This window comes from Mesorhizobium sp. P160187 (assembly GCF_057766425.1).
The window spans coordinates 390,143-504,134 of record NZ_JBYMDX010000004.1; the positions used below are offsets into that span (position 1 = coordinate 390,143).

Annotated in this window: 108 protein-coding genes, 2 tRNA genes and 1 pseudogene (1 of these 111 only partly in view); 46 read left to right on the plus strand and 65 right to left on the minus strand. The window is 61.9% G+C overall.

The annotated features are described in order from the left end of the window. The 10 genes from AC3CCE_RS18875 to AC3CCE_RS18920 all read left to right on the plus strand — a co-directional run. Positions 1-1,451, plus strand: the 3' portion of a protein-coding gene (locus AC3CCE_RS18875) for a hypothetical protein (protein WP_352626191.1). Its footprint begins 1,921 nt before the window's first position; the window shows 1,451 of its 3,372 coding nt (coding positions 1,922-3,372); its start codon lies off the left edge, out of view; the stop codon is at positions 1,449-1,451. 934 nt (positions 1,452-2,385) lie between these two features. After that, the gene (locus tag AC3CCE_RS18880) at positions 2,386-3,726 is read left to right on the plus strand and encodes a GTPase-associated system all-helical protein GASH (protein ID WP_352626192.1); all 1,341 of its coding nucleotides are present in this window, start codon (positions 2,386-2,388) and stop codon (positions 3,724-3,726) included. Positions 3,727-3,729: 3 nt separating this feature from the next. Beyond that, complete coding sequence (locus AC3CCE_RS18885; protein WP_352626193.1) at positions 3,730-5,517, plus strand: TRAFAC clade GTPase domain-containing protein; 1,788 nt, start codon at positions 3,730-3,732, stop codon at positions 5,515-5,517. Positions 5,518-5,535: 18 nt separating this feature from the next. Then, positions 5,536-8,013 carry a GAP1-N1 domain-containing protein gene (locus tag AC3CCE_RS18890; RefSeq protein WP_352512058.1) on the plus strand — a complete coding sequence of 826 codons (2,478 nt, stop codon included), beginning with the start codon at positions 5,536-5,538 and terminating at the stop codon, positions 8,011-8,013. A 31-nt stretch (positions 8,014-8,044) separates the two neighbouring features. Next, a complete protein-coding gene (locus tag AC3CCE_RS18895; protein ID WP_352626194.1) occupies positions 8,045-8,443 on the plus strand; it encodes a caspase family protein in 399 nt (132 codons plus the stop codon). Beyond that, the gene (locus tag AC3CCE_RS18900) at positions 8,440-9,108 is read left to right on the plus strand and encodes an effector-associated domain EAD1-containing protein (RefSeq protein ID WP_352626195.1); all 669 of its coding nucleotides are present in this window, start codon (positions 8,440-8,442) and stop codon (positions 9,106-9,108) included. Before AC3CCE_RS18895 ends, AC3CCE_RS18900 begins: the two co-directional genes overlap by 4 nt. Before the next feature lie 1,617 nt (positions 9,109-10,725). Next, positions 10,726-13,383 (plus strand): metallophosphoesterase, encoded by a 2,658-nt coding sequence (locus tag AC3CCE_RS18905; RefSeq protein WP_352626196.1) that lies wholly within the window; start codon positions 10,726-10,728, stop codon positions 13,381-13,383. A gap of 10 nt (positions 13,384-13,393) precedes the next feature. After that, positions 13,394-14,482, plus strand: coding sequence for a trypsin-like peptidase domain-containing protein (locus tag AC3CCE_RS18910; RefSeq protein WP_352512056.1), 1,089 nt, complete (start codon positions 13,394-13,396; stop codon positions 14,480-14,482). 4 nt (positions 14,483-14,486) lie between these two features. Then, a complete protein-coding gene (locus AC3CCE_RS18915) occupies positions 14,487-15,803 on the plus strand; it encodes an effector-associated domain EAD1-containing protein (protein ID WP_352512054.1) in 1,317 nt (438 codons plus the stop codon). Further along, positions 15,803-18,775, plus strand: a complete 2,973-nt coding sequence (locus AC3CCE_RS18920; RefSeq protein WP_352512053.1) for a pentapeptide repeat-containing protein — start codon at positions 15,803-15,805, stop codon at positions 18,773-18,775. Before AC3CCE_RS18915 ends, AC3CCE_RS18920 begins: the two co-directional genes overlap by 1 nt. Before the next feature lie 536 nt (positions 18,776-19,311). On the opposite strand, the gene AC3CCE_RS18925 is transcribed toward AC3CCE_RS18920, so the two are convergent. The 4 genes and pseudogenes from AC3CCE_RS18925 to AC3CCE_RS18940 form a co-directional block, all read right to left on the minus strand. Further along, positions 19,312-19,464: an excalibur calcium-binding domain-containing protein gene (locus AC3CCE_RS18925; RefSeq protein ID WP_488377213.1), complete on the minus strand. Its 153-nt coding sequence runs from the start codon at positions 19,462-19,464 to the stop codon at positions 19,312-19,314. A gap of 30 nt (positions 19,465-19,494) precedes the next feature. Then, positions 19,495-19,988: pseudogene (locus AC3CCE_RS18930) on the minus strand (thermonuclease family protein); the annotation flags it as partial. 1,194 nt (positions 19,989-21,182) lie between these two features. Beyond that, positions 21,183-21,452, minus strand: a complete 270-nt coding sequence (locus AC3CCE_RS18935; RefSeq protein WP_352512048.1) for a DUF982 domain-containing protein — start codon at positions 21,450-21,452, stop codon at positions 21,183-21,185. Between the two features lie 277 nt (positions 21,453-21,729). After that, positions 21,730-21,918, minus strand: a complete 189-nt coding sequence (locus AC3CCE_RS18940) for a DUF3606 domain-containing protein (protein WP_023708231.1) — start codon at positions 21,916-21,918, stop codon at positions 21,730-21,732. Positions 21,919-22,044: 126 nt separating this feature from the next. On the opposite strand from AC3CCE_RS18940, the gene AC3CCE_RS18945 reads away from it, so the two are divergent. From AC3CCE_RS18945 to AC3CCE_RS18960, 4 genes are all read left to right on the plus strand, one after another. Further along, the gene (locus AC3CCE_RS18945) at positions 22,045-22,500 is read left to right on the plus strand and encodes an ATP-dependent DNA ligase (protein ID WP_352512047.1); all 456 of its coding nucleotides are present in this window, start codon (positions 22,045-22,047) and stop codon (positions 22,498-22,500) included. Then, positions 22,497-22,919 carry a hypothetical protein gene (locus AC3CCE_RS18950; RefSeq protein WP_352512045.1) on the plus strand — a complete coding sequence of 141 codons (423 nt, stop codon included), beginning with the start codon at positions 22,497-22,499 and terminating at the stop codon, positions 22,917-22,919. Before AC3CCE_RS18945 ends, AC3CCE_RS18950 begins: the two co-directional genes overlap by 4 nt. Beyond that, complete coding sequence (locus tag AC3CCE_RS18955; protein ID WP_488377179.1) at positions 22,906-23,139, plus strand: hypothetical protein; 234 nt, start codon at positions 22,906-22,908, stop codon at positions 23,137-23,139. Before AC3CCE_RS18950 ends, AC3CCE_RS18955 begins: the two co-directional genes overlap by 14 nt. Before the next feature lie 561 nt (positions 23,140-23,700). Beyond that, positions 23,701-23,946 carry a hypothetical protein gene (locus AC3CCE_RS18960; RefSeq protein ID WP_352512043.1) on the plus strand — a complete coding sequence of 82 codons (246 nt, stop codon included), beginning with the start codon at positions 23,701-23,703 and terminating at the stop codon, positions 23,944-23,946. Here the strand turns inward: AC3CCE_RS18960 and AC3CCE_RS18965 are convergent. The 8 genes from AC3CCE_RS18965 to AC3CCE_RS19000 all read right to left on the minus strand — a co-directional run bounded on the left by AC3CCE_RS18965 (position 23,943) and on the right by AC3CCE_RS19000 (position 31,991). Further along, complete coding sequence (locus tag AC3CCE_RS18965) at positions 23,943-24,692, minus strand: Stf0 family sulfotransferase (RefSeq protein ID WP_352626250.1); 750 nt, start codon at positions 24,690-24,692, stop codon at positions 23,943-23,945. The two genes, AC3CCE_RS18960 and AC3CCE_RS18965, sit on opposite strands and share 4 nt — an antisense overlap. A 426-nt stretch (positions 24,693-25,118) precedes the next feature. Then, entirely contained in the window at positions 25,119-25,787 is a 669-nt protein-coding gene (locus AC3CCE_RS18970) for an acetyltransferase (protein WP_352512039.1), read from the minus strand. A 3-nt stretch (positions 25,788-25,790) separates the two neighbouring features. After that, positions 25,791-26,966: a DegT/DnrJ/EryC1/StrS family aminotransferase gene (locus tag AC3CCE_RS18975; protein WP_352626251.1), complete on the minus strand. Its 1,176-nt coding sequence runs from the start codon at positions 26,964-26,966 to the stop codon at positions 25,791-25,793. Further along, positions 26,963-27,937: a sulfotransferase gene (locus AC3CCE_RS18980; protein WP_352626252.1), complete on the minus strand. Its 975-nt coding sequence runs from the start codon at positions 27,935-27,937 to the stop codon at positions 26,963-26,965. The genes AC3CCE_RS18975 and AC3CCE_RS18980 overlap by 4 nt, the downstream gene beginning before the upstream one ends. 2 nt (positions 27,938-27,939) lie before the next feature. After that, on the minus strand, positions 27,940-28,818 hold the full coding sequence (locus AC3CCE_RS18985) for a glycosyltransferase (protein ID WP_352626253.1): 879 nt from the start codon (positions 28,816-28,818) through the stop codon (positions 27,940-27,942). A gap of 237 nt (positions 28,819-29,055) precedes the next feature. After that, a complete protein-coding gene (locus tag AC3CCE_RS18990; RefSeq protein ID WP_352626254.1) occupies positions 29,056-31,149 on the minus strand; it encodes a polysaccharide lyase domain-containing protein in 2,094 nt (697 codons plus the stop codon). Positions 31,150-31,157: 8 nt separating this feature from the next. Further along, the gene (locus tag AC3CCE_RS18995) at positions 31,158-31,424 is read right to left on the minus strand and encodes a hypothetical protein (protein WP_352512031.1); all 267 of its coding nucleotides are present in this window, start codon (positions 31,422-31,424) and stop codon (positions 31,158-31,160) included. 69 nt (positions 31,425-31,493) lie between these two features. Then, on the minus strand, positions 31,494-31,991 hold the full coding sequence (locus tag AC3CCE_RS19000; protein WP_352512029.1) for a hypothetical protein: 498 nt from the start codon (positions 31,989-31,991) through the stop codon (positions 31,494-31,496). 308 nt (positions 31,992-32,299) lie between these two features. On the opposite strand from AC3CCE_RS19000, the gene AC3CCE_RS19005 reads away from it, so the two are divergent. After that, positions 32,300-32,794: a hypothetical protein gene (locus AC3CCE_RS19005; RefSeq protein WP_352512027.1), complete on the plus strand. Its 495-nt coding sequence runs from the start codon at positions 32,300-32,302 to the stop codon at positions 32,792-32,794. Here the strand turns inward: AC3CCE_RS19005 and AC3CCE_RS19010 are convergent. From AC3CCE_RS19010 to AC3CCE_RS19025, 4 genes are all read right to left on the minus strand, one after another. Beyond that, positions 32,791-33,114, minus strand: a complete 324-nt coding sequence (locus AC3CCE_RS19010) for a hypothetical protein (protein WP_352626255.1) — start codon at positions 33,112-33,114, stop codon at positions 32,791-32,793. The genes AC3CCE_RS19005 and AC3CCE_RS19010 overlap by 4 nt on opposite strands. Next, entirely contained in the window at positions 33,111-33,542 is a 432-nt protein-coding gene (locus AC3CCE_RS19015) for a terminase small subunit (RefSeq protein ID WP_352512026.1), read from the minus strand. Before AC3CCE_RS19015 ends, AC3CCE_RS19010 begins: the two co-directional genes overlap by 4 nt. A 142-nt stretch (positions 33,543-33,684) precedes the next feature. Then, positions 33,685-33,759: transfer RNA gene (locus AC3CCE_RS19020), tRNA-Val, on the minus strand. A gap of 128 nt (positions 33,760-33,887) precedes the next feature. Further along, entirely contained in the window at positions 33,888-34,571 is a 684-nt protein-coding gene (locus tag AC3CCE_RS19025) for a phosphoglycolate phosphatase (RefSeq protein ID WP_023825560.1), read from the minus strand. 155 nt (positions 34,572-34,726) lie between these two features. Here AC3CCE_RS19025 and rpiA point away from each other — a divergent pair, with 155 nt between their 5' ends. The 3 genes from rpiA to gor all read left to right on the plus strand — a co-directional run bounded on the left by rpiA (position 34,727) and on the right by gor (position 37,578). After that, positions 34,727-35,458, plus strand: coding sequence for a ribose-5-phosphate isomerase RpiA (rpiA, locus tag AC3CCE_RS19030; RefSeq protein WP_352626256.1), 732 nt, complete (start codon positions 34,727-34,729; stop codon positions 35,456-35,458). Further along, positions 35,445-36,062: a DUF2059 domain-containing protein gene (locus AC3CCE_RS19035; protein WP_023696130.1), complete on the plus strand. Its 618-nt coding sequence runs from the start codon at positions 35,445-35,447 to the stop codon at positions 36,060-36,062. Before rpiA ends, AC3CCE_RS19035 begins: the two co-directional genes overlap by 14 nt. A gap of 124 nt (positions 36,063-36,186) precedes the next feature. Further along, the gene (gene gor, locus AC3CCE_RS19040; protein ID WP_023691326.1) at positions 36,187-37,578 is read left to right on the plus strand and encodes a glutathione-disulfide reductase; all 1,392 of its coding nucleotides are present in this window, start codon (positions 36,187-36,189) and stop codon (positions 37,576-37,578) included. A gap of 74 nt (positions 37,579-37,652) precedes the next feature. Here the strand turns inward: gor and mgtE are convergent, their stop codons facing one another. Both mgtE and AC3CCE_RS19050 read right to left on the minus strand, forming a co-directional pair. Then, positions 37,653-39,020 carry a magnesium transporter gene (mgtE, locus tag AC3CCE_RS19045; protein ID WP_023696129.1) on the minus strand — a complete coding sequence of 456 codons (1,368 nt, stop codon included), beginning with the start codon at positions 39,018-39,020 and terminating at the stop codon, positions 37,653-37,655. Positions 39,021-39,310: 290 nt separating this feature from the next. Continuing rightward, a complete protein-coding gene (locus AC3CCE_RS19050) occupies positions 39,311-41,197 on the minus strand; it encodes an ABC transporter ATP-binding protein/permease (RefSeq protein ID WP_023696128.1) in 1,887 nt (628 codons plus the stop codon). Positions 41,198-41,828: 631 nt separating this feature from the next. On the opposite strand from AC3CCE_RS19050, the gene AC3CCE_RS19055 reads away from it, so the two are divergent. Next, complete coding sequence (locus AC3CCE_RS19055) at positions 41,829-42,236, plus strand: hypothetical protein (RefSeq protein ID WP_196813629.1); 408 nt, start codon at positions 41,829-41,831, stop codon at positions 42,234-42,236. Positions 42,237-42,242: 6 nt separating this feature from the next. On the opposite strand, the gene AC3CCE_RS19060 is transcribed toward AC3CCE_RS19055, so the two are convergent. Continuing rightward, on the minus strand, positions 42,243-42,923 hold the full coding sequence (locus AC3CCE_RS19060; RefSeq protein WP_023755261.1) for a DsbA family oxidoreductase: 681 nt from the start codon (positions 42,921-42,923) through the stop codon (positions 42,243-42,245). Between the two features lie 49 nt (positions 42,924-42,972). Continuing rightward, positions 42,973-44,793 carry an extracellular solute-binding protein gene (locus AC3CCE_RS19065; RefSeq protein WP_352626257.1) on the minus strand — a complete coding sequence of 607 codons (1,821 nt, stop codon included), beginning with the start codon at positions 44,791-44,793 and terminating at the stop codon, positions 42,973-42,975. Between the two features lie 260 nt (positions 44,794-45,053). Between AC3CCE_RS19065 and AC3CCE_RS19070 the strand changes: the two genes are divergently transcribed. Then, on the plus strand, positions 45,054-45,677 hold the full coding sequence (locus AC3CCE_RS19070) for an invasion associated locus B family protein (protein ID WP_023668972.1): 624 nt from the start codon (positions 45,054-45,056) through the stop codon (positions 45,675-45,677). 82 nt (positions 45,678-45,759) lie between these two features. Here AC3CCE_RS19070 and hspQ read toward each other — a convergent pair whose 3' ends face one another. Next, positions 45,760-46,083: a heat shock protein HspQ gene (gene hspQ / locus AC3CCE_RS19075; protein ID WP_023668971.1), complete on the minus strand. Its 324-nt coding sequence runs from the start codon at positions 46,081-46,083 to the stop codon at positions 45,760-45,762. Positions 46,084-46,307: 224 nt separating this feature from the next. Between hspQ and AC3CCE_RS19080 the strand changes: the two genes are divergently transcribed. Further along, positions 46,308-47,270 (plus strand): AEC family transporter, encoded by a 963-nt coding sequence (locus AC3CCE_RS19080; RefSeq protein ID WP_023745061.1) that lies wholly within the window; start codon positions 46,308-46,310, stop codon positions 47,268-47,270. On the opposite strand, the gene AC3CCE_RS19085 is transcribed toward AC3CCE_RS19080, so the two are convergent. After that, positions 47,247-48,458, minus strand: a complete 1,212-nt coding sequence (locus AC3CCE_RS19085; RefSeq protein ID WP_023752274.1) for a UbiH/UbiF family hydroxylase — start codon at positions 48,456-48,458, stop codon at positions 47,247-47,249. The two genes, AC3CCE_RS19080 and AC3CCE_RS19085, sit on opposite strands and share 24 nt — an antisense overlap. A gap of 232 nt (positions 48,459-48,690) precedes the next feature. Between AC3CCE_RS19085 and AC3CCE_RS19090 the strand changes: the two genes are divergently transcribed. The 8 genes from AC3CCE_RS19090 to AC3CCE_RS19125 all read left to right on the plus strand — a co-directional run bounded on the left by AC3CCE_RS19090 (position 48,691) and on the right by AC3CCE_RS19125 (position 56,837). Then, positions 48,691-49,440 carry a DUF2182 domain-containing protein gene (locus tag AC3CCE_RS19090; protein WP_352626258.1) on the plus strand — a complete coding sequence of 250 codons (750 nt, stop codon included), beginning with the start codon at positions 48,691-48,693 and terminating at the stop codon, positions 49,438-49,440. Positions 49,441-49,454: 14 nt separating this feature from the next. Continuing rightward, positions 49,455-50,069: a DUF1326 domain-containing protein gene (locus tag AC3CCE_RS19095; protein ID WP_023824934.1), complete on the plus strand. Its 615-nt coding sequence runs from the start codon at positions 49,455-49,457 to the stop codon at positions 50,067-50,069. Beyond that, positions 50,066-50,896, plus strand: a complete 831-nt coding sequence (gene pcsA, locus AC3CCE_RS19100; protein ID WP_023668966.1) for a phosphatidylcholine synthase — start codon at positions 50,066-50,068, stop codon at positions 50,894-50,896. The genes AC3CCE_RS19095 and pcsA overlap by 4 nt, the downstream gene beginning before the upstream one ends. A 17-nt stretch (positions 50,897-50,913) precedes the next feature. Next, positions 50,914-51,891: a quinone oxidoreductase family protein gene (locus tag AC3CCE_RS19105; protein WP_352626259.1), complete on the plus strand. Its 978-nt coding sequence runs from the start codon at positions 50,914-50,916 to the stop codon at positions 51,889-51,891. Between the two features lie 209 nt (positions 51,892-52,100). Beyond that, positions 52,101-53,678 carry an ABC transporter ATP-binding protein gene (locus AC3CCE_RS19110; RefSeq protein ID WP_352512014.1) on the plus strand — a complete coding sequence of 526 codons (1,578 nt, stop codon included), beginning with the start codon at positions 52,101-52,103 and terminating at the stop codon, positions 53,676-53,678. Continuing rightward, positions 53,675-54,799: an ABC transporter permease gene (locus AC3CCE_RS19115; RefSeq protein ID WP_031193354.1), complete on the plus strand. Its 1,125-nt coding sequence runs from the start codon at positions 53,675-53,677 to the stop codon at positions 54,797-54,799. Before AC3CCE_RS19110 ends, AC3CCE_RS19115 begins: the two co-directional genes overlap by 4 nt. Beyond that, positions 54,799-55,719, plus strand: a complete 921-nt coding sequence (locus tag AC3CCE_RS19120; protein ID WP_023738854.1) for an ABC transporter permease — start codon at positions 54,799-54,801, stop codon at positions 55,717-55,719. The genes AC3CCE_RS19115 and AC3CCE_RS19120 overlap by 1 nt, the downstream gene beginning before the upstream one ends. A gap of 50 nt (positions 55,720-55,769) precedes the next feature. Beyond that, positions 55,770-56,837 (plus strand): BMP family ABC transporter substrate-binding protein, encoded by a 1,068-nt coding sequence (locus AC3CCE_RS19125; RefSeq protein WP_023668961.1) that lies wholly within the window; start codon positions 55,770-55,772, stop codon positions 56,835-56,837. A gap of 139 nt (positions 56,838-56,976) precedes the next feature. On the opposite strand, the gene rimO is transcribed toward AC3CCE_RS19125, so the two are convergent. The 6 genes from rimO to AC3CCE_RS19155 form a co-directional block, all read right to left on the minus strand. After that, entirely contained in the window at positions 56,977-58,290 is a 1,314-nt protein-coding gene (rimO, locus tag AC3CCE_RS19130) for a 30S ribosomal protein S12 methylthiotransferase RimO (RefSeq protein ID WP_023691314.1), read from the minus strand. Between the two features lie 141 nt (positions 58,291-58,431). Then, entirely contained in the window at positions 58,432-59,091 is a 660-nt protein-coding gene (locus tag AC3CCE_RS19135; RefSeq protein WP_023682529.1) for a TerC family protein, read from the minus strand. Positions 59,092-59,353: 262 nt separating this feature from the next. Then, positions 59,354-59,761, minus strand: coding sequence for a DUF930 domain-containing protein (locus AC3CCE_RS19140; protein WP_352512010.1), 408 nt, complete (start codon positions 59,759-59,761; stop codon positions 59,354-59,356). A 119-nt stretch (positions 59,762-59,880) separates the two neighbouring features. Further along, positions 59,881-60,807, minus strand: coding sequence for a glycosyltransferase family 2 protein (locus tag AC3CCE_RS19145; protein ID WP_352626260.1), 927 nt, complete (start codon positions 60,805-60,807; stop codon positions 59,881-59,883). Then, a complete protein-coding gene (locus tag AC3CCE_RS19150; RefSeq protein WP_352626261.1) occupies positions 60,808-62,028 on the minus strand; it encodes an FAD-dependent oxidoreductase in 1,221 nt (406 codons plus the stop codon). Between the two features lie 43 nt (positions 62,029-62,071). Further along, positions 62,072-62,386, minus strand: coding sequence for a sugar 3,4-ketoisomerase (locus AC3CCE_RS19155; RefSeq protein WP_352626262.1), 315 nt, complete (start codon positions 62,384-62,386; stop codon positions 62,072-62,074). A 506-nt stretch (positions 62,387-62,892) separates the two neighbouring features. Here AC3CCE_RS19155 and AC3CCE_RS19160 point away from each other — a divergent pair. Continuing rightward, a complete protein-coding gene (locus AC3CCE_RS19160; protein ID WP_352626263.1) occupies positions 62,893-63,621 on the plus strand; it encodes a hypothetical protein in 729 nt (242 codons plus the stop codon). A 347-nt stretch (positions 63,622-63,968) separates the two neighbouring features. Here AC3CCE_RS19160 and AC3CCE_RS19165 read toward each other — a convergent pair whose 3' ends face one another. Continuing rightward, positions 63,969-64,160 carry a DUF3606 domain-containing protein gene (locus AC3CCE_RS19165; RefSeq protein ID WP_352626264.1) on the minus strand — a complete coding sequence of 64 codons (192 nt, stop codon included), beginning with the start codon at positions 64,158-64,160 and terminating at the stop codon, positions 63,969-63,971. A 186-nt stretch (positions 64,161-64,346) separates the two neighbouring features. On the opposite strand from AC3CCE_RS19165, the gene AC3CCE_RS19170 reads away from it, so the two are divergent. Further along, positions 64,347-64,508, plus strand: a complete 162-nt coding sequence (locus AC3CCE_RS19170) for a hypothetical protein (RefSeq protein WP_352626265.1) — start codon at positions 64,347-64,349, stop codon at positions 64,506-64,508. Between the two features lie 147 nt (positions 64,509-64,655). Here the strand turns inward: AC3CCE_RS19170 and AC3CCE_RS19175 are convergent. Beyond that, positions 64,656-64,745 (minus strand) — tRNA-Ser (locus AC3CCE_RS19175). A 211-nt stretch (positions 64,746-64,956) separates the two neighbouring features. After that, positions 64,957-65,487: an MgtC/SapB family protein gene (locus AC3CCE_RS19180; RefSeq protein ID WP_488377180.1), complete on the minus strand. Its 531-nt coding sequence runs from the start codon at positions 65,485-65,487 to the stop codon at positions 64,957-64,959. Between the two features lie 244 nt (positions 65,488-65,731). Between AC3CCE_RS19180 and AC3CCE_RS19185 the strand changes: the two genes are divergently transcribed. The 7 genes from AC3CCE_RS19185 (at position 65,732) to AC3CCE_RS19215 (ending at position 73,251) form a co-directional block, all read left to right on the plus strand. Further along, positions 65,732-66,940: a septal ring lytic transglycosylase RlpA family protein gene (locus tag AC3CCE_RS19185; RefSeq protein WP_352626266.1), complete on the plus strand. Its 1,209-nt coding sequence runs from the start codon at positions 65,732-65,734 to the stop codon at positions 66,938-66,940. A 102-nt stretch (positions 66,941-67,042) separates the two neighbouring features. Beyond that, entirely contained in the window at positions 67,043-68,209 is a 1,167-nt protein-coding gene (locus AC3CCE_RS19190) for a D-alanyl-D-alanine carboxypeptidase family protein (protein WP_023668950.1), read from the plus strand. Between the two features lie 72 nt (positions 68,210-68,281). Then, a complete protein-coding gene (tmk, locus tag AC3CCE_RS19195; protein ID WP_023668949.1) occupies positions 68,282-68,956 on the plus strand; it encodes a dTMP kinase in 675 nt (224 codons plus the stop codon). Further along, on the plus strand, positions 68,953-70,008 hold the full coding sequence (locus AC3CCE_RS19200) for a DNA polymerase III subunit delta' (protein WP_352626267.1): 1,056 nt from the start codon (positions 68,953-68,955) through the stop codon (positions 70,006-70,008). Before tmk ends, AC3CCE_RS19200 begins: the two co-directional genes overlap by 4 nt. A 91-nt stretch (positions 70,009-70,099) precedes the next feature. Continuing rightward, a complete protein-coding gene (metG, locus tag AC3CCE_RS19205) occupies positions 70,100-71,650 on the plus strand; it encodes a methionine--tRNA ligase (RefSeq protein ID WP_352626268.1) in 1,551 nt (516 codons plus the stop codon). After that, positions 71,650-72,438 carry a TatD family hydrolase gene (locus AC3CCE_RS19210; protein WP_352626269.1) on the plus strand — a complete coding sequence of 263 codons (789 nt, stop codon included), beginning with the start codon at positions 71,650-71,652 and terminating at the stop codon, positions 72,436-72,438. The genes metG and AC3CCE_RS19210 overlap by 1 nt, the downstream gene beginning before the upstream one ends. 3 nt (positions 72,439-72,441) lie before the next feature. After that, a complete protein-coding gene (locus AC3CCE_RS19215; RefSeq protein WP_023682541.1) occupies positions 72,442-73,251 on the plus strand; it encodes an MBL fold metallo-hydrolase in 810 nt (269 codons plus the stop codon). 23 nt (positions 73,252-73,274) lie between these two features. Here the strand turns inward: AC3CCE_RS19215 and AC3CCE_RS19220 are convergent, their stop codons facing one another. From AC3CCE_RS19220 to AC3CCE_RS19255, 8 genes are all read right to left on the minus strand, one after another. Beyond that, a complete protein-coding gene (locus AC3CCE_RS19220; protein WP_023824941.1) occupies positions 73,275-74,036 on the minus strand; it encodes a GNAT family N-acetyltransferase in 762 nt (253 codons plus the stop codon). A gap of 110 nt (positions 74,037-74,146) precedes the next feature. Beyond that, a complete protein-coding gene (locus AC3CCE_RS19225) occupies positions 74,147-75,118 on the minus strand; it encodes an alpha/beta fold hydrolase (RefSeq protein ID WP_352626270.1) in 972 nt (323 codons plus the stop codon). 70 nt (positions 75,119-75,188) lie between these two features. Continuing rightward, the gene (locus tag AC3CCE_RS19230) at positions 75,189-75,965 is read right to left on the minus strand and encodes a DUF2066 domain-containing protein (protein ID WP_352512113.1); all 777 of its coding nucleotides are present in this window, start codon (positions 75,963-75,965) and stop codon (positions 75,189-75,191) included. A 108-nt stretch (positions 75,966-76,073) separates the two neighbouring features. After that, on the minus strand, positions 76,074-76,850 hold the full coding sequence (locus AC3CCE_RS19235) for a pyrroline-5-carboxylate reductase (protein ID WP_352511982.1): 777 nt from the start codon (positions 76,848-76,850) through the stop codon (positions 76,074-76,076). Between the two features lie 23 nt (positions 76,851-76,873). Further along, positions 76,874-77,752 carry an aldose 1-epimerase family protein gene (locus AC3CCE_RS19240; protein ID WP_352511980.1) on the minus strand — a complete coding sequence of 293 codons (879 nt, stop codon included), beginning with the start codon at positions 77,750-77,752 and terminating at the stop codon, positions 76,874-76,876. A gap of 175 nt (positions 77,753-77,927) precedes the next feature. Beyond that, on the minus strand, positions 77,928-78,644 hold the full coding sequence (locus AC3CCE_RS19245) for a Bax inhibitor-1/YccA family protein (protein WP_023710521.1): 717 nt from the start codon (positions 78,642-78,644) through the stop codon (positions 77,928-77,930). 38 nt (positions 78,645-78,682) lie between these two features. Next, complete coding sequence (locus tag AC3CCE_RS19250) at positions 78,683-79,459, minus strand: anti-sigma factor family protein (RefSeq protein ID WP_023741240.1); 777 nt, start codon at positions 79,457-79,459, stop codon at positions 78,683-78,685. Continuing rightward, a complete protein-coding gene (locus tag AC3CCE_RS19255; protein ID WP_488377181.1) occupies positions 79,456-79,989 on the minus strand; it encodes a sigma-70 family RNA polymerase sigma factor in 534 nt (177 codons plus the stop codon). The genes AC3CCE_RS19250 and AC3CCE_RS19255 overlap by 4 nt, the downstream gene beginning before the upstream one ends. A gap of 175 nt (positions 79,990-80,164) precedes the next feature. Between AC3CCE_RS19255 and AC3CCE_RS19260 the strand changes: the two genes are divergently transcribed. From AC3CCE_RS19260 to mazG, 3 genes are all read left to right on the plus strand, one after another. Continuing rightward, entirely contained in the window at positions 80,165-80,602 is a 438-nt protein-coding gene (locus AC3CCE_RS19260) for a DUF3592 domain-containing protein (protein ID WP_352511976.1), read from the plus strand. 129 nt (positions 80,603-80,731) lie between these two features. Further along, a complete protein-coding gene (locus AC3CCE_RS19265; RefSeq protein WP_023691284.1) occupies positions 80,732-81,916 on the plus strand; it encodes an amino acid aminotransferase in 1,185 nt (394 codons plus the stop codon). 76 nt (positions 81,917-81,992) lie between these two features. Continuing rightward, positions 81,993-82,817, plus strand: coding sequence for a nucleoside triphosphate pyrophosphohydrolase (mazG, locus tag AC3CCE_RS19270; RefSeq protein ID WP_023730633.1), 825 nt, complete (start codon positions 81,993-81,995; stop codon positions 82,815-82,817). A gap of 6 nt (positions 82,818-82,823) precedes the next feature. Here mazG and hflX read toward each other — a convergent pair whose 3' ends face one another. From hflX to dusB, 8 genes are all read right to left on the minus strand, one after another. Further along, complete coding sequence (hflX, locus tag AC3CCE_RS19275) at positions 82,824-84,215, minus strand: GTPase HflX (RefSeq protein ID WP_352511975.1); 1,392 nt, start codon at positions 84,213-84,215, stop codon at positions 82,824-82,826. Then, positions 84,216-84,461 (minus strand): RNA chaperone Hfq, encoded by a 246-nt coding sequence (gene hfq, locus AC3CCE_RS19280; protein WP_006202172.1) that lies wholly within the window; start codon positions 84,459-84,461, stop codon positions 84,216-84,218. Positions 84,462-84,606: 145 nt separating this feature from the next. Continuing rightward, the gene (locus AC3CCE_RS19285; protein ID WP_352511974.1) at positions 84,607-85,467 is read right to left on the minus strand and encodes a D-amino-acid transaminase; all 861 of its coding nucleotides are present in this window, start codon (positions 85,465-85,467) and stop codon (positions 84,607-84,609) included. Positions 85,468-85,568: 101 nt separating this feature from the next. Then, complete coding sequence (ntrX, locus tag AC3CCE_RS19290) at positions 85,569-86,930, minus strand: nitrogen assimilation response regulator NtrX (protein WP_023668929.1); 1,362 nt, start codon at positions 86,928-86,930, stop codon at positions 85,569-85,571. Next, positions 86,920-89,208 (minus strand): sensor histidine kinase NtrY-like, encoded by a 2,289-nt coding sequence (locus AC3CCE_RS19295; protein WP_352626272.1) that lies wholly within the window; start codon positions 89,206-89,208, stop codon positions 86,920-86,922. Before AC3CCE_RS19295 ends, ntrX begins: the two co-directional genes overlap by 11 nt. Before the next feature lie 144 nt (positions 89,209-89,352). Further along, positions 89,353-90,810: a nitrogen regulation protein NR(I) gene (gene ntrC, locus AC3CCE_RS19300; RefSeq protein WP_023710528.1), complete on the minus strand. Its 1,458-nt coding sequence runs from the start codon at positions 90,808-90,810 to the stop codon at positions 89,353-89,355. Next, the gene (locus tag AC3CCE_RS19305; RefSeq protein WP_023706549.1) at positions 90,807-91,952 is read right to left on the minus strand and encodes a two-component system sensor histidine kinase NtrB; all 1,146 of its coding nucleotides are present in this window, start codon (positions 91,950-91,952) and stop codon (positions 90,807-90,809) included. The genes ntrC and AC3CCE_RS19305 overlap by 4 nt, the downstream gene beginning before the upstream one ends. Next, the gene (gene dusB / locus AC3CCE_RS19310; protein WP_352462435.1) at positions 91,949-92,971 is read right to left on the minus strand and encodes a tRNA dihydrouridine synthase DusB; all 1,023 of its coding nucleotides are present in this window, start codon (positions 92,969-92,971) and stop codon (positions 91,949-91,951) included. Before dusB ends, AC3CCE_RS19305 begins: the two co-directional genes overlap by 4 nt. 139 nt (positions 92,972-93,110) lie before the next feature. On the opposite strand from dusB, the gene AC3CCE_RS19315 reads away from it, so the two are divergent. Together AC3CCE_RS19315 and AC3CCE_RS19320 are read left to right on the plus strand one after the other, a co-directional pair. Further along, positions 93,111-94,334 (plus strand): bifunctional 2-C-methyl-D-erythritol 4-phosphate cytidylyltransferase/2-C-methyl-D-erythritol 2,4-cyclodiphosphate synthase, encoded by a 1,224-nt coding sequence (locus AC3CCE_RS19315; RefSeq protein WP_352626273.1) that lies wholly within the window; start codon positions 93,111-93,113, stop codon positions 94,332-94,334. Beyond that, positions 94,331-94,840, plus strand: coding sequence for a CinA family protein (locus AC3CCE_RS19320; protein WP_352543602.1), 510 nt, complete (start codon positions 94,331-94,333; stop codon positions 94,838-94,840). Before AC3CCE_RS19315 ends, AC3CCE_RS19320 begins: the two co-directional genes overlap by 4 nt. On the opposite strand, the gene AC3CCE_RS19325 is transcribed toward AC3CCE_RS19320, so the two are convergent. The 11 genes from AC3CCE_RS19325 to eno form a co-directional block, all read right to left on the minus strand. Further along, on the minus strand, positions 94,816-95,277 hold the full coding sequence (locus tag AC3CCE_RS19325; protein ID WP_023710532.1) for a type II toxin-antitoxin system RatA family toxin: 462 nt from the start codon (positions 95,275-95,277) through the stop codon (positions 94,816-94,818). The two genes, AC3CCE_RS19320 and AC3CCE_RS19325, sit on opposite strands and share 25 nt — an antisense overlap. An 11-nt stretch (positions 95,278-95,288) precedes the next feature. Next, the gene (lipA, locus tag AC3CCE_RS19330; RefSeq protein WP_023668921.1) at positions 95,289-96,254 is read right to left on the minus strand and encodes a lipoyl synthase; all 966 of its coding nucleotides are present in this window, start codon (positions 96,252-96,254) and stop codon (positions 95,289-95,291) included. A gap of 207 nt (positions 96,255-96,461) precedes the next feature. Continuing rightward, a complete protein-coding gene (locus tag AC3CCE_RS19335; protein WP_023668920.1) occupies positions 96,462-96,719 on the minus strand; it encodes a GlsB/YeaQ/YmgE family stress response membrane protein in 258 nt (85 codons plus the stop codon). A 101-nt stretch (positions 96,720-96,820) separates the two neighbouring features. Beyond that, positions 96,821-98,269, minus strand: coding sequence for a dihydrolipoyl dehydrogenase (lpdA, locus tag AC3CCE_RS19340; protein ID WP_023825582.1), 1,449 nt, complete (start codon positions 98,267-98,269; stop codon positions 96,821-96,823). A 22-nt stretch (positions 98,270-98,291) separates the two neighbouring features. Further along, positions 98,292-98,933, minus strand: a complete 642-nt coding sequence (locus tag AC3CCE_RS19345; RefSeq protein WP_023748668.1) for an SGNH/GDSL hydrolase family protein — start codon at positions 98,931-98,933, stop codon at positions 98,292-98,294. Then, a complete protein-coding gene (locus AC3CCE_RS19350) occupies positions 98,930-99,349 on the minus strand; it encodes a hypothetical protein (RefSeq protein WP_023748669.1) in 420 nt (139 codons plus the stop codon). The genes AC3CCE_RS19345 and AC3CCE_RS19350 overlap by 4 nt, the downstream gene beginning before the upstream one ends. Positions 99,350-99,361: 12 nt before the next feature. Further along, positions 99,362-100,783 carry a pyruvate dehydrogenase complex dihydrolipoamide acetyltransferase gene (locus tag AC3CCE_RS19355; protein WP_352626274.1) on the minus strand — a complete coding sequence of 474 codons (1,422 nt, stop codon included), beginning with the start codon at positions 100,781-100,783 and terminating at the stop codon, positions 99,362-99,364. An 18-nt stretch (positions 100,784-100,801) separates the two neighbouring features. Then, complete coding sequence (locus AC3CCE_RS19360) at positions 100,802-102,223, minus strand: pyruvate dehydrogenase complex E1 component subunit beta (protein ID WP_023668915.1); 1,422 nt, start codon at positions 102,221-102,223, stop codon at positions 100,802-100,804. A gap of 15 nt (positions 102,224-102,238) precedes the next feature. Then, complete coding sequence (pdhA, locus tag AC3CCE_RS19365) at positions 102,239-103,285, minus strand: pyruvate dehydrogenase (acetyl-transferring) E1 component subunit alpha (RefSeq protein ID WP_023668914.1); 1,047 nt, start codon at positions 103,283-103,285, stop codon at positions 102,239-102,241. Between the two features lie 195 nt (positions 103,286-103,480). Then, positions 103,481-103,804 carry an FtsB family cell division protein gene (locus tag AC3CCE_RS19370; RefSeq protein WP_023706543.1) on the minus strand — a complete coding sequence of 108 codons (324 nt, stop codon included), beginning with the start codon at positions 103,802-103,804 and terminating at the stop codon, positions 103,481-103,483. A gap of 138 nt (positions 103,805-103,942) precedes the next feature. Further along, positions 103,943-105,217: a phosphopyruvate hydratase gene (gene eno, locus AC3CCE_RS19375; protein ID WP_023701745.1), complete on the minus strand. Its 1,275-nt coding sequence runs from the start codon at positions 105,215-105,217 to the stop codon at positions 103,943-103,945. A 103-nt stretch (positions 105,218-105,320) separates the two neighbouring features. On the opposite strand from eno, the gene AC3CCE_RS19380 reads away from it, so the two are divergent. Next, positions 105,321-106,901, plus strand: coding sequence for a glycoside hydrolase family 19 protein (locus AC3CCE_RS19380; RefSeq protein WP_352626275.1), 1,581 nt, complete (start codon positions 105,321-105,323; stop codon positions 106,899-106,901). 109 nt (positions 106,902-107,010) lie between these two features. Continuing rightward, positions 107,011-107,133, plus strand: coding sequence for a hypothetical protein (locus AC3CCE_RS19385; protein ID WP_023668910.1), 123 nt, complete (start codon positions 107,011-107,013; stop codon positions 107,131-107,133). An 82-nt stretch (positions 107,134-107,215) separates the two neighbouring features. On the opposite strand, the gene AC3CCE_RS19390 is transcribed toward AC3CCE_RS19385, so the two are convergent. The 6 genes from AC3CCE_RS19390 to AC3CCE_RS19415 all read right to left on the minus strand — a co-directional run bounded on the left by AC3CCE_RS19390 (position 107,216) and on the right by AC3CCE_RS19415 (position 110,308). Continuing rightward, positions 107,216-107,581, minus strand: coding sequence for a PRC-barrel domain-containing protein (locus tag AC3CCE_RS19390; RefSeq protein ID WP_023668909.1), 366 nt, complete (start codon positions 107,579-107,581; stop codon positions 107,216-107,218). 84 nt (positions 107,582-107,665) lie between these two features. Then, positions 107,666-107,869, minus strand: a complete 204-nt coding sequence (locus AC3CCE_RS19395) for a dodecin family protein (protein WP_023668908.1) — start codon at positions 107,867-107,869, stop codon at positions 107,666-107,668. Between the two features lie 97 nt (positions 107,870-107,966). After that, positions 107,967-108,845, minus strand: a complete 879-nt coding sequence (gene kdsA / locus AC3CCE_RS19400; RefSeq protein ID WP_031198152.1) for a 3-deoxy-8-phosphooctulonate synthase — start codon at positions 108,843-108,845, stop codon at positions 107,967-107,969. Beyond that, positions 108,842-109,714 carry a VOC family protein gene (locus AC3CCE_RS19405; RefSeq protein WP_023714175.1) on the minus strand — a complete coding sequence of 291 codons (873 nt, stop codon included), beginning with the start codon at positions 109,712-109,714 and terminating at the stop codon, positions 108,842-108,844. Before AC3CCE_RS19405 ends, kdsA begins: the two co-directional genes overlap by 4 nt. A 55-nt stretch (positions 109,715-109,769) precedes the next feature. Further along, on the minus strand, positions 109,770-110,060 hold the full coding sequence (locus tag AC3CCE_RS19410) for a Dabb family protein (RefSeq protein WP_023682566.1): 291 nt from the start codon (positions 110,058-110,060) through the stop codon (positions 109,770-109,772). 113 nt (positions 110,061-110,173) lie between these two features. Further along, positions 110,174-110,308: a hypothetical protein gene (locus AC3CCE_RS19415; protein WP_023668905.1), complete on the minus strand. Its 135-nt coding sequence runs from the start codon at positions 110,306-110,308 to the stop codon at positions 110,174-110,176. 259 nt (positions 110,309-110,567) lie between these two features. Between AC3CCE_RS19415 and AC3CCE_RS19420 the strand changes: the two genes are divergently transcribed. Then, on the plus strand, positions 110,568-111,818 hold the full coding sequence (locus tag AC3CCE_RS19420) for an SAM-dependent methyltransferase (protein WP_023668904.1): 1,251 nt from the start codon (positions 110,568-110,570) through the stop codon (positions 111,816-111,818). Positions 111,819-111,878: 60 nt separating this feature from the next. Here AC3CCE_RS19420 and AC3CCE_RS19425 read toward each other — a convergent pair whose 3' ends face one another. After that, complete coding sequence (locus tag AC3CCE_RS19425) at positions 111,879-113,858, minus strand: bifunctional 2',3'-cyclic-nucleotide 2'-phosphodiesterase/3'-nucleotidase (RefSeq protein WP_023668903.1); 1,980 nt, start codon at positions 113,856-113,858, stop codon at positions 111,879-111,881. Positions 113,859-113,992: the final 134 nt, after the last annotated feature.

Consider the following 113,992-nt stretch of genomic DNA (forward strand, 5'->3'; position numbering starts at 1 on the left):
CGATCATCCAAGCCGCGCAATCGATCCGCCAGAGCCTGGGCCGGCTGAACGATCCGGGCAGCGTGCTTCCAACGCGCACGCTGGACCGAATTGCCGCTTTGGCGCCCGACGCTGGCGGCACAGGCACGATCAGCTTCGGCGAGTTGAATGCGCTTCGTCCCGAACTCGCCGCCACTCTCGCCAAGGCGCGGACCGCCGGCGACTTCGCACTCGCCGACAATGTCCAGGCGCTTCAGCAGGCTCTGAACCGAGAAACTGAACGGCTGGCTGCAGAGAGCACTCCCGCCGGCGCCCGTGCCGCCGAGGCGCAGCGAATTTACAGCCAGGAATTCGCTCCGGTCTGGAACCGAGGCCCGGGTGATGAAGCTACACGCTTCCGACGCGACGTGAATGCAGATCGCGGCGCGCGGACATTGTCCCCGCCGTCGGCAACCGCGGATCGCTTCTTGCGACCTGGCCAGCCAGAGAAGGTCGAGAGCTTGCGACGCGCACTGAACTCGGTGCCGGATCCTGCTGCTGCCCAGGTGGAGGTCCGACGTTACCTGGTGGCAGATCTTGCTGAGAGCGGCGCTATCGATCCGGCCTCCAGTCAGTTTCGGCCGGACGCACTTCGTCGCTGGCGCAATCAGTGGGGCGATGCGCTTGATGCTGCGCCTGGTTTCAAGTCAGAGATCGACAACCTCATTGGCTCGGTAAACGGAGGCGCCGAGCGAGCGGGCAGCTTGGCGGCTGGTGTGAGGGATGCCGAGACCCGCCTGTCAGACACGACAAAGAACCGCGGTGCTCTCGGACTGGCGATCGGCAAGGATCCGGTGAATGCGGTTTCTTCCGTCTTCCAGTCCGGCGACCCTGCCAATGCCATGAAGTCGATGGTCGGCGAGATCGGCACAAACAAGCGAGCGATTGCTGGTCTCAAATCGTCGGTGGTCGACTATTTGGCTCAGCGAGTCAGCAGTCCGGCGGTGCAGCGCACGTCCGACGCCACCCGGCCGATCGACTTCAACAAGCTCGAGAACCTTTTCAACGAGCACGAAACAACTCTCGCTGCTGTCTTCTCACCCGAAGAGATGAACACGCTCAGGCAGGCACACAGACTGCTGAAGCCGCAGAAGGAACTCTCTCACCCAGGCAGTGCCGCGTCGCTCTACAAACGCAAAAAATCCGAAGAGGCGTGGAACCTGCTCGAGGGCGGTCTGAAGGCGCGCTTCGGCGTTCTCAAAGGCGGTAGCATCCTACGAACGGTCCGCATCTTCGTCGCGACACTGCCGAACAAGGATGCTGCCGTGCGCGACATCGTTTTGCGAATGCACTTCGACCCTGAACTCGCGTCGCACCTGCTTGGGCGCAACGTGAAGGCCGACACGCCGCTATGGAACGCAAAGCTGAACAAACTGCTCGCAGTTGCAGCGGGCGCCAGGGAGAACGTCGCCGGCGACGAGAAGTCTAAATAGCACAAGCCATATTTCACCATAGCACGACCTATGTGCGGCTTGCTCAGTGCTGGCCACAGCGCCGGACCCGTTGACATGCTGGCGGTTGCCTAAAGCGGCGCTGCATTCCAAGGCCACAGCCTCGCCTTTACGTCGCCAGCCGCATTTGCCGACGGCTGTACTCTAAAATCTAATGAGCCTCCAACTGATCGCAAAGGGGGCGAACGGTTCAGTAGGAAAGGCTAGCTGCCGCAACCAATCTGCTTTGCCGTCTTAGGGTGGCGTCGGGAGTGCCAGCACTGCCGGAGAAGCCTGCGGCGACCCCGTCACGTTGTCAGCACCTCCAGTGCTGCCTTACTTGGACGGGACGGTGCCCGCGCGTTCGGTCAAGGCGGCGCAGGCCGGCCATGATGGGTTACATCTTGGTTCCCAGCACGCACTGGGAGCACGGGCGAGGTGAGCCCCAATAATCTAAGGTGAAAGGACTTTCCGGACCGCTTCTCTGCCCCCAACCCAAATCGCTTCGGCAAGCGGTGTTCGAACTCAACTGTGACCTTCATCATCTGCGTTCCCAATGGCAGCAATGCGCCTCGTTGCGGCCGTTCGGCGGTCAATTGATCGCCGACAAAAAGTCCCTAGCCTAGGTCACGCCTGACCGTCGGCAATTGGGTGACTAGTCGCGAAACACGTGCTCAGGTGATTTCGTGATAGCGGAATTCGACAAGTCTAGCGATTGTCAGCCGCTTACTGGCTCATGCCCGACTGGTTTGGTCGCTGCACACTAGACTTTTCGCTAGAGGCCCACGCCGGCAGCATGCTAGACGACTTTATTCCGATAGGCGATCCGGAACGAATCAATCCTCCTCTTTTAATTCGGGATAGAAGATAATTTCGTATTGGTTTGGTCGCTCGGTCCGCTAAGAGAAAGTGAGATCGGTACAGGGTGGGGGAATGCGTGGACAACGCCATACTTCAAGGGTTCCTGAACAAGGGGCTGATCGACATCGGAGGGGATGACACCAAGCTGGATAAGCTCTCGCAGGCCGCAAAGGACCTCGGCGACGCGCTGAAAAAGAACCCATCAAAAGCGCTGAGCTACTCCCTAATCGCGTTCGATCCCAACGCGCCCGAGGACGATCCCGTGGTCCAGGAGGCGCTGGCAGCGCTCCAGAACAGGTGGACAACCTACCGCAACACTTTCGCGGCGACGCCGATCGCGGTGATCCGCGCCATTTTGCTCGACGCGCTGGTCAATGCCGCCGCAGAGGACGACCGCGTCGGCGTGTGCTTCATCGCGTCGGCGCGCAATGCGCTCCCGCTTCTGCCCGTCGATAACGAGCGCGACATCTGGGTCGGGATCGTCGAGCAGGTCGAGCGCCGCGTCGACGCCCGGGCGGAAGAAGAGTGGGCGACGCCGGAGACCTTATCAGTCCAGCCGATGAAGTACCATGTACCGACCCTGACCGCACCAGATGTCAAGATCGGCGAGGCGTCCCAGACCGACCTGCAGAACGCCATGACCGCGGCCGCTGGCCCGTCGTATCACCACCCTCAGCAAGGTGGCGTCGCGACAGGTGGCAATCCGCACTGGCCGCAACAGCAACAGCAGTGGAACTACGAATTCGGGAAGCGGTCGGGGACGGCGATCGCCGCTGCGATCAACGCCGCCATGTCCGAGATTGAAGTCAGCCAACCGGACATGGCCGAGCCTTTCAGCAAGTTGGCCACAGCGGTCTCCGGCTACGTTGACGACACGCTAAAGTTGATCAGCGCCGCCACCGCCGGGCTCCAGCGCCGCACCAATCTTCTCTGGTGGCGCGAGGCGCTGTACTCGCCCTCGGCCGGTAAAAGCTACCGTGAACTTCCGCCCTCGGTCGCCGCCGCGCTCATGGCGCTCGACCTGTTCGAAACGGTCCCGCTGTTCTCGCCGGCGAGCGTGTCGGCGTTCCTGAGCGAGACGGTCCTCCGCCTGAAGGGTGCTGCGGAAGGCGGGAGGCGGCCCGTGAGGGACCTCGTCGCTGAAGCCCAGGACCACGACGGACTCGCCTCGCTCCGAGCCGCCGCCGGTAACCTCGCGGCGGCGCCGGACGGGCGCGGGCCACTGCTTGCCCTGATCGGCCACCCTGCGCACACCGGCGCACGGAACGCGGACTACTTCCAGCGGCTGACCGGCGTCCCGGCCAGTTCCGAGCTCGACGCAATGGCGTGGGCAGGATGGCTCTTCCGAGAGCTCCAGGCCTCGAAGGCGGCCACAGACGCCTCGCCTGCCAAGCGTCGCTCCGCGAAAAAGGGCTGACCCTTGGAGAAGTGCGCGCAGGCGACGTGCTTCGTCCCCGACACCGGCTGCGACCTCGGCCACACGGACCTGTCGAAGTGCCCGATCTGGCATGGCGCCAAGGTAACCGACACAGCCGACGAAGACCTCTCGGGCGAGATGCTGATGCCGTGGTCCGGCAGCGCGTTTGGCCTCGCGGACCTAGGATTCGTGTCGGGGCGCGGCAAGCCCATCGTCATCGGCGTCGTGGGGCCGCAGAACGCTGGCAAGACGACCCTGCTCGCGGCATGGTACCTCCTGCTCGGTCGAGGCCTGGCCGGCACCAAGGGCCATCTGTTCGCCGGATCCTACACGCTCTCCGGGTGGGAGGCGGTCGCGGGTTCGATGCGGTGGGCGCCGGGGCAGCCGCCGCGCTTCCCCGCCCACACGACTAGTCGCGGCGGAAGGGCGCCTGGGCTCCTGCACTTGACGTTTCGCGACGAGAACGGCGGCCGGCCGATCGACTACCTCTTCTCCGACGCGCCGGGCGAATGGTTTCAGCGATGGGCTATCAACAGGGATTCTGAGGAGGGGGCAGGCGCGCGCTGGGTGTCGGATAACGCGGACGCCTTCATGATCGTGGCCGACCGCGATGCGCTCGCCGGCGAATCGATGGGCACGGCGCGCGGCTCGCTGCAGCGCATCGCGAAGCGCCTTGGCGCGGAACGGGACGGCCGTCCCGTCGCTCTCGTGTGGACCAAGTCCGACGTTGACATTCCTCCGGAGATGGAGGAGGCCGTCCGCGGTGCCGTCACCGACGCGATGTCCGACGTGGTCGAGCACTCGGTCAGCGTGGTCGGGGCGTCCGACGGCGATCCGCTGCTGAACAAGGGCGCTGGGCTGGTAGAGCTCCTCCAGTGGGCGATTGGCGTCAGACGGCTCGGCGTACGGCTGCCGCCGCCGCCATCAACATCCGACGACCCCCTGTTCATCCACGGGAATAGGAAGCCGACGTCCAACTCGATCCTCCTCATCGGCGAAAGTGGCGTCGGCAAAACGCACTACGGGGCACAGCTCCTCCGCCGCCTCATGCGGATCCCGGGAGCGCTGCGCATGAATGGCGCGGCCACCAACCTTGAGGCCTTCGAGGCCGCGCTCGAGAGCCTCGACGAGGGGCGGGCCGCAGGTCACACCGCACGGTCCGTCAACGTCGACAGCGTCTGGCCGATAGTTGATGCCAACGGCCGCGAGGCCGACCTGGTCTGGCCTGAATATGGCGGCGAGCAGATCAAGTCCGTGATCGAGAACCGGCGACTCCCCAACCCATGGCAAAAGCGCATCGACGAGGCCGACGCGTGGCTGCTGCTTATCCGGCTCCAACAGACGAGCGTCGGGGACGACATGTTCTCCAAGCCACTGGCGGATCTGAAGGGCGTTTCGGTCGAGAACAGGGAGGTCCATCCCTCCGACCAAGCCAGGCTGGTGGAGCTGCTCCAAATGCTCATCTTCTCCCATCGGTCCACGTCCACGTCGCACAGCCTCCCCCGCCTCGGCGTCCTCCTCACCTGCTGGGATGAGGCGGGGATCTCACAAACCCCGCCGGAGGCTCTGGAAGCGCGACTGCCGCTCGTTTCGGCGTTCGTGCAATCGAACTGGCGGCAGCCGCTGATCATGGGCCTCTCCGCGCTCGAACGCCCGCTCAGCCCCACGACTCGCGACATTGAATACGCCAGTAAGGGTCCCGAGCACTTCGGCTACGTTGTCGAGGCGAGCGGCACGAAGAGCAGCGACCTTGCCTTGCCGATCTACCGCCTGCTCGACGCCGGCGCCTAAGCGGACGGGAAGCGGAGGATGCGCGTCGACCAGGCGATCTACGGCACCGTCAAACTTGGGCACGCCCTGAGGTACGCGAGCGGCGACCGCAAGCTCGCAGGCGAGCTGGCGCAGCGCCTAGACCTGCCGGACACGGAGCCCCAAGGCGCCGACTGGTCGCCCGTCACGTCGGGGTTCGCCGTACGCGATTGGTACGTTGTCGCTCGGACGTTCAGCGATCCGTCGGTTGGCCGGTCCGGCATGGTAGTCACCCACGCGCTGATCTGCGATCTGGACGAGATCGCCGCGTTGGACGACCTCCGCCCGCTGCTCGCGCACCTCATCACGTCGTTCGACGCGGCACCGGCAGCCGTCGAGGCGCTTGAGGTGACTCCGGTACCGGGAATCCCGCCCGCGACATCCGATCTTGCGGACACGGCGCAGGCGCTTGTCACCCGCGGCTCCGGCCCGGTGGTGCGCATCGGATCGGACGGCTTTGAGACGCTCATCGTCGCGCTGTGGGGACGCCTGTGGCCCGCCCTGCGGCGCAAGCTCTACTTCCGGCTGAGCTTCGGACCGAAGGATGTGGCTGAAAAGCCGGAGCCGACGATCGTCTGCACGCCAGCCTCCCTCGTCGGGCGGTGGCAACAACAGCAGCGGATCGTTGGCCGGAGCGGCGCCGAGCGGCCCCAGGCCGCTGGAATCATCGACGGCTCGGCCAACGGCGCCGAGCTGCGGGAGTTTGGCGACAGGATCGGCGCGAACCTTGACGATTTCCAGGAGCTACAGCTGCTCGAGCAGGCGCACGCCATCGCGTCCGCGACGCCCAACACCGTCGCGCGGCTTGTCTCGGCTGCCCGGTTGATCGAGCGGCTCTCGCCGGATCCCAAGCGGGGTGAGGTCGAGAAACGCACCATCGTCGAGCGTCTCGTCGAAGTACTCCCGACGGCTCAGCCATCGGAGATCCTGACGCTGCGCAACCTCACGCTCCCGGGTCTCGAGACGAGCGTCCTGGTCTGGCAGGCGCTCGAGCTATGGTTCGAACAAAACAACTATCTTCCTTCAGACGATGCCGACATAGTGGCCATCGTCGGCGACGCGCTGCTTGCCGACGATGCCATTTTACCCTGGCGCCAGGCCGCGAGGCGGGGCCTGGACCGCTCGGCCGTTGCGACGGGTGGCCAGTTTGCCGCTGGATTCTGGCGCTGGGCGAAGGCCGAGCACCGCGTCTCCCCGCCGCTCGTAGCGCTGGTCGCGAGCGACCGGAAGGGATTGGACGCGCTTGAGGCCGCGGCCCCGACAGACCTGGACACGGCCACCGCGAAGCCGATCATCGCTGCTGCCGCGAAGCACAAGCTCTTTCGGCTGCACGCCATCGCGGCCGCGGCGAGCATGAAGCCCACTGACGCGGCGAGCGCCCAGAGCGCCGTGGAACCGGGTGCCGATGTCACCGCGATGCGGCTCGCGATGCGCCGCGCGAAGCCCGGCGATATCCTCGACGCCGTGGACAGCGTTCCCGACGCCCGGTTGCTCACGATCGCGGGCGAGGCGGTGGCGAAGGACCCGACGCTCTTGCGAACGCGGGACATGTCAACCGCCCCTAACCGGCGCATTTGGGTGGCAGCACTCAAGGCTGACATGGGAGCGTGGCGCGGGCCTGAGGACCCGCGGAAGGCGTTCAACCAGGTTCTCGACGAGCAGATCGATGGAGGCAGGCCGCCGGCGGAACTCCTCCACCTCCTGTCCGCATCGCCGCTTGCAGATCTGACGACTTACCCGCGGAGGAGCAAGATCTGGGATAAGGTACCGACGGCCACCCGGGAACGGTTACTCGCGGCGACGACTGACGCCTGGTTCGCGAGCGCGGGATCTGGTCAGCCGAGCACCGTGATCGAGCCTGAACTGGTTGAACGGATCGTCCGCGATCCGCGGCTCGATCAGCTCCTTGCTCGCCTCGCGGGCGGGAGGCTCGCGGAAGGTCTCCACGTGATTGACGGACTCGGCGGGCTCGACCACCCGCGCTTCCGGCGGTGGGTCTCGACCGCGGTCCGCGCGGTTCGGTCGATCACCCCTCGCGATGCCGACCTGCTCGGACGGGCCCTCGCATCGCGCGGACGAAGTGACATCGTCGACGACCTGATCTCGATCTACCAGGCCGGCCGGAACGACGTCGCGCCGGTCCTCCGCCACTGCCTTGGCCTGATCGGCATCGTCGAGCGCTGGTTCCTCGGGCTCTCGCCCGTCAGCGCCAGTGAGAAGTGGGACGTGCTTACCGAGCTCGCCGCCGAACTCTTTCCGAACGGGCCGGACCAGGACGCGCTGTGGGAACGGTCCGGCGGACGGGACGCCGACCTTCGTCACCACGGTACCGGCAAGGAGCGTTGGCGTGGTGCGATTCGCGACATCCAAAACGGGAGGCAACCCCGCGTCTCGTGGCTGATCCAGCAGATGCGCGCTGACTTCCCCGATAATCCAAACCTTAAGCTAATGGCCAACGACCCGCTGTTCCGGAACTGAGTTGCGGCGGAAGACACCGATGGAGTCCTTGATGAAATTCGACCAAGGCCGAGCGCTGATTATTGGCGTTGCCAACTATGAGGCGGTCGGTGGTCTTCCCGCCGCGGTGCTCAATGACGCGCTCGACACCGCCGAGACCCTCAAGTCGTCCGCGTACTGCGGCTATCCGGAGGCCAACGTCACTGTCCTCACCGACGACGCGTCTACGCTCCAAAACATCCGCAAAGCGCTTGCCGACCTCGCGGCGACCGCGACCGCCGACGGCACTGTCGCGATCTTCTTCTCGGGCCACGGGGCGCGCATCGGCAGTGGCGCCGAGGCGACGAGCGCGCTCGTCCCCTACGATGCAAGCTCACGGACGTCGCAGGAACGTCGCTCGGCGAGGCCGAGCTGTCCGCCGCGATCGCCGCCATCAAAGCGCCGCGGGTGATCCTGGTCGTCGACGCGTGCCATGCCGCCGGCACCGCCACGCTCAAGTCAGGCCTGGGCGAGGATGGGGAGGACGGGATCGGCGAAGGGTTCAACGAGAAGTCGCTGCGGAAACTGGCGCGGGGGACCGGCCGGGTTGTGCTCGCGTCGTCGCGCGCGACCGAGACTTCTCTGGTGCTCAGAAGTGAGCGGAACAGCGTGTTCACGACCGCAATGCTCTCCGGCCTCAAGGGCGCTGCCACCGCCGCGAGCGACGGAACCATCCGGGTGTTTGACCTGTTCAACCACGTGTCCGAGACAGTCAGGCAGTCCGTCCCGGGAAGACAGCACCCAGTGTTCAAGGCTAGCGACCTTGAGGAGAACTTCCCCGTCGCACTCGCGCTCGGCGGCACCAAGTCGGCTTCGCCGGGCGTCAATCAGCGCCACCGAGACCTTGAGCAGATCATGCCGGACCTCTTCCCGCTCGGCCCGACGGACCAGGACATCTGGCTGCGAGCGGGCGGCGACGTCTCGCGCCTTAGGCTGAGCGGCAACGGACGAGCGCAGTGGTTCGCCGCGCTCCGCCTGATCTCCCTGGGCGGTGGCGGCAGCATTTCGCGCGAGGGCCTGATCGACGCGGCGCTGGACGAATTCCCTGCCCACCGCGAGCTCAAGGCGTTGCGCTAATCCGCTCGGCCTCGAGCCAATGTCGTTAGGCAGGACGACAGAAGTTCAGCTTCAGACATGCTCAAGCAAACGACGCAGTTGGCGGGAAATACCACGAGCATGATCGCCTCGCCGTTTTTTTTACCTGTCTATTGGCGGCGGCGAGTAGCCTTGGAGGAAAGAGACAGAGGATGGCGCGGTAAATCATCAACTACGACACAACTGAAGAAAGCAATCGACGTGGGGTCAAAAGCGGTGGTTCCTTCCAGCATCTAATTGCAGCTATTTGCCAAAGCACAGCCGAAAGAGGCGTCCGGGAACAGGCGCTCCTGGTGCAAAGTGCTCGTTGTGACTTTGAGCCGAAACGGAAGCATCCCATCCATCACGGCCGTCGGCGGGCAGTTGGTAGAGTTTGACCACACAACGCGGATGAGATCGCCGCCGGAAGGCATGGGGGAACCAACGCCGAGTTTGTCGGCAGAAGGGGCGGGAGGTTGATTGTGAGCCCTTCCAACCGGCGAGTTTTCTGGGCTTCAATTGTTCAGCCACAGGCCGTAGAAGCAACTGCGGGCGGATACGTTTTGTCAGCAGACTATGTGATCGCGTTTCGGGGCGCCGCCGCGGGCCGCTGCACCAGTGCTGTGATTGTGCCGAACTCATCATAGGCAAGGACACGATCGCTGCCGGACTTCGGCGTACGCTTCTTGCCTTCACCCCGTTGCGACCGTCGTTGGACCTGGGTTTGCTGGAGAGAAGGTACTTTAAGGGGACTGCAGGCGCAGATCAAAACCCCATGAGGTCACCGCGATATCCACGGGAGTTGTCCGAGCGGGCAGCAACTGCCACGACCGCAGAAGGGGGGGGGCCGGAATGAACAGGAAGCACTGCTGACCATTTGCTTACATCATCCGATTGGCCGGGAAGACCGCTGAGCCAAGGCCGAGTACCTGCTGACAGTTGAGGCGCGGGACGCGCTCGACCCTTGAAGAGCACATGCAGGCCATCTTGCACTCCAATAGGCGGGGTTGAATGCTCGGGTTAGCGCTGGAGGGTAGCTTCCGTGGTCCCGGCATCGTCACCCTTGTATCCAACGCACGAAAACTATTTCAAAAGTATACTTGACGCTATCACTTCTCTTGCAGGACAGAAAGTTTCAAGATACGTTAATCGCATTCCTTCATCTAGCGTTTCGGTGGCGCAATGTTTTCAGAGGCATTGGATTTCAGTACATTCCGGAACGAATTTGGTTCAAGAATCCGACTTGGATATTCGAGTATTGCTTTTTATTTTCAAGCCTTTCTAGCATTTCCATCGCACATTTTTCTCATCTATTGGCGGTCCCGAAAAGGGTATTTTCCGAATATCGGGCGTGGAATTCTGGCGCTGGCCCGCATGCGCGATGTTTTTCGGGAGGAAAGTAGTCCACGATTTCGGCCGCAAGCCAAATCCTCGCATCCTGCATTTGGTGTCTACCGACCCATTTTGATTTGGCCTTCGCAGAATTTATCCAACCCCTCTTCTGGCAGCGGAAAGATTCGATTGTTCCTTGGCATTCCGCGAGCGGGACGCTGCTGTTCGAGAATGGCTCGCCGCGGCGGGCAATTCAACAAATCCGCAGCCTATACTCAGGAGTGAGCCATGGCTGACGACGAAAAGGTACGACTCTATCTATCAAGTATCGGACAAGGCGGCGCGCTCGAAAGTACCGAAAGGGCGGCGGAGATGGTGCCCGAGACGATCGGGACGAAACCGCAGCGCGACACCGCCCGCAGAGCAGTCGTCAAGCTCGCGCGACGCAAGCCGCTCGCACCGCATGAGCGTTTCGCGCTTGAGGCGATCGTTTTTCCCGACAAGCGGCCGGCTGTTTTCATCGAAAACGGTACCTATACGGTCGCGCACGAACTCTGGCTGGATCTCAATGCCGACGACGTAAAGACCCGGCTTAGCAAGCGGTTTTCTTCGATTGGCCGTATCGAGCTGCCTGAGCATCCGTTTCTTCCCTATGGCGGCACCGGCTTCGTAGTCGGTTCAAAGCTCCTGATGACGAATCGGCATGTTGCCGAGATCTTCGCAGCCGGGCTCGGTACACGTGCAGATTTCCGGCCTGGTGGAAAAGCCGGGGTCGATTTCCTGCAAGAGCGCAACACGCCAGCTGAGAAAGCGGTGCGCATCGACGTCCGCCGGGTCGTGATGATCCATCCCTATTGGGACATGGCGATCCTCGAGGTCGAGGGCTTCGGCAATGGCCACGGCGCAATGGAACTGTCGGTCCGCGCGCCGGAGGACTATCTCGCCGAGGGCGTGAAGGCGACTGAGGTGGCAGTCGTCGGCTATCCCGCTTTCGATCCACGTAACAACGCCGACGTGCAGAACGCCGTGTTCGGCGGCGTCTTCAACGTCAAGCGCCTTCAGCCCGGCTTTCTCAAGCCGCGCACCCGCGTCGAGAGCTTTGGTAAGGAGGTCGACGCTGCGACGCACGACGCCTCGACGCTTGGTGGCAATTCCGGCTCGGCTGTCATCCACATCGCAAGTGGTCAAATCGTTGCGCTGCATTTTGCGGGCCGGTACCTCGAAGCTAATTACGCGGTGCCGACGGCCGACCTCGCGAAGGACCCGCGCGTCATAGACGCCGGCGTGAATTTCCAGCCCCCGGCCACCCACGGCGGCGACATCTATCGGCGGTGGTGGACAATGAGCGATGTGGGCGGCCCTGAGAAGGCGCCAAGCGGTGGGGCGCCTTCCGCCCCGCCGCAGTCGCCACTACTCGCACCCCAGCCGGCCGGCGGTGCGGTAACCGTGACAGTTCCACTACAGATCACCGTCGCCCTGGGCGACCCCACGGCGGACGTGACGACGCGCGCCACGGCAAGGACCGAGAAGTTCGCCGATGTCGTTTCGCTGGCGGCTCCGAGATTGCCGAAGGCGCCTCGCGACATAAAAGCGCTCTCCGAAGGCCCGCTAACCTTCCGCGATCCCTTCCTGTCGCTTTACCAATCGATTGCCGAGGAGGTAGCGCGCAAGGCGACGACCGTCGAAGGTCTGGCGGCTCCTCCCAATGCCGCGATCATCCTCGCCGCCGAAAGCGTCGCTGCGACGCGATACGCGCGACTGACGGAAGTTCCCGCCGAGAGGCGCGCGCTTGAGTCGCTCACACCGGTCGAATACGGCAAGCGCTGCGCCTCGCTGGCTATGCAAATGCTGCGTGCGAAAGTGTTAGGCGATGGGGCTGAGCTCGAACGCCTGAAGGCGGAAATGGAGGCTGGGAAGTGCGATCCGGGCTGGGCGACGACGATCAACGAGTATCGCAAGTATTTCGGCATGTTTGGCGAGCGCCCGATGCCTGCTTATGTGACCCCAGAGCAAGCCGGCGAGGCGGTGATGTCGATGCAGACCGGTTGTCGCGTCGGGATGATCGGCGACTGGGGCACGGGCGCAGAACCGGCCCGGCGATTGCTCAACCTTGTCAAGGCGCAAAACCCCGACATGCTGATCCATCTCGGCGACATCTACTATTCCGGCACGCCGGAGGAGTGCGCCATCAAGTTCGAGAAGGAGATGGAAACGGCATTTGGGCCGAAGGAGACTCGCATCCCGGTCTTCACGCTTGCCGGCAATCACGACATGTATTGCGGCGGCGTCGGATTTTACGGCCTGATCGCACGCCTCAACCGTGCGCCCTACGTGCAGCCTGCGAGCTTCTTCTGCCTGCGCGGAGCGGATTCGAGTTGGCAGCTTCTGGCGATGGACACTGGCCAACACGACTACAGCCCGGTCGACGTCGAAAATGTCGTGACGTTTATTGAGGCGGACGAGCAGTCGTGGCTGAAGCGGCGCATCGACGAGTTCGGCGGACGCACGATACTAATGTCGCACCACCAGCTCTTTTCGGCCTTCTCGCGCATCGGGCCGAAGGACGAACGCGGCCAGGCGAACCCGGTGAACCCCGCGCTCCTCGCTATGTTCGACGGATTCGGCGATGCCCGCAGCCGCGTCGCAGCTTGGTACTGGGGGCACGAGCACAATCTGGGCATCTACGAGCGTTTTTCCGGGTTGGAGCGCGGGCGCTGCCTCGGCCATAGCGCTGTGCCGGTCTTCGTGGAGGACGACCCCTACGAGCCGTTGCAGGAAGTGCGCTTCCCGCCGAAGATCATCGCTGGCACGGAGGCTTCGCATGACGGCAGGTACTACCGGCACGGCTTCGCAATTCTTACGCTGAAGGAGGGCGGAAAGGGAACCGCCGAGTATTTCGAGGATCGCGACGGTGTGGCTGTCCGCATGTTTGGCGAGGCGATTTGAGGGGGCGACGATGCAGTTGACGGGTCCACAGATCGGCGAAGTCCGGGACGCTATAGTTGCGACCTTCACCGAGAATGATCTCGGTGAATTCATCTTGATCAAGTTTGACTTAAAACTCGACGTGATCATTGCCCAAGGCAATCTGAACAATCGTGCTCTCCATCTTGTTGAATATTTTAACAATCGCGGAATTGTGACCGATCTCGTGCGCGAGGCATATGCAGAGCGCTCGCGCGTCGAAGTTTGGCAGTGCCTCGACAAGCTCTATGGCGCGCGCCCGCCGACGACTTTGCAGGCAAGCTTACGAACGACGACGGCGGGGCCGGCTGGCGCTGCGCTTGAAGCCGTGGTGAAGCCGAGGCTCAAGATTCTTAACATGGAGCTTTGGCGAGTCGGCGAGGCGCAGGCGCAGGCGCGCGTTTGCCGCGTCGATATCGGCCCGACGCCGAAGGGCACAGGTTTTCTCGTTGGACCAGATCTGGTACTCACTAATTATCATGTGTTGACCTCGGTCATTGCCGAGCCAGGCGCCGCCACCAGCGTGAAATGTGTATTCGACTACAAGCGCCTCGCCGACGGAACGGTGCAGCAGGGCCGCGCTGTCGCGCTCGCGGCCGGCGATGGCTGGCTCGTCGACAAGTCCCCGCCGACGCAGGCCGAACTCGACGACACGCCGGAGGCGACAATGCCTGGACTCAACGAGCTCGATTTCGCCCTGCTGCGTCTCGCCGAGCCGATCGGCGCGCAACCTGTCGCAACACCAACCGCCGGTCCGCGCGGCTTCGTGCCGATGCCGGGGCTACAACCGCCTCTGCCAGCGCATGGCGCGCTAATCATCGTCCAGCATCCGGATTCCGAACCGGTCAGCTTCGCCCTCGACACCGATGCGATTATCGCAGTCAACGCCAACGGCACACGCGTGCGCTACGCAACCAACACCGAGCATGGTTCGTCGGGGTCACCCTGCTTCGACATGGACTGGACACTGCTCGCGCTGCACCATCTCGGCGATCCGAACTGGCGCTCACCCGGCTACAATCAAGGCGTGCCCATCGGCCTGATTGCTAACCGCGTGACGCCGCATCTGACGGCGGGGTAACGCGATGGCGGATCCTGCGTTCGACGATGCGGCGATCGACGCGCTACGCGACGCGCTGGTCACAGCGTTCGCGTCGGAAGACGATCTCTACGACATGGCGCTAACGGGGCTGGACATCAACATCTACAAGATCGTCGGGCAAGGCCCGCCGCTGAACGTCTTCGCGCGACAGCTCCTTGTTGGTCTCAAAGAGCGCGGCTGGGTGACGCGCTTTCTGCGCGCCGCGCGCAAGAGCCGCCCTCAGAACTATGTGTTAATCGCCGAGATCAAGCTTCGTTGTTCCGGAGCAATGCTGGATGAGGACCCGGTCGGGCCCCGGGTGGGAGAGCTGGTCAAGGCGCTCGAATTTCTCGGCGCACGCAAGCATGAGGCGCCGATTGCCGCGGCCATCGGCCCGCAGAAGATCAATCTGCGCGCGCTCGACCAGGGGCTTGTGCGTCTGCGTGCCTACAAGAATCTGCACGACATGCTGCAGAACATACAAGTCTACGACCTCGCGGACTTCCTGCGCTTGGCGCGTTCGGTGCGGGATGATCCGACAGTAATGTCGGACCTGCGCGCTAAGACCGCGCGGTTCAAGCAGGGTGCCCGTAAGGCCGAGACCACTCTCTCGCCGTTGAAGCCACTTGAGAACAAGCATCAGGAACAGAAGAAGTGGATCGATGATTTCAAGGATGCGCTCGCTCGTGTCGACGCCGGGCTCGACAATCTTGATGACCGGGCCGCCCTGCGAGGAGCGCTCGCGATCCGCCTCATTGTGAAAGATGCGCCCCCCATCATCAACCGGGAAATGCGCGAGGAGGCGAAGGATTTGCCGCTCGACGCGCTCGGCGCGGTGCTCGCCGGTGCGCTTGCGAGCGCGGTCCTCGATGAACCTACCAAGAGGGCGCTCACGACCGGTGCCGAGTCAGTCGATGATCTGCGCCAGCGGCTGGGGCGGCGCGTGCGCGAGCACGATCGGTGGCAAGATGTCGAGCGCGAACTCTGGCAGATGGACGATATCGTCGAGCGCGGCAGCCTGGGGTCGCGCGATGATTTTGAGGCCTATTGGCAGAACGGGAAGGACGGGATGGTCCAGTTGTGGAATGCCGACCCAGGGGCGGCTTGGGCGGTGGAAACGAGTGGTCTTGGAAATGCGATCGACACCCTGCTCGCTGCGGCCGTAGAGGACGTCATCGAACAGTCAAGCGACCCTTATAGGCGGTTCCGGAAGGCTGCGCTCGACCAGTTCTTCGAGGTGGACGCCGCGCTACTCGAACTGTGCGAGGAAATCCCTATAATCAGCGGGCCCGTCGCCGCGATCGCCCAGGAAGGTCCGTGATGGAAGAATCCTCAGCCGACCTCTTGGGAGGACTTTCCGATGTCGCGCGGCGCAATCGCGCACTTATGCGACTGTCCCGCCGTCCGGAGACCTTCGATACAGTGGACTCGGACATCCGCATCTTCATCGACGAGGTCGTGGCGCTCGGCACTGGGCTTGGCGACGAGGACGAGCGCGCGAGTGCGCAGAACATGCTCGACTACTGGCATTCGCGGTTCGCAGCGCTCGACGAGAAGCGCTGGCTGCGCGAGCGGCCGGTGCTGCGTCCTTACCAGCCCGGCGACTCGCAAAAAGTGCTTGCCGAAAAGATCGCCGGCAGCGGCAACCCGTTCCGCAGCCTGGGCGCTATCTGGCGAGCTCGGGATGCGCGCCTGCCCGGCCGCGAAGACGCCATCGCCGAAACGCTCAAGCTGATCGAGAAGAGCGGCATCGTCTTCGTCGTCGGGCCGCCGGGCAGTGGGCGTTCCGCGCTCGTTGACGGTGGGGTGCTGTGGCAACTCGAACATTCGAGCGAGACGCGTTGCGTCTTCCGAATCGACGCGCTAGGTGCCGACCCGCTGGCCGCGCTTGCCGCCTGTGTCCCCGGGGCGACGACGTCCGAGATCGCAGCATCGCCGCAGCAGTTCCGCGCCCGCTTTGATATCGCCTGCGGCGACAGGCGTGGCGTGCTAGCGGTCGACAATGTCGAGGAACTGTTCACGGGGTGCCACGATCAAGCAAAGCGCGAGGCCTTCGCTGCGGCCGTCGGTGCGCTGTGCATTCCGGGCGCAGACGGACGACGCAACGACGCGATCCTGATCCTGCGCGACGAATGGGCGAAACAGGTCTTGGCGCTCACAGCATTCGCGCCGTTCGCCAACACTTCGCGCTTTACGCCGCCGCCGCCCACTGCGTCGGAGTTGCAACGGGCCATCGAGCTTTCGGCCGCGTCCGTCGGCGTTACCTTCGAATCCGGCGTCGTCGCCGATCTAGCGCGCGAATTGCAGGGTGATGTCGGGGCGCTGGCGCTGATGCAGTTTATGCTAATGCAGCTGTGGCAAATGAGCGCCGGCGGCCGCGTTACGGGGGAGTCCTACCGCAAACTCGGGCGACCTTACGACGCGCTAACGCGTGTCGCCGAGGCAACCTACGCCGCGCTCGGTCCGGAAGACCAGAACGCGGCACATAAGATGTTCCTGGCCTTGACGCTCCCAAGCCTTGACGACCCCGGCGCAGGCACCGTACGCAGCCGCCGCGAGAGCCGCGCGGTATTGGAGGAGCGTGGCGCAGGCAACGCGCTCGCTGCTTTCGAGCAAGCTGGTGTATTGCACGCTAGCTCCGCCTTCGGGACCAACGACACGATCACCGTCGTCCACGACGCCCTGATGTATCGCTGGGGCTTGCTGGTCAGTTGGCTGGTCAAGGAGCGCCGAGGCACTGAACGACGGACGACCCTCGTTGCCGCGGCGCGGCTCTGGCAGTCCTCCGGCCGTCGCCATGGCTACCTCATTACCGACCAAGCTTCAGTCGACGAGGCGCGCCAATACGCCTCGGAGGCGCCGGAACTGATTGACCTGATCGCGGCAAGCGACGCCTATCTCCAGCGGCAAAGGTTCCTTCGCCGCACCCGCATCGGGGTGCTTTCCGGGCTACTGGTTTTGCTTGTGCTCGCGACCATTCCATGGTGGTACCCGCCTCTCAACGGTAGGTATAACTATATTAAGACTCGCAATCTGGTCGAAACATTTATTACGAAATCCCCTTCTAATGCCTTCGACCCACATAATCCGAAGGTTAGTCCAGAAAAAATAGATCAGCTTAAGGAACTTGCAAAGGAGAACCACGATAGGCACATGACAAGCCGTTTGGCGGGTTACACCATAAATGAGCTGGTTTTGACAAATCAAACATTGGATTTCGCGCTCGATTTTAGCGAGGCAACCCTTAAACGGCCTTACATGCAGAGGCTCAAAGGTAAAGACCCGACCGCTCCAGTGAAAGCTACTTTTTCTGGCGCTACCATTGAGGACGGGCGATTTTTTGGGGCGCTCTTAGTAGAAGTGAAATTTGGCGATCTAGAAGCGAAATCAAGCAATTGTAGACTACTGTCAACGCTACGAGGCGACTATGGTCGAACATCATTCGCTGAAGCGATCCTCGTAAGGACCGATTTTTCACATTGCTTCATCGATAATGTTAGCTTTGAAAACGCCGATTTGCGAGACGCGAAATTCGCCAATACCGATTTTGCAGGGGGTATTGATTTCTCCGGTGCAAATTTGACTGGCGCGACCTTTAAGGAATCGAAGATTCAAAAAGCGGTTTTCACGGGCGCCGATCTTACCAACACCGATTTCAGCCAAAGCTCCCTACCGCTGTTCACGGACTCCCTCACGACCACTTGGTGGTTGGCCAATTGGGGCAAGCAAAGCATTGCGCCGCTTACCTACAATCGCGATCTTGCTTCCGTGGGACGAAGATACATTTCTGAAAGCCTCAGGCTCGATCTTGAGATTGAGCAAGCTCGGGCATTAGCCAACGATCCGCCGTCCTTCGAAAAGAGGACTAGGACTAATAAACTAGGGACAGCTCTCAACGAGTGGGCATGGCTTCAAGCCACGTATGGGGTTCAGCTGGAAAAAGCACGTGGGTTTGCCGCTGAAGCATGGGAGCTCCATGATAGTAAGGACCTAGTGATTGGCGACACGCTCGGTTATATCGATCTGCAACGGGGCAAGCTTACGGACGCGGAAAGAGACTATAGCTTTATTGGAGACGCGGGGGATGAAGGTATCGCCCCATCAGCCAGGTATCATTATGCGCTGGTTCTTGCGAGCCTTGGGCGCTGTGATGAAGCGCAGAAGCTCATCAAAGGGATCACCTCGGAAAAAGGGGAACTAATCTATTCTCCGACCCATGAAAGAGTGCTCGTGCCCGTGCCCGTGCCTGATCCTTGCCCGATGGTAAGCAAGACCCTCGGCCGACCCAACTGATCAGCGCGCAACGTACATGGAGCTTGGCAATGTCGCAGTTGTACCGGCCGCAAGGCAGAACGGTGAGGCGGAACAAGCCAATTTCGCGAGCTGTCGTCCGCGATTGAAATCGTCACTTTTAGAGCTGAGTGCTGCAGCCAGCCGCCCCACAAGCCTCAGCCCTGGCCGAAACGGGGACCATGGCGGACGTGAACGCAAGCGAACAGATCACCGCAAGTCTTAGAACCATCAGAGTTTTGTGAGCTCGTGAAACGGTCATCATGGGATCCTCAGCAAAATAGAATATCCGAGTTGTCGCGGTTCGGCAATTCCAAACCATGACAGAGCGCCTTACCTTGACGAACCTACGACTACTCTCTGTTGGCTGAACAGAACCTGAATGAGTTTGAGAGCCCTTTAGACTTGTGCGATTTTCGGGATCGATCCGCCTTCAACATAAATAAGACCCGCTGAATGGTGCTCCCCTGAGAGCCTAGATCTGAGCGGTGGAAGGGAAACAATCAGACACTAGCCGCGTCGATCGTCATGAGGCCCCCTTAGCACTGCGATTCACAAGGAACGCCGTCCTTGTCGCGGTCGAGCTTCCCGCCCCACGAGCAGTTTTGGAGATACCAGTTGGATTCGTCGCAGGAAGCGATCTGCGAGCAGGTCCGCCGCGGCTCACATGAATAGCCGCTCTGCGCGACCAGCTTACGGCTGACGAGGCCAAGCGGCTGGCTCGACGGCGCCCCGCCTTCGGCGTGCGCTGCGCGCCAATCCCAGGGCGCCTGAAACGTCCCGCCCCACAAACCGACCTTTGCCGCCTCTGCGGTCGCCTGCTGCTCTGAATAGGCACCGTGGCTGTAGCGCGGCCAATCCAGCGCTTGGCCACTCTCGACCATCCAGGCGGCCACGCTGGCGCCGTCAGCGCGCAGGCAGTCACCGACAAAGCGTTGATATCGGTCCCAAGTCACGAATGTGCAGTCGGTCGGTCTCGAGGCGGCCAGGAAGGCATCTAACGCTTGGGCCGATCGCCGGCCGCACGGATAGTCGGCGCCGCTCGCGTTGTTACAAAGCTGCCGGCTTCGGGCGCGTCTATGCCGTTAAAGCGGATACGCTGGCCGCGGATCTCGATCGTATCGCCGTCGATGACCGACGCAACGCCCGCGATCAGCCCTGGGCTAAGGCTGATCTGGCTCGAAAGATGGATCTGGGGTGCACGGCTGCTGTGCAGGACGAACTGCGTCACGAAGGCGGACATTGCAGCCACCGTGACGAAAATCAGGCGCTTCGGAATGCCAGCCAATTGGCGTGCACCCCGCAGCTTAGCGGCGGTCCGCTTGCCCCATTGGCCCGACCGATTGTCGTATCGGTATTTGTCCAAACCCCTCTCCCTGAGGAGAGGATGCTACTGTTATCGTTTGGAGTCCAGCCGGCCGGCTCCGCAGGGTCGGGAATGCGCTAACTAGCCCGCAACCTGGCTTTCGGTCCTGGCAAGCTTTCGGACGGGTTTGCGGTCAATCTGGTGGTTCGCCGATCTGTTAGCCACAGCGACCTCTTTTTTGCCGCCAACTCTTCGCGGTCGTCATCATCGGCGGTCTTTCCGCCATGTGCGGCGATCGCATAGTCGGCTCTGTTCGTTCGATAGTCTTCTGTTTTCACGGACATCGTTTTTCCTCCCTTTGGCCTTTTCCCTCCCTTGGGCCTTGCGGGCGAGATTAACGGCCTTTGCTTCACGCGAGTCTACCAATTGGAGATTGTGCTAAAATGATACACTCTGTGCTGAGCAAAGCCGGCAATGCGCAGCAGAATTCCGGCGCAGCTTAGCGAGCTGCGCTTGTGGTTGTTCCACTCGAGGCAACACCTAAACGAAACAGGGATTACCCAGTGCGGATCCCTGCCGATGTCGAGACGGCAACGGTCGGGCTTTCCCCCTTGGGACCGCTTATGTCAATCGGCCGATGAGCTTCCTGCCTTCCCTTACTCGAGCGGGAATGCATAACGATTGCGGATGTGGCTGTTTAAATAGACGCCCTTGGCAAAGGCAGCTTTGAACGCAGCAATGCCCTCAGCAGGTACGTCCAAAACTCTAAATCTAGATCGAACGCAGAATTCTGTGATCCCCCTGGAACATCGTCGCCTCGAAACACTCGGGCAGTCGCACTGTTCCCATTCAGTGTCTCCCAAAACTGCCCACTACCTGAACGGTCGTGGGCTTTTTTGTACGTTAGCGGAACCTGAAATTTGGGGGCTTGTTGATAGCACGGCAGCGAGTGGGTGTTCGCTGCTGGTCGAGGTCCCGCAAGACTCGGCCGGGCTCGCATCACCTGCCCCGGTCGGTGCGAGCCCACCGTCGGGCGACCAAGCGAGCTCCCCTGTGTCGGTCCCTATTTGAACTAGGGGACGTCGGCTTCATCATCACGATGGTTTATGTCACGTTATGTCGAACATGCCGAGCGCCGGGCTCGGGCTGCAGCAAGTGCTGGTCGATTGCGGCGGCCTTGAACGCCGCAAATGCTACGGCCGGACTGCAGCTTCCATCCTTGGCCTCCGCAATTAATCGGCACGCATTCCTATAGGCCGCCGCTTCCTTATTTGGCCACTGCCCCAGCAGCGCTTCCTCGGCCTCACAGATAGAGGAAACCGTCATTGATTTCCGGTCTACCAGCCTAACGAAAAGCGGTAAAAAGGTGCTCATCGCACACCTCCCGACCTTTTAGTGCGCCGAACGCAACAAGAGCTTTTTGGTTTCCGAGCCAAATTGGATTTTCGATCCATTTCAGCACAAGCCAATTGAATCGACGGGTTGGGACGACCCAGCCATAGGGAACGGCCTTCTAAATTGTATGGGACCGTGGCGGCAACCACACATTGCTACTCTAAGCGGTCAATTCTTCGGATGTAGCCGTGACTATGGAAACCCGCTGTTGCGTGTCGGTGCCCGACCAGCGGTCTGCCGAGATCAGATAGCCTGGTCATTGTTTCCGCAGCGCCTTGGCTACCCGCTCCAAAGTCTCGCGTTGGTTGCCGTGCTTCGCGATCAGCTCCTTGACCTGCTGGGGTGTGATGCCGGTCTTTGTTGCGAAATATTCAACTTCATAATCCTCGTCGGCTGAGACCCGGTCCCGATCGCGGAAATCCCGCTTGCTCTTGTCGTCGGCCATATCGATTCCTCCTTCGCTCATCCCGCAACGTCGAGTTGACGTGTTTGTTGCACGAAAAGGCTGATTTCCGGTTTCGGAACCATTTTAGCTTAAGCTTATTGAATGGCCGGGTGTGCGGGTGTGTTCATGCGTTTAAAATTCATCCGGCCAATGGAGCCCGAGCTTTTCGATGTGCCGCCGGCCGGCGACGATTGGAGCCACGAAATCAAGTTTGATGGCTACCGCACTCAGGTCATCAAGGATGAAGACGGCATCCGCTTCTTCACAAAGAACGGCTTCGACTGGACGGCTCGATATCGCTACCTCGCCGAAGAGGCGGCGGCGATCGACGCGGAAAGCTTCATCCTCGAAGGCGAAGCTATCATGATCAACGATGCCGGCCTGCCAGACTTCCATGCCATGCAGGCGGTGATTGGGTTACGGCGCCCGTCGCCGGATATCTACCTGGTTGCATTCGATCTGCTGTTCCTGAACGGCCATGACCTGCGCGGGATGCCGACCGTAGATCGTCGCGATATCCTGCAGGACATGGTCCCGACTGGCGGGCACATTCAATTCAGCGAAGCGATGCCGCACTGGTGACGCCGTTTGCCACCTGGTCGACGAGACGGGCTAGAAGGCATGGTCTCGAAGCTCAAGGGCAGTCCATATCGCAGCGGCAAACGAGCGCTTGGCGCAAGATCAAGTGCTTTGAGGAAAAGGAAATGCAAATCATCGGTGCACAGCGCGAGCGCGGCAAAGCTACCCAGGTGATCATGGCTGAAAAGGGCCTCTACAAAGGCGGCGCACTCGTCAACTTCAATGCCGCTGAGCGGCAAGCGCTTTGGGATCGTGTCCAGGGCAAGGTTGGCGGCCCGGTCCCGAAGGGACATAAAAAGGAAAAGGCCGAGTGGCTGAAGCCCGGACTGGTTGGCTGGGTCGAGACCCTCAAAGGCGAAGAGAAGCTGCGGCACGCAAGGTTGCTGGATTTCTGGGAGGATGATGCAAATGGCCATGCCTAAGAAAGATCAGGAACGCGCCACCTACGCTTGGATGTACGGCGCCCAAGCGCGCAAGGATGGCAAGGAGCGTGAGGTGCCGACTTACTGGCAGGAACACGCCGATGCGTGGCTGCAGGGCTTCGATGGCGTTCGGCTCGGCGCCGAGCCGAATCCAGTCAGCGACGAGCTGGAAGCCGAACTGGACGAAGGCGCGGTCAATCATCTGCCGTCGGGAACCTAACTCTGTGATTCGGTCTTATGCCGCTATGAGCACACGTGGCGTCAACTTTCTAGACAAATGGATGGCAGAGCACCTGCCCAACGTATTGGTCGATGACATGGATGATGCTGTCGCGATCAGCGATCTTGCCGACCAGGCAATGAGGCGGCCGATCGAGAGGGCATCAGTTCCGACGAGATCAGCGACGAGGTTGGCAGCGTGTTCGAGGTCATCCTTGAGGCGATTCCGAACCGCGCTTATGTCGCTGACACTTGCCGCACTCGCCCCGCACTGATGGGGCGCAATCCAGCTAACCGACAATTCCGCCGATTCGAAGAGCAATGGCATCAAGTCCGCCTTTGTAAATCCGAGTCAGGACGCGCTCCGCAGCTTCGGCTCTTTGAGCCGTGCACCCGATAAGGTCACCACCACCCAATCTGGCGGGCCTATTGGCGAGGCAGTCCCAAACACTCCACGTTCCCTTGGCTTCCATGTGGCAGTAAAATCTGTGCTGATGATTTTCCATATCTGCACAACGCCTAGCGCGATCTTTAGGGTGCATCACATCCTTGGAGGTGGTTAATGCGCGCCCGAGCGCCGCACAAAGTGAGCACACGTGGCCTAAGATTTCTCGACAGGTGGGTTGCTGCCGAGCAACTGCCTATTGTGGCGCGGGGAGATCCGATCGATGCCAGCGACCTGGCAGATCAGCTGATGACCGCAGCCGAGAAGGCCGGCATCCCTGCCGACGAAATCAACGGCGAGGTCGAAAGCGTATTTGAATCGCTTTTGGAGGTAACGCGGCGTCGCACGGGTGAAATGCTCTAGCCGCGGAACCATTTCCTCCAGAATATCCATTTGGACCTTCTGCGCTTACGAAGCCGCACAATCGGCCTGTCGAAGTCGTCCGGGTCGCACTCGGCAAGAAACCGCCGCCGCCATTCATCGCTTTGCTCGTTTCGCTGCCGTCTGAGACTCAGCTTGCCCTCACGAGGCACGGGAGCATCCAACCCCGCCAGAAGGCCGATGTGCGGGCTGACGCTGTCGAAATCGTCAAGCGTGTCTTCGTAGAACAGGCGGAGTGGTTCGATCCCGGCCCTAGCAAAAAACGAATTCCAGCGACCGGTGCCGATGGCAATCTGGGCAAGGGCGAAGTCGATGCCATACGCCGAGTACTCGGCCTTCTTCACGGCAGCAGTCTTGCTGGTCCAAGCACCATCCTGCGATGCTTTTGCCCAGGAAATTGCCTGGCCGAGCCGATCGCGCCTTTCAAGGTATATCCACCCCGGGTCAGGAAACCACTCCGTATGCCTGATATCCCTGCTTAGCTCATAGAAATGGGACGGGAACAGTTTGGTAGCTGCTACTCCGTTTGGCGTGGCGCTGGCGGCAATACGGGTGCAACGCTCAACCGTCGGGGTCTTCTCTTCTCGGTTGAAGTATTCTTTCGGATCTCCCAGCACGCCCGTGCTGCGCATCTTTTCGCAAAGAAGCGTGCTGCCGGATCGCTGCAAGGTCGCAATGATAAGCGTCTTGCCGGGAGGTTTCCAACCTGTGGGCGGGCTGATCAGCACTTCAGGGATGCAAAATCGACGTCAGTTCGACCTGCCGGTCCTTGGCGAAGTAAATAGCTCCATCATAAGCGTGTTTCTCCTTCGCCGCGGTGCTCCATGCAGAACCAGTGCGAGGGCGCCCGTGGCTTCGCAAAGCCGAACCCTCCATCTTTGCCACAGCCGGCGTGCTCGCACGCAGGATTGTCGACCCGTCGTCGATCACGCGGTGCCGCTGTCATGCCTTCGGCAAGCCGTGATGGTTCATCGCTCATGCTGAAAAGATTCCACAAATCGTCTTGACGGGCAAGGAAAATGTTCCTTTTTTGTTCACATGGCGCACGATCCGATCGACACGCTGGGCAAGGCGACCCGGCACAACATGCTTGTGAAGGCAGAGTGCAGCTGCGGCAATGTCCGCTACTGCCGGTCCGCAGACCTGATGATGGTCTATGGCGGCGGCGTCGATCCCCTGAAGCTGAAGTTGTGGCGCAACCTGCGAGCCGGCGCTCCGACATAGACTCCGCCGGGTTCGGTCGAGCGGGTCACTACAGAACCTGCTCCGATGGTACAATCTGCCGCAACTTCGATATTGTCATAGATTGTTGCGTTCAAGCCGACAAAGCCCCCCGGTCCTATGCTCGTATTTCCCCCAATGCAGGCCCCAGCAGCAATAAAGCATCTATCGGCAATACGGACATGATGCGAGACATGGGCGGCGCTGCGGATTATGCAGTTGCCGCCTATTGTCGCGAAGGGCTGGATTACCGCGCCGTCGAATATGAAGCTGTTCTCCTCGATCCTGAAATCGGGCGCGGCGATGGCCCGGCTAGCCAAATAGCTGATCGTCTGGAACCCCCGCGCCTTGACCTGATCGAGCAGCCTTCCCCTGACGCGATTGTTGTCGTGCGGGCCGATCGCAACCCCAATCGCGGTTTCAGATGGATCAAAGATGCCCTCGATATCCTCGAATGCATAGACCGGCAGATCGTGGTGCCGGTCCTTCGAAAGAAAAGCACGTTCGACAGTGAAGGCCGCCACCAGATGGCTGCTGTCATGCTTCAGGGAATACCACACCAAGCTGGCGAACGGCCCGTCGCCAAAAACAACTACCTTCATGACTTACCTCGTGGCACAGGCTCCGGCAGAGACTGAGTCGCGCGCCATGAGCTCCAGCAACGCCTCGATTTGCGCATCGGCAATATCAGCCATGCCGCCATGACATGGAATGTTGACAATCCGGTCATGGATGCAACCGGCCATCCTGGCTGAGTTTGACAAGGGCACGTAGTACTTGCCGCAGTCGAAACCGAGATCCGGCAGATCTTCAAGTCTGATCGGCCCGGGGGCCAGAACCGGCACGCTCGCCGCTATCGTAACGTCATCATAATCTCCCAACCGTTTGAGGTTGAATCGGTCGACCAATTCGGCAATTCGACGGCGCTGAGCGCGATAGCGGGCCGACCAAGCCGGCATCGTCTCGAGCCGATCGATGATCGCGGCGGCCGCCAGGTCCGACAACTTGCCGTTGGAGGCGCTGGGCAGGACCCAGGCCGGCTGATCCTCACCGAAACTCAGGATCGAGCGGGCCAGCGACTCATCCGCAGCAGGCACGAATAGACATCCTCCCTCGCCGAAGCCCCACGGCTTGGTGTGGTGGAAGCTAACGATCTCGATCACGTCCGGCCCGACAATGCGTTGTCCAGGAAAGGCCAAAGCAGCGTCGACAATCAAGGGCTTGCCCCGCTCGCTGCAAAAGTTTCGATAGGCCGACATATCGCGCTGTAGTCCGAAGGGGCGGGTGACCAGCAACCCGTCCCAACCGTCATCTGGCATGGTGCCAAGCGTAGAGAGATCGAGAAAACCCTGCGCGTCACAGTCCACCGCCCGGGTCATTCCCGCAAACGGGCCTGTCTGCGTCGCGGAGAACCCGAAAGCCGAGATCGCCCAGCGCAGAGACTTGCCTGCCTTCGCGGCAAAAATGCCGGCCGCGGCATACAGGGCCGCAGTTCCCGAACTGGCCATCACGGTAGAGTACGACTCCGGTAGATGCGAGACATGGCTGATGATGCGGCCAAGCGCTACTGATAGGGGTCCGCTGTTGGTCCACTGATTCTGCTCCGCACAAAGAATGCTCAATTCCGCCAGGCGGCGCCAATCCGGCACCTTGGCTTCGACATAGCGGACTCGGCTGCCAGCGGGTCGGCTGGCGAGATCTGGGTCGAAGTAGGATCGTGGTGGCAGGCCACCAACAAACGCCAACTGATGGCCGCCAAGGTGGGGTTGCCTCATGGTCATGCCTTGTCGTCGCGCAGTGGCCGAGGCGTTGCATTCAGGTGCGGGATGGTCATTCCCAACTGGCCGATGCCCAAAAATCGGGCGAGTTCAGCGGCAGCCGTGTCGCGCGAAAGGTTGAGCACGAGCAAGCTATGGGGCCGCCCATTGAAATGTTCGATCACATCGGCGTTGTGCTTGAGATAGTGCGCTTTGTAAATCTCGGGGTCGTACAAGGACGCTTCATTGATGCCGTACACGTATAGCTGCTGGCGCCACAACCAACCCGGTTCATGGTAGCCGAACTGCTTGAGATCGGCTGGTGTCGGCTGTCTGTCCACGCCGATCAGATGAGAGTGAAACGTCGTGACCGATTTGTACCATTGATCCGCGGAATCCCGCACTGTCAGGATAAACTTTGCGCCTGGGAAGGCGATATCCAGCGCTCTGTATGTAGAGGGCAGGCTGAACGGCACGTCCTGAAAAGCATCCGCCGAATGGCAATAATCAATCAGGGCACGAAAATCGCGACGGTGCCAATCATCTAGCAGCCCCTCAGCCTGATGCTGCGAGCCAATCCTGTAGCCAACCATTCCCAAGGCTGCGGCAAGGGAGGTTGTTCCGGTCTTGTTTCTGCCGATGACGAAGACCTTTTGAGAGATGGTCAACAAATCATTGATGGCCTTCAGATGGGTGGCGAAGATGCGTCCCTCGAACCTGCCGTGCAACAGATAGTGCAACAGCGGATTGATCCGGGCAGTACGGACGTCCTCATAAGTATCCAAATACCAGGAAGTGCTGAAGCTCGGGCTCGGATCCCGATTCTCGATCCCACCATGAACAAGATAGTGCAAGGCTGGGTCGACGCCGGCATCGCGCACATCAGGATAGTGGTCGAGGTACCACTCAGCGTTGAACAGAAAAGACGCTCCGATCAAGTCAAGCCAAGTCGCTCGCCTGACGCGTCCTGCCAGCCGAGTTGCTAGGTCATCCATTATCATCGCAGCACCGCGTCAATGCATAACCGTCCACGAATACCGAACAGGGAGACAATTTCTTTTTCGAGCGCATTGATTTGGGCCCATATGATCTGCTGGCGGGACGGCTGATTGGGACATAATTTCAAGACTTCGTGCAGCATCACCATGATGCTCAGGCCGTGAGCGCGCAGATGCGCGTATCTGTTTTCAGAACCCTGCCACCAAATCCCGCCAGAGTGGCGTCTGTATGCTGCCATGACCTCAGGAATGAAGGCGATCTTGCCGGATAACGCGTGAAACAGATTCATGTACCAGTCGTTCGGCAACATGTTCGAAACCGACAGCTTTCGGTAGGATTGCCGTCGAAACATCGCCGAGTTGGCCGGAATGAAATTTTGGGACACTAGAGTTTCCACGTCGAACCTGGCGATAGATCCATCCTGGGGAAACTGAGAGGCGGGTTCGCTGCCGTCGTCAAAACGGAACTGGACCGGGTGGAAGCACACCGAACATTCCGGCCGCTCGTCCAAGATGCTGACCTGCTTCTCCAGCTTGTTCTCGTCGGTGAAATAGTCATCGCCATCGCAGACAATCCAGTATTGGCCCCGTGAGAGCGGCAGCAGAAACTTCGCGACCATTCCCCTGATGCCGCAGGAATACAGATTGGTCTGCTGCGTTACCGCGCTCACCAATTGCGGATATTTCGCCACGTAGGCGCGCACGATGTCTGTCGTTCCGTCGCTCGAGGCGTCGTCGTGCACGATCACCTCGAACGGGAAGCTGGTTTTCTGCATGATAATGGAGGCCAGGGCTTGATCGATGAAGGATGCGTGATTGAAGGTCTGGCAGAGCACCGAAACCCGGACGGCATTGTCTGCTGGTGCAGCATGCGGCATAATTCAGTTTTCCCTGCTTCTGCATTTTTCATTAAGGGAGTCGGTGGCTTGGTGTAAATGTCCGGATGCTCGTGACCAGGGCATTCCGACCGTCGCGGCGATCCTCCAGCGGCATGCCGTGGGGCATGATCGCTGTGACGCTGTCTTGCGGGCTGCTAGGCGGGCTTGCATTCGGTCGTTTGGGGCAATGGCTATATGCGAGATACTGGCGGCCGATTGCCAAGATGGCGCAAACGGTCAGTCCAGAACTTCAACCTCAAGCCCATTACAGGTGATGTCGCCGGCGCTCGCCGTGCCGTTCTGACCCTGGAGCTTGACAGCAATTGCTCCGCTGATTGCTTCGGTCGCCGTGCCGCTCGTCACTTGAGTGCTGGTGGTGAGCGTTTCGCGGACGTAAGACTGCGTGGCAGCGCCCGTCACGATCACTTCCGCTTCGATCTTCCAACCAACGCCGTTCAGTGCCCCGGTCCAGCCGCCCAGGTTGGTCGCGCCGAAGAACAGCCGTCCGGTTTTGGTGTTCGCGTTGGCAGCAGTCGTACCCCACGCCTTCAGACGGACCCGCCTGCCGATCGCTAGCGACGCTGCAGGGATGGTGTACGACATCAGGTCTTCGGCGGTGGTCACGGCGGTGGTCTGAGCGGGCGTTACGTTGACCGACACCGCTTCAGATGACTTTCCATTGACGACGCGCTGGCCGGTCGCGTTCACACCGGCAGTGCCGATGTAGTTGCGTCCTTCCATGATAACGTCTTTGCGCAGGCAGCTGGTCAGGTTGACTTCGAAATTGCCGCCTGCGTTCTGGTTGTTATTCTCGGCAGTGACGCCGGCAAGGATGACCTTGGTCGCGCCCACATCCACCTTGATGCCATCATGGTTCATGTATGCCGCGAGGAAGTCCCGCACGACGATATCGGTTGCAGTAGCGCGAATGCGCAAGGACGCATCGGTACTGCCCCGCAGGTAGCCGTTGGTCGAGTTCGAGTTGTGAATGCGCCAGGTCCGGCCCGCGATGTCGAAGCCGGCGATGGTCGCTTGATCCATGCCGCAATTGACGATGTAGACGTACGACGGAATAAGCGTGTCGGTACCGACCTGTGCGTGAACACCAACACGCGGCCAGCCGATAATCACGTTGTTAAGAAACACGCCCTGACAGTCGCCTGTCATGGAAATGCCGTCAGCGCCGCCGTCGAGCGATGCCACGTTCACGTTGTTGAAGTAGACCGAAACCGCGCGGCTTAGCTTGAACATCTTCAAGTCCTGCCAGGTCGACGCGCCGGTGCCCTGCTGATTGAAGTTCGTGATGTTGACGTTAAAGATGTAGTGCGTGTCGTCGTAACCTTGGAAGACCCACGTTCCTGCGCCGCGCTGATGGATATCATCGATATTGATCCAGCCAGTCTGCGACGCCCCGCTGTTACCGGTGAAGATCGCGCAGTAGGCCATATCGCCGGTAAAGCTCAGCCCCTTGAGCGAGGTATAGTAGGGCGTCGTTTCCCGAACAGCGGTAACGCCGGTCTTGCCGTTGGCGGCAAAGTGCAAGTTCTGGAGCTTGAACGAGATCGGCGAATTCGCCGAAATCACCGCGCCAGTTATGTCGATCATGATCGTATTGTTGACGGTCGGGATCAGTTTCGCCTCACCGATGCCCCGCCATCCGCCACCAGTTGCGCGGTTGATCGCCTGTCCGTCGAAAAGATAAGTGCCGGGCGGGAAGATGAGTTCTCCGCCGATAGCCGCACGGGCAGTCTCGGCCAAAGCAATCGCTGCCGTGTCATTCGCGACACCATCGCCAACAGCGCCAAAGTCCTTGACCGACAGTATCTCGGTGAACTTGTTCTGAATCGTGCGGGAAACGGCACTCGTGCCAGTCTGCAGATTGACGAAGGTGGCGGAAAGCGCAGCAACGCTTGCCGAAGTCAGCAAGCCACGACCGTACGACGTGGTGGCGAGCGCCGCGATTGAAGTCAGATCCGCGTCAAGCGGCTGGACGGACACGCCAACGGCTGCCGCGATCCGCGCATCGGCCGCCGCTGAGAAGTTCGAGATCGTCGCCGCCAGCTGCGTTCCGGTATGGTTGGCACGCGCAAACGCGTCAGCGGCCTTGCCTTGCGGATCGTAGGTCGACTGCAGCATGACGCCTGCCGTGTCGATCACCAAGCTGAAATCGGCCAGAAGCTCCCAATCGCCGCCGGAAAGGTCAGTCGCGAAAACGCCTGACGTGTGCGAAACCAGGCAGCTGTAGAACGCAGTGCCGTGAAAAACAGTGTCGCGCGCGGTGTACGCGGTCGCAGTCAGCCACGCCGACGGCGGCCCGAAGCCGAGCGACACTTCGTCCTTCAGCTGGGATAGCCGAGGCTGTTGTTGGCCAGCGCCAGGTCATCGCGCTGCAAGCGGGCTAGGTTCGCCGCGAAGCGCTGGGTGGCCGCGGCAACCGCGTCCAGCTCTCCGTCCACCTTGTCTCCGGGCAGTGGAGTTTTGGGGTGCCCGGATTGAAAGCCGATGAATGAAAAGGCGCGGGCGTAGGGGGCTGGCTGAGTCATGTCGCGGCGGTCCTGGAACGGGACGCCACTCGCGACATGGCAATTACGACAGATCGACAGCAAGATAGGACAATTCTCCTATGAGGTCAATCGTTCGACGAGCTTATCGGTCGATATTGCGACCGGCCGGAATCACGGATCGGCTTCGATTTCCGTGATTGTGTATTGCCATCGCATGTACGTCGGAGCAGGCATGCCCTGCAGGCTCACGTAGCCGCTGAACTCCCTCAACTGCTGGGGCGGGACGTTCAAGTCGTATGCCCAATACTCAGCTTCGCCGACCACATCACATTTGTCGTTCAGTTCCACGCAGTCTTGCGCCGTGATTTTCATCCGAACAGACTTAAGACGGTAGGCGCTGCGGTTTCGAATTTTCCCCGAGATCGAGTGGAACGTGTCAGGGGACATACGCAGGTCGATCAGATCTATCTCATCCGGCTTTATAAGCGTCTTGGCGTAGGCGTTCCGGGCTTCGGCTCGTTCATTGCTGTGGTAGAAGTAGAGGGCGCCCACGGCCGCGACCATGATCATGGCGGCGACCAGCCACGCGAGCAGCCTCCTGAAGCCAGAATAGTTGATACCGAAGTAGAGCACCGCGACCGTGACGATCGCGGCAGCGATCCAAGGCATATTGCTCCCCCCACATGGATCCGGCCGTCCGGTCTGACGTTCTCTTGCAAACCAGTTTTGCGCAAAATGAAAACATAGTAAAGCGGGTACGCAAGGTTGCTCAAAAGTACATCCGACCAGGGGCGGGGGGTGGATACCCCACATGGCGGCTGTTGCATTGTAGGATGAGAAGTATCGCAGCAAGATCGATACAAAACAATACACAAAAACAATGACTTGCCGAAACTAACACTTGCTTTGGCGCGGTTTTAGATCAATCATGATCTCGGCCCGATAAGAGGTCGCTCAAACTGAATAGGCAAACGGACATGACTACGAACGAAACATCGAAAACGATTGCTATCAATCTTGGCGAAGTCTGCGGCATAGCGGCCGGCGGCCGCAGCTATGTAGTGTCCAACCAGATTTGGCCGAGGCTAAAACGCGGCGAAACGATCATCGCCAATCTGCTTAAGGCGCTCGATGAAATCCAATGCGCACTAGGTGCCGCCAGGGTCATGTATACGCTGCCGAAGCGTTCTAAGACCTCAGGTGCGCGACGGGCCGCAAGATCCGATCTAACGGCAGTGCTGAAGCAATGGGCCGACGAGAAGGGATTACCTTGCACCGCAGTTGCAGAGCCGAATCTGAAAAAGCGGTTCACAGGCAACGGCAATGCGTCGTCTGACCTGATGATTGCAGAAGCCGAACGGCGCGGCTTTCGGCCCGCCGGCAAGGCCGAAGCGTTCGCAATCGCGCTTTTTCACCTGGCTTTTGCGGGTCAGGAAGTCGACGGCGACTTCCTTTCGCCGATAGGCGCCTAACTCAACAGCTCGCCCACGACGATTTCATCGTCCAGCAACTTCCTGCCTAGGCCGCGCTCTATGTGCGGCCTAAGCATTTCCAATGGGTAGACGGCATTGCGCAAGGTGTACTCGGCGGCCTGGCACCGCGCCTTGACCGGGTCATTCGAATACCGCGCTGCCAGAAGAAAGTTCGAAGTCACTTCATACTGCGCCCACAGTTCGCGTTGGTCGGGCGCGTCGTGAGGTGGACAGGGCAACCCTGACAGCCTCTCGAGCGCGGCGCAGATATCGGGAATCTTGTGCGGTTCGCCAGAGCCTCGGGCGCTTTGCTTTTTCATTGAAGCGACTTCGGCGCCGCCATCGCTGCAGCTGCTGCCTGAGCAAAGCCGTCAAGGATGGCTTTGTAATCCGGCGCGGGGCCGCCATCGCGCCGCTGCTCGTCGTCAAGATCCCTGGACGAACCGGCCAAGCCGGCGAACTCAAGAAGTGCGCGACCAGCTGCAACCTTGGCAGGCGCTGGCGACCTATCGCTTTCCGCCACCGTGATCAAGGCGTGAAGGCCGACAACGCCCGCTCGCGCTCGCTGGCGAGTGACTTCCTGGAGGATCATTTCGTGCACGGTTGGCGACTCTAGCGCGCGGCGCCCCAGATCGTCGGCCGACTTTTCGGAATATCCGGCTTCGATCGCTGCAGCTTTCGCATTACCGCCATTGCGGGCGTAGGCAATCGCGAATCGAATTTGTAGCTCTGTACCTGAGGCAGACATGGCGGATATTCCGACGGTGGACACTGGTAGGAATATTATCACAATCTGCTGCCAAAACCAATGGCGCGGTGCCTATGCGGTTCCAGCGATTTACTCGCTCGATCCAAAAACTCGCTATGTATCTGGATTATAAAGAGGAAAATGGTGGGCGATGCAGGGATTGAACCTGCGACCCCACCCGTGTGAAGGGTGTGCTCTCCCGCTGAGCTAATCGCCCGCTCGTTGCCCGAAGGCCAAGCGAGCCGCGATATAAGAGAGGCATGCGGTTGAAGTCAAGGCGATGCGCCTGCCTTCTACGCCTGAAATAGGCAAGGGCGGACGCTGCCGCGCAATCGCCCGTTTCGCTCAGCCGGCCGCAGCTGCAATCAGCCGTTCCGCCAGGTCGAGCGTCAGCGCGTCGAAATGCGAAATCACCGCCGACGGCTCGAATTCTCTGACATGGCGGTCGGTGTAGCCGAAATCGACGGCGACCACCGGAATGCCGGCGGCCTTGGCCGTGTCGATGTCGGTCTGCGAATCGCCGACCATCAGCGCATGGTGCGGGTCACCGCCGGCGAGCCTGATGGTTTCGGTGAGATGGCGCGGGTCGGGCTTGCGGAAGGCGAACGTGTCCTGGCCGGCGATCGCGGCGAAATGCTTTGTCAGGCCGAGCGCCCCGATCAGCGCTTTCGAATTCGCCTCATATTTGTTGGTGCAGATGGCAAGCAGGTAGCCGGCCTTCTCGAAGCGGGCGATCGCCTCGACCACGCCGGGGTAAGGGCGCGACTTGCCGGGGATGTTGAGCGTGTAGTGGTCGAGGAACAGCTTGAGCAGCCGGTCGTGCTCCTCCACCGCCAGCGACTTCTGCTGCGCGGTATGCGCGCGCTCGATCATCACCCGTCCGCCCTGGCCGACAAAACGCCGGAAGCCGGCCTCGTCGACAGCGGCAAGCTCGCTGGCGGCAAGGCTGTGATTGAGGCTGTCGAGCAGATCCGGCGCCGTGTCGATCAGCGTCCCGTCGAGGTCGAACACGATGATCGGTTGGGTCATGGCCTATCCTGTGGCTGATGCATTGCAGGCAGGCGATAGCGGCTGCGCTTCTTTCAGGCAAGCCGGTGGGAGCCAAAGTCTTTGACCCTGCGGGCAAAAGTGCTAGGAGCGCGCATCCAGAAAAATCAGAACCAAGCCAAATCCCCGGGGCGAGCATGGATGCGAGGCAGTTGAAGGTCGAGGCCGGGCGGGCTGCCCTTGCCCATGTCAGTGACGGCATGCGCATCGGCATCGGCACCGGGACGACGGCCGACGAATTCGTGCGGCTGCTGGCCGAAAAGATCGCCACCGGCTTGTCCGTCATCGGCGTGCCGACGTCGGAGCGCACTGCAGCCCTTTGCCGCGAACTCGGCGTGCCGCTGTCGACGCTTGAGGAAACGCCCGAGCTCGACCTCACCGTCGACGGCGCCGACGAGATCGACGCGGCGCTGACGCTGATCAAAGGCGGCGGCGGCGCGCTGCTGCGCGAAAAGATCGTCGCGGCGGCATCTCAGCGCATGATCGTCATTGCCGATCGCTCGAAGATCGTCGACACCCTTGGCCAGTTTCCGTTGCCGATCGAAGTCAACCAATTTGGCCTGCGCGCCACTGAAATCGCGGTCGCGGCAGCGGCCAAAAGTCTCGGCCTTTCCGGCCCGGTTACATTGAGGATGACGGGGGGCCAGCCTTTTGTTACAGACGGCGGCCATTTTATCCTCGATGCATCTTTTGGCCGCATTCCGGATACAAGAGCGCTTTCGAATGCTCTCCATGCCATTCCTGGTGTGGTCGAGCATGGTCTTTTCATCGGGCTGGCGTCAGCGGCCATCATCGCCGGCGGCGACGGCATCCAAACCGTCCATGCCGCCCGAAAACCAGGGAGTTCTACCGATCATGATGTTGCATAACCGGGTTCGCAATCTTTGCGCCGTTCTGGCGGCTTCGGCCGTTTTCGCCTTCTCCTCCCCGGCGTTCTCGCAGGAGATCACGGAATCGCATCTGAAGGCAGCACGGGCGGCGATCACGGCAATCCACGCGACCGACTCGTTCGACAACATCCTGCCGCAAGCGGCGGCCTCGCTCGAGCAGCAGCTTATCCAGAAGAACCCTGATATGCAGGAGCTGATCGGCAAGACCGTCGGCGAAAAGGCACTGGCGCTGGCCTCGCGCCGTGCCGATCTGGAGAAGGAAGCAGCGCTCGCCTATGCCAAGGTGTTCTCCGAGAAGGATCTCACCGACATCGCCGCCTTCTACAATTCCGATGCCGGCAAGAAGCTGCTCGACAACGGCCCCAACGTGACGCGCGAACTGGTCAAGGCCGCCGACATCTGGCAGAACGGCCTGGCGCGCGATCTCGCCCAGCAGGTCGGCGAAACGCTGGCAGCCGCCGCGAAGGCCGCTGCTCCGGCCGCGCCTGCGCCGGATAACGCAACTGCCCCCGCCGATGGCGCTGCACCTGCCGACGGCGATGCGCCCGCAGACGGTGACCAGCCGGAAGCGCCGAAGAACTAAGACGTCTGATTTCGCCACCGGCATCCTTGCCGCTGGACCAGAAAGCCCGGTGGAAACCGGGCTTTTCTTTTGGCTTCATGCAGCCTACCTGTCTCAAACATTTCTTGGGGCAAGGAACAGCAGCATGGCCGGTTACGACTACGATCTCTTCGTCATCGGCGGCGGCTCCGGCGGGGTGAGGGCGGCGCGCGTGGCGGCAGCGCTCGGCAAGCGTGTCGGCATCGCCGAGGAATACCGCTATGGCGGCACCTGCGTCATCCGTGGCTGCGTGCCGAAAAAACTCTATGTCTATGCCTCGCAATTTCCCGAGCATTTTGCCGACGCCGCCGGCTATGGCTGGACGGTGCCGGAGGCGAGCTTCGACTGGCCGACGCTGGTCGCCAACAAGGACCGCGAGATTGCCCGTCTGGAAGCGATCTACGAAAAGAACGTGAAAGGCGCCGGCGGCGAGACGTTCCACTCGCGCGCCATGCTGGTCGACCCGCATGTCGTGCATCTCCTGGGCGATGACCGCACCGTCACCGCCGACCAGATCCTGATCGCCACCGGCGGCCGGCCGGCGCCGCACCCGGCGCTGCCCGGTCACGAGCATTGCATCTTTTCCAATGAGGTTTTCGACCTCAAGCAACTGCCGAAGGCGATCATGATCGAGGGCGGAGGCTACATCGCCGTCGAATTCGCCAATATCTTCCATGGCTTGGGCGTCGACACCACGCTGGTCTATCGCGGCAAGGAGATACTGTCGCGCTTCGACATGGACCTGCGGCACATGCTGCACGAAACCATGGAAAAGAAGGGGATCAAGATCCTCTGCCACGCCGTGTCGGAATGGGTCCGCAAACGGCCGGACGGCAGGCTGGATGCGTTGGTCACCGGCGGCAAGGTGCTGACGATCGACCAGGTCATGCTCGCCATCGGCCGCCTCCCAAACACCGAGAATATGGGCCTGGAAGGCGTCGGTATCGAGCTCGGCATAACCGGCGCCATCGTTGTCGACCAGTATTCCCGCACCAACATCGACAACATCTGGGCGATCGGCGACGTCACCAACCGCGTGCAGTTGACGCCTGTGGCGATCCACGAAGCCATGTGCTTCATCGAGACCGCATTCAAGGGCAATCCGACCGCGCCCGACCACGACACCATTCCGACCGCCGTCTTCTCACAGCCGGAGATCGGCACCGTCGGGCTGTCCGAGGACGATGCCGTCAAGCGCTACTCCGATATCGAAATCTACCGCGCCACATTCCGGCCGATGCGGCACACGCTGTCGGGCCGCGACGAAAAGATGCTGACGAAGCTGGTGGTCGATGGCGCCACGCGAAAAGTGCTCGGCGCGCACATCCTCGGGCCGGACGCCGGCGAGATGGCGCAGTTGCTCGGCATTCCGCTGAAGGCCGGCGTCACCAAGGATGATTTCGACCGCACCATGGCCGTCCACCCGACGGCAGCGGAGGAACTGGTCACCATGTACAAGCCCACCTACCGCGTGAAGAACGGCGTGCGGGTCGATTGACGCCCGCGCGCTCGATCTTGAAGAACCCCCCATGGCAGCCGCTGTTGCCACCGCGATGGGAGGCCTGAAGCTTATTACAACAAAGTGCCGCGCAGGATGACCAGCGCCACCGAGAAATAGATCACCAGGCCGGTGACATCGACCAGCGTGGCGACGAACGGCGCCGAGGCGCTCGCCGGATCGAAGCCGATCCGTTTCAGCGCGAACGGCAGCATCGACCCCGACAGCGAGCCGAAGGTGACGATGCCGACGAGTGCTGCCCCCACGGTCGCCGCGATCAGCGGCCAATGCGGCCCATAATCGTAGAAGCCCATATATTGCCAGAGCGCGATGCGGCAGATGCCGACCACGCCAAGCATGGCGCCGAGCACGAAGCCGGTGGGCAATTCGCGCAACGCCACCCGCCACCAGTCGCGAAGGCCGATCTCGCGCAGCGCCAGCGCGCGAATGACGAGCGAGGTCGCCTGCGAACCGGAATTGCCGCCCGAGCTCATGATCAGCGGGATGAACAGAGTGAGCACGATCGCTTTTTGCAGTTCGCCTTCATAGCTTTGCATGGCATTGGCGGTCAGCATCTCCGAGATGAACAGCGCGCACAGCCAGCCGCCGCGCTTCTTGATCATCGCGAGAAAGCTCATCTTCATGTAGGGCTCGTCGAGCGCCTCCATGCCGCCGAAACGATGCGCGTCCTCGGTCGTCTCCTCGATCATGGTGTCGATGATGTCGTCGATGGTGACGATGCCGAGGATCTTGCCGTGGTCGACGACGGGAACCGCGAGCAGGTCATATTTGGAGATCGTCTGCGCCAGTGTCTCGCGATCGGTCAGCGGCGTCACCGTCACCGGGGCGCGATCCGGCGCCACCGACAGGATCGGATCGTCCGGCTCGCCGGTGATCAGCCGGCGCAGGCCGGTCGAGCGCACCAGCACATGCGTGTCTGGATCGACGATGTAGATGGCGTAGACGGTCTCCCGCGTCCGCTCCACCTTGCGGATGTAGTCGAGCGTGCGCCCGACGGACCAGTCCGACGGCACGCTGACGAATTCGGTCGTCATGATTGAGGCGGCGCTGCCTTCGGGATAGCCGAGAATGGAAAGCAGCGTTGCCCGCAGCGGCGGGACCAACCCGCCGAGCAGCTCGGAGCGCGTCGGCTCATCCAGCTCTCGCAGAATATCGGCGGCGCGGTCGACCGACATGGCGGTCAGCAGCTTGCACGCCTTGGCGCGCGGCAGCGCCTCGGCCAGATCGGAGGCGCCGTCGAGTTCAGGCTGGTCGAAGATCTCGACCAGCCGCTCGAACGGCATTTCGCAAAGCAGTTCTATCGCGGTATCGCGAGCTTCCCGGTTCAGGGCCTCGACGACATCGGCGACGTGATCATTGGCAAGGATACGCGCGATAGCGACGGCATCGTCGCCCGCTACGACGGGGGTAAATTCGTTCATGGCTCACTCCTTGCCGTCCGGCGGGACGTGAGCCGTTAGAGGTCACATCGAGGCGGACGGCGGTTGCGTTCGACTACTGTCGCCAGGCATGGCGCGGTGACCTTTCTGCTCGCGGGTTCGAGTTGGAATTCAGCGAGCGGGCGCAACATAGGAGCGCATCTTGGCGAGTCAATCGCGGGGGTGGCGGAAAACAGCCGGGAGCCGGCCCAATCGCGAGACTGTGATGATTATTGAAGGGGGAGGGAGCGAGTGCCCCGCCGCCAGTGGCGGAACGCGCTTCGGCGTGGCTGCTATTTCTGCTTCAGCCGGCGTGAAAAACGCATCCATTTGTCCTCGACCGGCCGCGGCTGCGTAAGGATGGTGGTGAGCTCGCGCGGAAGGTTCGGAACAAGCGGCCTCTTGGTGGCGACGCCGTCGGCGATCGCGACCACGCTATGGTAGAATTCCTCGCCCGAGGCCGAACGTGGCGGCACCGCCTCATGCATGATGCTGATCACCGTGACATCGGGACAGTTGTCCTTGATGGCCTGGTGGAAGGCGATCTTGCCATCCGGATCGAGCGCGCCGGTCGCTTCGTCGAGGAACAACAGTCCCGGTTGCTGCAGCACGATGCGGGCCACAACCAGCTTCTGCTTCTGGCCGCCGGACAGCAGCTGGTCCCAGATCTTTCCCTCGCGGCTTTCATCGGCCATGTGTTCGATGAAATCGCCAAGGCCGGCCTTGTGCAGGGCTGCCGCGACCTGCGCATCGCCATAGTCGTCCTCGGAGCCGGGCAGGCACACCAGCTGCTTCAGCGACACCAGCTGCAGCTTGACCTCCTGTGCGGCATAGAAGCTCCTCACACCGTCAGGGAAGACGATGGTGCCGCGGCCATAAGGCCACAAGCCGTTGATCGCCTTGATCAGCGAAGTCTTGCCGCAGCCGGATTCGCCCTTGAGGAATGCCCACTCGCCGCGCCGAAAGCGCAGATTGGCTGCGCTCAGGAACGGCGTGGCGTCTTCACCCTGATGCGCCAGTTCAAGCTTCTGGATGGTCAGGCCGAAGACCGGGTTCTGGCTGGCATAGTGGAAATCGGAACGGCCGGTCTGGCTGTAGAATTCCTGCGGCTGTTGGACGTTTTCAATGGCGTGCGCCAATTCAATGACGCGCTGGCTGTTGGCCCGCAAGGTGGCGAGACTCGGCATGACATGGATGAACCAGGAACATTTGCTGATCAGCGCGTTGACCTGCTCGGAACCGGTTATGTAGCCCTTGAGGTCGACGCCGTTGTGGATGAACGGCACCAGACCAGGTCCGTAGGCGACAACTTTGGCCCCGACGAAATTATAGACCGATTCGAATCCCGCATAGAGGGTGTTGACGATGTTGAGCTTCGACCAGGTGGTATCGATATCGAGATAGAGCCGTCCATGTATCGTCTTTTGCACGTCTTCGCCTTGCGACGCCGACACATGGAAACTGCGGCGCAACAAGGTGATCAGCTCGCTGCGATAGGTGCCTTCGGCCTTCTGCATCCTGACATTGAGCCACTCCAGCATTCCGCCGAGTTTGATCGCGATCCAGGTATTGACGGGCACATAGATGGCAACCGCCAGCAGAGCGAGGACGGCGCTGCCATAGCTGCCGAGGGCATCCAGGCCTTTTACCTCCACGGAATTCGCCAGCAAAGCGCCGCCGACAAAATAAAGTGAGGTGAAGACGCCGAAGACACCTTGGGCAAGCCCGATGGCGCCGCCCGCCATGTCTTTGATGGATTCCTGCACGCGCTGATCGATGTTGTCGGGCGCTGGCGCATCTGGCGAGCCATTCTGAGCGTGGTAGTGAGTATGGTTGGTATCAAGCAGCGCCGCATTGAAACGCGCGTTCAACCAGGCGCGCCATTTGCGATGCAATGTCGCCGATACAAATTTGCAGGCGCCTATGATTCCCATGTCCTTGAACACGACCAGCAGCACAAGCAGGCCGGCATTGGTAAGCACTGATTCAAGGGGCGTGGTATTCGCGGCGTCGTGGAAAAAAGCGATTGAGGCTGCCAGTTCGCCCGCCAACACGGTAAACCAGACGTCGGCCTTGCTCGACAGGGCTATGATGAGTGCGAGGACGACGGTGAGAGCCCAGGCCTCTCTCCACCGGTCCGAGAACCAGTAGGCCCGCATCAGTCCCCAGAAGGTCCGCATCGACGATACTGGCGTCAGGGGCGACGGCCCGGCGGGGGCGTCGCGGTTCCAAAGTGCCGATATTGAACGTCGCGGTCTGTCGACCCGAATCACAATCCCGCCCAAACCTTTTTAGTTTTGTTACGGATAGTAACACCAATTGATCATTTTCTATGAATTTTATCCCGGCGAATGTGAAGCAGCCCACCCGCCGTTGCCATGAGGCAACAGTTGGTGCTGCGAGACCGCCGTCTTTGGGCCGAATTTGTCCTTTGTTTCAATGTGTTGCGAGAACGCTCAGATGTGCGAATATATTCCCTGAGGGAAGGCTCATACACGGCTTTGTGACCAAAAGGCCTGCCCGTCGGCCGGTTTTCCCACCGCGCGCTAACCGGATCGCCCGAAAAATTGCCGTCCGTGATCGCCCCAGGCCGCCCGAATCATTTCACCGGCCATCATGGTTGGGCACGCAAGATCGTCGCTCCTGCACGGCGACTGCTCATGAGTTGGCCCACGCTTTTTAGCTGCAGCTCAACACCGTTTGACAATCAAGCGCACTGGAATGAACCTTGCCGGGCACTGTCGGCACCGATGCATGTCCGGTCCCCAACAAGGAAGCTCCCCAATGCTTGCACGCGCAGCCGTTCCCGCAATGGTGACGCTCTTTGCCTGGCTGCCTCTTGCGCATGCCGTCAGCCAGACCATTCCGGCAAGCGCCGAAGGGCAAATCGAGTTCAATGCTCCGTCCGGCAACATCGGCTGCATCTACACGCCGAAGGGCGGCACCAGCACCTACGAACCACAGGATGGCGGTCCGGAACTGAGCTGTTCGCGCGTCGAGCCCAGCTACGTCACCGTGATCCTTGGGCCGAACGGCCCGGCGACCTTGATCAAGAATCCGGGAGAGCAGGGCTGCTGCAGCGATGTCGCGAAGCTGGCCTATGGCAACAGCTGGAGCAAAGGGCCGTTTACCTGCCAGTCGTCAACCAAGGGACTGACCTGCACGGGCAGCAACGGGCATGGCTTCTTCCTCAGCAAAGCCAAGGTGACGGTGAAATAACTTCGGTCAGCCGGCCTTTTCCAGCTCGCCCTTGGCCTTTGCAGCCGCGACCTGGCGGATGGCATCCGTCAGCGTGTCGGGGTCCTGCGCGCCCATGACGGCGTATTTGCCTTCGAGCAGGAAACACGGCACGCCGGTGATCCCCATCCGCGATGCCGTGGCGATTTCTGTGCGCACCTCCTCGACGTCGGCATCGGTCGGCAACAGCGTTTCGACCACGGCAGCGTCCATGCCTGCCTCGCGGGCGGCATCGACCAGCACGGCGTGGTCGCCAATATTGCCGCCTTCCTCGAAATACAGCTGGAACAGCCGGCGCACGAGCCGGTTCTGCACGGCTTCACCGGCGGCACCGGCCCAGCGGATGACACGATGCGCGTCCAGCGTGTTGGCGGCCACCTTGATGGCGTCGAAAGCGAAATCGATGCCTTCGGCTTCGCCGAGCGGCTCTATGCGGGCATGCATCTGACGGATGCGCTCGTCGCTGCCGAATTTGGCCAGCATGTATTCGCGCCGGTCCTTGCCCTCGGGCGGGATGGTCGGGTCGAGCTGGAACGGCCGCCAGCGCACATGAACCTCAACGTCGCCGGCAGCGGCAATCGCTTTATCCAGCCGCTTCTGGCCGACGAAGCACCAGGGGCAGACGACGTCGGAAACCACGTCGACGGTAATGGAATTGTCATCGCTCATCTTGATCTCCTGCAGCCGAACGTTTCAGCGAGACCGATCTCGGCCACGCTCAGTTCGGCTTGCGCCACCAGGTCGGCCATTGATAACCGAATATGGGCGTCTTTTTGGGATGGTCCAGGTAATTCCAGTAAGCGAGCCATTGCTGCGCGTTGTACTGCATCGGCACCATGTAATTGCCGGAGATCAGCAATCGGTCGAGCACGCGCACGGCGGCGACATAGTCTTCCTTGGTCCGTGCTCTCAGCATCGCGTCGATCGCCGCGTCGACCGCCGGATCGGCGACGCCGGCCAGATTGAATGAACCTTCTCTTTTGGCCTCTGAAGAACCCCAGCGAAGGTTCTGCTCCATACCGGGAGACAGCGAGTTGCTGAACCCGCTCGACCCGACAAGAACCTCAAAGTCGAAACGCTGCTTGCGCGACTGGATCTGGTCGGCCTCGAGGCTGCGGATGGTCACCGCGATGCCGATCTTTTCCAGCGAGCGCTGATAGATGGCGGCAAAGCGTTCCTCGTCCTGCGAGGCCGTCAGGATCTCGAAACCGAACGGGTTTCCCTTTGGGTCCAGCAGGACCCCGTCCTTGACGGTGTAGCCCTGGCTCTTCAGCAGGTCGAACGCCACCTTCAGCACCTTACGGTCCTGGCCGGTGCCGTCATTCACCGGCGGGCGCCAGCTGCCGTCCATGACATCGGCCGGCACGCGGCCGGGGTAGGGCGCCAGCAGCGCCTTTTCCCTGTCGCTGGCGGGATGGCCGAGCGCGGAAAGTTCGGAATTCTGCCAGTAGCTCATCGTGCGCGTGTACTTACCGCCGAACAGGTTCTTGTTGGCCCATTCGAAGTCGTAGAGCATGCCGAGCGCGCGCCGCACCTCCGGATTGGAAAACTTCTCCAGCCGCGTGTTGAACAGGAACCCGGTCACCACGGGCGGTATGCCGGTGTCGAAGGTCTCGGCGATCACCTGGCCGCGATGAAAGGCGGGAAAATCGATATCGCGCTCGCGCTTGACCGGATCGCCCTCATCGTAAATGGCGCAGATGCCTTTCTTGAACGCTTCCGTCTTGGCATTGGCGTTGAGGAAGTACTCGATGGTGATCTGGTCGTAGTTGTCGAAGCCGCGCTTGGAAGGGATGTCCTTGCCCCAGTAATTCGGATTGCGCTTGAAGACGATGCGCTGTCCCGGCTGCACCTTGTCGATGGTGTAGGGACCGCTGCCGATCACCGGCTTCAGCGTCGTCTTGTCGAAGGTATCCTTGTTGAAGGCGTGCTTTGGGATGATCGGCGTCAGCGCGATGATCAAGGGGGTCTCGCGATTGGCCTTGTCGTTGAAGGTGAAGCGCACGCTGTGATCGCCGGTCTTTTCGAGCTTGGCGATCAGGCTCATGCGATCCCTGTAGGGCGGGCGGCCCTTGTCGGTGAAGACATCGTAGGTGAACAGCACGTCATCCGGCGTCACCGGCTCACCGTCCGACCACTTCGCATTTGGATTAAGGTGGAATTCGATCGATTTGCGCTCCAGGTCCATATCGGCTGTGTCTGCGAGCAGGCCATAGAGGGTGAAGGCCTCGTCGTAGTTGCGCATCATCAACGGCTCGAAGACGAGATTGCCGAAAATGAGGTCCTGCATGCCGCGCGCCGTGGTGCGCAGGCTCTTCAGGATGAACGGGTTCAGATTGTCGAAGCTGCCGACGACGCAGTAAGTGATGTTGCCGCCCTTGGGCGCATCGGGATTGACGTAGTCGAAATGCTGGTAGTCGGCTGGCAGCGCCGGCTCGCCCTGCATGGCGATGGCATGTTTCGGTTCCGACATCGCCACGCCGGGTGCAAAGGCGAAGAACGAGATTGCGGCGATCAGCCAAACAAGAATGCGGCCCATGACCGTCTCCTTACTGGGCGGCTTGATGATTCGGAGTGCACCCTAACATGGCGCCGCGGCGCTCCGGCCAGATACATTAATCCAAATCGCACGACCCAAATTGCGAGGCCAAGAATTGCAGGCGGCGGGCTGGATTCGGCTGCTCATGCAGTGTAACACGCGCTCCGAAGTCATTCTGTTGCCTCAATTCGGCAACAGGTAGCAGGACCACACGGCGCGAAGAAGCCGGTCCCGGGATCATTTGAGAGGAAATGCACGACATGACGAGCCTGAACAGCAACGCATACCGCCTTTCGGTCCTGGCCGCGGGCGTGGTCGGCTTTCTGGGCGCCGGACTTCCCACCGCTTCGGCACAGCAACAGATTCCGCAGGGTTGGTTCAAGGCCTGCACCAAGCAGGAAGATGTCGACATCTGCAATGTCCAGAACATCATCACTGCCGGCAACGGCCAGTTCGTCACCGGCGTCAGCCTGATCGAGTTGAAGGGCAAGGTAAACCGCAAGGTCTTCCAGGTCACGGTTCCCCCAGGTCGCCTGGTGCCCCCCGGCATCGCCCTGCAAATAGACGCCGGCAAGGCGACGAAGCTGGATTATGTCATTTGCTTCGCCGACCGTTGCGTTGCCGAAGTGCCGCTGACCGACGCGCTCGTCGCTTCCTTCAAGAAGGGACAGGCGATCACGCTGACCTCGATCAACTTCCAGAGTCAGCCAAATCCAATCAAGGTTGCCTTGACCGGCTTCAGCGGCGCCTTTGACGGCGCGCCGCTGCAGCAGTCGGACATCGAGGATCGGCAGAAAAAACTTCAGGATTTCGTCGTCAAGAACAACCAGGACTTCGCCAAGAAGCTCAAGGACGAGCAGGCCAAGGCCAAAGCCGCCAACTAATCGCCGGGACAGATACCGGAGCGACAAAAAAGCGGGGTCATGCCCCGCTTTTTTGTTGTCGTCACGTCGATGCAAGGTGATGTCAGTGTCTCGACTGGCGTTTCGGCTCGTAGCGTCCATCCGGCCGCTTGTCGAACATCTCGCCGATCTGTGGATGCCGGACCGGCTCACCTGACTGGTCCTCGAGCAGGTTCTGCTCGGAGACATAGGCAATGTATTCGGTTTCCGAGTTTTCAGCGAGCAGATGGTAGAACGGCTGGTCCTTGCGCGGCCGCACGTCGGCCGGGATCGCCTCGTACCATTCATCGGTGTTGGCAAATTGCGGATCGACATCGAAAATGATGCCGCGGAATGGAAACAGCCGGTGGCGAACCACTTGTCCGATCGAGAATTTGGCTGTTTTCATCGTACTCACCACTAAGCCTTAAAAGCGCCCGGCGTCCCTCGGAATGCGCGGCAGACCCTCTAAGGCTTTGAATTTACACGCGCTGCGATCAAAAATCGAGCCCGACTTTAGGGCTGGTTTCAGGTTCAATTGACGCAGGCCGTGTATCAATTCAATGCCGAAGCGCTTGACGCCCGGAGAAGCTACGGGTTAGCCGGGCTCAGGGGTTTCGGGCGAAGGCAAAAATGTCTGACGTCGTCGGTCTTGTTCTTCCGTTTTTCGGGCTGATTTTCATCGGCTTTCTGGTCGCACGCATCACCTGGCAGCCGCTGGAGGCGCTTGGTTGGATGAACACCTTCATCGTCTATGTCGCGCTTCCAGCCCTGTTCTTCCAACTGCTTGCCCGGACGCCGTTCGAGCAGTTGACGGAATGGCGCTTCATCTTCGGCTCGGTGTTTTCCACCTACACGACCTTCTCGATCATGTTCGTATGGTCGGTGACGGCGTCTCGCGGCGAGATCGCCCAATCGACGATCAAGGCGCTGGCCGCGGCCTATGGCAATATCGGCTATATGGGGCCGGGACTGGCGCTGCTCGCCTTCGGCGAACAGGCGGCGGTTCCCGTCGCGCTGATCTTCTGCTTCGAAAATATCATGCATTTCGCCATCGCGCCCATGATGATGGCGCTGTCGGGCGACGACAAGACATCGCCGTGGCGGCTCATCCTCGGCGTAGTCAGGAAAATCGTCCTGCACCCGTTCATCATCGCGACCGCGCTTGGCGTCGGCGCCGCCTATCTCCGCTTTCACCCACCGCAGCCGGTCGATCGCCTGCTCGAATATCTGTCTCGGGCGGCCGCCCCTTGTGCCCTGTTTGCCATGGGCGTGACGCTTGCGCTCCGGCCGCTCAACCGCGTGCCGCATGAACTGGCGTCGATCGCGGCGCTGAAGCTGATCCTGCATCCATTGCTCTGCTACGTCGTGCTGAGCTGGATCGGGAACTTTTCCGAAATCTGGGTTTTTTCAGCCGTGCTTTTGGCGGCATTACCGACCGCAACCAACGTCTTCGTCATCGCCCAGCAATATGGCGTCTGGGTGCAACGCGCCTCGGCCAGCGTCATGATCACCACCTGTCTCTCGGTGCTGACAGTGACCGGGCTGCTCTACATGATCCGCCACGGCATCTTACCGCCGGACCTGTTTCCCTGAACCGCCGGTAAGCGCCGCAAAGCCGCTGCCCGGCCTCAAGCCTTCGCGCATGAAAAAGGCGCGCAGCGGCGCGAAACTGCCAAGCACATTGAGGCCGGCGCTGCGTGCCATCTGCGCCGGCAACATGTCCGAAAGCAGCGACATGTTGAGCAGATTGACCGCGCCGGAACGCGCCAGAATGTCGGGACGGCGCCTGGAATCATAGGCGGCCAGGGCCTTCGCGGCGCCGGGGTCGCCGCGATTTTCACCAGCGATTCCAATCAGATCCTCGATGTCCCTGATGCCGAGGTTGAGACCTTGGGCTCCGATCGGCGGGAATACATGTGCAGCCTCGCCGACCAGCGCCACCCGGTTTTGCGCGAAGCGCCCCGGTGATGCCGCAGAAAGCGGGTAAATTTGTCGGCCGGGCTCGACCGACACCCGGCCCAGCATCGACTGCATCTGCTGCTCAACACGCTCGGAAAGCGTCGCGTCATCAAGTGCGGCGAGGTCCTTCGCCGTCTCCGGTTTCACCACCCAGACGAGGCTGGAGCGGTTGCCGGGCAACGGCACCTGGGTGAACGGCCCGGTCTCTGTGTGGAACTCGGTCGAGGTGAAGCCGTGTTCGCTGCGATGGCCAAAATTCAGCACCAGCGCCGCTTGGCGGTAGGATCGCACCGAGGCCACTATGCCTGCCGCCTCGCGCGCCGGCGACAGGCGCCCATCGGCAGCGACCGCAAGCGCGGCCGAGACTTCGCGACCATCAGTCAAGACGGCATGCGCCTGATCGGCGTCCAGACGCCAACTCTCGACCATCGACGTCAGCCATTCGATGCCGGGATGCGCCGCGACGGACTTGGCCAGCGTCGGGTTCAGCGCACTATTGGGCAGGTTGAGCCCGAACTGCTCCTCGCCGATCTCTATGGCGCGAAAAGTCACCACCGGGCTGCGGATCAGCCGGCTGGTCGCATCGACGATGCGCATGACCTTCAGCGGCGCGGCCTTCGGCGCAAGTTCGGCCAGCACGCCCAGCCGATCGAGAACCTTGAGAGCAGGGTTCATCAGCGCCGTGGTCCGGCCATCGGGCCCGCCTGCTTCGGGTCCGACCAGGGTTACCGGAAAGCCCGCCTCGGCGAAACCGAGCGCCGCGATCAGTCCGGCAGGGCCGCTGCCGGCTACCAGTATCCGTGCTGTCTCGCGATGATCCAAATTGGACTTCCAGTTTGCGATGCAGGTGTCTACCCATGGATATAGGTCAGACCATGCGGCTTGATCAACGCGGCGATTAGGCTCATTCGGTTGTCATGACCGGCCAGCAGGACGATTCAGCCATCTCGACCGCGCCGGCCGCGCCACGGCAAGCCTGGCCCGCAGCCCCCGCCTGACGGTCAACATCGCCATCGCCGGCGGCATTCTGCTCGCCTGGTTCATTCTCGGCGCCATGGCGATCCGCGGCGCCGAAGGCCGGCTCCCCGGCGTACCAGGCGATGTGGTCCTGCGATATCTGCCGCAACTGCCGCTGCCGGATGTCCTCGACCGCTTCTTCGGCATGTGCCTGACGCCCGCACCACTTGATGCCGGCGGCGCACCGGTTCTGGCGCTGATCGTGATGTGGTTTTTGATGGCCGTGGCGACGATGCTGCCGTCGGCGGCGCCGATGATCCGTACCTATTGTGAAATCGCCGACACCGCCCGCATCAAGGGCGAGCCGGTGGCCCACCCGCTGGTCCTGGTTGCCGGCTACCTCTCGACATGGCTTGTCGCCTCTATCGGCTTCGCGGTGCTGACGTTGCTCGTCCACGCATTTGCGTCCTCCGCTCGATTGCTCGATCCGGTGAGCGGCCTTGCCGCGGCGGCCGCGCTGCTGGTTGCCGGCCTCTACCAGTTCAGCAGCCTCAAGCAGGCCTGCCTGACAAAATGCCGGAACCCGTTCTCGACACTGTTTTCCAACTGGAGCGCGGAGCCGGGTGGCATCTTCCGGCTAGGGCTGAAGCAGGGCCTGTGGTGCCTCGGCTGCTGCTGGGCGCTGATGCTGGTGATGTTTGCCGTCGGCGCGATGAACGTGTTCTGGATGGCGCTGATCGGCCTGTTCACCTTGATCGAAAAACAGACCACCGGCAGCCTTCCAACCCGAGTGGCCGGTGCGATACTGCTTGTCTGGGTAGTCGCCCTGCTAGTAGTCTCGGAATGACGGGGGAGAATTCCATGGCAGAGCAAGGCTGGGCAATGAAAGGAGAGCTCGTACTCTCCTGCAATTGCACGGTTTTTTGTCCTTGCGTGCTGTCGCTTGGCAGCCATCCGCCGACGGAGGGTTATTGCCAGACCTGGGCGGGCTTCCGCATCGACGCAGGCCATTTCGGCGAGGTCGACCTGTCCGGCCTCAATCTCGGTCTGGTCATGGAAATCCCCGGCTATATGAGCCGCGGCAACTGGACCGCAGGCCTGTTCATCGATAAGCGCGCCTCCGTCTATGCGGTGAAAGCGCTGACCAGGATCTTCACCGGGAAGGCCGGCGGAACAACCTCGCTGTTGTCGATCCTTGTCGGCAAGTTCCTCGGCGTCGAGCAGGTGCCGATCACCTACGAGACGCGTGACAAGACCCGTATTTTCCAGATACCGAAGATCATCGACGGGGCGGTCACACCGATTCCCGGCAAGGATCGCGAGAAGGATACCGTGATCGGCAACTCGGAATACTGGATCGCGCCGGAGATCATCGTGGCCAGGTCCGACAAAAGCAAGATGCGGGCTTTCGGCCGCAACTGGAACTTTGCCGGCCGCTCGGCCGAAATCTGCAAACTGGATTGGCGGGGCCCGTGAGCAAGAACACAACCGCCAGGAATGCCGCCAAAAAGATCACCGACCGGATACCCAGGCCGAAGAAAAAGGTCACCTGGCCGCAGGCGCGGGCATTCTCGGTGCATCTGTTGACCGCGTCTGGCTCGTTCCTGGCCTTCCTGTCGCTGGTGGCGGCAAGCGAGCAACGCTGGACGGCGATGTTCTGGTGGCTGGGGCTGGCGCTGTTCGTCGACGGCATAGACGGGCCGATCGCCCGCAAGCTCGAGGTCAAGGAGATTTTGCCGACCTGGTCGGGCGAACTCCTCGACAACATCATCGACTATGTCACCTACGTGCTGATCCCGGCCTTCGCACTCTACCAGCGCGGCTTCATGGGCGAAGGGCTGTCGTTCCTGTCGGCGGCCATCATCGTGGTGTCCAGCGCCATCTATTATGCCGACACCGGAATGAAGACGAAGGAGAACTTCTTCAAAGGCTTTCCGGTCGTTTGGAACATGGTCGTGTTCACGCTGTTCGTCATCGAGCCCGGACAGTGGGTGTCCTTCGGCGTCGTCGTGGCGGCCGGCATCCTCACCTTCGTGCCGATCAACTTCATTCACCCCGTGCGGGTGGTGCGGCTGCGGCCAATTAATCTTGGCATGACGCTGCTCTGGTGTGCTTTCGGTGCGCTGGCGCTGGCGCAGGCGGCCCTTGCCGCCTTCTACGACCAAATCGGCGTTTTGGGCGAACAGGTCAGCGTCTTTACCAAGGTCGGCATCACCATCACCGGACTTTACCTCGCCTGCATCGGCGGTATCATGCAGTTCTTCCCCAAACTCGGCGCCAAGCCGGACACTAAGAAAGCCTGACCGCAGGAAAGCCCACAATGTCCAAAGCAGTCCGTATCCACGCCCATGGCGGTCCGGAAGTCCTGACCTATGAAGACGCCGATCCGGGACAACCCGGCGCCGGGCAGATCCTGGTCAGGCACACCGCGATCGGCCTCAATTTCATCGATGTCTATCACCGCATCGGCCTCTATCCGCCGCCCGGCGGCTTCCCGCTGATCCCGGGCGGCGAGGCGGCAGGTGTGGTTCTCGAGGTCGGCGCAGGCATCGACTGGCTGAAGCCGGGCGACCGCATCGCCTATGCCGTCAATGTCGGCGCCTATGCCGAACAGCGCGTCGTCGCCGCCGACCGCGTCGTCAAGGTGCCGGACGGCATCAGCGACGAACAGGCCGCCGGCATGATGCTTAAAGGCATGACGGCGGAGTATCTGTTGCGCCGGACCTTCAAGGTGAAGGCAGGCGACACCATCCTGTTTCATGCCGCCGCCGGCGGCGTCGGGCTGATCCTGGGACAATGGGCAAAACATCTCGGCGCCACCGTGATCGGCACGGCAAGCTCAACCGACAAGATCGAGCTCGCCAAGGCGCATGGCTTCGGCCATGTCATCAACTACAAGGAGCAGGATTTCGTCGCCGGGGTCGCCGCCATCACCGGCGGCAAGAAATGTGACGTCGTCTACGATTCGGTCGGCAACGACACATTCCCGGCCTCGCTCGACTGTCTGAAGCCGCTCGGCATGTTCGTCTCTTTCGGTCAGTCCTCTGGACCGATCCCGCCATTTTCGATGTCGCTGCTGGCGCAGAAGAGCTCGCTGTTCGCTACCAGGCCGACTTTGTTCGTCTACAACGCCAAGCGTGAAGACCTCGAAGTCTCCGCCGCGGCATTGTTCGACGTGGTGTTGAGCGGTGCGGTCGAGATCAAGATCAACCAGCGTTATGCGCTGAAGGACGCGGGCAAGGCGCAAGCCGATCTCGAAGGGCGCAAGACCACGGGCACGACCATACTGATCCCGTGAGCTGCCTTGCTTTCAGCGTTTTGCCGCGACGCGAGGCACTGTTTACCCGAAAAACCGGGCGATCGGTTTGTTGTGCGAAGCAGGTCAATCTTTACCCCTTGAGTTTCCGCTGAAATTCTTGAAGCTCTTTCAAGGTGGGTGCTGCTTTCGCACGAGAGCGGCCAGCGCATACCATGCTGGCGGGAACACAGAACATGTCCGGGAACCGGATGGGAGGCACTGTGAGTGCAGATCATGATGGAGCGAACCTGCTTGAGGTTCGTGGCCTGACCAAGATATTCGGCACGTTGACGGCGTGCGATCATATCGACCTCAACATCGCCAAAGGCGAGATCCACGCGCTGCTCGGCGAAAACGGCGCCGGCAAGTCGACGCTGGTCAAGATGCTGTTCGGCTCGCTGGAGCCCAATTCCGGCGAGATATTCTGGAACGGGGAAGCGGTGCGGATCACCAGTCCGGGCATGGCGAAGAAGCTCGGCATCGGCATGGTGTTTCAGCACTTTTCGCTGTTCGAGGCGCTGACCGCGGCCGAGAATATCGCTCTGTCTCTGGATGACGGCTCACCGATCAGCTCGATCGCGGCCAAGGCGAGGGCGCTTTCCTTCAGCTATGGCCTGCCGCTCGATCCGGACTCGCTGGTCGGCGATCTCTCGGTCGGCGAACGCCAGCGCATCGAGATCATCCGCTGCCTGTTGCAGACGCCGCAGCTCATCATCCTCGACGAGCCGACCTCGGTGCTGACGCCGCAGGAAGCCGACAAGCTGTTCGAGACGCTGGAGCGCCTGCGCTCCGAGGGCAAATCCATCCTCTACATTTCGCACCGGCTGGAAGAGGTCAAACGCATTTGCGACCGCGCCACCGTGCTGCGTCACGGCAAGGTCGTCGGCCATTGCAATCCGCGCGAGGAAACGGCTTCGTCGCTGGCCCGCATGATGGTCGGTAACGAGGTGAAGGCCGTGGTGCGTGCGCCGGCCGAAGGCATCGAGACCGCGCAGCCGCTGCTCGAAATCCGCGCCCTCAGCCGCAAGCCGGCAACGCCGTTTTCGATTCCGCTGAAGAATATCAACCTCACTGTGCGCGCCGGCGAGGTGATCGGCATTGCCGGTGTCGCCGGCAACGGCCAGGGCGAGTTCTTCGAATCCGTCTCCGGCGAGGTGCTGCAGCAGGACGCCGCATCCGTGCGCATCCGCGGCAAGGATGCCGGCTCGCTCTCGATCACAGGCCGGCGGCTGATGGGCGCTGCCTTCGTACCGGAAGAACGCCTCGGCCATGGCGCCGCGCCGCGCATGAAGCTTTCGGAGAACCTGCTCCTGTCGCGCCACGCCACCGACGGCAAGGTTTTTGTCGGCACCGGCGGCACGGTCAAAAGCGGTGCGGTCTATGCCGCCGCCCAGCGCATCATCGTGGCGATGGATGTGCGCAAGAGCGCGCCCGATCCGGAAGCTGCGGCCCTTTCGGGCGGCAATCTGCAGAAATTCATCGTCGGTCGCGAACTCGACCGCAGCCCTGCCGTCATGGTCGTCAACCAACCTACCTGGGGCGTCGACGCCGGCGCCGCCGCTCATATCCGCCAGGCGCTGATCGAACTGGCGCGCAGTGGCTCGGCGGTTCTGGTCATCAGCCAGGACCTCGATGAGCTGTTCGAGATTTCGGACGCGATCGCGGTCATGCACAACGGCGAATTGTCCAAACCGCTGCCGATCGCCGAGGCAACTTTCGAAAAGGTCGGTCTGTTGATGGGCGGCGCCGAGCCTGGCCACGCCGAACATGGTCTGGAGACGGCATGATGCGCCTCGAACTCGTCAAACGCCCGCAGCGCTCTATGCTCTTTTCGGCGCTGTCGCCCTTCATCGCCTTCGCCCTGACGATCATCGCCGGCGCGGTTCTGTTCGCGCTGCTCGGCGTCAACCCGCTGAGCGCATTTGAGATCTATTTCATCGAGCCGATCAGCCAGGTCTGGCAGCTGCATGAGCTGGCGATCAAGGCCGCGCCGTTGATCCTGATCGCGGTCGGCCTGTCGGTCTGTTACAAGGCCAACATCTGGAACATCGGCGCTGAGGGACAGTTCATCCTCGGCGGCATTTTCGGCTCGGCCATTCCGGTGCTGTTTCCCGGGTTTGAAGGCCCGCTGGTGCTGCCGCTGATGCTGTTGTTCGGCATGGTCGGCGGTGCCGCCTATGCAGCAATCCCGGCTCTCTTGAAGACGCGCTTCGGCACCAACGAAATCCTGACCAGCCTGATGCTGGTCTATGTCGCCCAGCTTTTCCTCGACTGGCTGGTGCGCGGCCCCTGGCGCGATCCACAGGGCCACGGTTTCCCGCAGACGATCCAGTTCAATGACTCGGCGGTCCTGCCGGAACTGATGCCGGATGCCGGCCGCGCCAATTGGGGTTTTGTCTTCGCGCTTGTTGCAGCCGTGCTGATCTGGGTGCTGATGAGCCGCCTGCTCAAGGGTTTTGAGGTCCGCGTGCTCGGCTCCAGCCCGAGGGCAGGGCGCTTCGCCGGTTTCGGCCTCAACCGCATGGTGTTCTTCGCCTTCCTGCTGTCAGGCGCGCTGGCTGGGCTTGCCGGCATTTCGGAAGTCTCCGGCGCCATCGGCCAGCTCCAGCCGGTGATCTCGCCCGGCTACGGCTTCACCGCCATTATTGTCGCGTTCCTCGGCCGGCTCAATCCGCTCGGCATCGTCGCCGCCGGCCTGGTGCTGGCGTTGACCTATCTCGGCGGCGAGGCGGTGCAGAGCGCGCTCGGCATTTCCGACAAAGTGGCACGTGTGTTCCAGGGCATGCTTTTGTTCTTCGTGCTCGGCTGCGACACGCTCATCCACTATCGCATCCGTCTGGTCGGCATGGCGCTGACAAAAAGCGCGGCGAAGCTTGAAGCCGCGCCGAAGTTGAAGGAAGCCCGCTGATGGACATCGCCGTCAACATCCTTTTGACCATCGCCACGGCGGCGACGCCGCTTTTAATAGCGGCCATCGGCGAACTGGTGGTCGAGCGCTCCGGCGTGCTCAACCTCGGCGTCGAAGGCATGATGATCATGGGCGCCGTCGGCGGCTTCGGAGCCGGCTATCTCACGGGATCGCCCTGGATGGGCCTGTTGGCGGCAATTGCCATGGGCGCGGTGTTCTCGCTGCTGTTTGCGGTGATGACGCTGTCGCTCGCCACCAATCAGGTGGCGACCGGCCTGTCGTTGACGCTGCTCGGCCTCGGCCTGTCCGGCATGATGGGAACCAGCTTCGTCGGCCAGCCCGGCGAGAGGCTGCCAAATCTCTACGTTCCGGTGCTCACCGACATTCCCGTGGTCGGCAGGTTGCTGTTCGGCCAGGACCCGATCTTCTACATCTCGATCGCGCTGACGGCGGCCGTCATGTGGTTCATGTTCAAGACCCGCACCGGCCTCACCCTGCGCTCGATCGGCGACAGCCACACATCGGCGCATGCACTCGGCATCAAGGTCATCCGCTACCGCTATCTCGCGGTCATCTTCGGCGGCGCCTGCGCCGGCCTTGCCGGCGGCCACCTGTCGCTGGTCTACACGCCGCAATGGGTGGAGAACATGAGCGCGGGCCGCGGCTGGATCGCGCTGGCGCTGGTCGTCTTCGCCTCTTGGCGGCCGTGGCGCGTGCTGGCCGGCGCCTACATCTTCGGCGCGGTGTGGATCGGCCAGCTTCATGCACAGGCATTTGGCATTCCGGTGCCTTCGCAGCTGCTTTCTTCTCTGCCCTATCTGGCAACCGTCGTGGTTCTCGTTCTAATCTCGCGCAACAAGCGTCTGACGATGATGAACACGCCGGCTTCCTTGGGGCAGCCATTCGTTCCGGATCGTTGACAACAAAAACAAACGGGAAGCTCCAAGGCTAAACTCAGAGAGGTAACACAATGAAAAAACTGTTTATCGCGTTGATGACCACGACCGCCGCCATGTCACTGGCGGCGTCGGCGCAGGCCGCCGACAAGTTGAAGGCATGCTGGGTCTACACCGGCCCGATCGGCGATTTCGGCTATTCCTACCAGCACGACCAAGGCCGCCTCGAGGTGGAGAAGGCGCTCGGCGACAAGGTCGAAACCGCCTATCTCGAGAACGTCTCGGAAGGTCCCGATGCCGATCGCGCTTTCGAGCGTCTGGCGCGCGAAGGCTGCAAGATCATCTTCGGCACCTCTTTCGGCTTCATGGACCCGGAAGTGAAGGTCGCCAAGAAGTTCCCCAAAGTGATGTTCGAGCACGCCACCGGCTACAAGACCGCTGACAATCTCGGCATCTACAATGCGCGCTTCTATGAAGGCCGCTACGTGCTCGGCCAGATCGCCGCCAAGGAATCGAAGGCAGGGGTCGCCGGCTATATCGTTTCCTTCCCGATCCCCGAAGTGGTGATGGGCATCAACTCCTTCATGCTCGGCGCGCAGTCGGTCAACCCGAACTTCAAGGCCAAGATCGTCTGGGTGAACTCCTGGTTCGATCCGGGCAAGGAAGCCGACGCGGCCAAGGCGCTGTTCGACCAGGGCGCCGACATCATCGTCCAGCACACCGATTCCACTGCGGCACTGCAGGTGGCGGAAGAGCGCAAGCTGCACGGCTTCGGCCAGTCCTCCGACATGATCAAGTTCGCGCCGAACGCGCAGCTGACCTCGCTGACAGACGAATGGGGGCCGTATTACATCAGCCGCGTTCAGGCAGCGCTCGACGGCACCTGGAAGCCTGACAATGTCTGGCTCGGCATCAAGGACGGCGCCGTCAAGCTGGCGCCCTTCACCAACATGCCGGACGATGTGAAGGCGATGGCCGAGGCAACCGCCAAGAAAATCGCAGATGGCTGGAACCCATTCACAGGACCGGTCGCCAAGCAGGACGGCACGCCGTGGCTCAAGGACGGCGAAGTAGCCGACGACGGCACGCTGCTCGGCATGAACTTCTATGTGAAGGGCGTCGACGACAAGTTGCCGCAGTAAGTATCGGAAACGCAAAAGAGAAGGGGCGCCGCCCGGCGCCCTTTTTCACTTCGCGGGCTGCACGCTTCGACTGCGAAACCGCGCCGAGGGCTGTGCCAAAAATCCGAGGGCGCCGGGAGGCGCCCTTTTTGGTAATTTTCTAAACCGCCGAGCCGTAAAGGTCGTAGGCGTCGGCGCGGTCGATCTTGACCGTGACGATGTCGCCTTGGCGCAGCGGACGGCGCGACTGGATGTGCACCGAGCCGTCGATCTCGGGTGCGTCGTATTTGGTGCGGCCCTTGGCCGAGGTGCCGTGCGCCTCGTCGATCAGCACCGGCAGGCGCTTGCCGACCTTCTTGGCCAGTTGCGTCGCCGAGATCTTCTGCTGGCGCTGCATGAAGCGGTGCCAGCGCGCTTCCTTGATCTCCTGCGGCACTTGTTCGAGGCCGAGATCGTTGGAACGGGCGCCTCTGACCGGCTCGTATTTGAAGCAGCCGGCGCGGTCGATCCTGGCTTCGTCCAGCCAGTCGAGCAGCATCTCGAAATCCTCGTCCGTCTCGCCGGGAAAGCCGACGATGAAGGTCGAGCGTATCGCGAGGTCGGGACACACCTCGCGCCAGCCGCGAATGCGCTCCAGCGTCTTTTCGCCATGGGCTGGACGGCGCATGTTCTTCAGCACCTGCGGCGAGGCGTGCTGGAAGGGGATGTCCAGATAGGGAAGGATTTTTCCATCCGCCATCAGCGGGATGACATCGGCGACATGCGGGTAGGGGTAGACATAGTGCATGCGTACCCAGATGCCGAGCTTGCCCAGCTCCTCCGACAGGTCGAGGAATTTCGCCCGCACTTCGCGGTCGCCGAACATCGACGTCTGGTACTTGATGTCGATGCCGTAGGCGCTGGTGTCCTGCGAGATGACCAGCAATTCCTTGACCCCGGCCTTGGCCAGCTTCTCGGCCTCGCGCAGCACATCGGCCGCCGGGCGCGAGACGAGGTCGCCGCGCAGTGCGGGAATGATGCAGAAGGTGCAGCGGTTGTTGCAGCCTTCGGAAATCTTGAGATAGGCGTAGTGGCGCGGCGTCAGCTTGACGCCTTGCGGCGGCAGAAGGTCGATATAGGGATCGTGGCTGGGCGGCGCCGCCTCATGCACCGCGGCCATCACGCTCTCATAGGCCTGCGGGCCGGTGATGGCGAGGACGTTGGGGTGCTTCTCTCGGATGACGTCCGGCTCGGCGCCGAGGCAGCCGGTGACGATCACCCGGCCGTTTTCCGAAAGCGCCGAACCAATGGCGTTGAGCGATTCGTCGCGGGCTGAATCGAGAAAGCCGCAGGTGTTGACGACGACAAGGTCGGCGCCGTCATGCTTGCGCGCGATCTCATAGCCTTCGGCGCGCAGGCGCGTGATGATGCGCTCGGAATCCACAAGCGCCTTCGGGCATCCAAGGCTGACGAAACTGACGCGAGGCGCAGACATGAGAAAACATTCCGGGTTTTTTCGGGATCGGCGGCCAGTACCACACTTATTGCGGCATTGGTATGGGCAGCGGCTGCGGCGAACGCGACCACTGCCTCCGGCAGATACCCGTACTATACAGAAGCTGTAGGACCGGCAGCGTCAGCTCACCACAGGACTGACATGCGGCCAGACCTCGACGAGGCCGCGATAGACCATATCGATCGCGACGTAGAGAATGATCAGCAAGCCGACATAAGCGATCCAGCGGTGGCGGTGCAGCAGCTTGGCAATGAAGCTCGCGGCCAAGCCCATCAAGGCGATCGACAGCACCAGGCCTATGACAAGCACCGGAAAATGATCGCGCGCCGCACCGGCGACCGCCAGCACATTGTCCAGCGACATCGAAACATCGGCGACGACGATCTGCAGGGCCGCCTGGCCGAGCGTCTTGCGCGGCGCCTTGCCCCCCACCGTTCTGTCGCTGTTGAGGTCGGAATCGGACAGCGCCTCGGTCGCCTCGAACTCGTCGGCATGCGACGTCCGCAGCTCGCGCCACATCTTCCAGCACACCCACAACAAAAGGATGCCGCCGGCCAGCAGCAGGCCGACAATGGCAAGAAGCTTGACGGTGACGGCGGCAAACAGGATGCGCAGCACAGTCGCCGCCAACACGCCGATCAGGATGGCTTTCTTGCGCTGCTCGACCGGCAGGCCGGCGGCGGCAAGGCCGATGACGATGGCATTGTCGCCGGCAAGCACCAGATCGATGGCGATGACCTGGAGGAGAGCGGTCATGCTTGCAGCGCTGAAAATGTCCATCGACCGGAGCCCCTTGCTGTATCGGCGTGTTCGTCGTCGGATATGCCGACGCCCTAACGTGTATGGTTCCCGCGCGTCAAGAGACTGCCGGCGCGATTCCAGGAAAAGTCCCTAGCGGTTTCCCGCCCCAAATCAAGCAAAAACAAAGAGTTAGAGTGAGTCAGCTGCTCTATAAAAAGCTGAACCGCTCTAACGGCCGACGCTGAAAGCCACGGGAATACGGAAGGTCGTTCTGCCAGAGAGAATTCTGGTCGCAGCGAATTCAGTCGTAGAGATTGTACTTCGCCCAGTCGGCTTCCGGAATCTCGTCGCCGATGCGGTAACGGAACTGCAGGACCTCCATATGGTCCGGCGCCGTCTCGCATTTGAACTTCAGCCGGTACCACTGTCCCTTGCTGCGGAAGGCAGCACCCGGGCTGCGGATGACATCGGCTTTCATTTCCGGCGTCGCGAAGGCGTAGGCGACGACGCGGTCTGCCTTGTACTTGTGGTCGTCATGGCTGATGCGGTCGAGCACTTCGGCGTCGCATCTCTGCTCCAGCCGGGTCTCCGGGTCGAGTTTCAGCAGGCCGGCGCGCAGGGCGGCGTCCATCGCGTGGGCGGGCGAGGCCAGCGTCACCGAGGCCAGCGCCGCAAGGAATAGTTTTTTCATGGGCGGGAGAACGACCATAACTCGCGTGAAAAATCAACCGGAGTGCCATTTTGGGGCAGCCGGATATGCGCGGAAATCGTCGTTGGCCGGGCAGGGTGTCTTGGCGCAGCCGCTTTGACACGTCGCCGGCGCCATTCTTAATTGTCCGGGCTGCCATGCACCGATTGCCTGTTTCGCCGTCTTTCCGCTTCTCGCGATCGCGGCAGCCACCGCCACGGCCGCAAGGCGATATAGGCAGCGAGGAAGGTTCTCTGTGCAAGGCCGGCCTCGCTGTGCCAGACCTCCCTTATCCCCGCCGCCCTCAATGCCCTTCGTTGGGTGCTGTTGCGTTCCCAGCGCCGGCTGATGCTGCCCGCCCGATAGTATTTGTGGCAGAGCACTTGCGGCACGCGGACAAAGCCGCCGAGCAGCGACAGATGCAGAAGCCAGGTCCAGTCGGCGCTGAATTCGCCTTGGCTGTTGGGCTTGATCCCGCCGCTGCGGTGGAACGCCCAGGCCCTGAATACCCCACGGTTGGGGACCCACCATCCATGCGGCTGGCGCGCCATCGCCCGGCCACGCGCAAAACCGTCCTGCAAGCCCTCCAGCAGGTCGAACTTCCACGTGGCACTTTCGCCGCTGACTTCGATCACTTCGACATCGCTGAACGACAGTACGGCCTCGGGATTGGCATCGAGCGCCCGCACCAGCGCCTCGATATAGGTTGGATCGATGACGTCGTCATGGAAGGCAAAGAACATCAATTCGCCGCTGGCATTGGCCATCAGATCGTTGGAGTTCTTCAGCCATCCCAGGTTTTTGTCCCGGCGCAGGATACGGACATCGTCGCGGCCGCCGGCGAAGGCTGAAACGATCTCGAATGTCGCGTCGGTCGAATTGTCCTCCCCGACCAGGATCTCGATATTGTCCCAGGTCTGCGCGGCGAGGCTGTCCAGCGTACGCGAAATGAATGCCGCCGAATTGTAGCATGGCACCAGCGCCGTGACCTTCGGCCGCCAGCCGGATCGAAGCTGGACTTGTTTCTGCGCTACCTGCTTCGCGCCGCCCTGTTCTGTCTCACCCATTCACTCGATCCCGCAGATTTGCCGCGCCAGCCTGTCGGCAAGCCACGGCGCCGTCGAATATTTACCTGTGTCGACCGAGATGTAGTTGCCCAGGCGGTTGACCCCGAATTGGTCGCGGCGATGGATTGTGGCTTTTGGGTCGCTGAGCGAACCACGGCCTTGCGCAAACACGAAGCCGCCGCGTACCTCAAGCTCCTCGGCATCGTCGAACATGCTGGAAACAACGGGCACCAACCGAGTGAGCGTGGCGCGAACGTCGCCGATGAACCGCTGTCGTGCGTCGGCATCGAGCGCTTGTGGCGTTTCAATCGACAATTCGCCACTCTCCGCAAGCAACCCGCTCGGGTACCAGGAGAGATAGAAGTTGCGCCCGTCATAGTTTTTTATGTCGCCGAACGGGCCAAGGGCGACGACCGCGCACGGCACATCGACAGGCTGGCTGGTGCGGCCGAACAGGCAAAGCCTGTAGCGGTGCGACCATCCGGGAACCGGCTCGATGCCGGCCGTGCGGTCGACAGCCAGCCGCCCCTCCCAAAGGCAATTGACGACGATGTCGAACGCCTCACTTTTTTCGCTTGCGACCGCCACGCGCCATTTCCCGTCAATTCCGTCCACCGGCTGTGCCGACAGGACTTTGGACGCCATCCGCAAGCTGATATTGGGTTCACCCCGAAGCGCCGCGCAAAGCCGGTCGGCAACCCATCGCGTGTTGACGGATCGCTCCGGCACCTGGAAGCCGCCGACGATCTGGTCCGAGTTGGTGACATCGGCCAATTCAGTTTTGGAAAGCCGATTCGATCGCGCCGCCGATACGTCGGCAAGGTAGCTGGTGGCGTCAGCGTGGCTGCGCACCAATACATCCACACGTTCAAAGATCGCCCCCAGCGCCTCGACAGCGACGATCGAGTTGCGATGGACCAGATAAAGATCTTCCGAAAAGGTCGTGTGCGCTTCCAGATTGCTTCCGATCAACTCGGAAACAAGCCTGCCGAAACGCAGTCCTCCCGAAACCAGATGCCGGGCGGTCAGCAACGAGGGATCGTTCCCGTAGAGATAGCCGAGATGAATCTTGCCCTCGTTCCAACGGCTGGCGCAGGCCATCGGCTCGCTCTCCTTGTCGAAGAGGGACACCGCGTAGCCTCTGCGGGCCATCATGAGAGCGAGGCTGGCGCCCATGATGCCGGCGCCGAGAATAGCCATTCTGCCGCGAGGCGCTGTCATGTCCTGGCGCGCATCGCGGCCTCTCCCTTCGCGATGAGTGTCATCAGGGGTTCGATACGTAGTTTTCAGGGTCGTATTCGGTATCGCAGAAAACCAGCAAAGCCGGGTTCTCGCCTTCATAGGTCTGCAGCGCCCACACCGCGGCATCGACCAGCACCGCGCGGTTCGATGCGGTGAGCGTCAGCCGTTCGACCTGTTCCTGGTAGCGAAATTCGATGCCGATCTCGCCCGACAGCTGCATCATCAATTGCCGGCCCGAGCCGTGTGCATGTCCGCCCCGCGACGTGCCGCGCGGCGCGGTGACGATGAACGCCCGCACGGCTTGGAAATTGTAACCGCTGAACTCGATAGCGGTCAAGCATTCCCCTGGGATCGCTATGTAACGAAGTGGGGATCTCGGTGACCTTGCCGCCAAAGAACGTTCGATGCTGCATAACGTAAGCCCGCCAGATGCCGGTCGAAATTTACCTCAGACTAGCGCTTATATCAAAAGACAGGGAATACAACCACTTAGGCGGTGTTTGGGAACACTGCAGCGGATCGATGTCGAGCTCGGCCTCAGGCCGATAGGTGCCGACTACCGAAGGTCGCCGCGCCGTCACGACTTCTGAGTCGCGGCCGAAACCACGGCTTAAGACCTTGGTCCGAGCGGTCTAGGACCTTTGAGTTCGGAAGGCCGGCCGGTCCCAACGAGGGTGATCTACTTCAGCAATTTCAAAGAGTTATGCTGGTTGGCGTTTCGCCGGCCGGCCGCTTCGTTCTCGCAATGAAAGCACAGCTATATCCAAGTTTACCCTTTGTGTTAGCGATTCCTCATGTTGCCCGCTATAGCGGTTAGTGGCGGTGGCAATCTCGGAGGTAGTTATGACATCCCGAAAGACCCTTTTTGCTGCATTTGCGGTGTTCTCGCTTCTGGTGTCGCCGGCCCTGGCTGCTGCTGGTGGCAACGGCCATGGTAACGGCCATGGCAATGGTAACGGTAACGGTAATGGCAATGGCAATGGCAATAGCGGAGGAAACGGTAATGCTGGCGGCAATGGCGGAGGCGGCGGTTCGCTCGGCAAGTCGGCATCCGCCAAGGGCCAGGTCGCCAAGGCCGCTACCGGTTCAGTGTCCAAGGAAAAGAATATCCATGCCAAGCTGGGCCGATTGAACTCACTGCAGCGCAACGCCAACGCCTTTATGCACTCCAAGAGCAAGAACTTCGCTGGCGTGCAGGCTTTTGTGACACAGTCGGCAATAGCCAAGAACGCTCAATCGGCGCTCGATGCCGCTAATCAGGCGGTTGCCGACGCCAAAGCGGCGCTCGACGCGCTGAATGCGAAAGCGGCTGACCCGAATACCCCGCCCGAAGATGTCCCGACGCAGGCCGACCTCGATGCAGCACAGGCAGCGCTCGATGACGCCACCCAGGATGCGGCCGCTGCTCAGACCGCCGCCACAGCTGCCGCTGCCAACGTCCCATCGATCGATGCAGCCCTTGCCCAAATGGCCAACAAGCCCGTTGACCCTGAGGTGACAGATTGGGCCAATAGCGTACTTGCCGACAGGATCGACCAAGTAGCCGCCAAGCTGGCGCCGGCCGCGCCTTAAGGCCCCATGCGGCGGCAGCGATCCAATCGACGATAAGCCGTCGGGTCCGCCCGGCGGCTGCACCTTTCTCGCCTATCTGCAGCGTTGGTCCCAATGCAGGTCCGAGATTCTGGTCATGGCTATTTTGCGAAATCTCCAGCCGGGCCGCCGTCCTCAAGGCTGAATTCATGCGTGCTTCGCGCATCTTCATCGACCACACGAAACCAATGCTCCTGAAGCGCTCTAGGCGACACCCTTTGGCCCGTGACCTTCTCTACCGCAGATAACGGATCATCGGCGCTCGTGGCCTGAGTTGAGACACACTCCTCTCCATGCCACTCTTCCACCTGGTACTCTGGCATGCCGGCCTACCTACCGCTCCCCAGAGCCTTCGCTTCCCGCTCCAGCGTCTCGCGTCGGTTGCCGTGCTTCGCGATCGATTCCTTGACCTGCTGCGGGGTGATGCCGGCCTTGGTGGCGAAATACTCGACTTCATAATCCTCATCGGCAGAGACGCGGTCCCGATCGCGGAAGTCCGTCTTCGTTTTGTCGTCGGCCATTTGCTTTGCTCCTGGTTGAATGATCAACCGCAACGTGCAGCCGCAGCCTTTTGTTGCAGCGGAGCCCGGATTTCCGAAACGGTCACATGGGAAAACGGCCCTCAGTCGCAGGAGGTGCTGGTGTTGCTGTAACTTTGAACGGAACGGTTCTTCTCCTTGACGGTTGTGACGTGAAGGAGATGCCTCATGTTTGAAAGTGTGATGTGGTTGATCGTCGTTGCTGGTGGGCCACTGTTGCTGGCCGTATTGATGGCATACGTTCTTATGACCCGACGCCACCGTGGTCCTGCAGAACGCATGGAAAGCGACCGCGCGACCAAACGGCTCTATCGCCAGGACGAACGTTGATCCTGAGGCTGGCGCAACGTTTGCGCTCACGCTGGCCCGCTGCCTCGCGGTGGCAGGCTTCTTCGTTTTAGGAAGTTAGGAATAACTTAGGAAAGATTTGGCCCTCTTTGAAAATACAGAGGCAATTCAGCACGGTAGCCAAATATCTGGCGGAGGGAGTGGGATTCGAACCCACGGTGGGCTTGCACCCACGCCGGTTTTCAAGACCGGTGCCTTAAACCGCTCGGCCATCCCTCCGTCGTGATTTTCAATCATTCAGGAACATCAACCGACCCAGTGAACGACAGTTGGTATCAAATGATACCTATGCTTCCGGACCAGCTTGCGGTTCATTTCTCTAGAGCGTTGCCCGGCGCCAAGTCAACCATCGGCGCTGCCATGGATAACAGGGGGTGGCGTTCGGTGCCCGAACGGAGCTGCGAGCCCGTTTTTTTCGAGCGCAAGGGCTCTAATTGCGATCCTTGCTGCCGACCTGCACCAGTTGCAGAAGGCCCAGCACGACAAGTGCGAGCACAGTTGCCAAAGCCGCGATCTGCCAGAACCCGAGCCCAACCGCCAGGCCTATGGCGCCTGCCAGCCACATGCCCGCCCCAGTGGTAAGCCCTTGAACCTCGCCCTTGGAGAAGAAGATCAAGCCCGCGGCCAGAAATGCCACGCCGGCAGTCGTGGCTTCGATCAAGCGGATAGGATCAATGGCGATTTCCTGACCATCGAAGACGTGAAGATGAGTAATCTCGATCGTGAGGATGGCAATTAGAGCCGTCGCAACACAGACTAGGATGTGTGTCCTCAATCCGGCCGGCCGGTTACGCCATTCGCGTTCGATCCCAACGATGGAGCCAAGGACGGCGGCGAGCAAAAGCCTGGCTGAAATTACGGAAAAGGGCAGCCACGTCTGTTGCCCGAAACGTTCAATGAATTCATCCATGAGGCGCAGAACGTATCTCGGGTCGGTCGGTTCCAGGCAGCCGCGCTTCATGCCACAGGTTCACTTCCAGACTCCAAAGGACAGAGGTCTCGGATGCCTCCTCACAGGCGCCCGACCAGCCCGGGACCTGGCCGCCACATTCCTGCCCGGTTCCGGACACAATCGATTAATACGCTGATAAACAATTCCTGCGCACAAGGGATGGGGATTGGCGCGTCGCAGGCATTGCTCATCTGGCTCCGCCGAAATTCTAGAAGCGGCGCCTGTGTCGAGACGGTAGGGGACATCGGAAAACATGCAGACCACGACGCATCGGCGTCTTCGTCGCGCTCCTGCTTTGGTGTTGTGCGCTCTTTCGGCTGCGTTGCTGGCCGCGTGCGCGTCGCCGCAGTCCGAGCCGAAAGCCATGGTCTACAAGAAGCCTCGCTCGAAGGAATATTTTGCCGAGACCGAATACGGTGTGAAGGCCAGCCCGCGCGTTCAGTACATGCGGCGCGGCGGCGGCCGCGACCAGTTGGGCAAGCCCTATCAGGTGCGCGGCAAGTGGTATTACCCCAAGGAAGACAAGCGCTACGCCAAGGTCGGTCTCGCCTCCTGGTATGGCGATGCCTTCCACGGTCGTCTCACAGCCAATGGCGAAGTCTACGACATGACCCATCTGACGGCGGCGCATCCGACCATGCCGCTGCCAAGCTACGCCCGTGTCACCAACACCGAGACCGGAAGCTCGGTCATCGTGCGCGTCAACGACCGCGGCCCCTATCACGAGGGACGCATCATCGATGTCTCGGAACGCGCCGCGCAAATGCTCGACTATGCCAAGGTCGGCACGGCCAGGGTCAAGGTGGAATATATCGGTCGCGCGCCGCTCGACGGCGACGACGACCAATATCTGGTCGCCTCCTATCGCCCGGGCAACAACCGCCCGGACCCGTCCGATGGCTTGCCGACCGGCGTCATGGTGGCGATGAACGGACCTTCGCCGAGCCTATCTGTTGGCGCACCACCTGCCGCAGTGCCGTTTCCTGGTCAGTTGACGAATTCCGACACACAGCCAGTGATGTCGATGCAGGCACCGGGCTCAAGCGATGTGACGCTGCCGGAATTCGGGCCGATCGTGCCTCAGCGCCCGGAATCGCCCTTTGCCGTGGCTTCGCTCTCCTATGCGGATGCACGCATGCAGCGCGCCGACGTCTTTGCAGCGCTTGACGGCCAGGGCATGTCACCAGCCGACATCCTGCAATCGTGGAAGAAATCCAACCCGCAGGCGGCGCCTGCCGTTTCCGACTATGTCGCCGCCGGCTCCTTCGACGATGCCGCCGAGGCAAAGCGGGTGGCTGCGGCCCTAAAACCCTTCGGCAGGATAGAAATCCAGAGCACCGAGCTCGACGGCAATGACTGGTACGCGGTCAATCTCTATCCGGATGGCCACGGCAATGTCGACGACCTCTTGCGCGCGGCATGGTCGCATGGCGCGCCGGACGCGCTGGCTGTGCGCAACTGACCAACAAAGGCACGCCGGTTTTGTCATTGCGCGGTTGATCCGCCGGGAAGAAGCCTGATAGCGTTGCGGCAAGTTTCTGCCGGCTAACAGTCGAGCCTCTTCATGCGATTTCGCCTTTTCCACCCTTTTGCCGGGCTTTTTGGCCTTGGCTTCTTGCTTGCCGCGCTGGTTCCGGCCAACGCGCAGCTTTTCGAGACCAAGGCGACGCAGGCTTTCATGATCGATGCCGAAACCGGCACGGTGCTGTTTTCCAAGGATGCCGACCAACCGATCCCGCCGGCCTCGATGGCCAAGCTGATGACGATGGAGATGGTCTTCAACGCCATCAAGTCGAAGCGCATGAGCCTCGACGACACCTTCGTGGTTTCGGAAAATGCCTGGCGCAAGGGCGGTGCGCCTTCGGGAACGTCGACCATGTTTGCCAAGCTCAAATCGGCGATCCGGGTCGAGGATCTGATCCAGGGGGTCACCATACAGGCCGCCAATGACGGCTGCATGGTGCTGGCCGAAGGCATGGCCGGTTCGGAAGAGAATTTCGCGGCGCAGATGAACGATCGCGCCCGCCAGATCGGGCTCGCGAAATCGACATTCGTCAATTCGACCGGCCTGCCGGCCGACGGCCAGCAGACGACGGTGCGCGAACTGGCGCAGCTTGGCCTGCATATATGGCGCGAATATCCGGATCTCTATCTCTATTACGGCCGGGCCGATTTCACCTGGAACAAGATCTCGCAAAAGAACCGCAACCCGTTGCTGGCCATGGGCATCGGTGCCGATGGGCTGGCGGTCGGGTCGAGTGAGGCGGGCGGTTTCGGCATCGTCGGCTCGGTCAGCCATGACGGGACGCGGGTGATCGCGGCGATGAGCGGATTGGCCAACGACCGCGAGCGCGCCGAGGAAGCGCGCAAGCTGCTTGAATGGGGCGTCCGCTCCTTCGAGAAGACCGAGATTTTCGCCAGCAACGAAGTGGTCGGCGAGGCCCAGGTGTTCGGCGGCGCCAAATCCAGCGTAGCGCTGAAGGCAAAGGCGCCCATCGACGTCCTGCTGCCGATCGCCAACCGCGACAAGCTGACCGCCAGGATCGTCTATCAGGGGCCGGTATCGGCGCCGGTGGAGGAGGGACAGCCCGTCGGCGCGCTGCGCGTCTGGATCGGCGACACGCTGAGCCAGGAAACACCGCTTTTCGCCGCCGAATCGGTTGGCGTCGGCACACTGCCGCAACGAGCGTTTGATGCCGCCAGGGAACTGGCCGTAGGCTGGCTGCGTTGAGTTCCTGCGGCGTGGACCTTTTCTCGGGCGCGGACTAAGACACCAGCGCAAAGCAGGACAAAGGCCTTTCGATTGGCAAGCGGATTTTTCATCACCTTCGAAGGCGGCGAGGGCGCCGGCAAGTCGACGCAGATCGAGCGGCTGGCCCAGAAGATGCGCGCCAAGAAATACGATGTCCTCCTCACCCGCGAACCCGGGGGGTCACCCGGCGCCGAGGCGGTCAGGCACGTGCTCCTGTCCGGCGCCGCCGAGCCTTTCGGGCCGAAGATGGAGGCGCTGCTGTTTGCCGCCGCACGCTCCGACCATGTCGAGCAGGTCATCCGGCCGGCGGTGGAGCGCGGCTCCATCGTGCTTTGCGACCGTTTCCTGGATTCGTCGCGCGTCTATCAGGGCGTCACCGGCGGCCTCGATCCGGCTTTCATGGAAGCTCTGGAGGAGGTCGCCATCAACGGCATGATGCCGGACATGACGCTGATCCTTGACATTGACCCCGCCGAGGGCTTGCGGCGCGCCGCCGCGCGGCGTGGCGCCGAGGACGGTCCGGACCGCTTCGAAAAGGAGACGCTGGACATCCACCAGCGCCGCCGTGACGCCTTCCTGGCGATCGCAGCCGCCGAGCCGGACCGCTGCATCGTGATCGACGCGTCGGCGCCTCCCGCTGCGGTGGAGGATGTCATCACCGCGGTGGTGTTCGCCGCACTTGAGGCGAGGGCGCCCGCGCGCAACCGACAGGCGGCGCCCGCATGATCTTCGAACGCATCGCTCCCGAGCAGCACGACACGCTGGACGGTGTACCGGAGCCGTCCGAGACGCTGCGCCTGGTCGGCCATGAGCAGGCGGCCGCGATGCTCGCTGCCGCCTATCGCTCGGGAAAACTGCCGCATGCGTTGATCTTTGCCGGGCCGGTCGGCATCGGCAAGGCGACGCTTGCCTTTCACCTGGCGCACCATCTGTTGAAGCATCCGGCCTTCGACCAGGCGCCCGACATGTTTGCCGTTCCCGATCCGGCCTCACCGCTGTTTCGCCAGATCGCCACCGGGGCGCATCCCGGCGTGCTGCATCTGACCCGGCCGCTGAACGACAAGACCAAGAGCTTCAAGACGGTCGTCACCGTCGACGAGATCCGCAAGGTCAACCGCTTCCTGTCGCTGACCTCGCATGACGGCAGCTACCGGGTGGTGATCGTCGATCCGGCCGACGACATGAACACCAACGCCGCCAACGCCTTGCTCAAGAACCTCGAGGAGCCGCCGAGCCGCACGCTGTTCATCCTCATCGTCCATGCGCCGGGCAGCCTTTTGCCGACCATCCGCTCGCGCTGCCAGATGGTGCGGCTGACGCCGCTCGATGCCGGCAGCCTGATGAGCGTTCTGGAGACCGTCGAGCCGCCGCCACCTTCCGATCCTGCTGCGCGCGCGGCACTAGCGGAACGGGCAGGGGGCAGCGCCCGCAATGCGATCCTTCTGACCCAATATGGCGGGCTGGAGATTGCCGGCACCCTCGACGCCCTGGTCACGTCGGGCAAGAGCGACATCGCCGGAGCCTATCGCCTTGCCGAGGCCGTCGCCGGCCGCGACCAGGCGATCCAGTTCGACATCTTCAACCGCCGCGCGCTCGATCTGCTCTCCACCGGCGCCAGTGAAGCCGCGCTGGCCGGGGATCTCGCGCGGGCGAAAACGCTGTCCGACACTTGGCACGAGGCGCTGAACGCTATATCTGAGACCGATACCTACAATCTCGACAAGAAGCAGCACGCCTTGACCATGATCGACCGCCTGAATTCCGCAATGCGAATGTGACCGGATCCGGCCTCGGGTCGGGATGGCAATCGCCGTCTCGATGCGATATCCACCGCTCACACTCAATTTGGACATTCATGACGGTTCATTCATGTCACGCGACACATTCTACATCACAACACCGATTTTCTATCCGAACGGCAAGCCGCATATCGGCCACGCCTATACAGTCATTGCAACCGACGCGCTGGCCCGCTTCCAGCGCCTGGACGGCAAGGACGTGCTCTTCCTCACCGGCACCGACGAACATGGCCTCAAGATGCAGCAGACGGCCGAGAAGGAAGGCATAACGCCACTCGCGCTTGCCGACCGCAACTCGGCGATCTTCCGTTCGATGACAGAGGTCCTGGGCGGCTCGAATGATGACTACATCCGCACGACGGAACCACGCCACTACGAGTCGTGCCAGGCGATCTGGAAGGCTATGGCGGCCAATGGCGACATCTATCTTGACCGCTATAGCGGCTGGTATTCGGTCCGCCAGGAAGCCTATTTCGAAGAGAGCGAAACCACGCTCGGCGACGACGGCGTGCGGCGCGAGCCGCTTGGTTCGCCCGTCGAATGGAATGAGGAGGAAAGCTACTTCTTCAGGCTTTCCGCCTATCAGGACAAATTGCTTGCGCTGTACGAAAGCCAGCCCGATTTCGTCGGTCCGGCCGAGCGCCGAAATGAGGTGATGAGCTTCGTCAGGTCCGGCCTAAAGGACCTCTCGGTCTCGCGCACGACCTTCAATTGGGGCGTGCCGGTGCCCGGCGACGACAAGCATGTGATGTATGTCTGGGTCGATGCCTTGACCAACTACATCACCGCTGCCGGCTATCCCGACACCAAGGCCGAGCAATGGCGCTACTGGCCGGCCACGCACATTATCGGCAAGGACATCGTCCGCTTCCATGCCGTCTACTGGCCGGCTTTCCTGATGTCGGCCGGCATCGAACTGCCGAAGCGCGTCTTCGCGCATGGCTTCCTGTTCAACCGCGGCGAGAAAATGTCGAAGTCGGTCGGCAATGTCGTAGACCCCTTCACCATGGTCGAGCATTACGGCCTCGACCAGGTGCGCTATTTCTTCTTGCGTGAGGTGCCATTCGGCCAGGACGGCAGCTACAGCCATGACGCGATCGTCAACCGCACAAATGCCGATCTCGCCAACGGTCTCGGCAATCTGGCGCAGCGCTCGCTGTCGATGATCGCCAAGAACTGCGGCGGCGTGGTGCCGCATCGCGGCGAGCTGACCGAAGCCGACAGCGCGATCCTCGACCAGGCGGTGGAAGCGCTGGGTACCGCGCGCCAGGCGATGGCGGAACAGGGCATCCATCTCGCGTTGGCGGCGATCTTCGGCGTTGTGGCGGAAGCGGATCGCTACTTCGCCTCGCAGGCGCCCTGGGCGCTGAAGAAGACCGATCCGGCGCGCATGGAAACGGTGCTGTGGACGACCGCCGAACTGGTGCGGCGCGTGGCATTGCTGTGCCAGCCCTACATTCCGGGGTCGGCCGGCAAGCTGCTGGACCTGCTGGCGGTGCCGGCGGACAAGCGCGACTTCGCGCATGTCCATGCCGACTATGCGCTGGTGCCCGGCACGGCGCTGCCCGCGCCGGAGGGCGTGTTTCCGCGTTACGTCGAAAAGCCTGAGGCGAGCGCCTGATGCTCGTCGACAGCCATTGTCATCTCGACTTTCCGGATTTCGCCGAGGAGCGGGCGGCCATCGTCGCCCGCGCAAAGGCTGCCGGTATAGGTCGCATGGTGACCATCTCGACACGCGTGAAGCGGTTTGCGCAAGTGCTTGAGATTGCCGAGAGTTTCGACGAAATCTATTGCTCGGTCGGCACCCATCCTCACAATGCCGGCGAAGAGCTGGATGTGACGGCTGAGGACCTTGTGCGCCTGTCCGCGCACCCGAAGGTGGTGGCGATCGGTGAGGCCGGGCTGGATTATTTCTACGACAAGGCGCCACGCCACGCGCAGGCGCAGGGCTTTCGCACTCACATATCGGCCGCGCGCGAGACCGGGCTGCCGCTGGTGATCCATTCGCGCGATGCCGATGACGACATGGCTGCCATCCTCGAAGACGAAACAGGGAAGGGCGCCTTCCCCTTCATCCTGCACTGCTTTTCCTCGGGGCGCCGGCTGGCAGAGGTCGGCGTGGCGCTTGGTGGGTATGTGTCCTTCTCGGGCATACTGACCTTCAAGAACTCCGCCGATTTACGCGCCATCGCAGCCGATGTGCCGCATGAACGGCTGCTGGTCGAGACCGACGCACCGTATCTGGCGCCGGTGCCGTTCCGCGGCAAACGCAACGAGCCGGCCTATATGGCGCATACAGCCAAGGTGCTGGCGGAGACGGTCGGCGTTGGCGAAGCCGAGATCGCGACGCTGACGACGGCGAACTTCTTCCGGCTGTTCGGCAAGATGCCGCGGCCCGCCGGGCTCTGACGCATGAGCGACCGGCTGCGCCTCACCATCCTCGGCTGCGGCTCGTCACCTGGCACGCCGCGCATCACCGGCGATTGGGGCAATTGCGACCCGGCCAATCCGAAAAACCGGCGTACACGCTCAGCCGCGCTCGTCGAGCGGATAGCAGCCAACGGCGCCAGAACCACGGTCGTCATCGACACCGGGCCTGATTTCCGTGAGCAGATGCTGATGGCGGCGGTCCGGCGCATCGACGCCGTCGTCTATACGCATCCGCACGCCGACCACATCCACGGCATCGACGATCTGCGCGGCTACGTGCTGGAGCAGCGCCATTTGATCGATGTCCATGCCGACCAGCCGACCATGCTCAGGCTGCGCGAAGCGTTCGGCTATTGCTTCGAGACGCCGCTTGGCAGTTCCTATCCGCCGATCGTCAGGCCGCACATCATCGATCACGCAAGGGCGGTGACGATCGAAGGCGAGGGCGGTGCCCTCACGCTCGAGCCGCTGCCGCAGATCCATGGCGACATCATTTCGCTCGGCTTCCGCATCGGCGGGCTGGCCTACTGCCCCGATATAAGCGACTTCCCGGATACCACCGCCGAGCGGCTGCGCGGCCTGGAGATGCTGGTCATCGATGCCTTGCAGTACCATACCCATCCCAGTCATCTGTCGCTCGGTCAGGCGCTTGGCTGGATTGAAAAACTGGCGCCGAAACAGGCCGTGCTGACGCATATGCATGTGCCGCTCGACTATGCCACGGTGAAGGCCGAGGTGCCGGCCAACGTCACTCCGGCCTATGACGGCATGGTGATCGAAATCCCTTTATGAGACAGCATGATACGAGCAGATCTTTATAAGGACGTTCGGTTCTTCGGCGCGAAGATCAGCAGCGTTCCAATCCGCTCATAGCCCATGCGGGGATAAAGCAGCGCTCCGGCACGCGTCGCCAACAGCATCGAGCACCGCGACCCATGCGCTTTGTCGTCATGCAGCATTTTGGCCATCAGCGCCTGGCCGATGCCTCGACGCCGGTGCGAAGGCTCGACAAACATTGCCGAGCACCATGTGGCGCCGACGGCGTCTATGCTGCGCACACGCCCGACGATGGCGTCGCCATCGAGCGCCACATACTGGCGAAACGGCGCATCGTCGCCGAGTTGATCGTCTGGAAGTGGCCGCCTGCGTATGACCTTTCCCAGTTGTGCAGCGCGTTCAGCCGTCCTCACGCGTTCGATAGAGACGATTGCTGGCGGGTCTGGAATTTGGCGCAGCGACTGGACGAAAAAGCCTTCCGTCCGCAGCAGCCGGTAGCCGAGCGCCTTGTAAGCAGTTCGCGTCGGTTCGTCCGGGCCGTCATTCGCGATCACGACCGAAACGGCAAAGCTTGGCCGCGCATGCTGCCGCACGATGGCATCGGCTTCCTCGGCGGCGACGTCATGGACGATCCATTCTTCGCCACGGTAGTCTCGTGCATTCTTGCGCTCGGCATCGCGCATCAGCCACAAGGGTCCGACGCGGCTGGCCTCGTAGGGAAAGGAACGGCTCTTATCGGTACTGAAGCCGTGCACGAACACTTCGATCGCCGCTTCGATGTCACGCTTTCCTGTCGTCATCGACACAGCGTAGCGTTGGCCAACGGCTCAAGACAACACGCGTCGATCATGCCAAGCCCTATGAAAGTCCGCGTCCTTTCCCAGCTGCCCTGATGCATAAGTTCCATAATCTATCTTATGCGACTTTCATATGTGGCTGCTGCTTCCATTAGGGGCGTGCCAATATACGCCCTGCTGACTGAGATGCAGGCCGGCGGCTCTGATTGCTTGGCGGGAGGAACGTTGACGAAGCAGTGGCGAAAATCGCGCACCAGGGGAAGCGCCTCATCGAAATGGGTTTCGAGCAGCCAGTGGCCGGCGCCGCCGATGAGATGAAGTTCTGCTTCCGGCAAATCGCGGTGGTAGGCATGCGCCGATTGTGCCGGCATGTAACCATCCTCGGGGCCCCAGACAATGAGCGTCTGCGGTTGGTGCTCGCGCAGATAGCTCTGATAGCGCGGGAACCAGCCGAGGTTCGCCTCCAGCTTCTCCATCAGGCCGACCGCGAGCCGCCGGCGGATCGGCGTGTCCATCAAAGGCCAGTGGAGTTTCCAAAGATCGGGAGGCACGCGCTCGGCTACAGCGTAATCCACCTCTCCGATAAACTCGTGCCGGAACCCCTCCTCGCTCACCGCCTCTTCCAACGGCCGGTGCTTTTCGGGCGTCTTTTCCTTCCAATAGGCTTTTATCCCAGCGTATTTCGGCCCGAGAACATCCTGGTATATATCGCCGTTCTGGATGATGAGTGCGGCGATGCGCTCGGGATGTGCGATGGCGTGGCGCAGTCCGATCTGAGAGCCATAATCGTGCAGCCAGAGCGCATAGCGCGACGTGCCGAGCGCATCGGCGAAAGCTGTCAGAAACCCGGCATAGGCATCGAAATCATAGCCAAAGTCCGACATTTCGGGCGTGGCGCTATAGCCAAAGCCGGGAAAGTCCGGTGCGAATGTATGCCAGCGATCGGCAAGTGCCGGCATCAACCGTCGGAATTGATAGGACGAGCACGGATAGCCGTGCGGCAGGAGAAGGACGGGAGCATCAGGCGGGCCGTCCTCGCGATAGAAGATGCTGTTTCCGTCAATGTCGATCCGGCGATGTTGCAATTATACCTCCTTGCTCAAAGCTTGCCCGCCACTTTGTTTACGGCGCTCGAGAAAGAAGGTTCCCTTGAAGTCAGGGCGTGACGGCTTCCGGCTCTCCATTGCCCGACAGGATCTGCAGCGTTCCGCGCGTGGCGTTGCGGAACGCATCGTCGAAACTGACGCCACGTACCTGCCAGCGATACTCCTTATCCTTGAAGCTGAGCCGCCAGTCGCCGACCCAGCCCAGCGCTTCCTGGCGCCATACCAAAGTGCCGGCAAGCAGGGCGTCCCCATCCAGCGTGTTGGCCACGTCGGCGAGCGCGACGTCGGACGGCCGAGGCAACTCCAGCGGCAAACCGGTCCGGTGCGCCGCGTCCGCTAGCGCAACGCGCATATCCGCCGCAAGCTCGCCGCCGCCATCGCGCACCAGCGTGAAGCCGTCGCCTTTCATCGGCCTTACATCCAGCAGTGCGACGATTTTTGGCCGCGGCACCGCCCACGGTTTGCGCCCGAGCGACGCCAGCAATGCATCGATCTTGTCCGGGTCGAAATCGGCGGTGATGTAATGCGGCCGGTCGTGGGTGCCCTGCTCGTCATGCGGCGGGCGGTTGTTGAGCAGGTCGCGGTAGCCGACACCAGTGACATAGTCGGCCGCGTGCCGGCTCATGTCCGCAACACGCGGGTCGCCGATCAGCCGCGGGTCGCCGGAAACCTTGACCAGCACCTCTTCAAGGCACGGCGCCAGGCCCCAGGCCCGGTTCTCCTCGCCAGTGCCGCTGGTCACCGATTGCGCGCGGTAGAGGCTGGCGCGGTCGATGTCGGCGGCAGCGACCGGAAAGACAATCAGCACAGCCAGCGCCGCTGCCACAAAGCCCAATTTCAAGCATCCAGGCACCCGCCGACCCTCCCGAAACGGTCCGGAACATCCGTTGGAGCCATACTCCTGATCATCAGGGAAATTTCAAGGTACCGCCCATCAAGGCGTATCGCCGACGATGCGCCGGTGTACGCCGTCCAGGCTCTCGGTGAGCGCCTCGAACACGTTTCTCGCCGTGAGTTCGCGAAGAACCTGTTCGTTGATGCCGCCGCGCGTCGCATAGTCCTGCGCCAGATGCATGAAGTCGGCATCCGGCGACATATCAGGAGCGCATCCCAAGGCTTTGAAAAGCGAGGCGATGTAATCGCGCCCCTTCCCTTCCTCGACGTCATTCCTCTTGAGCCAGCTGTTGATCGTATCGAGATATCTGAAGGAGCTGGCATAGGTTGCGGCGGCCACGCTCAACGCATTGAATTCGGCTGGGTTCTCGACCTCGATCACTTTCCCCAGATTGCCAAACAAGGCAGCGACAGTGGCATCCGGCGGGCAGATGATCGTTGCCCCCAGCCGGTGGGCAATCATCGGCATGGGCAGCGCTTTCGTCACCTGGTGCGCGGGTGCGGTCAAGCCGGCAATCTCCTCGCGCGGCAGCGTGGCGATCAAGCTGATGAGGTGATGCTCGCGCCGAAACCGCAAACCCGGCAGGACGTCATGCGCAATTTGCGGCCGGACAGCCAGCATGACTAGGTCGCATTGATCGAGAACCGCCTGATTGTCATCAGCGATACACACATCCGGATAACGGGCTGCCAGCTCTGCGGCGATCTCTTCATTGCGCGGCGACAGCAGCACGGAGACGGAGTTATCCGCGACGGATTTGAGCCCGCTGACAATGGCCGCTGTAAGGGCACCCGTGCCGATGAAGCCAAGTTTCATCGCGCCTGTCTCTGGTTCATCGGTCACAGCGGCGCATGCTCGAGCCGTACCTGATAGCTCAGCACGCGCTTTTCACCGGGCGCGATCAGCATCACGCCCGGCTTGTCCGCGAACTCGCCATCGAAATCCACGGGGCTGGCAAGCCCGTGCCAGGGTTCGATACACAGGAACGGAGCGCCGCCCGGCTTCGACCAGATGCCCAATTCCTTAAAACCCTGCCACGACATCTCGATCGCCGCACCGTTCGCGGCGGCATAGCGCACGCTGGTGCTGGCCGGCCGGTCGAGGATCACGGCGTCTGCCTCGAACAGCTGTTCGGAAAGCGCCAGCGTTTTGCCTTCGATGGGCGTCGGCTGTGGTGCAGCCACCACCAGGCCATCCTTCAGCCGGCGGATCGGCGCCGGCTCGTTCTGGGCAAAGGTCAGGTGGTAGTCTGTCTTGGCGAGCCCCGGCTGCAATGGCCAATTGAAAGCCGGATGTGCACCGATGGAGGCTGGCAGCGTCTCGTCGCCGGTGTTGGCAATCTCGAAGCTCACACCAAGTTCGCGACGCTCGAGCGTGTAGGTGATGGCAAGGCGAAAGGCGAACGGATAGCGCGTGCGTGTATCGGCATCGTCGGTCAACACCAGCGTGCAGGATCGGGGGCTCGCGTCAGCCCACACAAATGGCTTGTCGCGGGCAAATCCGTGCTGCGTCAGGGGATAGACCTGGCCCCGATGGCGAAGCTGGTCGCCGTTCAGCCGGCCGACGATCGGAAACAGCACCGGCGAATGCCGCCGCCATTCCGGCCCGGCCTGCCACAAAAACTCCAGACCCTCGGCATTGCGCAAGGAGACGAGCTCGGCCCCCTGCCCGACAATGGTCGCCGAAATGCCGTCGCCGTGAAGCGTCACTTGTTCCATGCGTTCTCGCGGAAAGCTGCGTGCGAGCGGCAGGTTAGCAAAAGCCCGCATGGACTCAAGGGCGCAGCGACATCGCGCTGATAGAGGAGCGATGTCTCGACGGCAAAAACGACGGTGGCCGGAGATTCTCCTCCGGCCACAGCGAGATCGAGATTGTTGCCCTGCTACGGTTCGACTATTCGCGCTCGCCGGTGAAATTCAGCAACAGCTGGAAGATGTTGACGAAGTTCAGGTACAGCGACAGCGCGCCGAAGACGGCGAGCTTCTGCTGCGATTCCGCATCGAAATTCTCCGCATACTGTTCCTTGATCGTCTGCGTGTCCCAGGCGGTCAGGCCGACAAAGACGGCAATGCCGATCACCGAGATGGCGAACTGCAGCGCGGTCGAGCCAAGGAAGATGTTGACGACGCTGGCGATCACCACACCGATCAGGCCCATGATCAGGAAGGACGAGAACTGGGTCAGGTCGCGCTTGGTCGTGTAGCCGTAGAGGCTGGTGGCGCCGAACATCGTGGCGGTGATGAAGAAGGTGCGCGCGATGCTGGTGCCGGTGAAGACCAGGAACACCGAAGCCAGCGACAGGCCCATCACCGCGCAGAAGGCCCAGAACATCAACTGGGCGCTCGCCGCCGACATCGTCTGCATCTTGAACGAGAACAGCAACACGAAGGCGAGCGGCGCCAGCATCACCACCCATTTCAGCGGGCTGGAAAAGATCGGCACGTAGAGGGCCGGCGTCGAAGCGACCACCATGGCGACGATGCCGGTGACGACGAGGCCGATGCCCATATAGTTATAGACGCGCAGCATGTGGCTGCGCAGGCCCTCGTCATAGACGGCGCCGGCGCGCGCGCCAGTGCCCATGCGGTATCCGAGGTCAGGGGTATTCATGCGGGTTCTCCTTATGTGGTCTCAGTAAAGTGTCCTGATCAGTAAAGTGTCTTGGCAAGCGTCTCGGCGGCGCGGTCGAGGTCGTGGACATCGCTGCGCGCGACGACCGCGTACGCGACCTCGCCGATCTGGAAATAGGCAGAGGAGATGTCGCCGGAGGGCGCGATGGCAGGCTTGACCACGTCGAAGGTTCCGGGCCGGATCGCAAACAGCGAGACCAGCCCCATATCCTTCGTCTCCAGCGCCACTTCGACGCTCGGCCCGAAGCGCGACGGATAGATCTGCACGTCGCGGACCTTCCAGTCCTTGGGCAGCGATGGCATGACGATTGCGGTGGCGGCGCGGATTTCGTCGCCATTGTAGTTGGGCGCCTCCAACTGCGAGGGCATCGCCTCGCGCATGAGCGTCGTCTTGTGCGCCCGGATCGCTTCTTCGACATAGGCGGGCGGCGGCGGCGAAGCCACGACCTTGGTCACCAGCAGCGGCCCGAAGAGGCCGTTCGCCAGCCAGCCGGCAGCGACAAAGACGGCGACCGCGGCCGCCCGCTGCAGCACGGCGAAGACGCGGCGACTGGCCAGCCCCCTGCCCAGCCGGCGCGCGACTTCAGTCGTCGCCGGCCGCGCCATGCCTGTGGAAGCAGCCAGCGCCAGGCGCAGTTCGTCGCGCGTCCTCAAGTCGGACATCACCCGCGCCGCAGCCTCCGGACGAGCCGACAGGAACGCCTCGACCTCGATGCGGCGCGCGACATCCAGCTGGTCGTCGACATAGGCGTCGAGATCGGTATCGGTCACCGGGTCCCGCAACAGGTCGGTCATGACGGGTCTCCCACGATCCTCAGATGGCTTTTGGCCGGCGAAGGTGCAGCGTTTTCCATCTCGCGCAGTGCTGCGCGCGCCCTGCCGATGCGCGACATCAGCGTGCCCAGCGGCACCCCGCTGGCGTCGGCGGCCTGCTGGTAGGAAAGGCCCTCGATGGCGACCAGATGCAGCGCCGAACGCTGCTCCTCCGGCAGACTGAAAAAGGCCTCGCGCACCTGCGCCAGGCGCACGGAATGTTCCTGCGGCGCCGGCGTGCTGGCATCGGTGAGATAGCCGGCCTGCTCGACGCGCACCGCTTCCGACCGGCGCGAGCGCATCTTGTCGATGAAAGCGTTGTGGACGATCGACAGCAGCCATGCCCGCAGATTGCCGCCCGAGCGGAATGTGTCGCGCCGCTCATAGGCGCGCACCAGCGCATCGTGCACCAGATCCTCGGCGTCAGTGCCGTCGCGCGTCAGCGAGCGTGCGTAGCGCCTGAGCGAACCCAGCTGTCCGACAATATCGAAGCGTGGCATCGACCGTTTCATGCCCTGTTTACGGAACAGGCGGGGATCTTAATCCATCGCCACCAAAACTTTTTTGCGTCGCCACAATAGGCATCATGCAATCAGAAGTCCGCTGCGCACTTACCCATCTCCCGTGCGGCAGATGTTTGCTCTATGATGACGATCTAGCCTTCTCCGTCGTTCCCGGGAGCAAAAGATGGCCAATGGTAGTCGTGTAACGGGTTTTGCAGCGTTGCCGGTCGTCGGCAGGGTGTTCATCATCTTTGGCATTGTCGGACTGATCGCTTCCGGCGTGCTGGCCATCGTCGAGATGTACGGCCCTCGTACCGCTTCGGCGACAGGCAGGATTGTCGCCAACGAATACAATCCCCGCATCGAGTTCTCGACCGCCGACGGCACCGTCATCCGCTTCAACAATGCCGTCCACAGCTCGTTCTGGGGTGATGGCGACAGCGTCCCTGTCGCTTACGACCCAACCAATCCGCAAAATGCCTCCGTCGACAGCTTCGCCGGACGCTGGTTCCTTGCCGGGCTGGCCGGCATGCTCGGCGGTTTCTCCCTGCTGACCGGCATCGGTCTCGCCGTGATTGGACGGGTGCTTATCCGGCGGATTGGAATGAACCCGTCGCCATAGCCGCCGACCCCTGCCGTACAGACAAAGCTTGGCGTAACGGTCCAGTACGCTAGCGGACTGGCGCAGATGGAAGCACTGGCGAAACGCGGCCGCTTTGCGTATTACTCCGCCGCCATTGGAGCCGTATTGATGTTCGAGACCCTGCAACCTGCCCCGGCTGACAAGATCATCGCCTTGATCGGCCTCTATCGCGCCGATCCGCGCCCCGGCAAGATCGATCTCGGCGTCGGCGTCTACAAGGACCGCGACGGCAGGACGCCGGTCATGCGCGCCCTGCGCGAGGCCGAGAAGCGGTTGCTGCAGGACCAGGACACCAAGACCTATCTCGGCCTTGCCGGCGACACCGGCTTCAACACGGCGATGGTCAAGCTGGCCTTCGGCCCCGCTGCCGACATGACGCGCATCCGCGCCGCGCAAGCGCCTGGCGGTTCCGGCGCGCTGCGGCTGGTGGCGGAGCTGTTGAAGCGGACCCGCCCCGACGCAACCGTCTGGCTGTCGGACCCGACATGGCCGAACCACCCGCCGGTGATGCGCGGGGCCGGCCTCAAGGTGCGCGATTATCCCTATTTCGATGCCGTTTCCGGCGCGGTGCGCTTCGACGAGATGCTGGCAACGCTTGGCGCAGCCGAGCCCGGCGATATCGTGCTGCTGCATGGCTGCTGCCATAACCCGACCGGCGCCAATCTCGATATCGCGCAATGGGCCAGCGTCACCGATCTTGTCGTCGAGCGCGGGCTGTTGCCCTTTGTCGACATTGCCTATCAGGGCTTTGGCGAAGGCCTGGACGCCGATGCGGCCGGCTTGCGCCTTCTCGCGGGCAAGGTGCCTGAAATGGTCGTTGCCTCGAGCTGCTCGAAGAACTTTGCCGTCTACCGCGACCGCGTCGGCGCGGCGATGATCCTGGCGAAGGATGGTGCGCAAGCCGATGTGGCGATGAGCCAGATGCTGGCGGCGGCGCGCGCCATGTATTCGATGCCGCCTGACCATGGCGCCGCCGCCGTGCGCATGGTGCTGGAAGATGATGGCCTTCGCGCCGACTGGGAGGCGGAGCTGGAGGAGATGCGGCTGCGCATGCTGAGGCTGCGCGTCCAGTTCGCCGACGCGCTGCGCCGGCAGTCCAACTCCGACCGCTTCGACTTCATCGCCAGCCATCGCGGCATGTTTTCCAGGCTTGGCCTGACCGAGGCGCAAGTCGAGCGGCTGCGTGCCGAGTATGGCGTCTACATGGTCGGCGACAGCCGCATCAACGTCGCCGGCCTGCCCGAGGACGGCATGGATGACCTCGCCAAGGCGGTTGTGTCGGTACTCGGCTGAAGCTCGCTGTGGACAATCTCCCCTCTCCGGCTGACGCCGTTGGCCGCACGACAGGCAGCGGGATAGCATTCGCCGCATGAAACCTTCGCGCGACATTTCCCGGCTGATCGAGATCATGGCGGCGCTCAGGGCGCCGAAGACCGGTTGTCCCTGGGACATCGAGCAGGATTTCTCGACCATCGCGCCCTATACGATCGAGGAAGCCTATGAGGTGGCCGACGCCATCGCGCGCGGCGATCTCGACGATCTGCGCGACGAACTCGGCGATCTCCTGCTGCAGGTCGTCTACCACGCGCAGATGGCTGAGGAAGCCGGCGATTTTGCCTTCGGTGATGTGGTCGAGGCCATCACCACCAAGATGATCCGGCGCCATCCGCATGTCTTCGGCGACGAGAAGGCGCGCAGCGCCGGCATGGCAAAGGGCATGTGGGAAAAGATCAAGGCTGAGGAAAAAGCCGAAAAGCGAAGTGCGCGCCTCGCCCGCGGCCTCGACCCCGAAGACCATGGCAAGGGTTTCCTGGACAGCGTGCCCGTCGCCCTGCCCGCTTTGACTCGTGCGCTGAAGCTGCAGGAAAAGGCAGCGCGTGTCGGTTTCGACTGGAGCGAGGCAGCACCCATCCTCGACAAGATCGAGGAAGAGATCGGCGAGCTGCGCGAGGCACTGGCTAAGGGCGAAACGGCTGAGATCAAGGACGAATTCGGCGACATGCTGTTTGCCGTCGTCAATCTGGGGCGTCACCTCAAGCTCGATTCGGAAGCGGCGCTTAGCGGCACCAACGAAAAATTCCGCTCGCGCTTCCACTATGTCGAGCGCGCGATCGATGCATCGGGAAGCACGCTCGAAAAAGCCACGCTGGACGAGATGGAAGTGCTCTGGCAGCAGGCCAAGAGCGCGAAATAATCAGGCTTACTGCCTGTTTTTGCGGTGCAATCGGCTTTCGATCTCATGCCGCGCGCTGTGCGTGGCCTTGAGTGCGATGGTCGCGCTGCCATCCTCATTGTCTACCCGCGAAACGACGTCGCCATTGCGGTAGAGCCAGTCGACAAGGCCGAACTGCGCCGGTTCGATCGTCACCGTCAATTCCTCCAGTTCGCCCGACATCCTGGTCTCGATCAGCGCCTTCAGCGCATCGATGCCTTCGCCGGTGACGGCCGAGATGGCGATCGGCGGCGCCTTGTTGGCGTCAGTGCCGTCGGCGAGCAGGCGCTCCCGGTTGCCGTCGTCGAGAAGGTCGACCTTGTTCCACACTTCGACGACGCGCTTGGCATCGCCGGCATCGACGCCGAGATCGGCGAGAATGCGCTCGACGTCCTCGGCTTGCGCTGCGGTATCCGGATCCGAAATATCGCGCAGGTGGATGACCAGATCGGCCTCGACGACCTCTTCCAGCGTGGCGCGGAAGGCGGCGACCAGATGCGTCGGCAGGTCCGAAATGAAGCCGACTGTGTCCGACAGGATGACCGGCGTGCCGTGCGGCAGGCGCACGCGGCGCAGCGTCGGGTCGAGCGTTGCAAACAGCATGTCTTCGGCCAGCACGTCGGCCCCGGTCAGCCGGTTGAACAGCGTCGACTTTCCGGCATTGGTGTAGCCGACAATCGCCACCACCGGGAACGGCACCTTCTTGCGCTTGGCGCGGTGCAGGTCGCGGGTGCGGCGCACCGTTTCCAGCTCATGCTTGAGCTTGATGATTTTTTCCTGCAGCTGCCGCCGGTCCGACTCGATCTGGGTTTCGCCGGGGCCGCCGAGGAAGCCGGCTCCGCCGCGCTGGCGTTCAAGGTGGGTCCAGCTCCGCACCAGGCGGCCCTTCTGGTAGTTGAGATGGGCAAGTTCGACCTGCAGCGTGCCCTCCTTGGTCCGCGCGCGCTCGCCAAAAATCTCCAGGATCAATCCGGTGCGGTCGAGCACCTTGGCATTCATTTCTTTTTCGAGATTGCGCTGCTGCACCGGCGTCAGCGGATGGTCGACGATGACCACCTCCGCGTGACCCTCTTTGACGATCTCGGCGAATTCCGCGACCTTGCCGCTGCCGAGCAAGGTTGCCGGGCGTGGATCGTTGACGGTGACCACCGCCGTGTGGATCAGATCCAGGTTGATGGCGCGGGCAAGGCCGACCGCTTCGTCGTGGCGCGCATCCGCCGAACGCGTCAGCCGTGGACGGTTCGTTTCGTCATCGTTGCGCTGATGCCGGGTAAGCACCGGCACGATGACAACCGCCCGGGTCGGACCTGTGGCTTCCGTCCCGGAATTATGTGCTGGTTTCCCGCGGACGCCGCGGTCCGCGTCTTTTTCACGTGCCAATCAGGCGCCCTGGCTTTCCTCGCCATCGAACATCTGAACCGGCTGGCTCGGCATGATCGTGGAAATGGCATGCTTGTAGACGAGCTGGGAGTGGCCGTCACGGCGCAGCAGAACACAAAAATTGTCGAAGGAAGTGACCACGCCGGTCAGCTTGACGCCGTTGATGAGAAAGATGGTGAGTGGATTTTTGCTCTTGCGAACAGAATTCAGGAACAGGTCCTGAAGGTTTTGCGATCGTTCCGCCATTGTTCTTGTCTTTCGCCGATCCCCTTCGGTTTGCAGGCTAATGCGCCAAATTAGCGGGCACATGTCAAGCTTGCAAACACCCCCTTGCCGTCAGTAACGACAAGCAGAACGAGATATATTGATGTGCAGTCCGTCTGTGCGGTTATCAGGCTGGACTTTTTTCCGCAACGTCAAAAAAGGCTTGCCGCAATGAAAGTGTTATCGAACCGGGGTGCCCATTGGCGACCGCGGCACCGTCGATTGCCACGACCGGCATGGCGATTGTCGTTGCCGAACTGATGAAAGCTTCTCGCGCCGCCTTGGCTTCAGTGACTGAAAACCCGCGCTCCTCGATCGTCAACCCGAGCTTTGCCGCCACTTCGAACATGGTCGTGCGGGTGATGCCGCGCAGGATGCCATGCTCCGCCGGCCGGGTGACCAGAACGCCGTCCCTTGTAACGATCCAGGCGTTGGACGAGCCGCCCTCCTTGACGTTGCCATCGGTGTCGACGAACCAGGCTTCCTGGGCGCCGGCCTCCTTGGCCTTCTGCTTGGCCAGCACGTTGGGCAGCAGGCCGGTGCTCTTGATGTCGACCCGGTCCCAACGGTTTTCCGGCACGGTGATGACCTTGATGCCCGCCTCGGCTCGCTTGGCGGCCGCCACCGGGTCGGCCTTTCTGGCCGTAATCACCAGCGATGACGGTGTATCGGCCGGGAAAACGAAGTCGCGGCTGGCAACACCGCGCGTAACCTGGACATAGACCAGGCCGTTGACGACGTGGTTGCGCCGGACGATTTCGCGCAGAAGAAGCGGCAGCACACCCTTGGTGACCGGCCAGTCGATCGACAATTCGCTAAGGGAGAGGCTCAGCCGGGCAAGATGGCGCGGCATGTCGACGATAAAGCCCTGCGCCACCTCGCAGACCTCGTAGACGCCGTCGGCGAACTGATAGCCGCGATCCTCGATATGCACGGCAGCGTCGGCATGGGCGACATAGCGCCCGTTCACATAGGCAATGCGCGGCATGGGTGATCCCTCAGAACAGTCCCGCTATTTCTAGGCGATTCCGCCGCTGCCGTAACCGGCAATTGCACGGGCGCGGCCCGCTCGACCAACAACAATGGGGATCAGACCCCCAGCGACTTCAGTTTCCGGTGCAGCGCCGAGCGCTCCATGCCGATGAATTCCGCCGTCTTCGAGATGTTGCCGCCGAAACGATTGATCTGGGCGATCAGGTAATCCTTCTCGAACTGTTCGCGTGCCTCGCGCAGCGGCAGCGCCATGATGTGCTGGTCGGACTGGTTCGGCGTGCGCGGCATGACATCGCCGATCTCCGACGGCAACAGGTCGGCGGTGATCGGCGCATCGATATCGTCGCCACGCGCCAGGATCATCAGCCGTTCGACATTGTTGCGCAGTTGGCGGACATTGCCCGGCCAGTTGTGCGCCTGCAGCACGGCAAGCGCATCGTCGCCGATGCGGCGCGGCTTGATGCCGGCCTGGCGAGCGATCTGCTTCATGAAATTGTCGACGAGATAGGGAATGTCCTCTCGCCGCTCGGCCAGGCCCGGCACCATGACCGGAACCACCGCCAGGCGGTGATAGAGGTCTTCGCGAAAACGGCCGTCGGCGATCATCGCCTCCAGGTTCTGCGAGGTCGAGGAGATGATGCGGACGTCGACCTTGACCCGCTTGGTGCCGCCGACCCGCTCGAACTGCTGTTCGACCAGCACGCGCAAAATCTTGTTCTGCGTCTCGCGCGGCATGTCGGCCACTTCGTCGATGTAGAGAATGCCGCGGTGCGCCTCTTCAAGCGCGCCGACCTTGCGCTCGGTGCCGTTCGATTCGGTGCCGAACAGCTCGATCTCCATGCGCTCGGGCGTGATGTTGGCCGCGCTCAGCGTCACGAACGGCGCGCCCTTGCGCGTCGACAGCGTGTGGATGGCGCGCGCGGCGAGCTCCTTGCCCGAACCGGACGGACCGATGATCATGACGCGGCTGTTGGTCGGCGCCACGCGCTCGATGGTCTGGCGCAGCTGGCTCATCGCCGACGACATGCCGATCAAGTCGAAAGTTTCGCCGCTGCGCTGTTTGAGGTCGGACACCTCGCGCCGTAATTTCGAGGTTTCGAGCGCCCGCTCGGCGATCAGGATCAGCCTGTCGGCCTTGAACGGCTTCTCGATGAAATCATAGGCGCCGCGGCGGATGGCCGACACCGCTGTCTCGATATTGCCGTGGCCGGAGATCATCACCACCGGCAGGCTCGGATGCATCGTCTTGATCTCGTCGAGCAGCGCCAGCCCGTCGAGGCGCGAGCCCTGCAACCAGATGTCGAGGAAAATCAGCCGCGGCGCCCGGTCGGCGATTGCCGCGAGCGCGCTGTCGGCATCGAATGCCGTGCGGGTTTCATGCCCTTCGTCGCTCAATATGCCCGCGACGAGTTCACGGATGTCTTCCTCGTCATCGACGATGAGAATATCAGACGCCATTACCGACCTTTTCAGTTTCTCGTTCGTGTTCCGTTTCGCCTTCACCGCGTGGCGGCGCGGTTGCGGCAGCTGGCGGCAGGATGATCGAGATCATCGCGCCGCGTCCACCGTGGAAGTCCGCAGGCGCATCGTGCAATTCAAGCCGCCCGCCATGGTCCTCCACGATCTTCTTGACGATGGCGAGACCAAGCCCGGTGCCCTTCTCGCGCGTCGTCATATAGGGCTCGAGCAGCCTTTGGCGATTCTCGCGCGGCAGCCCTTTGCCATTGTCGATGACGTCGATTCGTATGGCGCCATTCTGCCGGGCAGCTTGAATCCGGATTATGCCGTGCGAACCGTCCTTTTGTTCCAGCCCGTCAATCGCCTCGGCCGCGTTCTTGATGACGTTGCCGAAAGCCTGCGCCATCAATCGGCTATCGAACGTGCCCTTGAGCGGCTCGTTGCCGAACACGCGTTCGAAAGCAATGTCGGCGCGGCTGACTTCGACCAGGAACGACGCCTCGCGCAGCGATTCACGCAGATCGATGGCTTTCATCTCGGGCTTGGGCATGCGGGCGAAAGCCGAGAACTCGTCGACCATGCGGCCGATATCCTCGACCTGCCGGATGATTGTGTCGGTGCACTGGTCGAAAATCTCGCGGTCCTCGGTGATGACCTTGCCGAAGCGTCGCTTGATGCGCTCGGCCGAGAGCTGGATCGGCGTCAGCGGGTTCTTGATTTCATGTGCGATACGCCGCGCCACATCCGCCCAGGCAGACGAGCGCTGTGCCTGGACCAGATCGGTGATGTCGTCGACCGTCACGACGTAGGATTTCTCCTCCTCGCCGTCGTCGCCGGCCTCGATGGTGATCTGCACGTTGAAGGTACGCTCGGCGCCGGTGCGATAGAAGGTGACCTGCTCGCGATAGACCGGCTTGCCGGATTTGCGGCCGATCTCGAAGACACGGCCGACATGCGGCAGCACGGCGGACAGGTTCTGCCCCAGCGCCGCCGTGGCCGATATGGCCAGCATCGTTTCGGCCGATTTGTTGACGATGGAGACGATGCCGTAGGGATCGACGCCGATGACGCCGGCGGTGACGCCGGCCAGCACCGCTTCCGAGAAACGACGCCGTTCGTCGATCAAATCCTTGGCCGACAGGATCTCGTTGCGCTGCGATTTAAGCTCCAGCAGCATCTTGTTGAACGTATCGCCAAGCGAGGCGACATCGCCGTCGGAAGGCCGTACCGGCACGGCGACATCGAGATTGCCGGTCGCAACCTCGTCAGCCGCGCCGATGAGTTGACGGATGGGCCGCACCAGACGGTCGGCCACCGCTATGCCGGTCCAGATGGCCGACAGGATGATGATCAGCGTCAGTGACAGATAGGGCAGCGCGAACGCCACCTGCGACGTCCGCCTGTTGTCTTCCAGGCCGCGATATTCGGCGGTGTTGGACTGGACGATCGCCCTCGCCTTGATCACTTCGGGGTCGACCAGGCGATTGGTGTAGAGGTAGAGGCCTTCGATCTCCCGCAGCTTGATGATGGCGCCCATGATGTTGCGCGTCTTCGGCTCGATCAGCACCGGCTTGCCGTCGGCCGCACTTGCCACCGCACCCTCAGGCGGTGCCGGCATGGCGAAGTCCGCATCGGTCTGGGCACTCACGACAAAGGAGCCGTCTTCCCTGACCAGCGCCGCATGCACCAGGCTTCTGCCGACGGCTTCCTTGTTCATCAGGTCGAGAAAGCCGGTTCGATCGAGGCCGTAAAGCGTGCGCGACGCATCGAGATCGTAGGCCATCGACAGCGTCGTGCCCTGAAGATTACGAGCGTTTTCCTGCACATAGGCGTCCGCGATCGACAGCGAAGAATTGACGATTGCCTTGGTGCGGATTTCGAACCAGCGGTCGAGGCCGATATCGAGCGTGATCGAGGCGATGATGGCCACCATGATGGCGGGGATGGCCGCGACCAGCGCAAACATCGTCACGATGCGCACATGCAGCCGCGAAGCCGCCTTGCCGTGCCGGCGCGCCATGGTGATGCGATGCACCTCGCGGCCGACGAGGGCAATCAGCGCCAGCACAAATAAGGCATTGGCCGCAATCAGCGTCAGCGTTGTGTTTGCGTCTGGCGTGATCGGCGTGGCGCCGACAAGAATCGCAAACGAGATTGCCGCCGTAACCAGCGCGCCGGCAATTGCCACAACGCCAGGCAACGCAAGCAGCCGCCGTCCATCCCTCTGGCCGGGTCTGCTGAAAAGCGGTTCGTTTGATGTCAGAGCTTGCGAAGCCATGTCGCCGTCTAAGAGCCAGTGATTGCGTCGGATGTATGCAACGCATTGTGGCGATTATGCAACAAGTGTGGCCGTGACGGAAATCTTTCGGCCGCCGATCCCCTGAAAAGGGGACGACCTCGCGTCACTTCGGGCGCCAGGCGCTCATGATCTCGACGATTTGTAGACGTTGACGCCCAGCTCGCGAATCTTCTTGCGCAGCGTGTTGCGATTCAAGCCGAGCAATTCGGCCGCCTTGATCTGGTTGCCGCGCGTTGCCGTCATGGAAGCGAGCACCAGCGGATATTCGACCTCGGACAAGATGCGCTGATAGAGACCTGCCGGCGGCAACTCACCGGCGAAAGAGGCAAAATAGCGCTGCAGGAAGTGCTCCACCGCCTGGCCGATGGATAGATCGTCCGGGATCAAATTGCCGCCGCCGGGAACGACCGGTCTTTCGCCTGTCTTCAGCTCGGCTTCAATGATCTCGGCTGATATTTCGTCCTGCGAATAGAGCGCCGCAAGCCGGCGCACCAGGTTTTCCAACTCGCGCACGTTTCCCGGCCACGGATAGCGCTTCATCAATTCGATGCCGCCGGTCGAAATGCGCTTGGTCTGCAAGCCTTCGCTGGCGCCGATCTTGAAGAAATGCCGCACCAGATCGGGAATGTCTTCCGATCTCTCACGCAAACCCGGCAGCCGAAGCGGCACGACATTCAGGCGATAGAACAGATCCTCGCGGAAAAGCCCCTGGTTGATCAGCGTGCGCAGATCCTTGTTGGTGGCGGCGACGATGCGCACATCGGTCTTGATCGGGGTGCGCCCGCCGACCGTTGTGTATTCGCCCTGCTGCAGCACGCGCAGCAGCCGCGTCTGCGCCTCCATCGGCATGTCGCCGATCTCGTCGAGGAAAAGCGTGCCGCCCTCGGCCTGCTCGAAGCGGCCGGTCGAGCGGTTCTGTGCGCCGGTGAAGGCGCCCTTCTCGTGGCCGAACAGCTCCGATTCGATCAAATCGCGCGGGATCGCCGCCATGTTGATGGCGACGAACGGACCGCCGCGGCGACGGCCATATTCGTGCAACGCGCGCGCCACCAATTCCTTGCCGGTGCCGGACTCGCCCGAGATCATCACCGTCAGGTCGGTCTGCATCATGCGCGCCAGCATGCGGTAGATGTCCTGCATGGCGGCCGACCGGCCGACCAGCGGCATCGCGTCAGGCTGTTCTTCCGGTCGCGTATCGATCTTCGGTCGGCGCGGCTCTGACAGTGCCCGGTTGACGATGTTGAGCAGTTCGGTCAGGTCGAACGGCTTCGGCAGATACTCGTAAGCACCTGTTTCGGAAGCACGGATCGCCGTCATGAAAGTGTTTTGCGCGCTCATCACGATGACCGGCAGCTCGGGCCGCGCCTTCTTGATGCGCGGCAGCATGTCGAAGGCGTTCTCGTCCGGCATGACAACGTCGGTGATCACCAGATCGCCCTCGCCCGCCGCCACCCAGCGCCACAGCGTCGAGGCGTTGGAGGTCACGCGCACCTCATGGCCGACGCGCGACAGCGCCTGATTGAGCACGGTGCGGATGGCCGCATCGTCGTCGGCGACGAGAATATTGCCGCGAACCGTCATTTGCGGTCTCCTTCGCCTTCATCATCGGCAGTGTCGATGGGTGTTTCTTTCCAGGCCGGCATCAGGATTCGGAAGGTGGTGCCGCGCGGCGTCGAATCGCATTCGATGATGCCGCCATGCTCGCCGACGATTTTCGCCACCAGCGCCAGGCCGAGCCCCGACCCGTTCGGCTTGGTGGTGATGAACGGATCGAACAGGATCGGCAGAATGTCTTCCGAAACGCCGGACCCATTGTCGCGCACGCAGAATTCAAGCGGTAGCGACACGCGGTCCTGGGTTCCGGGAACGGAAACGCGGATGCCCGGCCTGAACGCGGTCGACAGCACGATCTCGCCCTGCGGGTCGCCGCCGATCGCCTCGGCAGCGTTCTTGACCAGGTTGAGAAACACCTGGATCAGTTGGTCGCGGTTGGCGAAAACCGGAGGCAATGATGGATCATAGTCCTCCAATATCCTGATTCTCTTGGCAAAACCGTTCTTCGCGATTGCCTTCACATGGTCCAGCACGACATGGATGTTGACAGGATAGCGGTCAATCGGCCGCTCGTCGGAAAACACTTCCATGCGGTCGACGAGGGAGACGATACGATCGGTCTCGTCGGTGATGAGGCGGGTCAGCGCGCGATCCTCGTCGGACGCCGAGAGTTCGAGCAGCTGTGCGGCGCCACGTATGCCGGACAGCGGGTTCTTGATCTCATGTGCCAGCATGGCGGCAAGGCCGGTGACCGAACGCGCGGCACCCCTGTGTGTCATCTGCCGGTCGATCTTGTCGGCCATCGAGCGTTCCTGGAACATCACCACGATCGAGCCTGGGAATTCCGGCACCGGCGCGACATAGAGATCGACGACCTTCTCGATGCCGAGACGCGGCGACGACACGTCGACACGGTATTCGTTGACCGGCGCACGGCGCTCGCGCACCTGGTCGACCAGTTGCAACAGCGGGCTGCCGAACGGGATCAGCTTGGACAGTGTGTTGCGGGCAAGCATGTTGGCACTTGAACGGAAGAAGTCTTCCGCATCGGCATTGGCGTAGGTGATGAACCCGTCCGGATCGACCATGATGACCGGACGGCGGATGGTGTTCAGCACGATACTGGCGGCATCCGCCATGTCGGAGCTCGGTGTGACGGTGGCGTTCATGCGGCGCTCCGCAAGGGCGTGGCTTCGCCGGAAAACACCTCATGCAGCAAGGCAATGACGCGGGCGGGTTCGAAAGAGGTGAGGATGGCTTTCCGCCGCTCATCGGAAACGCCAGCAGAGTGGCGGTCGAGATACCAGCCGAGATGCTTGCGCGCCTGGCGCAAGCCACTTTCGACGCCGTAAAGCGTCAGCATGTCTTCGTAGTGGGAAACGATGTAGTCCGCCATGGCTTGCGGGCTTTCCGGCACGCCGGAGGGCGCGTCGCCCGCAGCCGTTGCCGCGATGTGGCCCGCCGTCCATGGCGCGCCATAATGCGCGCGGCCGATCATCACCGCGTCGGCGCCCGACTGTTCAAGGATTTCGGCGGCCTCCGCGGGCGAGCCCACATCGCCATTGGCGACGACCGGGATCGAGACGACGTCCTTGATGCGGGCGATGGCGCCCCAATCGGCCTTGCCTTGATAAAACTGGCAGCGCGTGCGCCCATGCACGGTCACCATTTTAACACCGGCCTCTTCGGCGCGGCGCGCCAAGACGGGTGCATTGAGCGCATTGTCGTCCCAGCCGAGCCGCATCTTGACCGTGACCGGCACCTGGACCGCGCCGATCACCGCTTCGATCAGCGACAGCGCGTGGTCGAGATCGCGCATCAGCGCCGAGCCGGCATAGCCGCCGGTCACCTTCTTGGCCGGGCAGCCCATATTGATGTCGATGATGTCGGCGCCCTCGCCGGCAGCGATGCGCGCGCCCTCGGCCATGTGCTCGGCCTCGCGGCCGGCAAGCTGGACCATATGGACGGGCAGCCCGGAATGACGGATGCGCAGGTCGCAGCCGGCCCTGCCCTTGGCAAGCTCGCCGCTCGCCACCATTTCCGACACGACCAGGCCCGCGCCATGCGCGTAGGCGCGCTGCCGGAACGGCTCGTCCGTTATTCCCGACATGGGCGCGAGGAAGACGCGGTTGCGGATCGTCACGCCGCCAATGTCGAGCGGCGAAGCCAATTTTGTCACTTCAGGCATGCACAAAAACCAAGCATATCGGATTGCTGCACATTCTCTAGCCATAAGAAAGGCATTGTGCAACGCGCAATGACGTCACATTGCGGCGCATTTGGGAAAATGCTGGCCTTCGCCATAAGCCGCGACTAAGCCTCTCGGCATGACAGACGCAAGCGAAAAACCGGCCGAGGCGACGACCGACAAGGTCGGCGTGGTCATCGTTGCAGCCGGCCGCGGCGCGCGTGCCGGAAAGGCCGACGGGCCGAAGCAATATCAGCGCATCGGTGGCCGTGCCGTGATCGCGCGCACGCTGGAGACTTTCCTGGCGCATCCCGAAATTGGCCCCGTCGTCGTCGCCATCCATGCCGATGACCGAGCGCTTTTCGACAAGGCAGCCGGCGCGTATGCCGAGCGGGTTACCGCCGTGGTCGGTGGCGAGTCGCGCCAGGCCTCGGTCCGGCTCGGCCTGCTGGCGCTGAGGGAACGTACGCCCGGCCGTGTCCTTGTCCATGACGCGGTGCGGCCGTTTGTCGACACGGCCCTGATCGACCGTATCATCGCCGCCATTGGCGAGCGCCAGGGCGCGCTGCCCGCTTTGCCCGTCGCCGATACGCTGAAGCGCGAGTCGGGCACCGGCATGATCGAGGAGACGGTGCCAAGGGCCGGCCTTCATGCCGCGCAGACGCCGCAGGGCTTTCCGTTCTGGCCGTTGCTCGCCGCGCATGAAAAGGCCCATCATCTCGGCAAGGCGGATTTCACCGACGATGCCGCGATCGCCGAATGGGCGCATATTCCGGTGAAAATCGTCGAGGGATCGCCGGACAATGTCAAATTGACCTGGGCAAGGGATATCGCGATGGCGGATCAACGGCTTACTGGCGAGCGTTTTCCAGACATTCGCACCGGCAATGGCTATGACGTGCACGCCTTCGAGGCTGGCGACCATGTCACTTTGTGCGGCGTCGCCATCCCGCACGGCAAGAAGCTTTCGGGCCATTCGGATGCCGATGTCGGCCTGCACGCGCTGACCGATGCGCTGCTCGCCACTTGCGGCGCCGGCGACATCGGCACGCATTTCCCGCCTTCCGATCCGCAATGGAGGGGCGCGGCGTCGAAGATCTTCGTCGAGCATGCGGCCAGGTTGGTGCGCGAACGCGGCGGCCGCATCGCCAATGCCGACATCACGCTGATCTGCGAGGCGCCGCGCGTCGGCCCGCATCGCGAGGCCATGACCAACGCGTTGTCGGCGATACTGGGCATTTCCAGCGATCGCATCTCCATCAAGGCGACGACCAACGAAAAACTCGGCTTTGTCGGCCGCGAGGAAGGCATCGCCGCCATCGCCACAGCCAGTGTCGTCTTCCCCGGGGAGGTTCCCGCATGAACAACAGCGATCTTGCCAACGCCCTGCTCCAGGTCTGCCAGCAGCGCGGCATCATGCTGGCGACGGCCGAGAGCTGCACCGGCGGCATGATCATCTCGGCACTGACCGACATTGCCGGCTCGTCCGCTGTCGTCGATCGCGGCCTCATCACCTATTCCGATGAAGCAAAGATGGAGATGCTCGGCGTCTCGCCCGCCACACTCGAGGCGCATGGCGCCGTCTCGCGCGAAACGGTTCTGGAGATGGCGGCGGGCGCTCTGGCGCGCTCGCGCGCCGGGCTGGCGCTTGCCGTCACCGGCATTGCCGGCCCAGGCGGCGGTTCGCCGGAAAAACCGGTCGGCCTCGTCTGGTTCGGAGTTGCCCTAAGACGTGGGCCGGTGGCTGCCGAGCTCAATATGTTTGCCAACAATGGCCGCGACTTCATCCGCCGTGAGACGGTCAAGCATGCGCTGGAGATCGGCCTGCGCGCGCTCGGCGACACTCATGAGATGGGCGTCGTTCCGTAGATGACGTCCGCACGTTTTTCGAAGGCTTCGGAAAACATGCGGAAGGCGCGATCGAACATGGTGCCCATCAACACGCCGAGGATACGGCTCTTGAACTCGTAGTCGATGAAGAAGCGGACGTTGCAGCCGCCGCCGTCGGCCGGCTCGAAGCGCCAGATATTGCTTAGATATTTAAACGGCCCATCGATGTATTTGACGTCGATGGTGTTCTCGTCCGGCTTCAACAGCACTTGCGTCGTAAAGGTCTCGCGGATCGCCTTGTAGCCGATGCTCATATCGGCGAGGAGAATGGTGCGGCCATCACGCTCCTTGCGAGAGCGCACCGTCAGCGCCTCGCACAGCGGCAGAAATTGCGGATACGTCTCGATATCGGCGACCAGCGCAAACATCTGCTCCGGCGTGTGGGCAACGCGGCGTGTGGCTTCGAATTTCGGCATTGAAGCAGGATTTAACTCGCTTTTTTGAGCTGCGCCTCACGCGCCGCCCGCAGCCTGGCGAAATCGTCACCGGCATGATGCGAGGAGCGCGTCAGCGGGCTCGACGCCACCAGCAGGAAACCCTTGGTCTTGCCGATCGTCGCGAAGGAGCTGAATTCCTCCGGCGTGACGAAGCGGATCACCGGGTGGTGCTTCTTCGACGGCTGCAGATACTGGCCAATGGTCATGAAGTCGACATTGGCCGAGCGCAGGTCGTCCATCAGCTGCAGGATCTCGTTGCGCTCTTCGCCGAGGCCGACCATGATGCCGGACTTGGTGAAGATCGACGGGTCGAGCTCCTTGACCCGCTGCAACAGCCGGATCGAGTGGAAATAGCGAGCACCCGGCCGCACCGTCAGGTAGTTCGACGGCACGGTTTCGAGATTGTGGTTGAAGACATCGGGCTTGGCCGCCACGACGATCTCCAGCGCGCCCTCCTTGCGCAGGAAATCGGGCGTCAGGATTTCGATCGTGGTCAAGGGCGTCGCTGCTCGGATCGCCCGGATAACCTCGGCGAAATGCTGCGCGCCGCCATCGGCGAGATCATCGCGGTCGACCGAGGTGATGACGACATGGGTCAGCCCCATCTGCTTGACGGCATGCGCGACACGCGCCGGCTCATCGGCATCGAGCGCGGTGGGAATGCCGGTGGCGACATTGCAGAAGGCACAAGCGCGCGTGCAGATCTCGCCCATGATCATGAAGGTGGCGTGCTTCTTTTCCCAGCACTCGCCGATATTGGGGCAGCCGGCCTCTTCGCACACCGTGACCAGCTTGTGCGACTTCACGATCTCGCGGGTTTCGGCATAGCCCTTCGACATCGGCGCCTTGACGCGGATCCAGTCGGGTTTGCGCAGCACGTCCTGATCAGGCTTGTGTGCCTTCTCGGGGTGCCGCAGGCGCGGCGCGTTGGCGATCGTGTCGAGAACAGTGACCATCTCAAACCTGACTTGTTGGCGTCTGCCCGTCGGCATTCGCCCTTCTGGCGTCATCTAGGGCTTTTCGGTGCAAAGAAAAAGGCTGCGGCGGCGCATGCCGCCACAGCCTTTTTCGCATAGCGGGGATCCAGAGCAATTCCAGGAAAAGTGTGACACGGTTTTCCGTCCGGAATTGCGTCAGAAGAACGAGATAAACGGCGAGCCGTTTTATCGGCGTATCAGCCGCCCGGCAAAGATCAGCAGGCAGGCGCCGATGAAGCCGGTGATCAGGTAGGCGAGCCAGCCGACACCGAAGGGTTCGATGTTGAGCGCCCTGAGAATTGCGTTCAGCACCACCGCGCCGACAATGCCCATAATGATGTTCATCAAGACGCCGGTATTGCTCTTCATGACCATCTCGGCCAGCCACCCGGCCAAACCGCCGATGATGATGGCCGCAATCCAGCCCACGCCATTCACGTCCATATGCCAACTCCTCCAGTGTCAGGTGAAAATGCATCCGGAAACGAACTGTCTGCCGTAAGGTTCCTCCGGCGCATGCGTCTGAGTCTCGCGGCAGCAATTTATCACGCGTTGAGCGCACGGCCATAGGCATCGAGCACGCTTTCCTTCATCATCTCCGACAGCGTCGGATGCGGGAAGATGGTGTGCATCAGTTCTTCCTCGGTGGTCTCCAGGTTCATCGCCACGACAAAGCCCTGGATCAGCTCCGTCACCTCGGCGCCGACCATATGCGCGCCGAGCAGCTGGCCGGTCTTCTTGTCGAAGATGGTCTTGATGAAGCCCTGGTCCTCGCCAAGCGCGATCGCCTTGCCGTTGGCGCCGAACTGGAAACGGCCGACGCGGATGTCCTTGCCTTCGGCCTTCGCCTTGGCTTCGGTGAGCCCGACCGAGGCGACCTGCGGGTTGCAATAGGTGCAGCCCGGGATCTTCAGCTTGTCTGTCGCATGCACGCCGGGGAAATTGGCGATCTTCTCGATGCAGACCACGCCTTCATGCTCGGCCTTGTGGGCGAGCATCGGCGGTCCGGCGACATCGCCGATAGCGTAGATGCCGGGCACATTGGTCTTGCCGTAGCCATCGATGACGACGCAGCCGCGGTCCGTCTTCACGCCGAGCGTCTCGAGGCCGAGATTCTCGATGTTGCCCTGCACGCCGACGGCCGAGATCATGCGGCCGGCGGTGATCTTCTCGACCTTGCCGTCCTTCATCTCGACATGGGCGGTGATCGAGTTGGCACCCTTCTCGACCTTGGTCACCTTGGCCTCGAGGATGATTTTCATGCCCTGCTTCTCGAACTGCTTCTGCGCAAATTTCGAGACCTCGGCGTCCTCGACCGGCATCACCGCCGGCAACAGCTCGACCACCGTCACCTCGGCGCCCATGGTGCGGTAGAAGGAGGCGAACTCGATGCCGATGGCGCCCGAACCCATGACCAGCAGCGACTTCGGCATCTCCTTCGGCACCATCGCCTCGAAATAGGTCCAGATCAGCTTGCCGTCCGGCTCGATGCCGGGCAGCGCGCGCGGCCGGGCGCCGGTGGCGAGAATAATGTGCTTGGCGGTATAGGTGCCCTCGCCCTTGACGCCCTTGGGCACCGGCGGCTGCGGCTCCATCGGTTTCTTGGCCGTCTTGGAGACGACGATTTCACCCGGCTTGGAGAGCTTGGCCTCGCCCCAGATAACGTCGACCTTGTTCTTCTTCATCAGGAAGGCGACGCCGCCATTGAGCCTCAACGACACTTTGCGCGAGCGGTCGACGACAGCGGCCGTGTCGGCGCTGACCTTGCCGCCTTCGAGCTTCAGGCCGTAGTCCTTCAGATGATCGGAATAGTGCATGATCTCGGCCGAGCGCAGCAGCGCCTTGGTCGGGATGCAGCCCCAGTTGAGGCAGATGCCGCCGAGATGCTCGCGCTCGACGATGGCAGTCTTGAAGCCGAGCTGGGCGGAGCGCACCGCCGTGACATAGCCGCCGGGGCCTGAGCCGATGATTATCACGTCGTAGGATTCAGCCACGGGGTTTCTCCCTGATTTTTCTCTAGAGTTCCAGCATCACGCGCACCAATGGCGCCAATGCCTCACCTATATTGCGCGTGTTTTCGGCATCGAGATGGACGCCGTCGATCGGTGTGGTCTCGGCCACCGTGCCGGCATCGAAAAAGCCGCAGCCGGCCTCGTCGGCGAGCGCGGAATATTGCGGCGCCAGCCGCTTCGAGGCCTCGTCGCCGCCGGCAAACATTTCCTTGAATTCGGCATTGTCGGTGCGGCTGACCGCGGGTGGCGCAACGATCAGGATTTGCGGCGCGGCCCAGTCGAACGGATAATCGTGGCCGCGTACGATGTCGATCAGCCGCTGCACGCCTTGCTTGGCCGCGACCGGATTGCCGTGGATCCAGGGCTTCATGTCGTTGGCGCCAAGCATGATGATGATCAGGTCGAGCGGCGCATGGCTGGTCAGGATCGTCGGCAGCACCTTGGCGCCATTGCGGTCGGCACCAGCCAGGTGATCGTCGAAAGCCGTGGTGCGGCCGTTCAGACCTTCGGCAATGACTTCGATATCATCGTCGCCCAGCGCCGCCTTGAGCACGCTCGGCCAGCGATCCTCCAGCGCATGGCGCCCGAGGCTTGCCGCGTCATAGCCCCAGGTCAGGGAATCGCCGTAGCAGAGGATCGTCTTCATGCACCCGCACCCGCCTCCGCCTTAAGCCCGCGCCGCACGCGCCATCCCACGAACAGCCACTGCACGATGACCGTGGCGATGCTTGGCAAAATCAGACCGGCGACAACGGGGAGATCGCCCGACCACTGGGCTTTGCCCGGCGGCTGAGAGAAGGTCCAGGCAATCAGCCCGATCCCGGCCAGCACGAACAACGCAACCCCAACAAGCCCCGTCAGATTGATCGCCCTTTGTAGGTTTGGCACCAATTGCGCGATGAAAAACGCCACCGTCGCAACGATAGAGACCAGCGCCGAGGCCATGAAGACAAGGATGAATTCCGAGTTCGCATTGGTGGCGATTGCCAGCCACAGCGCCACCAGCCCGCCGGCCAGGCCGGAAAGGATCAGGGCGAAAAGGCTGGTGACGAATTTCCGCACAGCCTTTCCTTCCTAGACCAGCATGCCCATCGGGTTTTCGATCATGCGCTTGAAGGCGACCAGAAGTTCGGCGCCGAGCGCACCGTCGACGGCGCGGTGATCGGTCGACAGCGTCACCGACATGATATTGGCGATTTTGATCTCGCCATTCTTGACCACCGGCCGCTGCTCGCCCGCACCCACCGCCAGGATCGTCGCATGCGGCGGGTTGATGACGGCGGCAAAGTCCTTGATGCCGAACATGCCGAGATTGGAGACAGCCGTCGTGCCGCCTTGATATTCCTCAGGCTTCAGCTTGCGGCTGCGGGCACGGCTCGCCAGATCCTTCATCTCGTTGGAGATAGTGGACAGCGTCTTTTCGTCGGCGTGGCGGATGATCGGCGTGATCAGGCCGCCGGGGATCGACACGGCAACGCCGACATCGGCGTGCTTGTGCTTGACCATGGCGCTTTCGGTCCACGATGCATTGGCATCCGGCACCGCCATCAGCGCCATCGCCATCGCCTTGATCACCATGTCGTTGACCGAGAGTTTGTAGACGGGAGCCTCGCCCTTGTCGGTCTTCTTCGTCGGAGCAGCCGCATTGATCTGTGTGCGCAGCGCCAGCAGCGCATCGAGCTCGCAGTCGAGCGTCAGGTAGAAATGCGGGATGGTTGTCTTGGCCTCGACCAGGCGGCGCGCAATGGTCTTGCGCATATTGTCGTGCGGGACGAGCTCATAGGACCCTTCGGCAAACAGCTTCAGCACCTGTTCGTCCGACATCGCCTTGGGTGCCGCAGCCGGAGCCGCAGGTGCCGGAGCGCCGGCAGGTGCGGCTTTCGCGGCCGGTGCAGCCTTGGCGCCACCGCCGGCAATCGCCGCCTCGACATCGGCCTTGACGACACGGCCATGCGGGCCGGTGCCGGTTACGGCGGACACGTCGACTCCGGCATCCTTGGCGATGCGACGAGCCAGCGGCGAAGCGAAGGTGCGCTCGCCTGACGATTGGCTGATCTCCCCCCTTGTGGGGGAGATGGCCGGCAGGCCAGAGGGGGGCGCGACAGACTGAGAGGTCGGCGGGGCAGCGCCCCCCTCTGTCGACTTCGTCGACATCTCCCCCACGGGTGGGGAGATTGACGCCTTATCCTGCTTGGCATCGGCTTTCGCGGGCGCGGCATCGCCACCACCCTTTGCCGCCGCCCCTGCATCCTCGCCTTCGCCGGCGAGAATGGCGATCAGCGCATTGACCTTGACGCCTTCGGTGCCGGCCGGAACGACCAGCTTGGCGACCGTGCCCTCATCGACGGCCTCGACTTCCATCGTCGCCTTGTCGGTCTCGATCTCGGCGATCACGTCGCCCGGCGAAACCTTGTCGCCTTCCTCGACCAGCCACTTGGAAAGATTGCCCTCTTCCATCGTGGGCGACAGCGCCGGCATGGTGATGTTGATTGGCATGATGTCCTCCCGACCGGCTCAGCGATACGTGACGGCTTTGACGGCCTCGATGACCTCGCCGACATTGGGCAAGGCCAGCTTTTCGAGGTTCGCCGCATAAGGCATCGGCACGTCCTTGCCGGCGATGGTGATGACCGGCGCATCGAGGAAGTCAAAGGCGCGCTGCGAAACCTGGTTGGCGATGTGGTCGCCGACCGAACTTTGCGGGAAACCTTCTTCGACCACGATCAAGCGGTTGGTCTTCTTCACCGAGGCAATGACGGTGTCGAGGTCGAGCGGACGGATGGTCCTGAGATCGATGATCTCGGCATCGATGCCCATGCCGCGCAGTTCGGCTTCCGCCTTGATGGCGTAGGTCATGCCGATGCCGAACGAGACGATGGTGACGTCCTTGCCCTGCTTGTGAATGCGCGCCTTGCCGATCGGCAGCACGAAATCATCGAGCTTCGGCACGTCGAAGGACTGGCCGTAGAGGATTTCGTTTTCAAGGAAGATGACCGGGTTCGGATCGCGGATCGCCGCCTTGAGCAGGCCCTTGGCGTCGGCAGCCGTGTACGGCATCACCACCTTTAGCCCGGGAATATGGCTGTACCAGGCGGCATAGCACTGCGAATGCTGGGCGCCGACGCGGGCGGCCGCACCGTTCGGTCCGCGGAACACGATCGGTGCGCCCATCTGGCCGCCCGACATATAGAGCGTCTTGGCCGCGGAGTTGATGATCTGGTCGATCGCCTGCATGGCGAAGTTGAAGGTCATGAACTCGACGATCGGCTTCAGGCCGGCCATCGCCGCACCGACGCCGACGCCGGCAAAGCCGTGCTCGGTGATCGGCGTGTCGACGACGCGGCGCGGCCCGAATTCCTGCAGCAGCCCTTGCGTGATCTTGTAGGCGCCCTGGTATTCCGCGACCTCCTCGCCCATGACGAAGACATCGCCGTCGCGGCGCATTTCCTCGGCCATGGCATCGCGCAAGGCCTCGCGCACCGTAGTCGAGATCATCTCGGTGCCGGCGGGAATATCCGGATCGGCGGCAGGTTTGGCTGCCGGAGCGGCGGGAACTGCCTTCGGAGCCTCGCCGGCATCCTGGGGAGCCGCCTTTGAGCCTTCCTCGGCTGCATCGGTCCGCTGACCGCCAGCGGAAATGGCATCCTGGGTGGAGGCAGGCTTGCCGCTCTTTTCGACGTCGCCTGCACTTTCCCCGTCCTGCAGCAACACGGCGATCACCGCATTGACCTTGACGCCTTCGGTGCCGGCGGGAACCACGATCTTGCCGATCGTGCCTTCATCGACGGCTTCGACTTCCATGGTCGCCTTGTCGGTTTCGATCTCGGCGATGACATCACCGGCGACGACCTTGTCGCCCTCGTTCTTCAACCACTTGGAAAGATTGCCCTCTTCCATGGTCGGCGAGAGAGCGGGCATGAGAATTTCGATCGGCATGTCCTTGCCCTCCCGTTACAATACGATGTCGGTCCAGAGCTCGGACGGATCCGGCTCTGCGTCGTGCTGGGCAAATTCGGCGGCGTCGGCGACGATGTCGCGGACTTCCTTGTCGATGTTCTTGAGTTCGTCCTCGGTCGCCCACTTCTTGGCCGTCAGCCGCACCTTGACCTGCTCGATCGGATCATGATCCGAGCGCATCTTCTGCACTTCTTCCTTGGAGCGGTATTTTGCCGGATCCGACATCGAGTGACCGCGATAGCGATAGGTCTGCATCTCGAGGATGATCGGACCGTTGCCGGCACGGCACCATTCGGTCGCCTGATCGCCGGCGGATTTGACCGCACGCACATCCATGCCGTCGACCTGAATGCCGGGAATCTTGAACGAGGCGCCGCGATGCGAAAAATTGGTTTCGGCCGACGAGCGCGACACCGAAGTGCCCATGGCGTAGCGGTTGTTCTCGATGATGTAGATCACCGGCAGCTTCCACAGCGAGGCCATGTTGAAGCTTTCATAGACCTGACCCTGATTGGCAGCGCCATCGCCGAAATAGGTCAGCGACACATTGTTGTTGTCGCGGTAGCGGTTGGCGAAGGCGAGACCGGTGCCGAGCGAGACCTGCGCGCCGACAATGCCGTGGCCGCCGTAAAAATGCTTCTCCTTGGAGAACATGTGCATGGAGCCGCCCTTGCCCCTCGACAGGCCACCACGGCGTCCGGTCAGCTCTGCCATGACGCCCCGCGGTGACAGTTCCATCGCCAGCATGTGGCCATGGTCGCGATAGGCGGTGATCATCTGGTCGCCGTTGATCAGCGACATCTTCATGCCGGTGACGACCGCTTCCTGGCCGATATAGAGGTGGCAGAAGCCGCCGATAAAGCCCATGCCGTAGAGCTGGCCGGCCTTTTCCTCGAAGCGGCGGATAAGCAGCATGTGCCGGTAGGCGGCAAGCTCCTCGTCCTTGGTGAAGTCAGCCGGCTTGGGGGCGGAAAGCCCCGTTGATTTGGCGGACGTCGATTTAACGGATTTGGCAGGCGCTTTTTTGGCGGCGGTGGCCATGCATCACTCCCTGTTGGCGTCTCTTTGCGGACACTAAAGCAGACCATGTCTGCTCCGGGGAGGATCAGCTCCTCCCCACCGATTGGAGGGAAGCTAACATGCGAGACCGCGTTTCGCCATGCAGAAAAATGCATGGCTGGCATGCGCCTAAACGCCCAGAATCATTAGAGATAACAGCGATTAACTGAAACTTGGTTATTTCGAATTGGCCGGCAGCATGACGGTGATTTCATCGGGCTGGGACAGATTGAGCGCCCGGCGTGCCTGCTCGTCGAGCATATCCTTTTCAAGCGTACCCTCATGCATCAGCTGGACACGCCGCTCCAGATCGACCCGGCGCGCCTTGATGGCATCGTACTTGGCCTGCAATTCGATGGTCTGCGCTTCGAGCTGATATTTGGAATTGATGCCGAACTCGCCATGATAGGCATGGAAGCCGAAATAGGCCAGGAACGCCACGCAAAGGGACGGGATGATCAGCCGGCCGGTGTTTCTCTGCTTGTGCTGGCGTGTCCACATGGTCGCAATCCTTTGACCGCCATTTGTCGCTCGATTGTGCTTAATGGACGGTTACGGACAGGTGCATTAGCCAGCGGCCGCAACGAAAAAGGGCGGGAAAATCCCGCCCTTCCATCGTTTTCGCCAGTTCGGCAGAATTTAGGCTTTGACCACCGACTTGCCAGCGTAGCGCGCCTGCTTGCCGAGCTCTTCCTCGATGCGGATCAGCTGGTTGTACTTGGCCATGCGATCCGAGCGCGACAGCGAACCGGTCTTGATCTGCCCGCAATTGGTGGCGACGGCGAGGTCGGCGATGGTCGAATCCTCGGTTTCGCCCGAACGGTGCGACATGACTGCGGTGTAGCCTGCCTTATGCGCGGTCTCGACAGCGTCGAGCGTTTCGGTAAGCGAGCCGATCTGGTTGACCTTGACCAGGATCGAATTGGCGACACCCATGCGGATGCCGTCGCGCAGCCGCGCCGTGTTGGTGACGAAGAGGTCGTCGCCAACCAGCTGCGTCTTGTTGCCGATCAGGTCGGTCAGGTACTTCCAGCCCTCCCAGTCGTCCTCGGCCAGGCCGTCCTCGATCGAGATGATCGGATAGTCGGCGGCAAGCTTGGCCAGGTACTTGGCCTGCGCCTTGGGATCGCGGGTCCTCTTCTCGCCCTCATAGACGTAATTGCCGTCCTTGAAGAATTCGGTCGCCGCACAGTCGAGACCAAGCGCGATCTCCTCGCCCGGCTTGAAGCCGGCCTTCTCGATCGATTCCATGATGAAATCGAGCGCCACCGGCGCACTCTTCAGATTGGGCGCGAAGCCGCCTTCGTCGCCGACATTGGTGTTGTGGCCGGCATCCTTCAGCTTCTTGCGCAGCGTGTGGAAGATTTCGGAGCCCCAGCGCACGCCTTCGCGCAGCGTCGGCGCGCCGACCGGCAGGATCATGAATTCCTGGAAATCGATCGGATTGTCGGCATGCGCGCCGCCATTGATGATGTTCATCATGGGCACCGGCAGCAAATGCGCCTTGGTGCCGCCGACATAGCGGTAGAGCGGCAGGCCGGCGGCTTCCGCCGCGGCCTTGGCGACCGCCAGCGAGACGCCGAGGATGGCGTTGGCGCCGAGCCGGCTCTTGTTGGGCGTGCCGTCGAGCTCGATCATGGTCTGGTCGATGTGGATCTGGTTTTCGGCTTCCAAGCCGCCGATCGCCTCGAACAGCTCGCCATTGACGGCCTCGACCGCCTTGAGCACGCCCTTGCCGAGATAGCGGGCGCCACCGTCGCGCAGTTCGACGGCCTCATGCGCGCCGGTCGACGCGCCCGACGGCACCGCGGCGCGGCCCATCGAGCCGTCTTCGAGGACGACGTCGACCTCGACGGTCGGATTTCCACGGCTGTCCAGGATTTCACGCCCGACAATGTCGATGATGGCGGTCATTGCGATGTCCCCGATTGATCGATTGAAAGCGTCGCGCCCCTCTTAGCCAAAGTGCCGCAAAAGGCAATCAGGAATGGCATGAAATAATGGTGACGGTCGCCCCATGCGCTCAGGCCGTGGGGCATGGGCGACGCCATCTGAACGCAAACAGCCCGCCCTGACGTCATATGTCTGGCGCCGCATGGGGCGGCTGCCCCTCCCCTTTCATCGCGGCAATGCCTTACCACGAAATACCAGGCGGCGCACAAACTCCAGCCGATGCTTCAAAAGAGGCTACCGCCAACGTGACAAACTTCACAATGCAGAGAATTCGAAGATGTTAGGGTCACATCTACAACGCGAACTATTTGGCGACCACAGTGAAATGAACAAGCTTGAACTCTTTGGGGAGGCGGCAATGGCAGCGATTTCAGGCACTGGCTGGGAACTTCTTATTAGCCGCAAAGTCGAGCATATGAGGGGCACCAGACGCAGGACAGTTGGTACCTATAAAGTCTTTCACAACGGCACGGCAGTAACGGGTCTATCGGGGTTCGTGTGTGAATCTCGCGGCCCAGGCGATAATTCCAAAGAAGACAATGGCAGGCGCATCGAGCCCGGCACCTATCCGCTGGCGACGCAGGCCGGAGGCAAATATGTGACCATCGGCTACACTGGCGGCAAGACGCCACCCAAACCTGGACTCGAACTGCTGAAGACCAACAAGCGCACCGAAATCCTGATCCATCCGGGCGTCAATTTCCTGTCCAGCGTCGGATGCATCAACCCGACGAAGAAGGTGAGCGGTCCTCTTTCCGACATGGATTTCACGGAGAGCCGGACACGCGTAATCGCCCTCATCGACGATTTGAAAACCTTTGCCGGCGGTGGCTTCCCGAAAAACAACGGCAAGCGAATTCCCAATGCTTCGGTGGTCGTCGAAGGCGAACCGGTGCTGTCGACCGAGAGTGTCGAGAGCGTGCTCGAAGCCGTTGCGGGCGATCCGAACAAGGGTTTGCCAGCAGCGGTCTTCCAGAAATTCGCGCCGAGACCGGCAAGCGGTTCCAAGCGAACAATCTATGACGGTTACATCGGCGCCTTTACCTCCGACAAAGGCCTCAAGACACTTGGCGATCATGGGGTGTGCAACAACTATGATCGGCTGATGCATTTCTTCGCTCAAGCGGCGATGGAAACCGGTGGCTTCACCCTCATTCGCGAATCCCTGACCTACACGACCGTGGCGGCAATCCGGAACGCATGGAGGTCGCGAGCCGCGGGCAAGACCGATCAGTGGATCGAGGACAACCTGCTGCGCAAGCCGCAAGCCCTGGGCGACTGGGCCTATTGCGGCCGCATGGGCAATGTGAAAGGAACGTTGGACGGCTTCAATTTCCGCGGCGGCGGCACGTTCCAGACCACCGGGCGCGACGCGTACACGGCCAAGGGCAAGCTCGCCAAGGTTGACCTCGCCAATCATCCTGAACTGATCGAGGATCCGCAGACTTCGCTGCTCGCAGCTTGCGCCGAATGGAAAGGGTCAGGCTGCAATGCCTTTGCCGATGCCGGCCTGATCAAAAAGATCTCGCGCGCGATCAACGTCGGCAACGCCAATTCCGCCACGCAGGCCAATGGCGAAGCGGATCGGATCGCCTGGCACGAAAAGGTTTTCAAGGCGGTGAAGAATGCCGGACTCCTCGGCTGAGCATGCCTCGGATCACGTTCGACAACACCACGTCATCATAATTCAGAGATAACAATCTCTGTGTCGACTAGGATGGTGATGCGCGGGGCGAAACAGGAGGAGTTTCGCCATGTCCGAGTTGAGCGGTATCGTGAGTTTGTTCCTGATCGCGGCGGCGTTCCTGACGTCCTGCGATACGCAGCAGCCGCCAAGGGCGGCGACGCAGCTGTCCACGTTTCATGCGGCAGAATAATTTAGAAACTGTCGGGTTGCACTGAAAAGGCCCCCGTTTCGGAATTCGGGGGCCTTTTCACGTCAGGCGTCAGCGCAGCTGATCAATGCCAATACGGCGTGACCTTGTAGTAATCATAGGAAGCATCACGCGCGGCCTCGCCATCGGCGCCGGCCAGTTCATTGATCGAATAGGCGGGTGCTGCCTTCAGCTGCTCCTTCGAGAACGGCACGACATAGCCGCCCTTGTCCTCGTCATAGTCGAGGCTCGCCCACGGAATGGCGTGATACTTCTCGCCAATGCCGAGAAATCCACCGAACCCGATAACCGCGAACATGATGCCGTTCGACGTCTTGTCGAGCATGATGTCCTCGATGCTGCCGATGCTCGTGCCTTCGGTGTTGTAGACCGACGTGCCGATGACGCGCGAAGCGGCGATGGCTTCGGTGTGGCCTGTCTGGGTGGTCATGGCTGCTGCTCCTCATGTCGTTGATCGATACTTTGACAATGAGGGGCGCGGGCGAAAGTTCCCGTTTTTTCGAGCGGCGGGCGGTTACTCCGCGAGGATGAACGTCACCTTCATGTTGACGCGATAGGCCGCGATCCTGCCGTCCTCGACGACGATCTTCTGGTCCTGGATCCAGGCGCCTTCCACGTTCTTCAGGGTCTTTGAGGCGCGCTCAATCCCCTTCTCGATGGCGTCCTGAAAGCTCTTTTTCGACGACGACGTGATTTCGGTGACGCGGGCGACGGACATGGCTTCCTCCTGCCAAGACGCTCATTTGCAGCAGCGAGCCTACAGCCGGCTTATGCCTTCCACAAGCAGGGCAGCGCGCGCGCCATCGCCGAATCCATCAGCCTCGGTTCAGGTCAGCAGCATTCTTGGCGATGCGGTCGAATGCCATCAGTCTTTCGAGCAGCGCCGGCATGTCCTTCAGCGGCAGCATGTTGGGCCCGTCGGAGGAGGTCGAATTGTCGGGATCCTGGTGGGTCTCTATGAACACGCCGGCGACGCCGACGGCAACGGCAGCCCGCGCCAGCGTCTCGACAAAGCGGCGCTCGCCACCGGAGGAACCGCCCTGCCCGCCCGGCTGCTGCACCGAATGGGTGGCGTCGAAAATCACCGGCGCGCCGATCTCGGCCATCACGGGCAAAGCCCGCATGTCCGACACCAGCGTGTTGTAGCCGAAGGAAGCGCCGCGCTCGGTGGTCAGCACATTGGGGTTGCCGGAGCCGGTGATCTTGGCCACCACGTTCTTCATGTCCCAGGGCGCCAGGAACTGCCCCTTCTTGACGTTGATCACCTTGCCGGTCTTGGCCGCGGCGACCAGCATGTCGGTCTGGCGCGACAGGAAGGCCGGAATCTGCAGCACATCGACATGGTGCGCTACGATCGCGCACTGCTCCTCGGTGTGGACATCGGTCAGAATGGGAAGCGAAAACGCCTTGCGCAACTCGTCGAACACCGGAAGCGCCGCGTCCATGCCGGCGCCGCGCGTTGCCGACAGCGAGGTGCGGTTGGCCTTGTCGTAGCTGGTCTTGTAGACGAGGCCGATGCCGAGCTTGCCGGTCAGTTCCTTCAGCGCGCCGGCCATGTCGAAAGCGTGCTGGCGCGATTCGAACTGGCACGGGCCGGCGATCAACGCCAAGGGCCCGCTATTGTCGAAGACGACGTTGCCGACGGTTACCGACGAATTCGGCGCCAGCGAATTGGGCCCTTGCGGCTTGCTCATGGGGTCTCCCGGAAGATGAAAGCCGCGCCCTGTCCGGATGCCGGCTGCACGACGATTTCGTTGCCCGCTATATCGTGCCCGACGGCGTTGTCTGCAAGCAGCCTCGCGACAGCGCCGACACTGCGGGCCGAAAAGACGATCGCGGCGAAGCGAAGGTCCGTCGGCGCGCCAGCCGACATGCCGAAGCGCTCAGCGAAAGCCGCGGGCTTGAGAACGCTCAAACGCGCGTTCGCCAGGTCGAACGCCGTGCTGCTCCTCTGCCTCGAACCCGTCGCTGTCTCGATCAGGTGGCGCTTTTCGGATGGCACGCCGCTGACCGCGACGATTTCGGCAATGCCGGTCACGCCGTTGGCATGGGCCTGCAGTGCCGTACGGTCGATTTGAGGGGCGTTGATCCGCTCGCAAGCGAACAGAAAGGCGTCCATCGTCTCGGCGCCGGCGGCGAAAGCCAGTTTGAACGAGGCCATGTCGCTCTTTCCGGCCGTGTCGGTGAAGGCGCGGGAAAAGCTCAGTACATCTCCCGCCGACAGGCCGGCTTTGATAAAGCGCGCATGGTCCGCATCGGCATCGTCGGTGGCCAGCACCACGGCGGAAAAGCCCTCATCGCCCAGCCTGGCGCGATAGAGCCGGTCGCGCGCGACAAAGACATTGCCACCGGCAAATGCCTCGTCTGCAGCCTGTTCATTCCCGACCGCCAGCGGTTCGAGGTAGGTGCCGTCGGCGAAGAAGACGCAGCAATTTTCGGTGCCGAAAGGGTGGATGCCGGTTGGTGCGACGATGAAGCCAAGCGATGTCAGCCGCGCCCGCGCCACGGCGAGGCTCGCCGTCGGCAACACAAGATGGTCAAGCGGATGGATCGTGCTGGTCATGCCGGCGCGGTGTGCATCATTCCGGAAATCGGTTCAAGGCCTCTTGCCAGCTCGATCAGGCCATCGCCACGACATCGGCCGAATAGCGCAATTCGCGCAATGGTTTGACCCGACTGGTCGTCTCGGCATAGAGCGGGTGCGCCTTGTAGGCGGCAAGCGCGGCATCATCCTCGAACTCGGCATAGACGACCACGTCGATCGCATCCGACAGCGGATCGACCTTGGTGTTGAGCGTCACCTCGAAGAGGCTTGAATGCGGGATCTTGCCCAGCGCGAGCAAGCCCGTGCGCACGGCCTCGACATCGTCCTTGCGCCGCGCGCTGAAGAAAACGATATGCCGGATCACACCTGCCTCCACGTTCGATTTGCGGCATGTTTTGTGTGAGCGGGACCGTCGCGTCAACCGCCACGATGTCGCGCCCGGCAATGCCGGCAGGCGACTTTGCAGAGGCGCAAAAGCTAGGCTTTGCCGGTGACGTAGCGCACGACGCGCGACATTTCCCTGACCGTCGTGTCGAGATAGCGGCCCTGATTATAGAGGCCATCCCAGATCAGGAAAAAGGCGATGGCGGTGATGACGATGACGTAACGCATGGCTGAAACTAACGTATGTGGCTGTTCCTAACCATAGCGATTTCACCGGCGGTCGCTCGCCCTCACCGATTCTGGCCCCAGGCACGCCACCTGGGCCAGTGCCGGGCACGGCTTGCCTCTTGAAGTTCCGGTCGATGCGGTGGAAGATTGTGGCGAAAATTTAAGCAGGCTACGGCGTTCGCGCCTGGCGAATGAAAGTGGAGGATGTGGAGGCCGGCAGATCTTGCGCCGCCCCCGCGGAAGTCCAGGGGGGTGTGAGATGGCTGTCAGGGAATACAAAGGCATCGGCGACGCCATCAGGCTGGACGAACTCAATTTCGCCGAGATCGTCAAGGGCCTGCCGGCCAAGGCGCGCATGGTGCTGTCGGCGGCGATGAAATTGCCGCGCGGTTCGCTGAAGGTGAGGATGCCGGATGGCCGGGCGGTGCTTGTCGGCGGCAACGGACCCGGGCCGGATGCCGAGCTGGTGTTGAAGAACTGGCGCCTGCCCGGCCGTGCCTTTTCCGGCGGCACCATCGGCGTTGCCGAATCCTACATGGACGGCGACTGGGAAAGCCCTGATGTAACCAGCTTCCTCGAACTGTTCGTCGTCAACTCGGCCGTTGGGGAACGCATTGCCGGCGGCGCCAACTGGCTCATCAACACGGTCCAGCGCATCCGCCACTGGTTCAACGAAAACACCCGCACCGGCTCGAAGCGCAACATCTCGGCGCATTACGATCTCGGCAACGCCTTCTACAAGCAATGGCTCGATCCCAGCATGACCTATTCGTCGGCGCTCTATGCGACCGGCGCCAACGACCTGGAAAGCGCTCAGGCCGCCAAATACCGCGCGCTGGCCAAGGATACCGGCATCGGCAAGAAGGACCATGTGCTCGAGATCGGCTGCGGCTGGGGCGGTTTTGCCGAATTTGCCGCGCGCGAGATCGGCTGCCGCGTCACCGGCCTGACCATCAGCCGCGAACAGCACGATTTCGCCAAGGCGCGCATCCAGAAGGCGGGACTGTCTGACAAGGTCGACATCAAGCTGCAGGATTACCGAGACGAAACGGGCACTTACGACCGCATCGCCTCGATCGAGATGTTCGAGGCGGTCGGCGAAAAATATTGGCCGGTATTTTTCGGCAAGATGAAGGCGTGCTTGAGGCCCGGCGGCACCGCCGGCCTGCAGATCATCACCATCAACGAGGCCGCCTACGACACCTATCGGGCGAGGCCGGATTTCATCCAGCGCTATGTCTTCCCAGGCGGCATGCTGCCGACGCCGTCGATCCTGAAGACGCTGGGCAGCGACCATGGCCTTGCCCATCTGCGCGAGCGCGTCTTTCCGGACGACTATGCCCGCACGCTTGCCGAATGGCGCAACCGCTTCTGGGCGTCGTGGGAAAAGATCGTCCCGCTCGGCTTCGACGACCGCTTCAAGAAGCTTTGGGAATTTTATCTCCACTATTGCGAAGCCGGCTTTAGAGCCAGCTACATCGACGTGCGCCAAGTGGTCTACAAAGCCTGATCCGAAGCGTGATTGAGCGGGCGTATGCCCGCTCGTTTTCCCTGTTAGCTGCACGTTGCCTCAAAGCAGGATGCGATACTTCGCAAACCCGGATTCGCCCTCGCCGGCCGGCTCGATCTTGAGCGATTTCACTCCCGATATAAAATCCTTCGCTTTGGGGCCGGTCTCGAACACGACGCTGGTGCCGGGCAGCGGCGTGAACGACCAATTGTCGTCGGCCGAGGGATTGATCGTGCCTTCGCTGACGACGTAGCGCACGATCACGTCGCGGTTGGTGTCCGGCGCCTCGTAGATGATCTTCGAGGCATTGATGTCGGGGAAATTGCCGCCACCGCCGGCGCGGTAATTGTTGGTGGCGACGACGAATTTCGCTGCCGGATCAATAGGCTTGCCGTCGAAGCTGAGGCCGACGATGCGGTTCGAGCCGGCATTGGCGACGCCACCCTTGGCATCGTATTTCGGCAGCTGCGACAGGTCTATTCCGTAGCTGACGCCATCGATCACATCGAAATTGTAGGACGGGAATTCGGTGTCGATGAGCGCCTGGTCGGCCTTGCCCGGCTCGATCTTCCTGAAAATGCCGGCCGACATTTCCAGCCATTCCTTCACTTGCGCGCCGGTGATTTCGACGGCGCGCACCGTGTTCGGATAGAGATAGAGGTCGGCGACGTTCTTGATGGCGATGTCGCCCACCGGCACGTCGGTATAGTAGTCGGCGCCGTTGCGCCCGCCGGCCTTGAAGGGTGCTGCCGCCGACAGCAGCGGCACATCCTTCCACTGCGTGCTCTTCAATATGTCCTTGAGGTACCAGCTCTGCGCCTGGTTGACGATCTGCACCGACGGATCGTCGGCGACCAGCGCGAAATAGGAATAGAGCGGCGCCGAGGTCTTGCCGACCGGTCGGCGGACATAGGCAAGTGTCGCCTCATGGTCCGCCTTCAGCGCATCGACGACGCGCTGGTCGTCCGCCACCGTCGGCTTGTTTGCCTTGTCGACGCGCTGGTAGATCGGCCTTGCCTCCGATGTGGCCGAGGCTACGCGCCATTTCGATCCGTCCCGTTCCAGAAGCAGATCGATCAGTCCCATATGCGAGCCCCAGAAACCGCCCATCACGGCGGGCTTGCCCTGCAGCGTGCCTTTCTCGGTGTCGACGCCTTCGAGCGCCTGAAAATCCTTCTTGCCGGGGAAGACGAGATGCTGATGGCCGGTGAACACCGCATCGATGCCTTCGACGCCGGCGACGAAGAAGGAGGCGTTCTCCATGCCGTCGCCCTGCTTGATATCGATGCCGGAATGCGAGAGCGCGATGACGATGTCGGCGCCCTCCTCCTTGATCTGCGGCACCCATGCCCTGGCCGCCTCGACGATGTCGCGCGTCCTGACATTGCCTTCCAGGTTCTTCAGGTCCCAGACCATGATCTGCGGCGGCACAAAGCCGATGATGCCGATCTTGATCGGCTGCTCGGCGCCCGACCCGTCCTTGATCTTCTTGTCGAGGATGACATAGGGCTTGAGGTAGAGCTTGTCGTCGCGCGGTTTGGCGGCAAGCTCGGTGCCGCGGATCAGATTGGCGCAGACGAAGGGGAAATTGGCTCCGGCCAGCACCTTGTCGAGGAACGACAGGCCGTAATTGAACTCGTGATTGCCGAGCGTCGAGCATTCATAGCCCAGCAGGTTCATGCCCTTCATGATCGGATGCAGATCGCCTTCCTTGAGGCCCTTCTCATAGGCGATGTAATCGCCCATCGGATTGCCCTGCAAAAGATCGCCATTGTCGATCAGCATCGCATTGGTGGCTTCCTTGCGCACCGCCGCGATCAGTGAGGCCGTCCGTGACAGGCCCATCGTGTCGTTGGCTTTGTCGGCGTAGTAGTCGTAAGGCAGCACATTCACATGGATGTCGGTGGTCTCCATGATCCTCAGATGCGCCTGATTGGCCTGCGCGCGGGCGGAAAACGGATGGAGCATGATCAGCGCCCCGCTGGCGGCCGTACCGGCAAGAAAACTACGGCGGGAGACGGGGTAATTGAGATGCGGCATTGGTTTTCCTTCCCAGCGACGTGACAAGATCCCAGCCCCGGGCGGAAGCTTCGCGCCGAAAACCGGCCATGTCCATCGGGAAGTCAGTCGATCAGCAAAAGGTGACGGCTGGATGAATATCCTTGGCCGCGGTT

Coding starts and splice junctions, on each gene's coding strand:
- AC3CCE_RS18890 (WP_352512058.1), top strand. CDS start 5,536: ATGCGCGTCGACCAGGCGATCTACGGCACCGTCAAACTTGGGCACGCC.
- AC3CCE_RS18895 (WP_352626194.1), top strand. CDS start 8,045: ATGAAATTCGACCAAGGCCGAGCGCTGATTATTGGCGTTGCCAACTAT.
- AC3CCE_RS18905 (WP_352626196.1), top strand. CDS start 10,726: ATGGCTGACGACGAAAAGGTACGACTCTATCTATCAAGTATCGGACAA.
- AC3CCE_RS18910 (WP_352512056.1), top strand. CDS start 13,394: ATGCAGTTGACGGGTCCACAGATCGGCGAAGTCCGGGACGCTATAGTT.
- AC3CCE_RS18915 (WP_352512054.1), top strand. CDS start 14,487: ATGGCGGATCCTGCGTTCGACGATGCGGCGATCGACGCGCTACGCGAC.
- AC3CCE_RS18920 (WP_352512053.1), top strand. CDS start 15,803: ATGGAAGAATCCTCAGCCGACCTCTTGGGAGGACTTTCCGATGTCGCG.
- AC3CCE_RS18935 (WP_352512048.1), bottom strand. CDS start 21,452: ATGAGCACCTTTTTACCGCTTTTCGTTAGGCTGGTAGACCGGAAATCA.
- AC3CCE_RS18940 (WP_023708231.1), bottom strand. CDS start 21,918: ATGGCCGACGACAAGAGCAAGCGGGATTTCCGCGATCGGGACCGGGTC.
- AC3CCE_RS18945 (WP_352512047.1), top strand. CDS start 22,045: ATGCGTTTAAAATTCATCCGGCCAATGGAGCCCGAGCTTTTCGATGTG.
- AC3CCE_RS18955 (WP_488377179.1), top strand. CDS start 22,906: ATGGCCATGCCTAAGAAAGATCAGGAACGCGCCACCTACGCTTGGATG.
- AC3CCE_RS18960 (WP_352512043.1), top strand. CDS start 23,701: ATGCGCGCCCGAGCGCCGCACAAAGTGAGCACACGTGGCCTAAGATTT.
- AC3CCE_RS18970 (WP_352512039.1), bottom strand. CDS start 25,787: ATGAAGGTAGTTGTTTTTGGCGACGGGCCGTTCGCCAGCTTGGTGTGG.
- AC3CCE_RS18975 (WP_352626251.1), bottom strand. CDS start 26,966: ATGACCATGAGGCAACCCCACCTTGGCGGCCATCAGTTGGCGTTTGTT.
- AC3CCE_RS18980 (WP_352626252.1), bottom strand. CDS start 27,937: ATGGATGACCTAGCAACTCGGCTGGCAGGACGCGTCAGGCGAGCGACT.
- AC3CCE_RS18985 (WP_352626253.1), bottom strand. CDS start 28,818: ATGCCGCATGCTGCACCAGCAGACAATGCCGTCCGGGTTTCGGTGCTC.
- AC3CCE_RS19000 (WP_352512029.1), bottom strand. CDS start 31,991: ATGCCTTGGATCGCTGCCGCGATCGTCACGGTCGCGGTGCTCTACTTC.
- AC3CCE_RS19005 (WP_352512027.1), top strand. CDS start 32,300: ATGACTACGAACGAAACATCGAAAACGATTGCTATCAATCTTGGCGAA.
- AC3CCE_RS19010 (WP_352626255.1), bottom strand. CDS start 33,114: ATGAAAAAGCAAAGCGCCCGAGGCTCTGGCGAACCGCACAAGATTCCC.
- AC3CCE_RS19015 (WP_352512026.1), bottom strand. CDS start 33,542: ATGTCTGCCTCAGGTACAGAGCTACAAATTCGATTCGCGATTGCCTAC.
- AC3CCE_RS19025 (WP_023825560.1), bottom strand. CDS start 34,571: ATGACCCAACCGATCATCGTGTTCGACCTCGACGGGACGCTGATCGAC.
- rpiA (WP_352626256.1), top strand. CDS start 34,727: ATGGATGCGAGGCAGTTGAAGGTCGAGGCCGGGCGGGCTGCCCTTGCC.
- AC3CCE_RS19035 (WP_023696130.1), top strand. CDS start 35,445: ATGATGTTGCATAACCGGGTTCGCAATCTTTGCGCCGTTCTGGCGGCT.
- gor (WP_023691326.1), top strand. CDS start 36,187: ATGGCCGGTTACGACTACGATCTCTTCGTCATCGGCGGCGGCTCCGGC.
- mgtE (WP_023696129.1), bottom strand. CDS start 39,020: ATGAACGAATTTACCCCCGTCGTAGCGGGCGACGATGCCGTCGCTATC.
- AC3CCE_RS19050 (WP_023696128.1), bottom strand. CDS start 41,197: ATGCGGACCTTCTGGGGACTGATGCGGGCCTACTGGTTCTCGGACCGG.
- AC3CCE_RS19055 (WP_196813629.1), top strand. CDS start 41,829: ATGGTGACGCTCTTTGCCTGGCTGCCTCTTGCGCATGCCGTCAGCCAG.
- AC3CCE_RS19060 (WP_023755261.1), bottom strand. CDS start 42,923: ATGAGCGATGACAATTCCATTACCGTCGACGTGGTTTCCGACGTCGTC.
- AC3CCE_RS19065 (WP_352626257.1), bottom strand. CDS start 44,793: ATGGGCCGCATTCTTGTTTGGCTGATCGCCGCAATCTCGTTCTTCGCC.
- AC3CCE_RS19070 (WP_023668972.1), top strand. CDS start 45,054: ATGACGAGCCTGAACAGCAACGCATACCGCCTTTCGGTCCTGGCCGCG.
- hspQ (WP_023668971.1), bottom strand. CDS start 46,083: ATGAAAACAGCCAAATTCTCGATCGGACAAGTGGTTCGCCACCGGCTG.
- AC3CCE_RS19080 (WP_023745061.1), top strand. CDS start 46,308: ATGTCTGACGTCGTCGGTCTTGTTCTTCCGTTTTTCGGGCTGATTTTC.
- AC3CCE_RS19090 (WP_352626258.1), top strand. CDS start 48,691: ATGGCGATCCGCGGCGCCGAAGGCCGGCTCCCCGGCGTACCAGGCGAT.
- AC3CCE_RS19095 (WP_023824934.1), top strand. CDS start 49,455: ATGGCAGAGCAAGGCTGGGCAATGAAAGGAGAGCTCGTACTCTCCTGC.
- AC3CCE_RS19105 (WP_352626259.1), top strand. CDS start 50,914: ATGTCCAAAGCAGTCCGTATCCACGCCCATGGCGGTCCGGAAGTCCTG.
- AC3CCE_RS19110 (WP_352512014.1), top strand. CDS start 52,101: ATGGGAGGCACTGTGAGTGCAGATCATGATGGAGCGAACCTGCTTGAG.
- AC3CCE_RS19115 (WP_031193354.1), top strand. CDS start 53,675: ATGATGCGCCTCGAACTCGTCAAACGCCCGCAGCGCTCTATGCTCTTT.
- AC3CCE_RS19120 (WP_023738854.1), top strand. CDS start 54,799: ATGGACATCGCCGTCAACATCCTTTTGACCATCGCCACGGCGGCGACG.
- AC3CCE_RS19125 (WP_023668961.1), top strand. CDS start 55,770: ATGAAAAAACTGTTTATCGCGTTGATGACCACGACCGCCGCCATGTCA.
- rimO (WP_023691314.1), bottom strand. CDS start 58,290: ATGTCTGCGCCTCGCGTCAGTTTCGTCAGCCTTGGATGCCCGAAGGCG.
- AC3CCE_RS19135 (WP_023682529.1), bottom strand. CDS start 59,091: ATGGACATTTTCAGCGCTGCAAGCATGACCGCTCTCCTCCAGGTCATC.
- AC3CCE_RS19140 (WP_352512010.1), bottom strand. CDS start 59,761: ATGGTCGTTCTCCCGCCCATGAAAAAACTATTCCTTGCGGCGCTGGCC.
- AC3CCE_RS19145 (WP_352626260.1), bottom strand. CDS start 60,807: ATGGGTGAGACAGAACAGGGCGGCGCGAAGCAGGTAGCGCAGAAACAA.
- AC3CCE_RS19150 (WP_352626261.1), bottom strand. CDS start 62,028: ATGACAGCGCCTCGCGGCAGAATGGCTATTCTCGGCGCCGGCATCATG.
- AC3CCE_RS19160 (WP_352626263.1), top strand. CDS start 62,893: ATGACATCCCGAAAGACCCTTTTTGCTGCATTTGCGGTGTTCTCGCTT.
- AC3CCE_RS19165 (WP_352626264.1), bottom strand. CDS start 64,160: ATGGCCGACGACAAAACGAAGACGGACTTCCGCGATCGGGACCGCGTC.
- AC3CCE_RS19170 (WP_352626265.1), top strand. CDS start 64,347: ATGTTTGAAAGTGTGATGTGGTTGATCGTCGTTGCTGGTGGGCCACTG.
- AC3CCE_RS19180 (WP_488377180.1), bottom strand. CDS start 65,487: ATGAAGCGCGGCTGCCTGGAACCGACCGACCCGAGATACGTTCTGCGC.
- AC3CCE_RS19185 (WP_352626266.1), top strand. CDS start 65,732: ATGCAGACCACGACGCATCGGCGTCTTCGTCGCGCTCCTGCTTTGGTG.
- AC3CCE_RS19190 (WP_023668950.1), top strand. CDS start 67,043: ATGCGATTTCGCCTTTTCCACCCTTTTGCCGGGCTTTTTGGCCTTGGC.
- AC3CCE_RS19200 (WP_352626267.1), top strand. CDS start 68,953: ATGATCTTCGAACGCATCGCTCCCGAGCAGCACGACACGCTGGACGGT.
- metG (WP_352626268.1), top strand. CDS start 70,100: ATGTCACGCGACACATTCTACATCACAACACCGATTTTCTATCCGAAC.
- AC3CCE_RS19210 (WP_352626269.1), top strand. CDS start 71,650: ATGCTCGTCGACAGCCATTGTCATCTCGACTTTCCGGATTTCGCCGAG.
- AC3CCE_RS19215 (WP_023682541.1), top strand. CDS start 72,442: ATGAGCGACCGGCTGCGCCTCACCATCCTCGGCTGCGGCTCGTCACCT.
- AC3CCE_RS19220 (WP_023824941.1), bottom strand. CDS start 74,036: ATGACGACAGGAAAGCGTGACATCGAAGCGGCGATCGAAGTGTTCGTG.
- AC3CCE_RS19235 (WP_352511982.1), bottom strand. CDS start 76,850: ATGAAACTTGGCTTCATCGGCACGGGTGCCCTTACAGCGGCCATTGTC.
- AC3CCE_RS19240 (WP_352511980.1), bottom strand. CDS start 77,752: ATGGAACAAGTGACGCTTCACGGCGACGGCATTTCGGCGACCATTGTC.
- AC3CCE_RS19245 (WP_023710521.1), bottom strand. CDS start 78,644: ATGAATACCCCTGACCTCGGATACCGCATGGGCACTGGCGCGCGCGCC.
- AC3CCE_RS19250 (WP_023741240.1), bottom strand. CDS start 79,459: ATGACCGACCTGTTGCGGGACCCGGTGACCGATACCGATCTCGACGCC.
- AC3CCE_RS19255 (WP_488377181.1), bottom strand. CDS start 79,989: ATGAAACGGTCGATGCCACGCTTCGATATTGTCGGACAGCTGGGTTCG.
- AC3CCE_RS19260 (WP_352511976.1), top strand. CDS start 80,165: ATGGCCAATGGTAGTCGTGTAACGGGTTTTGCAGCGTTGCCGGTCGTC.
- AC3CCE_RS19265 (WP_023691284.1), top strand. CDS start 80,732: ATGTTCGAGACCCTGCAACCTGCCCCGGCTGACAAGATCATCGCCTTG.
- mazG (WP_023730633.1), top strand. CDS start 81,993: ATGAAACCTTCGCGCGACATTTCCCGGCTGATCGAGATCATGGCGGCG.
- hfq (WP_006202172.1), bottom strand. CDS start 84,461: ATGGCGGAACGATCGCAAAACCTTCAGGACCTGTTCCTGAATTCTGTT.
- AC3CCE_RS19285 (WP_352511974.1), bottom strand. CDS start 85,467: ATGCCGCGCATTGCCTATGTGAACGGGCGCTATGTCGCCCATGCCGAC.
- ntrX (WP_023668929.1), bottom strand. CDS start 86,930: ATGGCGTCTGATATTCTCATCGTCGATGACGAGGAAGACATCCGTGAA.
- AC3CCE_RS19295 (WP_352626272.1), bottom strand. CDS start 89,208: ATGGCTTCGCAAGCTCTGACATCAAACGAACCGCTTTTCAGCAGACCC.
- ntrC (WP_023710528.1), bottom strand. CDS start 90,810: ATGACGGTTCGCGGCAATATTCTCGTCGCCGACGACGATGCGGCCATC.
- AC3CCE_RS19305 (WP_023706549.1), bottom strand. CDS start 91,952: ATGAACGCCACCGTCACACCGAGCTCCGACATGGCGGATGCCGCCAGT.
- dusB (WP_352462435.1), bottom strand. CDS start 92,971: ATGCCTGAAGTGACAAAATTGGCTTCGCCGCTCGACATTGGCGGCGTG.
- AC3CCE_RS19315 (WP_352626273.1), top strand. CDS start 93,111: ATGACAGACGCAAGCGAAAAACCGGCCGAGGCGACGACCGACAAGGTC.
- AC3CCE_RS19320 (WP_352543602.1), top strand. CDS start 94,331: ATGAACAACAGCGATCTTGCCAACGCCCTGCTCCAGGTCTGCCAGCAG.
- AC3CCE_RS19325 (WP_023710532.1), bottom strand. CDS start 95,277: ATGCCGAAATTCGAAGCCACACGCCGCGTTGCCCACACGCCGGAGCAG.
- lipA (WP_023668921.1), bottom strand. CDS start 96,254: ATGGTCACTGTTCTCGACACGATCGCCAACGCGCCGCGCCTGCGGCAC.
- AC3CCE_RS19335 (WP_023668920.1), bottom strand. CDS start 96,719: ATGGACGTGAATGGCGTGGGCTGGATTGCGGCCATCATCATCGGCGGT.
- AC3CCE_RS19345 (WP_023748668.1), bottom strand. CDS start 98,933: ATGAAGACGATCCTCTGCTACGGCGATTCCCTGACCTGGGGCTATGAC.
- AC3CCE_RS19355 (WP_352626274.1), bottom strand. CDS start 100,783: ATGCCAATCAACATCACCATGCCGGCGCTGTCGCCCACGATGGAAGAG.
- AC3CCE_RS19360 (WP_023668915.1), bottom strand. CDS start 102,223: ATGCCGATCGAAATTCTCATGCCCGCTCTCTCGCCGACCATGGAAGAG.
- pdhA (WP_023668914.1), bottom strand. CDS start 103,285: ATGGCCACCGCCGCCAAAAAAGCGCCTGCCAAATCCGTTAAATCGACG.
- AC3CCE_RS19370 (WP_023706543.1), bottom strand. CDS start 103,804: ATGTGGACACGCCAGCACAAGCAGAGAAACACCGGCCGGCTGATCATC.
- eno (WP_023701745.1), bottom strand. CDS start 105,217: ATGACCGCCATCATCGACATTGTCGGGCGTGAAATCCTGGACAGCCGT.
- AC3CCE_RS19380 (WP_352626275.1), top strand. CDS start 105,321: ATGCGCTCAGGCCGTGGGGCATGGGCGACGCCATCTGAACGCAAACAG.
- AC3CCE_RS19385 (WP_023668910.1), top strand. CDS start 107,011: ATGTCCGAGTTGAGCGGTATCGTGAGTTTGTTCCTGATCGCGGCGGCG.
- AC3CCE_RS19390 (WP_023668909.1), bottom strand. CDS start 107,581: ATGACCACCCAGACAGGCCACACCGAAGCCATCGCCGCTTCGCGCGTC.
- AC3CCE_RS19395 (WP_023668908.1), bottom strand. CDS start 107,869: ATGTCCGTCGCCCGCGTCACCGAAATCACGTCGTCGTCGAAAAAGAGC.
- kdsA (WP_031198152.1), bottom strand. CDS start 108,845: ATGAGCAAGCCGCAAGGGCCCAATTCGCTGGCGCCGAATTCGTCGGTA.
- AC3CCE_RS19405 (WP_023714175.1), bottom strand. CDS start 109,714: ATGACCAGCACGATCCATCCGCTTGACCATCTTGTGTTGCCGACGGCG.
- AC3CCE_RS19415 (WP_023668905.1), bottom strand. CDS start 110,308: ATGCGTTACGTCATCGTCATCACCGCCATCGCCTTTTTCCTGATCTGG.
- AC3CCE_RS19420 (WP_023668904.1), top strand. CDS start 110,568: ATGGCTGTCAGGGAATACAAAGGCATCGGCGACGCCATCAGGCTGGAC.
- AC3CCE_RS19425 (WP_023668903.1), bottom strand. CDS start 113,858: ATGCCGCATCTCAATTACCCCGTCTCCCGCCGTAGTTTTCTTGCCGGT.